This is a genomic window from Gordonia zhenghanii (assembly GCF_021738965.1).
Lineage (GTDB): Bacteria > Actinomycetota > Actinomycetes > Mycobacteriales > Mycobacteriaceae > Gordonia > Gordonia zhenghanii.
On sequence record NZ_JAKKOQ010000013.1, the window covers coordinates 56,682 to 171,327 of the forward strand.

Here is a 114,646-nt window from a genome sequence, read left to right on the forward strand (position 1 = left end):
CACGAAGGGCCGATCTGGCTCGAACGCCTCCTGCGGCGGCTCCCCGAAGCCGGGATCACCGTCGGCACCCTCGACACCGCGCGCCGTGACGGCTACGTCGGCGAACCCGTGGAACTCAGCGACTCGTCGTGGGGGTCGGGCAAGGACTGGCGTGTCTGGGAGGGTCCGCAGGTGCAGCATCTGGTCCAGTTGAACAGCGAGGTCACCGCGACCGCTCTGGACAGCCTCGACAAGCGTGCGTCGTCAACCGCGCCGACCGAACGCGACGAGGTATCCGACCAGATCCTCCGTGAGACCCTCATGACCGTCCAGTCCGACTGGCCGTTCATGGTGTCCAAGGACACTGCCGCCGGATACGCGGAGGACCGCGCCTACAAGCACGCGCACGCCACCCGCGAGATCAGCGCGGCAGCCGACGCGGGCCGTGACGATCAAGCACTCCGCCTCGCCCGAGGGTGGCGGAACGCCGACAATCTCTTCGGTGCGCTCGACGCCCGACGTCTGGAGGAGCGGTGAGCACCGCAACGCACGCGCAGGACCGGCCGGTGAAGGTCCTGATGGTCTCGTGGGAGTACCCGCCCGTGGTCGTCGGCGGCCTCGGCAGGCACGTCCACCATCTCGCCGAAGCACTCGCCGACCTGGGCGTCGACGTGACCGTCCTGACCCGTCGTCCATCGGGAACCGACGCGTCGACCCATCCGACGACGGACACGGTCGTGAACGGTGTGCGGGTCATCGCAGTCGCCGAGGATCCACCCGAGTTCGACTTCGGCGTCGACATGATGGCGTGGACCCTCGCGATGGGGCACGCATTCGTGCGCGCAGGACTGCGACTGCTCGGTCGGGGCTGGACGCCCGACGTGGTCCACGCTCACGACTGGCTGGTGGCACACCCGTCGGTCGCGCTCGCCGAGTTCTTCGACGTCCCGCTCGTGGCCACCCTGCACGCGACCGAAGCCGGCAGGCACAGCGGATGGGTCGCCGGGCACGTCAATCGACAGGTGCACTCTGTCGAGGCGTGGTTGGCGCGCGATGCCGACTCGCTGATCACCTGCTCGACGTCGATGTGCGACGAGGTCACCCAACTCTTCGGCCCCGACCTCGCTCCGATCACGGTGATCCACAACGGGATCGACGTCGGCGCGTGGTCGTTCGCACCCCGCGTCGAACGCACGGGCCCGCCGGAGTTGCTGTTCGCCGGCCGCCTCGAATACGAGAAGGGCGTCCAGGACCTGATCGCCGCGCTGCCGGTGATCCGCCGCGCACACCCGGGCACCACGCTGACCGTGGCCGGAGAGGGAACCCAACTCGACTGGTTGCGCGACCTGGCCCGGACGCACGACGTGACGTCCGTCGTCGATTTCGCCGGCCGGCGCGACCACCACGAACTGGTGGCACTCATGCACCGCTGCGACGCGATCGTGCTGCCCAGCCGGTACGAGCCGTTCGGGATCGTCGCTCTGGAGGCCGCGGCCACCGGCATCCCGCTGGTCACGTCGACGGTCGGCGGTCTCGGCGAGGCGGTCGCCGACGGTGAGACGGGACGCAACTTCGCCCCGTTCGATCCGGTCGGCCTCGCCGACGCGGTCTGCGACGTTCTCGACCATCCGCAGGTGGCTGCCGTACACGCCCGCCGCGCCGCCGAACGCCTGACCGAGGAGTTCACGTGGCGCGTCGTCGCCCAGCGGACGGCCGCCGTCTACCGGGCGGCGCGCATTCGGCCCGCCGTTTCGCGCCCGCGTCCGGAGATTCCGCTCCGTCCGATGCCGGATCGCGACCCGAAATCCTGACAATACGGATAAACATCCCTATGTTTTAAGAAATCACCTGTTCAGAGGACAGGTGATTTCGTGCCAGCGCGAAACGTTTCCGACGATTCCGGCGACCATCTGTGTGAGATCAACAACCACACCCCTGTGGATGTGATCCACAGCACAGGAGATCGAGATGAATCGGAAGACCAAAGGCGCGCTCGCAATCGGAGCAGGCGCCATCGTCCTACTCGGCGGCGCCGGATCGTTCGCTCTGTGGAGCGACACGGAGGACATCGCGGGCAGCAACATCACGACAGGCCAGTTCGGTCTGGATTGCGGGACCACCGGCGCGTGGACCGATGTGAGCCCCACGATGAACGGCAGTACCGTCATCACCCCGGGCACGGACCTGATGGTCCCCGGCGACATCTGGCAGTACGCAGGGACCTGCGCCGTCGCTGCAACCGGCAAGAACATGAAGGCGACGCTCGGTGTCGACCTCGGCACCGGCAACGTGCCTTCGAACAACTTCACCGTGACCACCACGGTCAACGGCACGGACTCCACCACTGCGCCGATCTCCGTCTCGAACGGTGACAACTTCCCGGTCACCGTCCGAGTCAACTTCCTGGAGAGCACACCGAATCTGCAGGACGTCGGCACAGCAGTCTCCGTCTCCGGTATGAAGGTGACGCTCAACCAAGTCCGTCCGTGATCTGAGCTGAACACAATCGACGACGACACCCGATGAACAGAAGGAACGTCCTCCTGGCCGCCGCAGGAGTCCTGGTGGCTGTGCTGATCTTCGGATCGGTGCAGACCACCGGGGCCCAGTGGCGCGACCAGATGGACATGGGCTCGGGCACCACGGTCCACACCGGCTCGCTGAGCCTGCGCGTGGGAAGTGGTTCGGGGTCGTCGTTCAATTTTGAAGCCCTTAGCGGTGAGAACCTCGCACCAGGCGACGCACGACAGGCCGAACTCGAGATCACCAACACCGGCACACCACCGCTCGAGTTCACACTCGCCACAGCCGGACCGACCGTCGAAGAGAGCGGTGTCGTGACGGTGCGCTTGTCCGGCGCGCGGGGTTCGTGCCCCGCCGCGGCGACGACCGACCTGTCCGGGGCCTTCAAGGCAGCGAACACGTCCGTCGCGACTCAGACTTTCGTGCCACCACCGCCAGCGCCACCACTGCAACGGCTGGAGCCCGCCGAGTCGACGACATGGTGTATTCGCGCCAAACTCGTCTCGATCACCGGCGCACCGTCCGCGACGTTCCGCATCACGTTCAATTTCGCCGCCGAGCAGGTGCGTCCGTGACCGAACAGCGGCATGTCACTGCCGATCCCGGCCCCGGCGCTGGTTCATCCGCGGCTGCCGACGCAACGTCACGGTCGGCCATCCACTACCTGTGGCAGGCCGTGTCGTGGCTTCTGTTGGCCGCAGCCTTCGCGATTCTCTTCGCCGCGATCGTCGTCCCGAAGATCGCTGGCGGCCAGCCGTACACCGTGCTGACCGGATCGATGCGACCGGACTATCCGCCGGGATCGTTGATCGTCGTCAAACCACAACCAGCCGACACCCTCGGCGTCGGCGACGTCATCACCTACCAGATCCGATCGGGCGACCCCGAAGTCGTCACCCACCGCATCATCGAGGTGACCAGCGCCGACGACGGCGAGGTCCGATTCATCACGAAGGGCGACGCGAACAACGTCGTCGACGCACCAGCGGTCCGCGCGGTCCAGGTACGCGGACGGCTCTGGTACTCGATCCCCTACCTCGGTTACGTCAACACGTGGTTCAGCGGCAACCGACGCACCATCGTCGTATTCGTGATCGCCGGGGCCTTGTTCGCCTACGGCGCCTGGCAGTTCTACACCGGGTTCCGCGAGGACCAGAATCGCGACGACGAGACCCCGGATGTGGACGACACACCGACCGAACGACTGCCGGTGGTCGCCGCCGCATCGCCGACAAGCACCGAGGAGCAGGAACAGTGAAACCGTCCAGATTCACGAAGCGCACCTCACGCCGAGTGCGCGCCGCACTGGCGTGCGGCGTGCTACTCGGTACCGGCGCGATCGGCACAACGGCACTGTGGTCGACGAGCGCCGCGACCGTATCGGGCAAATTCACTACGACTGCGCTCGAGATCAAGGCCAACACCGTCAAGGAGCACAACTTCGCCTTCTCGGGCCCGGTGTACCCCGGCTACACCACCACTCCGACCGTGATCAACGTGCAGAACACTGGTGCAACCGCATTCCGATACAGCGTCAGCGTGTCGAGCAGCAGTTCTCTCGGACGGTCGATGACACTCAAGATGACGGCGAACAGCACGTGCACCGGTACGTCGATCGTCTCCGCACAGCCGATCCCGGCCAGCCCTGTCCTATTCGCAGGCAATCGCGGACCGCTCACCGCTGGTACGGGAGTAGAGGCGTTGTGCGTCCAGCTGACCATGCCGCCGTCCGGCGTGCCCCAGACGGTTGCCGGAACGTCCGGGACGGTCCTGTTCACCTTCGATGCGACGTCCGCATGAACAGCCACGGAGACGGTCGACGCGGCCGCATCGCCGACCTGGCACTGACGGTGGGTGCCGTCGTCGGTGTCGTGTGCATCGTCTCGACCTTGATCGCGCTGGTGCTCGGCGTCCGACCGGTGGTTTTCGAGACAGGTTCGATGGCGCCGACGATTCCAACAGGCTCGTTGGGGATCAGCAAAGCAGTTCCCGCGACGGATCTGAACCCGGGAGACGTGGTCGGCGTCATCCGTGACGACGGAGTCCGGGTGACCCACCGCGTGGTCTCCATCGACGGCGTCGCCGGGAACTCGGTGACGCTGACTATGCGCGGCGACGGGAACAACGCGCCCGACCACGATGCGTACGTCGTGACCGAAGGCACCCGTGTGTTCGGGTCCGTGCCCGTCCTCGGATATGTCGCGTCATGGTTGCAGAATCCGTACACGCTTGTTTTGCAGGTGCTCGCAGCCCTGTTCCTTCTCGCCGTGGCGTTCGCACCCGCGAACGGGTGGCGCCGCTCGACGACGGCGCAACGGCTACGCACCGGAACCGCAACCGCGTCGGTCGTCGTGATCGCCGCATCGGGACTGCATGTGTCAGGTAATGCGCAAGCAGCTCTGCCACCGAACCAGGCGACGGCAGCAGGTTCGCTCGCCGCGGTCCAGGTCAACGCTCCGGCGAGTCTCACGTGCAGGGATGTCAGCGGTCTCCTATTTAAGAACGTGGTGCTGACCTGGCCCGTTCCAGCGGAACAGCGAGGAGTGTTCACCTATAACGTGATGTCCGGCACGACATCTCTCGGCACCGCCGGGCCGACGACGCAGGACTCACAGAGCTTCACGATCACTGTCGGACTGATCACGTCGCTCTTGAGTGCGATTCTCGGGAGCACCTTCTCGGTACATGTGGTCGCAAGGGTCGGCAACTGGACGTCGTCGCCGACCAGTTCGCAAAGCATCAAGTACCGGGCACTCCTTCCGAGCGGACCCGAGTGCGTCACCCCGAACACACCTGCGGGGAAACGCGCGGCGCCCACCTCATCTGTCGCACCCGAACCGTCCGCATCCACCCGTCCGTCCGAGAAGACTCAGCCGCCCGAATCTGCTTCGCCGACCGACTCCACTGAGGAGAGTGCACCCACGGCATCGACCGCACCTGGATCGGCCGTCCCCACATCGACGTCGCAGAAACCGGAACTCCCCGCAGGAGGGACGTCCAGCGCGTCCGCCGCGTACTCGTACTACCAAGAGGGCTCGCAAGTGACTATCCGCGACACTACGAGCACGGACGTCGTCTACCGGGACGACTTCTCGTCGGGCAGCGATGTCCGATGGCTTCCCGGCACGGACGACCTGCAGGTGACAGCGCCCGACGGAACCGTCACCGTTGTCAGCACGCAGGGCGGGCAATGGACTGCGAACACGACAGCGCCCGCGCCGTCTACGACCGACGCACCGCCTGCGGAAGCCGAGACCACCGCCGAAGCCGAGCAGCCGGCGGCCGGTGACACAGCCGGCGAGTAGCGACCAGGTCAGACGTCGCCGGACTGCGCCTTCTCATCCGCGAAGTTCTCACCCGCTGCGCCGTCGGCCGATGCCTTCTTACGCTCGATGTCAGCGAGAGCGCGTTCGATTTCAGCCCGCTTGGCCGCACCGGCCTCCCAAACGTCCTTGCGGTTCTTCACCGCACGCGCGGGCGCGCCGACGATGATCGCGTAGTCGTCGAACTGGCCGCGGACCACGGCGTGCGCGCCGAGGACGCAGCCGCGCCCGGCGATCGTGTCACGCAACACCGTCACCTTGGCCGCCACCCACGTGTCGGCACCGATCCGCACCGGCCCCTTGACGATGCCCTGATCCTTGATCGGGAGGTCGATGTTGTCGGTGACGTGGTCGAAGTCGACGATGTAGCACCAGTCGGCGACGAGCGTCGACCCGCCGATCTCGATGTCGAGGTACGAGTTGACGACGTTATTGCAGCCGAAGACCACCTTGTCACCGATCCGGAGGCTGCCCTCGTGGCAGCGGATCGCGTTACCGTCACCGATGTGAACCCAACGTCCGATCTCCAGGCGCGCGAGCTCCGGAGTCGCGTGGATCTCGACGTTCTTGCCGAGGAACACCATGCCGCGAAGCACCACGTGCGGGTTGGTGAGACGAAACTTGGCCAACCGGTAGTAGCGGACGAGATACCAGGGCGTCCAGGCACGATTGCGTTTGATCCATCGCAACGAATCGAGCGTCAGAAATCGGGCCTGCTCGGGATCTCTGGCCCGACCGGCGCGTCGGCGCGAACGGTAGGACGCGTTCCACATCGTGGTCATGACGACAAACCCTAATGGACCGTGCCCGGCCTGCGGAATCAGGTCGAGGCGACACGATAGAGTCGTCCGCGAGCCCCGACCACCGACATCAGGAGCACGATGACCCAGGCAGTCCGCCGACGACGCAGTTCACGCCTGGTCTTCATAGTGTTCACAGCTGTTCTGGCCGTCGTCGCGTCCGCATGCTCGGACGGCCACCATGATCTCCGGGCGCAGCCGGCGGCAGGCTGGTCGTCGTCCGGCGGCAGCGGAGCCAACGCGAACTTCACGTACGCCGGGGTCCCAGACGACCTTCGTCTGTCGTGGACCCGAGCGGCGGGCGGGCGAGTCCTGTCCCAGGTCGCGATCAACAGCGGCGGAGACGTCGCGAGTACGTCACAGGCACCGTCGGGATGCGACTTCCAGGTCCTCGACCAGCGTTCTGGCCGCAAGAACTTCTGCAGGCGACTCGGGACCGAGTCGGCGCTCAACACCGCGTTCTACGACAACCTCGGGCAGCCGTACATCGGGAAGGCCGGTCTGTTCGTCGCGTACAGCAGCGGCGGCGCGATCCGGTGGCGTCTACCGACGGCCGGCCTCGGCCTCTCCGCGAAGTCGGCGGGCCCCGGACGTCTCCTCGTCGCCACGACCGGCGGTCAAGTACTGCTGGTGAACACCCAGACCGGCGACTTGGCTGCTCCGCAGAAGCGGTATCGGCCGAAGCCGAAGGAGGCCGACCCGACCGCAGGCATCGCGCAGTGCACGACGGGCGGACCGGAGTGTGCGATCGCCGCACCGCCCGCCGTCGACGTCGCAGCCAAACGAACCTTTCTCAACGTCTTCCCGCAGGGTGCCAAGAACTCTCAGCTCACCGCTCTCACGTACGCCGACGCCGACGGCAACGAGAAGATCGACCCGCTGTGGACCGCTGATCTGGGCGGCGGCATGGCCGGACCCGCGTCGCTGTCGGCGGACGGACGGACCGTCTACGCGTTCGGCCGGGACGGCAAGCTGTACGCGGTGGACGCCACCGACGGCCGAGTCCGCTGGTCGTATCAGCTCGACGACGCTGGATTCGCGACTCTCTCCGTGTCACCGGACGGCACCCTCATCCCCGCGGGCAGCCTCGGCGCGCCGCTGACGATCCTGCACGACGACGGCAGCCACGTCTCCGAAGTAGCGCGCCGCGACGACGTCCACCTCGCGGGCGTTGGCACTCAGACCACAGCGGGCACCGCGTGGTCGGTGGTCCGCGATGGCCCTGACGAACAACTCGTGCTCACCGAGTTCGACTCGAAGACCGGCAAGACCAAGCGGTCGCTGCCGTTGCCCGACGCCGCCGGATTCTCGACGGGCGTCGCGGTCTCGGCCACCGGCCAACTCGTGGTGGCCACGACGAACGGGACACTCTACTTCTTCGATCGCCGACCCTGACGCCGTGGCGTACGAGTTCGACGTCGACGACATCGCGTTCCTCACCTCTGAGCGGGGCTCTGACGCGCTCGCGGACGCCGCAGCTCTCCCGCTGACCGACTCGTCGTTGTTGAAGGACATTCCGGCCTTGCGCCGAAAGCACGCGCCGCACGAGGCCGCGCTCGTCGAGACGGTGCGGGCGCGGCGGCGTGCCGCCGGCAAGCTCGACGACCCCGACACACTGTTGTTGAGCGATACCGCCTTGCAGCAGTCGACGCCGTCCGCGGTGGCCGTGCGTCGCGCCGCCGACATCGCCGTCCGCCACCCCGGAGCCGTCGTCCACGACGTGACGTGCTCGATCGGCGCCGAGATGGTGGCGCTCTCCGCGTCCGACGGCGTCAGTGGTGTGATCGGCAGCGACCTCGACCCCGTCCGTCTCGCGATGGCCGCCCACAACCTGCGGGACCGACGCGGCGTCCAACTCCTGCGCGCCGACGCCCTCGCCCCCTGCTCTCGCGCCGACGTCGTCATCGCCGACCCCGCACGCCGGACTGCGCGCGGGCGCACGTTCCGACTCGACGAACTCGACCCGCCGCTTCTGGAACTCCTGTCGGTGTACGCCGGACGGCCGATGGTGGTGAAATGCTCCCCCGGTCTCGACTACCAGATGCTGCGCGACCGGTTCGGCGTCGAGGCAGCGGTCCAGGTGACGTCGTTGGACGGCGGCGTCCGCGAAGCGTGCCTGTGGACCGAGGCCGACGACCTGCCCGCCCGCCGCGCCACCGTGCTGCGCACCGGCACAGACAGCGTCGTGCACGCCGACGAACTGTCCTCCGACGATCCAGACGACATCGACGACCCCGGAGTCGACGACTGGATCGTCGATCCCGACGGCGCGGTGGTGCGCGCCGGTCTCGTCCGTCACTACGCCCGCAGGCACGGACTCCGACAGCTCGACCCGCAGATCGCGTACCTGACCGGCGACGCCGTTCCCGCCGGAGCCCGGGGGTTCGCGATCGTCGACCAGGTCGGCGTCACCGAACGAGTCCTGCGCACCGCGCTCGCTGCGCACGACTGCGGGAGTCTGGAGATCCTGGTCCGCGGCCTCGACATCGACCCCGATCGCCTGCGACGCCGGCTCAAGCTGAAGGGATCGTCGCCGATGACCCTCATCCTGACGCGGATCGGGCGCAACGCCACCGCGTTCCTCTGTCGGCCCGGTGTGCGGGGTTAGATCTCGACTCCGCTCGATCAGCGTGGGTGGAGGCTCGATCAGCGTGGGTGGCGGCTCGATCAGCGTGGGTGGCGGCTCGATCAGCGTGGGTGGCGGCTCGATCAGCGGGATCTCGACTCCGCTCGATCAACGTGGGCAGTAGCGCACGCTGAATGCGTCTTAGCAGCCTCCGCGGAGGCTGCTAAGACGCATTGAGACAGCGAGAACGTATCCGAGGCTGCGGAGACTACTTCTCCGGCTTCACTCCGGTGATCAGCACGTTGTAGAAGAACTCCGGCGGGACGATCTTGCGGAGCACGTTGTCGTCGAGCCAGGTCATGCGCTTCCAGCCGCCGAACGCGAATCGGGCCCAGCCCCAACTGAGCTTCTCCGGCGGCACCGCGGCCTCGAAGGTACGGACCGGCCAACCGAGCATCGCGGCAGCCAACTCCTCGCTCGACGAACGGACGTCGACCGCTCCGGCACTGCTCGCGAGGCGCTCGAGGTCCTCGGGCGAGAAGGTGTGGATGTCGACGACCGCTTCGAGGGCTGCGGCCCGCGAGCTCTCGTCGAGCTCCTCCTGCGGACGCCGCCAGCTCTTGAGCGGGCCGAACTTGGTGATGTTCGTGGTGGCCCACCAGGTGGCGCGGCTCATCCAGCGCGCGTAGAAGTCGCCGTAGGTCGACGGCTCACCGGCGAACACGAAGCGTCCACCCGGCTTGAGCACGCGCAGCACCTCGCGCAGCGACTTCTCGACGTCCGGGATGTGGTGCAGCACCGCGTGTCCGACGACGAGATCGAAGGTGTCGTCGTCGTACGGGATGCTCTCGGCGTCGGCGACGCGGCCGTCGACGTCGAGCCCGAGGTTCTCCGCGTTGCGGAGCGCGACCTTCACCATGCCCGGTGACAGGTCGGTGACCGAGCCCTTCTCAGCGACGCCCGACTGCATCAGGTTCAGCAGGAAGAAGCCGGTGCCGCAGCCCAACTCCATGGCACGCCCGTACGGCAGATCGACGTCGGGAAGGATCAGGTCGAGACGACCGCGCGCGTAGTCGATGCAGCGCTCGTCGAACGAGATCGACCACTTCTCGTCGTACGTCTCGGCCTCCCAGTCGTGGTAGAGGACCTGAGCGAGCTTCGTGTCCTTGAGCGCGGCTTCGACCTGCTCAGCGGTGGCGTGCGGGTTCGGCGCCGGGTCGTTGTTGTTGTCGATCGTGGTCATCGTCGTCCTACTTTCCGGTGAACTTCGCCTTGCCGGGGCCGTTCGCCACGAACGACTCCATGCCGATCGTGCGATCGTCGGTCGCGAACAGGGATGCGAACAGCTGCGCTTCGATCTTGAGGCCGGTCGTCAGATCGGTGTCGAGTCCGGCGTCGACGGCGGCCTTGCCCGCGGCGAGTGCGGCCGAGGCCGCGTTCGCGAACTGGTCGGCCCACGCGAGCGCCGCGTCGTAGACGTCGTCGGGTGCAACGACCTGGTCGACGAGCCCGATCTGCAACGCTTCCTCGGCTCCGACGAAGCGGCCGGTGAAGATCATGTCCTTGGCGCGCGACGGGCCGATCAGTCGTGCGAGGCGCTGGGTTCCGCCGCCGCCGGGGATCACGCCGAGCAGCGTCTCGGGCACACCGAGCTTGGCGTTGTCGCCAGCGATCCGGCGGTCGGCGCCGAGCGCCACTTCGAGGCCTCCGCCGAGTGCGTATCCGGTGATCGCGGCGACCGTCGGCTTCGGGATGGTCGCGATCGCGCCGATCCCGTCCTGCAGGCGGCCTGCGACCTTCGACATGTCGGCGAACGACATGTCGTTCATCTCCTTGATGTCCGCGCCCGCAGCGAGAACCTTCGGTCCGCCGTAGACGATGACCGCCTTAATGTCGTCGCGCGTCGACGCCTCGTCGGCGGCCGCCGCCAACTCGGTCTGAACCTGACGGTTCAACGCGTTCATCGGCGGACGATTCAAACGGATCGTCCCGACGCCGGGATGATCCGGCGATGTCTCCAGGGTCACGAACTCAGCCATGCAAGGCAGGCTACCGGTTAGTAAGCTCTGATCCTCAATCAGTCCTCATGAGCGAGACGTGAGCGAACTACTGTTACCCCATGGGCGCTGATGCAGTCGAGTTACTGGTCCCCGGGACGGACGGGCAGACGCGGACGGTCCGAGTGACCAGTCCCGACCGCGTCTACTTCCCGGAGGCGGGTCTCACGAAACTCGACCTGGCCCACTACTACCAGTCCGTCGGCGAGCCGATCACCCGCGCATTGCGCACCCGCCCGTGCATGCTCCACCGGTTTCCGAAAGGCACAACCGAGAAGAAGGTCCACCAGAAGAAACTGCCTGCAGGAGCGCCCGACTGGATCGAGACCGTCGACGTGTACTTCCCGCGGTACTCCCGGACCGTGCACGAGCTGTGCGTCACCGAACCGGCAGCCGTGCTGTGGGCGGTCCAGATGGCGACCGTCGAGTTCCACCCCTGGAACTCACGGCGGGCCGGGACCGTTCCCCCGTCTCCCGGCATCGAGTTCCCCGACGAGTGGCGCATCGACCTCGACCCGATGCCCGACTGCGACTTCCCGAAAGTGCGTCGAACCACGCACATCGTGCACGAGGTCCTCGACGAACTCGGCATCACCGGCTATCCGAAGACGTCGGGCGGTCACGGACTCCACGTTTACGTGCGCATCGAACCGGAGTGGGGGTTCGCCGACGTCCGTCGCGCTGCGCATGCCTTCGGCGCCGAAGTCGCGCGGCGGTCGGCGGGCGAGGCCACCGTCACCTGGTGGCGCAAAGACCGAGATCCGTCGTCGGTGTTCGTCGACTTCAATCAGAACGCCCGCGACCACACGATGGCCGCCGCCTACTCCGTCCGGGCCACGCCTCGCGCGACGGTGTCGACTCCGATCAGGTGGGACGAGATCGACGACGTCGAACCAGACGACTTCACGGTCGCCACTGTGCCCGACCGACTCGCCAGCCTCGGCGACCTGCACGAGAGAATCGACGACGTCGCGCATCGTCTCGACACCCTCCTGGAATGGGACGACCGCGACACTCTGGACAACCGGTAACATCGACGCGTCTCCACTTCGGGAGTCTCGAGAGGAAGATCGCCGATGCGCCGGTCCCTGTTCGCCCTCACCGCGGCGATCACGCTCGTACTCGCCGGTTGCTCGGCGCCCGACTCGGGCCCCGATCCCTCGGGCCCCGATCCGACGAGCACCTCGCCGGGTCATCCGGCTCCCGTGCCCGACGGCGTCACGAAGTCTCGGGTCCAGTACTACTCGGGACCGGACGCCGATCCCGACCAGAACTGGGCCGACTTCTATCTGCCCGCAGGCGACCTGGCGGTCGACACCGTGCCTCTCGTCGTCCTCGTCCACGGCGGGGCATGGAAGATGCCGCTCGGTGCAGAGATCTTCGACGGCATCGCAGGCGACCTCGCCGCGCGCGGAATGGCCGTCTACAACATCGAGTACCGCCGCGTCGGTGCAGGCGGCGGGTGGCCTGCGACGTTCGTGGACGTGGCGCGGGCGCTCGACTACGTGGTGGAACTCGACGCAGCGCACCCGGAGATCACCACCGGCGACGAGGTCGTCGTCGGACACTCGGCGGGAGCGCAGCTCGCCGTCTGGGGTGGCACTCGCCACGATCTGGAACCCGGCGAGGTGGGCGCCCGGCCCGCATTCCGGCCGAAACGAGTCGTCTCTCTCGCCGGACCACTCGACATGGTGCAGGCCGTCAAGGACGGCGACGACCGGATCGTGGCGGCGCTCGGCGGCGAACCGCACGCCGTGCCGGAGCGGTATTCGGCGGTCGACCCGATCCAGAACCTCGATCCGACGATCCCGGTCGCCGCGATCCACGGCAAGAACGATTCGTTAGTGCTGCCGCACAATTCGATCCGGTACGTCGCCGCCCTCGACAAGGCGGGCGGCAAGGGATATCTGCGACTTCTGGACGGCGAGACTCATACGTCGATCGTCGACCGCGGCTCTGTCCACTACCAGCGGGTCCTCGATCTGGTCTCGAAGTACGCGGACACGGAGATCGCGCAACTGCCGACGTGATCAGTTGCGCCGCTACGGCGAGAGGCTCGTCTGCCCGCGACCGTCTGACAGGGCGGCAAGGTAGCTGTCCGAGTCGGCGAACCGCAGTCCGGCGATTCCCGAGCCGTCACTGATCGTCGGCTGGATCGCGGTGATCTCGCGCTGCGCGGCGAGCAGGTCGTCGACGTTCGTGAACGACGAGACGTCGCGCAACTGCGTCCAGGTGGGCGGCAGCAGGAAATGGTTTCCCGCATCCCAGTCGGCGAGCGCCGCGGTTGCCGACATCCACTTCGTCTCGGCGGCCTCGCTGGTCTCGCCGTCGGCCTCCTGCCGGTCGGGCATCGACGCGAGGAAGAAGCGCGTGTCGTACCGGCGACTCTCGTTCTCCGGGGTGATCCAGTGTGCGAGTGGCCGAAGCAGATCGGCGCGCAGCACGAGTCCCTGAGCTGCGAGGAACTCCCCGAGGGAGATCTCCTTGGCTTCCAGTCGCGCGCGCTCGGAGAACAGCGCCGCGGGGTCGTCGTGCACGGCGTCGGTCGTTCCGGCGAGAAGGACGCCGCATTCCTCGAACGTCTCGCGGACGGCTGCGCACACGAGTGCGCGAGCGGACTCCTCGTCGGTGGAGAACACGTCCGCCCAGAAGTCGACCTCGGGTCCCGTCCAGCGGATGTCGGCGTCGCGGTCCCGCGGGTCCACTCCCCCGCCGGGGAACACGGTCATGCCGCCGGCGAACGCCATCTGCTTGACCCGCCGCTGCAGAAACACCTCGATGCCGTCTGCGCCGTCCCGCACGAGTACGACGGTGGACGCGTCCCGCACCGGGACCGCACTGGATTCAGCCACGGAGGTCTCCTCTGATCACCATTTGAAGGTCAATCGACACTAACCCGACGCGATTGTCAGGCCCTGCGGTGTCCGCCCGCACGACGAGCACGCCGCGCGAAGTAGCGTCCGTCGTCGTAATTGAGGACGATGTTCTGCCGGAACGTCGCAGACAGGTTCTCCGCCGTCAACGTGTCCTCGATGGCGCCCTGTGCGACGACGCCGCCCTCCGACAGCATCAACACATTGGTGAAGCCTGGCGGGATCTCCTCGACGTGATGGGTGATCAACACCATCGCAGGCGAATCCGGATCGGCGGCAAGGATTCCCAGCCGATCGACGAGCTCTTCGCGGCCGCCGAGATCGAGTCCGGCCGCGGGCTCGTCGAGCAGGAGCAGTTCGGGATCTGTCATCAGCCCGCGCGCGATCAGCACCCGTTTGCGCTCGCCCTCGCTCAACGTGCCGAACGTGCGATCGGCGAGATGTTCGGCGCCCATCGACTCGAGGATGTCCGAAGCCTGCGCGCGGTCCATCGGATCGTATTCCTCGCGCCACCGCCCGAGCACGGCGTAGCCCGCCGAGATCACCAGATCCGACACCTTCTCCTCGGCGGGCACACGTCCGGCGAAAGCCGAACTCACCAGCCCGATCCGGGTCGAGAGTTCTCGGACATCGGTGCGTCCGAGCCGCTCGCCGACGACGAACGCCTCGCCGCGCGTCGGGTGGTCGAGAGCCGCGGCCATGCGCAGCAACGACGTCTTGCCTGCGCCGTTCGGGCCGATGATCACCCATCGTTCGTCGAGCTCCACACGCCAGTCCACGGGCCCGACGAGCGTCGTGCCGCCGCGTACCAACGAGACGTCGTGGAATTCGATGAGGAGGTCGGGATCAGCGATGGTTTCGGTCACGACGTCCATGGTGCCGGATGGACCTGCGTTCCGTGGCAGCGGAATAAACGAGTGACATATTTCGCTGAACAAGGGCGTGACCGATTCTTCTCCCTCCCTTGCCTCGATTCCACTCTCGCTGCTCGACCTGGCCCAGGTCGGCGACGGTGAGGCGGTCGCCGAATCGCTGCGGTACTCGACCGAGCTGGCGATCTACGCCGACGGCCACGGATACGAGCGCATCTGGTACGCCGAACACCACAACATGCCGACGATCGCATCGTCGGCTCCCGCCGTGCTGATCGCGCACATCGCCGCACACACGTCGCGGATCCGTCTCGGTGCAGGCGGCGTCATGCTCCCCAACCATTCGCCGCTCGCGATCGCCGAACAGTACGGTACCCTCGCCGAACTGCATCCCGGCCGCATCGACCTCGGTCTCGGACGCGCACCCGGCGGAAACCAGGCCGTGTTTCACGCACTGCGCCGCTCGCCGGCTGCGTCCGAGCACTTCCCGCAGGACGTCGTCGAACTGCTCCGCTACTTCTCCGGTACCGGCGTCGAGGGAGTCCAGGCCACTCCGGGCAAGGGCTCAGACGTCCCGCTCTACATCCTCGGTTCGTCGCTGTTCGGCGCGCAGTTGGCGGCGGCGACCGGCCTTCCGTATGCCTTCGCATCGCATTTCGCGCCGCAGGCCCTCGAACAGGCCGTCGACATCTATCTCCGCGACTTCCGCCCGTCCCCACTGCCCGGCGGCGGCGAGTCCGAGCCCTACGTGATGGCAGCGGCCGCGGTGATCGCCGACGACGATGCCGAGCGCGCGGCGTCCGAGTTCCACAAGGCCAAGGTGGGCCGGATCAAGCATCTGTTCAACCAGGGCCGCAACCTCACCGACGCCGAAGCCGAGATGCTGCTCGACGCTCCCCCCGGCGCCCAGGTGAACGAGATGCTCCGGTACGCCGCCGTCGGGACCCCCGACCAGGTCCGCGAGCAACTGGCCGGGTTCGCAGGCCTCGCACGCGCAGACGAGTTGATTCTCGCACCGTTGGCGGGCGACCGCGAGGTGCTGCTCGGCACCGTCAAACATCTTGCGCCGCAGGGAGACTGAGCGACCGTTCGTCTGCGGGGTGTGCGCGGCCGGGGCGGGGTTTCGACTCGCTTCGCTCGCTCAACCGACTACAAGAGGCACGTTCGCTCAACCAACTACAAAACGGGCGCTCAACCAACTACAAAACGGGCGCTCGCTCAACGGATACGGGCGCGCGTTCGGCGATCACCGTCATGGAGCCGGGCGCGACCTCGGTGAAGCCCGCGTCCCGGACTGCGGCGGCGGCGCCACTCTCCGCGGCGGTGCATAACGCCGACCAGCGGCCACTGTCGGCGAGGCGCACGTCCAGCGGACACCCGGAGCCGTACCAGGCTTCGGCATCCTCGACGGCGAAGAGCGCGACGCCGAGCATCGACGCATGTCCGACCTGCGCGGCGGCCTTTCCGACCGACATCTCCAGGTCCGGGTTGAGCCACAGGCACAGCCCGTCGACGGTGGGCCCAGAGGTTTCGTTTCCGGAGGACGCGCCCACCGGATCATCGGAGGGGAGGTCGCCGTCGACGTCGGTCCCACCGATCTGCAACTTGCGAATCCGCTGATCCACGTCGCCGACGCGACTGGGCACGAACGCGCGAACAGAGCAGCCGTCGTGCTCGGCGGTCACGCCCCACAGGCCCTGCACATCGCGCCACGGTTTACCGCGTGCGCGGCGCGCGATCTTGCGGATCCGGGCATCGCACCACTCGTCCAGACCGGGCGCCCACGGCCCCTCCGGCCCTCCCCGGTCGTCGAGACAGAGCAGGACGGCCGCTCGGGCGGCAGCGACGAGCAGTCCGTGCCTGCTCGGCGGATAGGTCTTCTCGATCTGCAGCACCATCTGCATCGCGAGGACGTCCGCGGGGTCCTCGGGATCCTCGCCGCCGCCGACGTAGCCGACGAGACGGTCGTACGAGTCGACAAACACGGTCCTACGACTCCAACGGCACCCGGCGAAGGGTTCCGTCCTCGAAGTCGGCTGCCTCGATCTCGTCACGGGTCACACCGAGCATGAACAGGACGGCGTCCAGGAACGGGTGATCGAGCGTGGTGTCGGCTACCTCGCGGAGCGCGGGCTTCGCGTTGAACGCGATGCCGAGGCCGGCCGCCGCCAACATGTCGATGTCGTTGGCCCCATCGCCCACTGCGATCGTCTGCCCCATCGGGACACCGACCTGATCGGCAAACGCACGCAGAGCCCGCGCCTTGCCCGGCCGGTCGACGACCTCGCCGATCACCCGACCGGTCAGCGTTCCGTCGACGATCTCGAGGGTGTTGGCGCGGACGAAGTCGAGTTCCAGTTCGCGGGCGAGTGGATCGATCACCTGTCGGAAACCACCCGACACCACGCCGCAGTGATAACCGAGCCGGTGCAGCGTTCGGATCGTCGTGCGAGCGCCCGCCGTCAACTCCAGCGACGCCGCGACCTGATCGATGACCGACTCGTCGAGCCCTTCCAACGCCTTGACCCGCTCGTGCAGCGATTCGGCGAAGTCGAGTTCCCCGCGCATCGCGGCCTCCGTCACCGCCGCGACCTCCGCCTCCCGTCCAGCCGACGCGGCGAGCATCTCGATGACCTCGCCTTGAATGAGCGTCGAGTCGACGTCGAACACGATGACGCGTTTCGCGCGACGCGCGAGGCCACCACGATCGACGGCGACGTCGATCGGGAATCGCGCAGCGACCGTCACCAGGCCGGCACGCAGCGCCGTGTCGGTCGACGCGTCCTCGCCGACGGTCACCAGGAGTTCCAGGCCCGTCAGCGGGTAGTCGGCGACGCCCCGGATCGAGTCGATGTTTCCGCCGCAGCCGGCGACTTCGGCGGCGACGGCTTGAAACGCCTCCGCAGACACCGGCCTGCCGAGGATGACGATCGCGTGCGTCGACGGTCGGTGCCCGTGACTCGTCGCATCCACCTTGATCTCGACCGACATGCCGCGCGAATGCATGGGCAGATCGACGGCGTCGAGGACGGCGGCGGCCGATCCCGTCGTCGAGACGAGGACGCCGAGCGTCAGGTGGTTGTGAATCACCACTTGCTCCACGTCGAGGAGGTCGACGCCGACACCGGCGAGCGCCCCCATCAACGACGAGGTGACTCCCGACTTGTCCGGGCCGCTGACCGTGATGAGGATGGTGCGCTTGGAGTCCACTGTTTCCACCCTTGAATTATGGGGCCTGGACCGCGGTCGGAGCCAACCGGGGAGACGCAGCACGAGAAAGGCCCGCCCGAGCGAACTCGGGCGGGCCTTTCTCGTGTCTACAGCGTCAGTGCGCGTCGTGCTTCTCGCTGCCCCAACCGACGTGGGCTTCAGCGCGCATGCGCTCAACCATGTGCGGGTAGTGCAGCTCGAACGCCGGGCGCTCCGAACGGATGCGCGGCAGCTCGGTGAAGTTGTGACGCGGCGGCGGGCAGCTCGTGGCCCACTCGAGCGAGTTGCCGAAGCCCCACGGGTCGTCGACCGTGACGACCTCGCCGTAGCGGTAACTCTTGAAGACGTTCCACAGGAACGGCAGCGTCGAGATACCGAGCACCAGCGCACCGACTGTCGAGACCACGTTCAGCGTGGTGAACCCGTCCGACGGCAGGTAGTCGGCGTAACGACGCGGCATGCCCTCGTTGCCCAGCCAGTGCTGCACCAGGAACGTCAGGTGGAAGCCGATGAAGGTCAGCCAGAAGTGCCACTTGCCGAGTGTCTCGTCGAGCATGCGTCCGGTCATCTTCGGGAACCAGAAGTAGATGCCCGCGTAGGTGGCGAACACGATGGTGCCGAAGAGGACGTAGTGGAAGTGCGCGACGACGAAGTACGTGTCCGACACGTGGAAGTCGATCGGCGGCGCAGCGAGCAGGACACCGGTCAGACCACCGAAGAGGAAGGTCACGATAAAGCCGATCGAGAACAGCATCGGCGTCTCGAACGTTATTCGGCCCTTCCACATGGTTCCGATCCAGTTGAAGAACTTCACACCGGTCGGAATCGCGATCAGGAACGTCATGAACGAGAAGAACGGCAGCAGGACCGATCCGGTCACGTACATGTGGTGCGCCCAGACGGCCACCGACAGAGCAGCGATCGCGAGGGTCGCGTACACCAGACCCGAGTAGCCGAAGATCGGCTTGCGCGAGAACACCGGGAACACCTCGGACACGATGCCGAAGAACGGGATGGCGATGACGTAGACCTCGGGGTGACCGAAGAACCAGAACAGGTGCTGCCAGAGGATCACGCCGCCGTTGGCCGGGTCGTACAGGTGGGCGCCGAACTGGCGGTCCACCTCGAGGCCCATGAGCGCTGCGGTCAGCAGCGGGAAGATCAGCAGGATCAAAACACTGGTGACGAGGATGTTCCAGGTGAAGATCGGCATGCGGAACATGGTCATGCCCGGTGCGCGCAGACACACGACGGTGGTGATCATGTTGACGGCGCCGAGGATGGTGCCCAGACCGGCGACTGCCAGACCCATGATCCACAGGTCGGCGCCGAGGCCCGGCGAGTGCACCATGTCGGTGAGCGGCGTGTACGCCGTCCAACCGAAGTCGGCGGCACCGCCCGGGGTGAGGAAGCCGCCGAGGGCCACCAGGTTGCCGAACAGGAACAACCAGTAGCCGAGCGAGTTCAGACGCGGGAACGCCACGTCGGGCGAGCCGATCTGAAGCGGCAGAACGAAGTTGGCGAAGCCGATGACGATCGGCGTCGCGTACATCAGCAACATCACGGTGCCGTGCATCGTGAACAGCTGGTTGAACTGCTCATTCGACAGGAACTGAAGTCCCGGATGAGCGAGCTCAGCACGCATCAGAAGCGCCATCAGACCGCCGACGAGGAAGAAGGCGAAACAGGTGACGATGTACATCTGACCGATCAGCTTGTGATCGGTAGTCGTGATGAGTTTGTAGAAGAAAGAGCCTTTAGGCTGGTAACGCTCCGGATAGGGGCGCTCGGCCTCCACCCGGGTCGTCGGCTGTTCTACCGCGGTCACTGATTCCTCCTCGTGAGCACCGTTGCGTCCGTTGTCCCGGTCGGCGGCACTGGACCTTCGTCCGTCTACTGCTGTGGCGCCGACCGAAGACAGCGCGCTGCAATATCGATCGTAGACCAGAGGCGGCCACGATTCCGAGTGGGTCCTACGAACTGTCGTACTTACGTGTTCGCGGCCCGATCGACGTGCAGCGGACCGGTGCTAGCGTGGGCGCGTGCACCAATTCCCTCGACGACTCGCACGCGGTCGCATGAGCACCACCACCGCCGCCCTGGCGTGCGCCGCAGCCCTCGCCGTCGGCCTGTCGGCATGCGGCAGCGACGACGGACTGCTCCGCACCCCCGAGGGGTCGGTGATCTCCACGACGACCACCCGGTTCGCCGAGGTCAACATAGTCGGAGCCGGTCGAGACTTCTCTCGTACCTGTCTCGCGCCGACCGCCGTCGATCCGGGCCGCACGGATCCGAAGCGCATCGTCGTCACCGACCCCGCCCTGCTCGACGGCCTGTGCGCGCTCGGCCTCGGACCTCAGGTCAGAGCGATCACCGCCGCGCCCGGTTCGGTGCCCGAGTACCTCGGCCCGCAGTTGGCCGCGGTGCCGGCCATCGGCGACACACCAGACGCAGCCGCAGTCCGCCAGGCCTCGCCCGACCTCGTGCTGTCGACGCCGGGCACCGCGAAGAGCCTCGACGCGCTGACGGCGACGGGCGCACTCGGCGACGCGCGCACCGCCGTCGTCGAACCGTCCGACGACTGGAAGGCATCCCTACTGGGCGTCGCCGCGGCCACCAACAGGTCGGCGGCCGGCCAGCAACGGGTCGACGAGTTCATCGCCGAGGCGACTCGCGTCGGGCGCGTCATGGACGCCTCGCACAGCCAGGTGTCGTTGGTGCGCTTCACGCCCGATGAATCGTTCATCGAAGGCACCTCGTCGTTCGGCGCACAGGTCATGTCCCTGGTCGGCGTGTCCCGTCCGGCGCCGCAGCGCACGCCCGACGCCGTGCCGATGACGGACGCGAACATGGCCGACGCGGACGCCGACCTCATCTACGTCAGCTATGAGGGTCAGGGCGGTCGTGACCGCGGCAAGGACGTCGTCCTGTCGGACGAATGGCTCAACCTGGGCGCTCCCACCTGGAAGCGCGTGCTGTCGGTGAACGACGACGTCTGGTATGGCCGACCCGGCGTCGCAGCCGGTTGGCTGATCGTCAACGACCTCAAGGAATCGCTGAACAGCAGCAGTTCCGGCGACTAGGCCTGAAGTCGGTAGAGACGCTGGAGTCGGTAGAAGAGCTGCAGTCGGTCGAGAATATTGTCAGCGGGTCGACGTATAACTGTGCCCATGAAGGTGTGCCCGTGAAGGCTCCTACCCTGCGCGTCCTATGGCGCCCCGGTGTCGGACTCGCGGTGTGGCCCGCGATCGACGCTTCGTCGGCGGCCGCGGGAACGCTCCTCGACGACGTCGCCGAGGTGCCGTCGACTCTCGTCGATCTGATCGGCGGACGGCGGCTGCGCCATCCCATCGAACTCCGGACCACGACCGGTGGCCGCGAGTTCGTCCACGCCACCGCCGTCGGAGTGCCGACCGCCGTCCAACTGCTCGATCGGTTCGACCACCTGACGCCCGGCGGCGACGTCGCGTTCTACCGGTATCTCCTCGCAGGCGTGCGTTCGGCGATCGATGCAGGTGCCGTCGCGCCTGGCACAGTCGAGATCGCAGGCATCGTCGAGGTGCGGTGGCTGCCGATGCCGACGAGCGCCTGGCGCGCATGGCTGCAGGTCGCGCACGGGGCTGCGCCTGCGGCGGTCGCGGACAACGGCGGATCGTCGGCCATCACCGATTTCGCGAACGAATTGATCGATCACGAGGTCAGACGCCGGATCGGTGATCGGGTCGGGTCGCAGGTCCCGTTGATCGCAGGCCTCGCCGCGCAGGCTCCGTCACCGGTACCCGATCTGCCCGGCGCGCGCGGCGCGTGGACGGACTGGCTGGCCACCGTCGGACCGGAGGCTGCATCGCTGGTGCTCCGTCTGCACGAGCCGCCCGACGAGCCGACGTCGCCCGGCGACGAACGATGGCGTCTCGAGGTGTGTCGCCATACGGCGACCGGCGACGTGGTGGCCGTCGCGCCGCATCGGATCGACCCGCACGAGTTGGAGTCAATCACCGGCGACCTCGCGACCGCGGTCCGCGCCTTCGGACCGCTCGCGACCGCCGACACAGATCCGCACTCACTCGACTTCCTGCTCGACACCCCGGCGGTCGACGACTTGTTCACGCACGGCGCCGCGGCGATCTCCGAGGCCGGGATCACCGTCTTACTGCCCCGGACGATCGCGGCCATCTCGCCGAGCCTGTCCCTGCGGGCGGCTAAAGCGATCCCGGACGGCGGCTCACGCCCGGGGTTCGTCGGCCTCGACGAGATCTCCGACTTCGAGTGGCGGTTGGCGCTCGGCGACGCTCCGGACTCGCCGGAGCTCACTCAGTCCGACCTCGACGAACTCGCTCAACAGCATGGGAATCTGGTCAAGGTACGTGGGCGGTGGCTGCGCGCCGAAGGCGCCGCCCTGCATCGCGCCGCGGCCTTCCTCGCCGCCCAACGCGCAGTCTCCGACCCGGACGCCAAACCGACGATGGGCGAGCTGTTGAATCTCGTCGCCGATCCGGTCGACCGACTGCCGGTGCCGGTCTCGTCGGTCCACGGCCTCGGGTGGCTCGACGACGTCGCGCGCGGCGGAGCGATCGTTCCCGCGCCGGTACAGGCGCCTGCGTCGCTGCACGCCCAACTGCGCCCGTATCAACAGCGCGGCCTCGACTGGCTGCACACGCTCGGCGAGCTCGGGGCAGGCGCTGTCCTCGCCGACGACATGGGTCTCGGTAAGACGGTGCAGGTCATCGCACTGCTCACGACGATGAGAGTCGACGACGGGCACCGTCCGCCCGCGCTCGTCGTGTGCCCGATGTCGGTGATCGGGAACTGGCACCGCGAGCTGGCGACGTTCGCACCCAGTCTGCGCGTCGCCGTCCACCACGGAGCTGGGCGCTCGGTCGACTCGATTCGTTCCGGCGACGTCGACGTGGTGTTGACGACGTTCGCGACTCTCGCTCGGGACCGGGCCGACCTGGCTGCGCTGCCGTGGAGCGAACTGGTCGTCGACGAGGCTCAGCACGTGAAGAACGTGAACACCGCTGCCGCGAAGGCGTTGCGTGCCGTGCCGGCCAGACTCCGTATCGCGTTGACCGGAACACCTGTCGAGAACCGATTGGAAGATCTCCGCGCCGTCGTCGACCTGGTGAATCCGGGAATGCTGGGTACGGCGTCCGCGTTTCGGTCCCGCTTCGCCGAGCCCATCGAACGCGACCGGGACCGCGACGCGTTGCGCCGTCTCAACGCACTCACCGGCCCGTTCATCCTGCGCCGGACCAAGACCGATCCCGACGTCGCCCCGGACCTGCCGGACAAGTCGGAGCTGATCGTGCGGACCAACCTGACCACCGAGCAAGCCGGTCTCTACCAGGCCGTCCTCAACGAACTGCACGAGGCGCTCGCCGAACGCAATCCGGTCGGCGAACGGCGCCGCAGCGTCCTCGCCGCACTCACGCGACTCAAACAGATCTGCAATCATCCGGCGCACTATCTCGCGGACGGTTCGCCGCTGATGCGCAGACGCCACCACCGCTCCGGCAAGGTGGAGTTGATGATCGACGTGCTGACGACGTTGATCGCCGAAGGTGACAAGGCGCTGGTCTTCACGCAGTTCGCGGCGTTCGCCGATCTGCTCGCAGGGTGGCTGTCGCCGATCCTCGGAGTCGAGGTCCCGGTGCTGCACGGCGGTCGTTCACGTACCGAGCGCGACACGATGGTCGAACGGTTCCAGAGCGACGGCGGCCCGCCGGTCCTGCTCGCGACGTTGAAGGCAGGCGGCACCGGACTGAACCTCGTCGCCGCCAACCACGTCATCCACGCCGACCGCTGGTGGAATCCGGCGGTCGAAGACCAGGCGACCGACCGCGCCTACCGGATCGGGCAGACCCGCAACGTCCAGGTCCGCAAGTTCGTCTGTGTCGGCACGTTGGAGGAGCGGATCGACGAGATGGTGACGGCGAAACGGGAGTTGTCGCAGTTGACGGTGAAGACGGGCGAGAGTTGGCTGTCGGACCTCGACGACGACGCACTGTTCGATCTGTTGGCGCTGCGCGACGAGGCGGTCGGCGAATGACGGGGCGCAGACGCAAGGCCGCACCGATTCGCGGCTACGGAATCACCGGCTGGTCGCGAGCCTTCGTGTCCGTCGTCGAAGTCGGAGCCGACCATCGGCACATCACCGGTGCGCGACGCTACTTCCGCGATCGGCACGTCGACGACCTGTCGATCGGCGAAGGATCGATCACCTCGTCGGTGCGGGGCTCCCAGCTCGATCCGTTCGATGTGATCCTGCGGACGCGATCCGTCGACGCCGACACCGTCGTCGGCTTGCTGCGGACCACCGGCGACGTGGACGATCTGCTCGCGTTGGCGCGCGGCGAACAGCCTGCCGGGCTTGGCAATCTGATCGCTCCGACGGAGTCGGCCGACGTCGAGTCGAGTTGCACCTGTCCGGACGAGGCTCCGCGCTGCATCCACGTGCTGGCTACCGCATTCGAGGTCGCCGCGGAGATCGATCGCCGACCCACCACGTTGTTGCAGGTGATGGGCACCGATCTGCCGTCGCTGCTCGCTGCCGCGGGAGGCGACTCGGGGTCAATCGACACAGCGGCCGCCCCGCAGTCCGGCGACGTGCTGCCCGAGGACTTCTACGGCGACACCGTCGTCCTGCCGCCCCCTCCCCCGTTTCCCGCCGTCGATGCGCTCACCGAACTGGAGCCTGCCGCGCTGCGGACGGCCCTGCGGGTGTCCGGCGTTCCGGCCACTCAGCTCGCCGAGGCGTTCGACGACCTGGCGACGTTCTACGCGGAGTTGAAACGGCGGACGTAGGGATTCAAACGTCTAACCTGTGATTCGGTGTCAGTGGGTGACACCGAATCACAGGTTAGTGAGAAGTCCAGTCTCGGCTTAGAAGTCCAGTCGGCTCAGAAGTCCCAATCGTCGTCTTCGGTGTTGACGGCCTTGCCGATGACGTACGAGCTTCCGGATCCGGAGAAGAAGTCGTGGTTCTCGTCGGCGTTCGGCGAGAGCGCCGACAGGATCGCAGGGTTCACCGCGGTCTCGTCCTTCGGGAACATCGCCTCGTAGCCGAGGTTCATCAGCGCCTTGTTCGCGTTGTAGCGCAGGAACTTCTTGACGTCCTCACTCAGGCCGACCTCGTCGTAGAGGCCCTCGGTGTAGTCGGTCTCGTTGTCGTACAGCTCGAAGAGCAGTTCGAACGTGTAGTCCTTGAGCTCGGCGCGACGCTCGGGCGTCTGCGTCTCGAGTCCGCGCTGGTACTTGTAGCCGATGTAGTAGCCGTGGACGGCCTCGTCGCGGATGATCAGCCGGATCATGTCCGCGGTGTTCGTCAGCTTGGCGCGCGACGACCAGTACATCGGCAGGTAGAAGCCGGAGTAGAACAGGAACGACTCGAGGAGCGTCGACGCCACCTTGCGCTTGAGCGGGTCGTCGCCGCGGTAGTAGTCCATGATGATCTGCGCCTTGCGCTGCAGATGCTCGTTCTCCTCGGACCAGCGGAACGCCTCGTCGATCTCCTTGGTGGAGCAGAGGGTGGAGAAGATCGAGCTGTAGCTCTTGGCGTGCACCGACTCCATGAACGCGATGTTCGTCATCACCGCTTCTTCGTGCGGGGTGACGGCGTCCGGGATCAGCGAGATGGCGCCGACCGTGCCCTGGATCGTGTCGAGCAGGGTCAGGCCGGTGAAGACCCGCATCGTGAGGGTCTTCTCGTACTCGGTGAGCGTGCCCCAGGACGGGATGTCGTTCGACACCGGGACCTTCTCGGGCAACCAGAAGTTGCCGGTCAGACGGTCCCAGACCTCGGCGTCCTTGTCGTCGGTCACCCGGTTCCAGTTGATGGCCGACACCCGGCTCACCAGCTTCACCGGAGCACCTTCTGCAGGACTGTGGGCGATCTCAGACATGACACCTCGCGTTGAAGAAATAGCGATCGATCGGAACGGCTCAACCCTACCGCTTGGGGGCGACGAGCCAACGCAACACAACATCGTGTGTCTTGATGGCTCTCGGCGTGGCGCGCGGCGACACGCCGATAGAATCGCCTGACCCTGCAATTACGCGAGGAGGACGATGTGGCACTCTCGCCCCCGCCGCGCACAGGATCACAACTCGTCCGCCAGCGTGTCCGCTACTACTACCTGCTGATCGCGCTCATCGTCGCCGTCTTCGCTGCGGAGACGATGATGCACTTCACCCACGACACGTGGTCGCGGTGGATCGTGACGATCACCGCGCTCGTCGCCGCAGCGTTGGCCGTCGGCTCGGGTCTGCGTGCCGCCGATCTCGGCTTGTCGCCCGGCACCTGGGCCCGGGGCGCCCGCTGGGCGGCAGTGATCGTCGTCGTCGTGGTGGCTGCGATCGGCCTCGCCCTCGCCGTCCCGCCACTGCGCGACCTGTTCCACAACGACGCCTACCGAGACCTTCGGTGGGCGCTGTTCTCGGCGTTCGTGTTGATCCCATTGCAGACGGTGATCCCCGAGGAACTCCTGTTCCGCGGCATCGTGACCGGTGCGCTGCTGCGCCGTCACTCGGTCGCTGTCGCGATCTCCGTTCAAGCCGTCCTGTTCGGCCTGTGGCACATCGTGTCGTCGATCGGGCTGGCCGAGGGCAATGCGGGAATCGGGAGCGTGGTCGGCTCCGGCGCCGCTGGCCAGGCGCTCAGCGTGATCGGGGCAGTGGCGTTCACCGCTGCGTCGGGCGCGGTGTTCGGCTGGCTCCGCGTGCGGACCGGCAGCCTGCTCCCGTGCATCGCGCTGCACTGGGCCGCGAACGGCGCAGGCGCGATCGCGGCGGCGTTCGCGTGGCACCTCTCGTAACGAGGAGCCTGAGGAGCGGGTTGGCAGCGACCACCCATCGTGCCACTATGTGACGATGAGCACAGATGACGCGAAGGCTCGAGACCCTCTGCTGGCTGCGCTCCGTGGTCTCGCCATCGGACGGATAGCGCTCGGTGCGGCGTCCCTCGCCGCGCCGGGAGCGCTCGCTCGGGGCCTGAGCGTCAAGCAGACACCGGAATTGGACTACATGACGAGAATATTCGGGGCGCGCGCGATCGCCCTCGGAGTCGGCTATCTGACAACCCCGCAGGCTGAACGGCCCCGCTGGCAACGACTCTCCCTCATGGTCGACATCACCGATACAGCACACGGCACCGCGCATCTCGTCCGCGGCGATCTGCCGAGGTCGGCCGCGGTCGCGATGGTCGCGCTGACCGGTACGTACATGTCGGTCGGCGCGACGCGCTTCATCACCGACATGAAGGTGCAACGCGCAGCCTGACCCTCAGACCTCGGTCTTCGCGCTCCTCGGGTCCACGAGAATCTTCGCGTGCACCTCGGGATCGGCGAGCGCGTCGAACGCCGCCTCCACCCCGGCGAGTCCGACGGTTCCGGTGATCAGCGGCTTCACGTCGACTTTGCCACTCGCCATCATCTGCAGGGTCTCGTAGAACTCGCCCGGGTCGTAGCCGAAGACGAACCGGAAGTCGATCTCCTTGCTGCCCGCCATCGCGGGCATGAAGGAGTCCTGCTCCATGCACACGCCGACGACGACGATCCGCGACCGAGGCGGAGCGGAGTCGACGAGTTGCGAGATCACTCCGGGGACACCGACGCATTCGAAGACGACGGGACCTGCGGGGACCTCGCCGAGACGTTCGGCCAGCCGGAACACATGCCACCACGGAATCGGGCCGGGCAGCGTACGGAGCTTCCCCATGGTGCCCAGCGCGAGGCCGACCAGGTCGGACACCGACCGCAGCTCGTTACGGCCGGGTTTGTAGGCGTCGAACGGGTCGGTCTCGCGCGGATCGACGACGATGTCGGCTCCGACTTCGCGAGCCAGTTCGCGGCGGCGCTGCGACAGGTCGCTGGCCACGACATTCTTCACACCCGAGGCCTTCAGCATCGCGATGACGGCGAGCCCGATGGGTCCACAGCCGATCACCACGGCGGCCTGCCCTCGTCCGAGGTCACCTCGGCGGACCGCGTGCCAGGCCACCGCCATCGGTTCGGTGAGAGCCGCCTCGTCGTCGGAGAGACTGTCCAGGACCGGCATTGTCATCGATTCCTGGACGACGACGCGTTCGGCGTACGCGCCCGGCGCCCGCTCGGACAATCCGATCAGCTGTGGTCCGTCGTCCTCACCGGTCATCGGGAGCGCGACGACGCGTGTGCCCGCCTTCCACCGCTTGTGGCAGCCCGGTCCGTACTCGGCGACGGTTCCGACGAACTCGTGGCCCATCACGACGCGCTGATCGAATCGCATCATGTGGGAGTACCCCGCGGTCTCCGCGACCTCGGCGACGACGTCCGCGTGATGACGTGCGTGGAGATCAGATCCGCAGATCCCGGTCCTCGTCACCTCCAGCACCAGTTGCCCTCGTCCCGGCGTCAGGTCGGCGACGTCGTCGACGGTCAATCGGCCTCGGCTGCACACAACGGCTTTCATACGGCTCACTGTAGTTCTCATGGGCTGGCCGAACCGCGTCGAGGCCACCATCTCGACTCCGCTCGATCAGCAGGAGGGACCGCTCGATCAGCGGGGAGGGACGGCTCGATCGGGGTCTCGACTCCGCTCGACCAACGGAAACGGCGCGCCGCCCAGGGCGACGCGCCGTTCTATCTGCATATCGATGCAGTCAGCTCACAACATGCAGCTGACGCAGCCTTCCACCTCGGTGCCTTCGAGGGCCATCTGGCGAAGGCGGATGTAGTAGAGCGTCTTGATGCCCTTGCGCCATGCGTAGATCTGCGCCTTGTTGACGTCGCGGGTGCTCGCGGTGTCCTTGAAGAACAGGGTCAGGCTCAGGCCCTGGTCGACGTGCTGCGTCGCCGCGGCATAGGTGTCGATGACCTTCTCGTAACCGATCTCGTACGCGTCCTGGTAGTACTCCAGGTTGTCGTTCGTCAGGTACGGCGCCGGGTAGTAGACGCGGCCGATCTTGCCTTCCTTGCGGATCTCGATCTTCGACGCGACCGGGTGGATCGAGCTCGTCGAGTTGTTGATGTAACTGATCGATCCGGTCGGCGGGACGGCCTGCAGGTTCTGGTTGTAGATGCCGTGCTTCTGCACGCTGGCCTTCAGCTCACGCCAGTCGTCCTGCGTCGGGATGTTGATCCCGCCGTCGGCGAACAGCTGGCCGTTCACATCGGTTCCCGAGCGGGCGAAGAGGTCGCGCACCTTGTCGGTCTTCGGCTCCCACACCTGGTCGATGTACTTGTCGAAGAACTCGCCCGACGCGTACTTGCTGTCCTCGAAGCCCACGAAGGCGCTGCCGCGCTCCTGAGCGATCCGGTTGGACGCACGAATCGCGTGGTACGCGACCGTGTAGAAGTACATGTTCGTGAAGTCGATGCCCTCTTCGCTGCCGTAGAAGATCCGCTCCCGCGCGAGGTAGCCGTGCAGGTTCATCTGACCGAGGCCGATGGCGTGCCCGTCCTCGTTCGCACGCTTGATGGACGGAACCGAGTCGATCGACGTCTGGTCGGCGACCGCGGTCAGGCCGCGGATCGCTGTCTCGATGGAGTGACCGAAGTCCGGCGAGTCCATCGTCTTCGCGATGTTCAGCGAACCCAGGTTGCACGAGATGTCCCGCCCGACGTGCGAGTACGAGAGGTCGTCGTTGAACTCCGACGGCGTCGAGACCTGGAGGATCTCCGAGCACAGGTTCGAGTGCGTGATCTTGCCTGCGACCGGGTTCGCACGGTTCACCGTGTCCTCGAACATGACGTACGGGTAGCCCGACTCGAACTGGAGCTCGGCGAGCGTCTGGAAGAACTCGCGCGCCTTGATCTTCGTCTTCCGAATACGAGCGTCCTCGACCATCGCGTGGTACTCGTCGGTCACGTTCACATCGGCGAACGGCTTGCCGTACACCCGCTCCACGTCGTACGGACTGAACAGGTACATGTCGTCATTGTTCTTGGCGAGCTGGAACGTGATGTCCGGGATCACCACACCGAGCGACAGTGTCTTGATGCGGATCTTCTCGTCCGCATTCTCGCGCTTGGTGTCCAGGAACCGGTAGATGTCCGGGTGGTGGGCGTGCAGGTAGACCGCGCCTGCGCCCTGGCGGGCACCGAGCTGGTTCGCGTAGCTGAACGAGTCCTCGAGCAGCTTCATGATCGGGATGACGCCCGAGCTCTGGTTCTCGATCTGCTTGATCGGCGCACCGTGCTCGCGGACGTTGCTCAGCAGCAGTGCGACGCCGCCGCCGCGCTTGGACAGCTGGAGCGCCGAGTTGATCGACCGCCCGATCGACTCCATGTTGTCCTCGATACGGAGCAGGAAGCACGAGACCGGCTCGCCTCGCTGCTTCTTGCCCGAGTTCAGGAATGTCGGAGTGGCCGGCTGGAAGCGTCCGTCCAGGATCTCGTCGACGAGATTGCGAGCGAGGGCGGTGTCACCGGCGGCGAGGGTCAGCGCGACCATGCAGACGCGGTCCTCGAAGCGCTCCAGGTAGCGCTTGCCGTCGAACGTCTTGAGCGTGTAGCTCGTGTAGTACTTGAACGCGCCGAGGAACGTCGGGAACCGGAACTTCTTGCTGAAGGCATGGCCGAACAGCAGCTTGACGAACTCGCGGTCGTACTGCGCGAGGACCTCGGGCTCGTAGTAGTTCTCCTTGACGAGGTAGTCGAGCTTCTCGTCGAGGTCGTGGAAGAAGACCGTGTTCTGGTTGACGTGCTGCAGGAAGTACTGCCGCGCCGCCTCCTTGTCCATCTCGAACTGGATCTTCCCGTCCTCGTCGTACAGGTTGAGCATCGCGTTGAGGGCGTGGAAGTCCATCTCCCCCGCCCCATGGCCCGCGGGGCTCGCGTGGACGCCGGACTGGCTGGCCGAGACGGTGGAATCTAATGCGGTGACTGTGGGCGACACGATGGCTCCTGGAAGTGTCTAGTGCGCTGGTGCGCGGTGTGTTCGGGTGAAGTCGGCGAGGCCGTCCTGTACTCGGATGACGTCCTCTGGTGTGCCCATCAACTCGAACCGATACAGATAGGGCACGTGGCATTTGGCTGCGATGATGTCGCCCGCCATAGCGAACTCCGCTCCGAAGTTCGTATTACCGGCGGCGATCACTCCGCGGATCAACGCTCGATTGTGTTCGACGTTGAGGAATTTGATGACTTGTTTCGGTACGTAGCCGCCGCCTGCGTGAGCGGTGATCGCCCCGTTGTCGCTGACCTTCCCGCCCCCGTAGGTCGGACTGATCAGCACGTACGGCTCATCCACTCGGAAAGCGCCCTCCCGGTCGATCAGCGGGATCCGCTGCGATCGGGCTCCGAGTTTGTACACGAAGCGTTGGGTGTTCTCCGAGACGGACGAGAAGTACACGATCAACGGCAGGTCGTCGCGGCCCGGTATCTCGTCGGCGGCCGCAGACATCGGCCGGGACTCAGGCTGCGCCGACCGCGAGGGCTTTGATGCGGTCGGGACGGAAGCCCGACCAGTGGTCGTCGCCGTCGACGACGACCGGAGCCTGCAGGTAGCCGAGAGCCATGACGTAATCGCGAGCCTCGTCGTCCTGACTGATGTCGACGACGTCGTACGACAGGCCGGCCTTGTCGAGCGCCTTGTACGTCGCATTGCACTGGACACAAGCGGGCTTGGTGTAGACGGTGATTGCCATCGGCGAGACTCCCTCATCCTGCGGTCGGTGACCGCTTCCCTGCGACATTTTCGGTGGTGTGCTCGGGAGGCCTTCCCGGTGAACGACGTCGATGTGATTCGATCGCCTTCTGTCCGCCCCCCGGACACTTCAAACACTACACCTAGTGGTTCGGTTTTCAACGAACCACAATCACTTGTGAATAACATTCGTGAAAGTCCCAGGTCGCAGAGTCTCTGTCCACAGGTCGATCGGCGTGTCTCGGCCCACTCGGCGTGTCATGCACAGCCATGTGGAGGAGTACTCAACAACTGTGGATCGGGCCATGACAATCAGTGAATCATCAGGGTGTGACAACGAAGGTCTCCCCGCGCCGCCGGAGGATCCTCACGCGCCCCCCGGAGCCTCGCGAACACCCCGCTCAACCCAAGAGAATGAGCCCTGTGGCCGCGATCGAATCGCGGCCACAGGGCTCATCGACGGTCCAGGCCGGGGTCTCCGGCGCTCACCGTCTCATACGGACGCCACCGGGTCAGGCAGCGACCGCCACCGAGTCGACGAGGACCCGGAGGGCTTCGGTCACCTGGCCGACGATCGCCTCGCTGCGAACACCGGCATCGTCGAGCTTGCCGGTGATGAGACCGACCTCGACGTCCTCGACCACGCGGCCGCCCGCGATGCCGACGGACTTACGGGTGTCCTGGCGCGACCAGGTGCCGGCATACTGGCCCATCGCCGCACCGATGACACCGACCGGCTTGCCGCCCATGGCGCCCGCCCCGAACGGACGCGACAGCCAGTCGATGGCGTTCTTGAGGACGGCAGGCAAGGTGCCGTTGTACTCGGGGGTCACCAGCAGCACTGCGTCAGCCGCGGCGACGGCCTCACGCAACTCGGCGACACCGGCGGGCAGCGAGCCCTCGACGTCGATGTCCTCGTTGTAGAACGCGAGGCCTCCGAGACCGTCGACGATCGACGCGGACACGCCCGCGGGCAGGTTCTCGACGGCGACTTCCGCGAGCTGGCGGTTGACCGATGCGGCGCGCAGGCTGCCGACGAGGATGGCGACCGTGAGCTTGTTGTCCGACATGAATTCTCTCCTAATGAAGTTCGCTCGTGCTGTGAGGTTCGCGTGTGATGTTCACGTGGACGTGAATCTCACTCGGTTCAGGCGCCGGTCCGGCGTCTCGCGTTTTCCACGAAAGATTAAACGGACCTCGGTCCGCCATTAGTCCCGCCAGCGCGGTGACATCGGTCACCTCGCGGATGAATCGCAGGTGAACGCGACTATCGGCTAATGTCGGGCCATGGCGATCTCGGACCACGACCCCGTCGGCCTGCCGGTCGTCGGCGGACCGCCGCCGTCGCCCGAACGCGCTGACGCCGCACGCAACCGCCGACTTCTGCTCGCTGCCGCCAAGTCGCTGATCGATCACCACGGAGCCTCAGCCGTCACGATGGACGCCGTGGCCCGCGCCGCAGGCGTCGGCAAGGGCACCGTGTTCCGCCGTTTCGGCAACCGGACCGGCCTCATGCATGCACTCCTGGACCACTCCGAGTCAGACCTGCAGCAGGCGATGCTGTCGGGCCCCGAGCCGCTCGGCCCCGGCGGCCATCCGCTCGATCGGCTCGTCGCCTATGGTCGCGCCCGCCTCAAGATGACGGTCGACCACCTCGACCTACTCCTCGAGGCCAACTCCGACGACCCGGACCGCCTGGCGCATCCCGTGTGGGCGATGTCGACCCAGCACGTCAAGATCCTTCTTCGCCAGATCGGCTTCTCCAGCGGCGTCGACGTCATCGCACACGCCGTTCAAGCGCCGATCGACGCGATCACCGTCCGCCACCTCATGTCGGTCGGCGGGCTGACGCACGAGCAGATCGCCGACGACTGGGAACAGATGGTCCGGATCCTCGCCGCAGGCCGCTGAGGCTTCGACTGAAGTGTGTCGCCCACTGACCGTTCGGCTCACCGCACGACGTCGCGCATCGTCAATGCCGCGACCCGACTGAGTTCGGGACCCGCCGGTATCACCGAGACCACGGACCACGGAGCCCGGACCGGTGCGTCCGACAGTCCGAGGCTGGTCGCCGCGTCGTCCCCCGACAACCGATGCCGTACTCCGGTGTCGGAGACGAGGATTCGCTGACCCGCGAGCGGACTGTCGGCCCGCATGCCGGTGAGTGTCACGTATTCGGCGGTTCCGGGCGCGAGATAGACCGCATCGAGGCCTGGGCCTGCGACACCGTCCGCTGAGCCGAGGCGGACCGGGGTCCGGCCGTCGGGAACGGGCAGGCGGGCGGCGACGACGAGTCGTTCGTCGGCCGCCGCATCGTCGCGTCCCCGTGTCCAGTGTCGGCACACCACGTCGGTTCCGCCTCGTATGGTCGGCGCCGTATCCGGGAAGTGCCCCACGGGGAGGCGGTCGACGACCGGGATCCTCGTCAGTTCGGCCGGCGCGATGTCACGGACCGTCGGCGCGACGTCGGCGTCGACGGCGAGCAGCATGTCTGCCGCAGTCTCCGGCACCTGTTGGACGCCGTCGGACAGCACGACCCGGTAGGCGTACGCGCCGTCGACGGTCGCGGTGCGGACGACGGTGCCGACCCTCGCCCCGAGCGGACCGGCCGCTCCCCTGCCCGGCACGTCGGGCACCGCGAGTGCGGGCCGCTCCGGAAAGGCGTCGAGCAGCACGGCGGACACCGGACGAGGTTCTACCCCTTCGAGTCCCAGCGCACGCATCACCTCCACGCGAGTCGTGTCGATTCTGGCCTTCACCGGCACGGGGCCCTCACCGTGCCGATCGGTGAAGAGCAGCCATCGCTCATCGCCGTAAGACACGAGGACGCCGGTGTCGGCCGCGGCCGCGTGCGGGTCGATGCCGGACAGCACGGTCGTGCCGTCGGGTCCGTCGCACATCGTCCAGGCGGAGTCGCCGTCGGCGGCAGGTCCGGGCAGCGATGCGGGTGCGCCCGCGATTCCCAGCGTCGGGCCACGCGGATGCTCCCGCAACGACGCCGCACTGACCGACTTGACCGGCGCGGGACTGCCGACGACCAACCGTGCCGACGCCAGATTCAACACCGGGTGCATGACACCGTCGACGAGGACGAACATGGCGCCGCCCGGATCGGTGACGATCTGGGCGTCACCGACCGACGGGGCGGGCCGGACGAGTCCGTACACACCAGCTCCCGCCACGATGAGCACTGCGATCACGACGCCTGCGATGAGCGCTCGACTCTGCGACCGCATCGGATCGTGGAGCATCCGCACGTCCCGACGAATCAGCGCGTGCTCGGCTCTCGCGAGCCCGAACCGGTAGCCGCTGACCTGGGCGCGCGTTGTGATGTGTCTGGCCATTGATGACATTCCCCCTGAATCGGTCGATTCCCCGATATCGAATCCGATACAGGCACGCTAGTCGCGTTGTACTGTGACGCCACGCGATTCGGGGGAATTCACATGCGACTGCTCATACGTCGGGACCAGCGGTCTCTGCATCCCGCACCGTTCGACGTCCCCTACGACGACGGCTTCGTCGGCGTCCACCTCGACGGGCCGCGACTCGTGTCGGTGCTGTCCGTCGTGCCGGGGCCGCCCACACCGGTCCTGCTGCCCGACGGTCCCCGCCCCCGGCTTCCGATCGACGCCATCGCACGCTGCTTCGACTACGCGGACGCGCGTCCGGTCCGGATCGACGTGGTCACTCGCACCCTCGCTTCCTGGGGCGACGGGCCCGCCGCACGCGCGTACCGCAGCCTCCTCGGTCCGCTGGACCCTGCATCGCATCGCAGCGTCGCGCTCGTCGTCCACATCGACCCCGAGCAGTGCGGCGACGCCGTTGCTCTGCGCGGCGGCGGGGCGGCCGGAACGCTCCGCGCCGTCCTGTGGTGCGTGCGGAGAGTGATCGCGGCCGCCGCGCCGCATACCCGTCTGGCGCCGTTGCCTGCGGCAGCGCTCTCTGCGGACGCGGCATGGACCGTCCACGACGCCGCGCAGATCGTCGCGACGTTGACTCCGGACGGGTTCGTCGGCTCGGCTCCGCCGATCGGCGGCGACGGCCAGGTGGTCGGCGCGACCGAGTCCGGTGCACCGGTCGCTCTGCGTCTGGCTGGCCCGCTCGTCGACCGAGTCGACATCGCGGCCGAGCCGCGCCTCGTCCGACAGACGGCGGTCCGGCTCGCCGCGCTCGGCGTCCGCGGGCATGTGGTCACCGACCGTCCCGCGCAATGGCTCCCGCTGGCCACAGCCATCGACGACCCGCTGCTGTTCGGTGTCGGCGCCACTGTTCCGCCGACCGCGCAAGTCGTGATCCGCGACGTCGACGGCCCGGGCGACCACAGTTGCGACCCGGGACTCACCGAACTCCGTGTCCGACGACGGTCCGTCGAGGCATCCGATGGCTGCTTCCTGCTTCGTCAGGACCTCGGCGACGCGTCCCTGCTGCACATCCTCGCACCCGACGGCAGCCCGCCGACGACGGTGCGTACCGTGTCGACACCCGCCGAACGCGCCCTCACCGGCTGACTCGCGCCCGCCGGGCTCACGGCACGAAGACGCGGACGAACTCCGTGTTCGACGACGCCGCATGCACGACGACATCGGAGTCGGCGTCGGGGATCCACACGGCGTCGCACGCCGACGCGGTCACGTCGTGCCCGTCACCCGCGGTCACCGTGATCCGACCGGAGAGCACCGCGACGATCTGCGGCCCCGACACCCCGAAGCTGATCGACGACGGCTGGTGCATTCCCGTTCCGTCGAGGTGGACGCGCGACATCCGGAACTCGGGCGCGGGCGTCATGTACACGCGCTCGGCGCCGACGCTCTGAGTCTCCGGCGTCAGTTCGTCGACGCTGACCGGGGTGAAGTCGAGGACCCTGAGTAGTTCGGGAACGTCGATGTGCTTCGGAGTGAGACCCCCGCGCAGCACATTGTCCGAGTTGGCCATCACCTCCACCGCGGTTCCCTGCAGATACGCGTGCAGCTTGCCTGCGGAGACGTACAGAGCCTCGCCCGGATTCAGGTGGATGCGGTTCAACAGGAGGGATGCGAGTACACCGGGGTCGCCCGGGTACGCCTCGCCGAGTTCCAGAAGCGAACGCAGCTCCAGCGCGAACCGTTGCTCGCCGCGCTCGAGGACGCGGACCGCACCGTCGAGCGTGTCGGGCACAAGAGTGCCGATCACCGAGTCGGGCAGGGTGAGCCACGTGGTGAACACCGCACGCAGCCCGGTGTCGTCGGGCTGTCCCGCGAGGAGACCGAGGTACGGGTCCAACGCGGGGACTTGAAGACTGCGCAGCAGTTCGACGGTCACATGCGGATCACGAAAGCCGGCGAGGACGTCGAACTCGGTGAGCGCGACGACCAACTCCGGCTTATGCCAGCCGTCGCGGTAGTTGCGCTCGGGTGCGTCGAACCGCAGACCTTCCGCGTTCTCCCTGTCGAATCCGTCAGCCGCCTGCTCGGCGCTCGGATGCGCTTGGAGCGACAGTGGCTCCTGTGCTGCGAGCACCTTCACCAGGTACGGCAGGCGCGCACCGAACCGGTCGAGCACGTCGGCTCCGAGCTGATTCTCGGGGTCGTCTTCGATCAGGGACAGCAGGTCACCGCCCGACTCGACAGTCGCGGGCGACGCCGGATGCGCACCGAACCACAGTTCGGCCTCCGGGTGCGCCGATGGGCTCGGCGCGCCGCGCATCTCCGCCAGTGCGGTGCGCGACCCCCATGCGTACGGCCGGATGACTCCGGCGAGCAGCTTCATCGCGCGGCGACTCCTGTCAGTTCCAGGTACGCGGCCGCGAAGTCGGCGCGCACCGCCACCGTGAGGTAGGCGGCGAGGTCCGCGGGCACGTCGCCGAACTCCGCGACGCCGTGGTCGTCCTGCGAAGCAGCGGCGGCGTCGTCGAGGGGTCCGGCCTCCTCGGTCACGACGACGACGTCGCCGAACGCCGCAGTGCGCTGCTCGACGGCCCAACTCCGGGCCGCAGTCGTCAACAGCACGACGCGAGGCCGGTCGGCGGGCAGCGCGTCGTCGAAGTCCGGGTCGTAGAAGATCGCGTCCACGACCGCAGACCCCGCAGACGCCGGGACACGCAGGTGCGCGAGCACGCCTGCCTCGTCGCCTGCAGCCGACGTGATTCCGGCGACGGTGAACACGGTCGCGGCGATGTGTTCGGCGAGTGCGGTCGCCGCCGGAGCGTCGCCCGTCCAGGCGATCGCGCGGCCGTCGACGCGTGTCGCCAACAGTTTCGCCTGGTTGCGGAAGCTCTCGTTCTCCGGGTGGTCGAGCGTCGCCTCCACATCCAGGAGGTCGGCGACATCGGCGAGCGCCGGCGGCGCCGGGTGCGTCCGCACCGCCCCGAACGCCGTGCACACGGCGACGAGCGCCGCGACGATGCGAACGAAGCCGAAGCGTGTGTCGACGGGCAGCCGAGGCGACAGGTCGGCGAGCGGCTGAGCGCCGACGGCGTCGGCGAACGGCCCTTCGACGGGAACGACCGCGACGAGCTCCGCCCGACGCCGCAGCGCGCGCAGCGCGGCGTCAGCGTAATTGCGGTCGCCCGGGTCGTCGCCTGCCGCGACCACCACGTCGAGCGGCCCGATCCAGCCGGGCAGCGAAGGGGCGACGACGAGCGGAACGTCGACGTGCGACGCCAGGAGCGCCACGACGAACTCAGCGGCGCGGCGTGCCGACGCCGACCGGCCGGTGACCACGACGACGGCGCGCGGATGGAGGTCGGCGAGCGATGCGAGCGCACCTTCGGAGACGGCGTGCGCGACGGCGCGGACGTGCGCGCCGGACGTCGCGGCTGACCGAAGCAGACCGTCGTGGTCGGCGGCGACGAGACCATCGACATCGTCGAGGTCGCGGAGGGGGTCAGACATGTGTTCCAGCCTAGGGCATGGCCTCGGCGAGCCGAGGCGTCCTAATGGGCTCAGTCCACCGGATCCGGCAGGACCCGCAAGTGGCCACGCCGTCCCGGCCGCGGAGTGACGCCTGCCGACGCGGCGGGACGGTCCGAAGCCCGGTGACGTCCGCGCTGCGACTCGTCGAAATCGGTATGCGCCCGGAACGACGGCCGCGCGAAAGGAGCGGCGGCGCCGACCTCGCGGACGGCCTCGGCGAGCGCCGTCAGATCCTGGTCTTCGGTGGTCTGCTCGAAGCCGCTTCCGCTGCGGAGCATCTCCCAGCCTCGCGGAACGGTGATGCGATCGGCGTGTTCGGCGCACAGGTCCCACGAATGAGGTTCGTCGGCGCCCGCGAGGGGGCCGATGACCGCTGTCGACTCCGCATAGACGAAGGTCAGCGTGGCCACGGCCAGCTTGGAGCAGCCTGGGCGGCAGCACTGACGAGGGGAACTCACAGCCACACCTTATCGTGTCGTGTCGGCGGCGCCTCGATCGACACACGTCCTAGACTGGCATTCATGGCGTTTCGTCTCGCTCCCCTGCAATCGGGCCACCGTCTTCTCTCCCCCGCACCACGTCGGACGAGGGATCGGCGCGGACGCGGCCTCCGCGGACCGCTTCTGCCTCCCGGCGCCCCCGCACGCCGAACGAAATCGGACGAGTTCGATCGCGCGGCCGTGGACGCATTCGCCGAGTTGGATGCGCGATGGCACGACCGACTGTCCGGTCTGGACGTCGCCGTCGACGACATTCCGGGGACCCTTCCCCGAGGGACGGATCCGTCGGAGTGGGAGACGATCGCCTGGCCCGAGGAAGTCACCGCCGACGGGCCGGTGCCGTTGGCCCGTCTTATTCCGGCCGCCGTCGACGCACAGGGCCGACCGACGCGCGCACAGATCGTCCTGTTCCGCCGCCCGTTGGAGCTCCGCGCCCTCGACGACGATCTGCGGGAGTTGTTGCGCGAGATCCTCATCCAACAAGTCGCGACGTACCTCGGCGTCGACGAGGAGACCGTCGAAGACGGACCGGACTGAAGAATTCGGCGAGACGCCGGGACTAGATGATGCCGCGCTTGAGGCGGCGGCGTTCGCGTTCGGACATTCCACCCCAGATGCCGAACCGCTCGTCGTTGTGGAGTGCGTACTCGAGGCAGTCCGCCTTGACCTCGCACCCCTGGCAGATTCGCTTCGCTTCGCGCGTCGATCCGCCCTTCTCGGGGAAGAATGCTTCAGGATCGGTCTGCGCACACAGTGCGCGATCCTGCCATTCGTCCTCGACTGCATCGAACAGTGCTTCAAAATCGCTTGGTACAGCCGTCAGATGCCCGAACCCCGAGCCGGTAAGTCGACTGGCCGGCTCAGCACCTTCGCCGTGATCAATAGTCATACTCGGCGCCCTCCCTGCTTCGCTCCACCCTTAATGACACTGATGTGATTACACACGGTGGCACGGTGCGGGTCAAGCCGAACGCCAAGATTCATTCATAACACCACGGACCGACAAAACCGTTCGCACACAAGTTTGCCGACGCCCCTCGGCGTGTCGCCGGGCGCTGGCTAGAGTGGATCCCTGTGAAAGTGACCGTACTCGTCGGAGGCGTCGGCGGCGCCCGTTTCCTGCAGGGCGCACGTGAACTATTCGGCGTCACCCCCTTCCCGCAACCCTTCGACTCGGCGCCCGCCGAAGCGGCTTCGAACTCGGTGACCGCGATCGTCAACGTGGGCGACGACGCCTGGATGCACGGCGTCCGCATCTGTCCCGACCTCGACACGTGCATGTACACGCTCGGCGGCGGCATCGATCTCGAGCGCGGATGGGGCCACCGGAACGAGACGTGGAACGCGAAGGAAGAACTCGCAGCGTACGGAGCCGATCCGGACTGGTTCGGACTCGGGGACCGCGATCTCGCAACCCACCTGATCCGCACTCAGATGCTCGACGCGGGCTTCGCGCTCTCGGACGTCACCGCGGCGTTGTCCAAGCGCTGGCAGCCGGGGGTCCGACTGCTGCCGGTCACCGACGACCGCCACGAGACCCACGTGGTGATCGACAATCCGGGCGGCGAACCCGGCGAGAAGGTCGCGATCCACTTCCAGGAGTGGTGGGTGCGGCATCGGGCGCAGGTGCCGACGCACGGGTTCGCTCAGGTCGGCAGTGACGACGCGAAGCCGGCACCCGGTGTGCTCGACGCGATCACCGACGCCGACGTCGTGCTCCTCGCACCGTCGAACCCGGTCGTGTCCATCGGCGCGATCACCAGCGTCCCCGGGATTCGAGCGGCGCTTCGGAACACTGCCGCTCCGGTCGTCGGCATCAGCCCGGTGATCGACGACAAGCCGCTGCGCGGGATGGCCGACGAATGCCTGTCGGTGATCGGGGTCGGCTCGTCGGCCGAGGCGATCGCCGGACACTTCGGCGCGCGGTCGGGCAACGGACTCCTCGACGGCTGGCTCATCGCCGACGGCGACCACGCGCAGGTCGAGGGGATCTCGATCGGGTCCGCCCCCCTGCTGATGACCGATCCGGGCGCGACGGCTCAGATGATCCGAGCGGCACTCGCCCTGGTCGGCATGGAGGCCCCATGAGTTCTCGAGACACCCTGAACTCTGGAGACACCGTGAGCGATCACCGCGCGCTCGAGGGACTGCAGATCCTGCCGGTCACCGGACTCGGCGAGTTCGGCCCCGGCAGCGACGTCGCAGCGGAGGTCACGAAGGCGGCGCCGTGGCTCGTCGACGGCGACGTGTTGGTCGTGACGAGCAAGATCTTCTCCAAGACCGAGGGCCGGATGGTCGACGCGCCGACCGACCCCGAAGAGCGAGACACGTTCCGCCGCAAGCTCATCGATGACGAAACGGTTCGCGTCGTGGCCAAACGCAACCGGACTCTGATCACCGCGAACCGCAACGGTCTGGTGCAGGCCGCGGCGGGCGTCGACGGCTCCAACGTCCGCACCGATCAGATCGCACTGCTGCCCCTCGATCCGGACGCGAGCGCCGCCCGGCTGCGCGCCGATCTCGCCGCACGCGGACTCGACGTCGCGGTCATCATCACAGACACGATGGGGCGTGCTTGGCGGACCGGACAGACCGATGTGGCCATCGGGGCCGCAGGCGTCGCCGTCAGCCATGCGTACGACGGCATCGACGACACGTACGGCAACACGTTGGTCGTGACCGACATCGCCGTCGCCGACGAACTCGCAGGCGCCGCCGACCTCGTGAAGGGCAAACTCGACGGCGTGCCGGTCGCGGTGGTCCGCGGCTGGACCCCTGCCGACGATGGTTCGACGGCGCGCGACCTGGTCCGCGACCTCGAGGACGACATGTTTCGCCTCGGCGTCGAGGAGGCGATCGACCGAGGCCGCCGGGAAGCGATCCTGACCCGCCGATCGGTCCGATCGTTCGCCGACGGCCCGGTACCCGACGAGGTGATGAACGCGGCCTTCGCCGACGCCCTCACCGCACCGGCGCCCCACCACACGCATCCGATCCAGTTCCTCTGGCTCCGCGACGACACGCGTCGCCGCGCACTCCTCGACGCGATGAGCGACGCGTGGCGCGCCGATCTCGAATCCGACGAGAAGACCGACGGCTCGATCGCGAAGCGTGTGTCGCGCGGGCAGATCCTCTACGACGCACCGGAACTCGTCATCCCCGTCCTGACCGGCGAGGGTATGCACACGTATTCCGACACCCGCCGCAACGCCTGCGAGCGGACCATGTTCACCGTCGCCGGGGGCGCAGCCGTCTCCGGGCTGCTGGTCGGGCTGTCGGTCCGCGGAGTCGGCAGTTGCTGGGTCGGCTCGACGATCTTCGCGGCGTCGACGGTCCGCCAGAAACTCGGCCTGCCCGACGAGTGGCAGCCGTTGGGCGCTGTCGCGATCGGCTATCCGGCCGACGAGCAGGCGCTCCGCGCGCCTGCCTCGATCGAGGGTCTGGTGACGCAGCTGTGAGCATCACCGACGCCACTCGCGCGATCCTCGCGGACTGGACTGCTCCGGACGCCGAGCAGGACGCATTGCGCCACACCATGCTGGCCTTCGTCGACGCCGCCGACGATCCGTGCATGCGCGCGTGCGTCCCCGGGCATGTGACCGGTTCGGTGATCGTGTTCGACGCGACACTGCGGCATGTCCTGCTCACTCTGCATCCGCGCGTCGGAAAATGGATCCAGCTCGGCGGCCACTGCGAGCCGGACGACGCGAGCGTCGCCGCCACGGCTGCCCGTGAAGGCCTCGAGGAGTCGGGGCTGCCGTCGCTACGACTGTCGGACGCCCCCGTGCACCTGCACACGCACCCGATCACCTGCTCGCTCGGCGTTCCGACGCGCCATCTGGACGTTCGGTACGCGGCCGTCGCCGATCCGACGCCGGACGGATCGCTCCCGGCCATCGTGCGCAGCGACGAGTCCGTCGACCTCGCCTGGTGGCCGGTCGACGACCTTCCCGCCGACATCGACGCGGACACGATCCCGGTGCTGATCGAGTCCGGAGCCCCCGCGTTGAAGCCGCTACTCGACTACTAAGTTCTTGCCGACGCAGACCACTCCGCCTGCGCTGACCTGGAAGTGCTCGCCGTCGTGGGCGAGGTCGACGCCCAACTGCCGGTCGTCGGCGACGGTCACGTTCTTGTCGAGGATCGCGTTGCGCACCACCGCATTCCGACCGATGCGGACGCCGGGCATGAGGACGCTCCCCTGGACGACGGCCCCCTCGCCGATGACGACGTCGTTCGACAGCACAGAGTTGTGCACGGTGCCGCCGGACACGATGCACCCCGCGCCGACCATCGAGTCGTTGGCCGAACCGCCCTTGAGGAACTTCGCGGGCGGAAGGTGGCTGGTGGCTCCGCGGATCGGCCAGCGCTGGTTGTAGAGGTTGAACACCGGATTCTCCGAGATGAGGTCCATGTGCGCGTCGTAGAACGAGTCGATCGTCCCAACGTCCCGCCAGTAGCCCTTGTCGCGCGGCGTCTCACCGGGGATCGCGTTGTCGTCGAAGTCGTAGACGTACGCCTCATGTGTCCGCACGAACGCCGGGATGATGTCGCCGCCCATGTCGTGGTCCGAGTCGGGGTCGGCGGCGTCGATCTTGAGCGCCTCGACGAGCCGGTCGGTGGTGAACACGTAATTGCCCATCGAGGCGTACGTGACCTCCGGATCGTCAGGGGTGCCGGGCGGATCGCTCGGCTTCTCCACGAATGCCGTGATCGCGTTGTCGTCGTCGGAGTCGATGCAACCGAACGCGAACGCCTCCTTGCGCGGCACCCGGATGCCCGCGACGGTGACCGCCGCACCCGACGCGATGTGCGCCTCGACCATCTGCGACGGATCCATCCGGTACACGTGGTCGGCTCCGAAGACGACGATGTAGTCGGGTTTCTCGTCGTCGATCAGATTCATCGACTGGAAGATCGCATCGGCACTGCCCGTGTACCAGCGCGGACCGAGCCGTTGCTGCGCAGGCACCGGGGTGATGTATTCGCCGTGGAACCCCGAGACCCACCAGTTCTGCGAGATGTGGCGGTCCAACGAATGCGACTTGTACTGGGTCAGGACACAGAGGCGTTCGTAGCCCGCGTTGACGAGGTTCGACAGGACGAAGTCGATGAGCCGGTAGGAGCCGCCGAACGGGACCGCGGGCTTGGCGCGGTCCATCGTCAGCGGATACAGTCGCTTGCCCTCTCCGCCGGCGAGGACGATTCCGAGCACGTGCGGTTGTGATCTCACGGTTCAAACATATCGGCACAGAGCCGGACCGACCACCCGACCGACCCGAATCAGCACTAAAGGGAGGTCACGGTCTATCGGCGTCGCGCGACGGTGACCGTGACGTCGATCATCGTCGGCACGGAGCCGCCTGCCGCCAGTCCGGCGGCCGCCTCGACGAGTTCGTCACGACTGCGGTGGAATCCTGCAGGTCCCATGCCCGCGACGTCCGCGAGCCGGTCCGCAGACAGGTCCAGCGACGCCCTCACCCGGTCGGCCGAGACGATGTCGAAGTCGGCTCGCAGATCGGCGTCGATCCGGTCCGTCTTCCCGTCGCCGACGCGCAGCATGCCCATCGGTCCGACGATGTCGGCGAGGTGCCCGGTGTTCGAGGTGACGATCACCCACTGGCCGCCGGGCGCGAGGATGCGGGTCGTCTCGGCGACGTTGCGCGGCGCGAATACCGACAGGACGGTGGACGCGCCTCCGGTCTGCACCGGAATCGAGGCCCAGAGATCGGCGACGACGGACACGCCGCGCGGATGCGCCCGAGCCGCTGCCCGCGCGCACGACTTCGAGAGGTCCACGCTGACGCCGACACGATCATCGGTATCGGCGTCGAGAGATGCTGCCAGGTAGGCTCCGGTCCCACCGCCCGCGTCGACGAGGACACCCGTCGAGCCGGTCGCAGCGGCGGCGACCGCCCGCTGGATCGGGGCGTACAGTCCGTCGTCGAACACTCGCGTGCGAGCCGCCACCATGTCCGACGTGTCGGATCGGTGCGCGGTGCCCTTCCCGCTCAGCAGCGAGACGTAGCCCTGTCTGGCGAGGTCGAAGCGGTGTCCTGATGCGCAGCCGAGCACCCGCGACGAGGATGTGAGTGCTCCCGAACAGATCGGGCAGGCCAGCCGTGCGGTCGCGAACAGTTCCGGGTTCGCCGTCAGGCGGTGACCTCGCGAAGAGCCTCGCCGAGTGCGCCGGCCTCTTCGTCGTTCAACTCGACGACCAGGCGGCCGCCGCCGTCGATCGGGATACGCACGACGATCCCGCGACCTTCCTTGACCGCTTCCATCGGGCCGTCGCCCATCCGTGGCTTCATCGCCGCCATACCCGTGCTCCCTCCAACGATTCCCTGACTCGTGTAATGATACGTGCGCCACACACGCGCGTCGCCTTCAGGACCACGGAACTTACTCAGTCGTCAGTCTCGTACACCTGCACCGTCGGGATCGCACCCGTGTCGGCGACCTCCCGGCCCGACAATTCGTGGACCACGCCGCGGAGTTCGTCGATCTCGCGCGCGAGCTTCTCCAGCGCCCAGTCGACTTCGACGGCACGGTATCCGCGGAAGGTCTGCGCGAACACGAGGCCGCGCACGTCGTCGCCGCTGATGCCCGCGCGCGGCAGCCGAGTGAGCGTGGTGCCGGACTCGATCGGCGGCAGATCCTCACCGCGACCGAACACGAACCACACCACGCCGAAGAGTAGCGCGACCAGCAGGGCCACGCCGATCACGTACAGACCGATGATCACCACGCCTCCACCCTAACGCCGACGACTGTCCGACGGCGTCGCCCGCAGGACCGCCGGATCGAGTTCGGCGACCGGCGGCCGTTCCTCGCGCAAGAGATCGGTGGTGCGCGGCGCGAAACCGCCGGTCTCGTCGGGTACGAACTGGGTGAGCCCGACGCCGGAGTCGTCGACGCCGCAGCGGTCCAGGAGCGTCGCGACGATCTGTCTGCTCATCACCGCGAGGTCGCGGAGCGGCCGGTTCCGGTGCTGTCGTACACCCAGATTCACCTGCCCGATACCGCTGAGTCCGTACCGCTCGTAGGTGTCGACGAGCAACCCGATCTCCACCCCGTAGCCGGGCGCGAAACGCACCGACGTGAGGAGTTCCCGGGTGCCCGCGTACTCTCCGCCGAGCGGTTGAAGCACTTCGCCGAGTTCGGGTTTGAGGGCGGTGAGCAGCGGCCGGGCCAGGAGTTCGGTGACGCGTCCTCCTCCGGACGCGTCGTGCGTCGCTCCAGTGAGCAACGGCCGACGGTAGTAGCCCTTGACCAGGTGGATGTCCGAGTCGGCGAGGAGTGGGCCGAGCATCTTCGGCACGAACATCGGATCCGGCTCGATGAGGTCCGCATCGACGAACGCGACGAGGTCACCGGTGGTCGCGGCCAACGAGCGCCACAGCGCTTCGCCCTTGCCTGGCTGCGGCTCGATGCCGGGGATCGCCTCCTCGCGGGAGACGACTCGTGCTCCTGCCGCCCGCGCCCGCTCGACGGTGCGGTCTGTGCACCCGGAGTCGACGACGACGAGTTCGTCGACGAGCCCGCCGAGCAGGGGTGCGATGGTCCCGATGACGCCCGCGACGGTGTCTTCTTCGTTCAACGCGGGCAGTACCACCGATACGGTGCGGCCTGCTTTCGCTGCGACGAGTTCGTCGACGCTCCACTCGGGGTGATCCCACGTATGCGTGTGCGACCAGCGGGCCTCCCCCTCGCCGCGGTCGGTCCAGACGGTGTTCATTCCAGTCCTCGGTTCATGCCAGTCCTCGCACTGCGCGCGAGGGCGGCCGGGAGCCTGCGATCGACGCGACCATGTCGACGACGCGACGCGTGTCGGCGACTTCGTGGACGCGGAACACCCGGGCGCCGTGCGAGGCAGCGAGCGCGGTCGCGGCCAGTGTGCCTGCCACCCGCTCCTCGAGTCCGACGCCGAGCGTCTCGCCGATGAAGTCTTTGTTCGACAACGCCATCAGCACCGGCCACCCGGTGTCGACCAGCCGGTCGATCTCGCGTAGGAGCGCGAGCCCGTGGTGCGTGTTCTTGCCGAAGTCGTGCGTCGGGTCGATCAGGATACCGTCGTCGCGGACGCCTGCCTCGCGGGCTCTGGAGGCTGCGCCAGTCACCTCGGCGACCACGTCGGCGACCACGTCGTCGTAGGCCACCCGGTGCGGTCTGGTCCGGACCCGAGCACCACCGGTGTGCGAGCACACGATGCCCGCTCCGGCCTGCGCTGCGACGTCGACCAGACCCGGGTCGACACCCGCCCACGTGTCGTTGATGATGTCCGCGCCCGCTTCGCACGCCGCGGTCGCGACTTCGCTGCGCCAGGTGTCGACGCTGATCAACAGGTCGGGATGACTCGATCGGATCCACGCGATGAGCGGGACCACGCGCGCGACCTCCGCGTCTGCGTCGACCGGGTCGCCGGGTCCTGCCTTGACGCCGCCGATGTCGACGATGTCCGCGCCGTCGGCGACGACCGCGTCGACGCGCGCTTTCGCGGCGTCGTCGGAGAAGGTGGCTCCACGATCGTAGAACGAGTCCGGGGTCCGGTTGACGATCGCCATCACGAGGGCACGGTCGGTGGCGACAGTGCGACCTGCGAGGGTCGACCAGTCCGGTCCGGCCGATGGGTCAAGGCTCACGGATTCACCCTACGGGCGCGCCCGTCACCGGTCAGCGCGGGGCCTTGGCTGCCGCGACGTCTGCCGGGTACTCGTCGTAGAACGGCACGTAACCGTCCTTCCGGCCCTTGAGCACCCACACCTCGTCGTCGCCGACATCGGTGTAGGTCTCGTCGCGCAACTCCACCTTGCGGTTCTTGAACGTCGAGGTGACCTCGATCTCGCCGACGAAGCGGACGAACAGCGGCACCGCGTAGGCGGGCAGTTCGGCGTACAGGTGGTCGGCGAACGCCTTCGGATCGGGTTTCTCGCCGTCGACGGTCACGGCGACCATGCCAGCCTTGCCGTCGCAGCCGGGGACCTCGACGCCGAACGCGACTGTTCCGGACACGCCGTCTGCGGTGTCCACGGCGCTCTCGACCTGGGTGGTCGCCACGTTCTCGCCCTTCCACCGGAAGGTGTCGCCGAGTCGGTCGACGAACGTGATGTGCGAGAAACCGATCTCCCGGACCAGGTCGCCCGAGTTGAAGTAGGCGTCGCCCGATTTGAAGGCGTCGCGGATCACCTTCTTCTCGGTCTCGGCCGAATCGGTGTAGCCGTCGACGGGAACCCGGTCGCTGATCTCCGAGATCAACAGGCCCGCTTCGCCTTTGGGAACCGCGTTGAGCTGGCCGCGCGAGTCTCGCTTGGCGGTGCCGTCGGAGTTGTACTCGACGACCTTGAACGGAAGGGGGCAGAAGCCGGCCGTCCGCTTGACGCCGAACACGTTGACGAATGCCAGGTTGAGTTCACTCGCGCCGTAGAACTCGACGATCCGGTCGACGCCGAACCGCTCCTCGAACTCGTCCCAGATCTCCGGTCGCATGCCGTTGCCGATCGCGACGCGGATCGAATGCTGCCGATCAGTCGGCTTCGGCGGCTGCGCCAGCAGGTACCGGCACAGCTCCCCGATGTAGGTGAACGCGGTGGCACGGTTCTCGATGATCTCGTCCCAGAAACGCGATGCCGAGAACTGCTTGCTCAACGCCATGCACGCACCGCCCGCGAGCACGGCTCCGAGCGACACCGACAGCGCATTGTTGTGGTAGAGCGGCAGCGCGACGTACATGGTGTCCGACGAGCGCAGCCGGACCGCGAGTCCACCGATCCCCGAGTAGTTCGCCAGCCACCGGTTATGGCTCATCACGCTGGCCTTGGGCAGGCCGGTGGTGCCCGAAGTGAAGATGTAGAACGCGAGAGTCGACGCGGGCAGCGTGGCCGTGACGGCGGGATCGGTCGTCGGCTTCGATGCGGCAGCCTCGTCGAGGGCCGGGAAGTCGAGCACGTGCTCGGGCCGCGACGACGCCGACATCGAGTCGAACGTGTCTTTGCACTCGGGATCCCAGATCAGGGCCTTCGCGTCGAGCAGCGACATGCTGTGATCGATCACGTTGCCGCGCTGGTTGTAGTTCAGCATGCCCGCGACTGCTCCGAGTTTGAGCGTCGCGAGGATGACGAGGAGGTCGGTCGGGTTGTTCTTCGACAGGATCCCCACCACGTCGCCGACTCCGACGCCGCGCTCGGCCAAGACCGCGGCGTAACGGTTCACCTGACGGTTGCATTCGCCGTACGACGTCGATTCGCCGTGCCATCGAATGAACGGCCGGTCAGGATGGTCCGCGGCCAGCTTGGCGAAGATCTGACCGATCGTGCTCTTCTTGTCGCCGGACCGGAAGATCAGGCCTGGAGCATGCTTGGCCATCGACGGCAGATCCGGCGCCATCGTTACCACGCCCTTGAGCAGGTCTGTGATACCGACCTTGGTTGGCACTGCGTTCATGCTTGCTCCACTCCTCCCACCGACATGTGAATGCCGTTACCCTACCGTCGAGTCAGTTCGGTCACCGCGTCGGCCGCCGTCTCGACGACGATAAGCCTGTCGAGAGCATGTGACGACACGAAACCACGAGTCTGCAGATCGTTCAGCCAGGCGAGCATCGGATCGTAGAAGCCGCCGAGATTGACCATGACGACGGGCTTGTCGTGTTCGCCCAGGTAGCCACCGGTCCAGGTCTCGAAGAACTCTTCGAGGGTTCCGATGCCGCCGGGCAGGGTGATGAACCCGTCCGACAACTCCTCCATGAGTCGCTTTCGTTCGCGCATGGTGTCGGTGACGATCAGTTCGTCGGCGTCGAGGTCGGCGACCTCTTTGGCCATCAGATGCTCGGGGATCACGCCGATGGTCCGCCCGCCCGCGGCGCGGGTGGCCCGGGCGATGCTGCCCATCATCGAGATCTTGCCGCCGCCGGACACCAGGGCGAGGCCTGCATCGGCGAGGGCCGTGCCGACGTCGGCCGCAAGCTGCAAGTACTGCTCGTCCACGGGGCCGGATGCACAGTAGACGCAGATCGCAGGCTCGTCGACACTCACGGGCGGACAGCCTTGTCGCACACGGCCTGGACGGCTTCGGCCGGAGTGTCGACCAGCGTGACGAGGTCGAGGTCGTCACGCGAGATCTTGCCCTCGGCGGCGAGCGTGGTCTTGATCCACTCGACGAGCGGCCCCCAGAACTCGCGGCCGACGAGCACGATCGGAAACCGGAGGACTTTGCCCGTCTGGACGAGCGTGAGCGCTTCGGACAGCTCGTCGAGGGTCCCGAACCCGCCGGGCAGGCAGACGAACGCCTGCGCGTACTTGACGAACATCGTCTTGCGGACGAAGAAGTACCGGAAGTTCATGCCGAGCGTGAGGTACGGGTTGATGTGCTGCTCGAACGGAAGCTCGATGTTGAGCCCGATCGACGGCGCGCCAGCCTCATACGCGCCCTTGTTGGTCGCCTCCATCGCGCCGGGACCGCCACCGGTGATGACGGCGAACCCGGCTTCGCCGAGCAGCCTGCCCAGTTCGACGGCTTGCTCGTAGCCGGGCGACCCCGGCTGGTCACGGGCCGAGCCGAACACGGTGACGGCTTCGGCGACGTTCTCGAGCGCGTCGAACCCGGAGACGAACTCGGACTGGATTCGCAGGACACGCCACGAGTCGCGCACCGTCCGATTCGCGGCGCGCGCGGGATCACGCGGGTCGACCCATTCGAGGAGGCCACGGTCGGTCGGCACCTGCTCCGCATCGCCCGGCAGTCGTACCTGAGCCGCCCCGACGTGGCGCACCTGCACATCCACGTGCGGAACGTCGCTGGGAGAACCGTCGCCGGAATCGGACTGCGCCTCGCGCGGATCGTCTGCCATGGCGCAAACGGTATCAACCGACGTCCGAGCCGCTCACCCGAACTTCGATCAACTCCCCTCGGCGAGATCCAGTCCGATTCCGACGACCTCGGCTCAGTGCCGCCGCCCTCGTCCATCAGCCCGCCACGAGTCGGTCGTGGATGCGGACCTACCGCACAGCGAAGACCGGCATTCCCGGTGCAGCGTCGAGGATCTCGGCGTCGGTCGAGTCCGGAGCGAGGCCCTCGTCGAAGGTCGCGACCTGCCAGGCCCACCGTGTCAGGTACGCGCGGATCAGTTCCGGTTTCCGCTCGTCGTCGAGTTCGACGAGGGTCACCGATTCGGTGCGCCTGCCGCGTCGGAGACTGACCGCGCCCCCGGCCCGGACGTTGCGGACCCAGTGCGTCCGGCCGCGCGCGGCCACGAGGTACCGTTCGCCGTCGAGGTCGAGCACGTTGACCGGCGTGGTCCGCAGTTCGCCGCTCACCCGCCCCGGCACCTGGAGGTCGTAGCAGCCGCTCGGCGCGACACCGATGCGAACCAGCACCCTGACGATCCGGTTGGGCACGGTGCTCAGTAACCCCGTCGGCGCGACGTAGCGTCTCGTCGGCTCGGACTGCGTGAAGTCAGTGTTCTCGGTCATCTTCGTCTCCTAGAAGTCTCGGTACGGCGGAAGGACCGCCGCGATGTTGACGATCAGTGAGAACGCGACGAACCCGTACACGACCGAAGTCCTGACGCCTGCGACCGCGAGAAGCGCAGCGGCGCCCGCATACAGCGCGATCTTGACGGCGGCCTTGGCTGCTGCCACGTCGACGACGGGATGCGGGGAGGCGAAGACCGCCCACGCCGCGATCGCGATCGCCACCGTCGCCGCACCTGCCGCGACACCGGGCCCGCCGCGACCCGCCAGGATCCAGACTGAGCCGCCGAGCGCCGCGAGCATCACGAGTTCGCCCGCGAACAGGAGTCCTGCAAGAGTCCACAGATAAACGATCACTACCGACTCCTTTTCGTGAACAGTGTTCTCTCTTCTGAAACTAGGCCCCCGCGGTCGATAAATCAAGAACACTGTTCACTAATTAATTCGCATGCGACGATGAACGCAATGAGGACTCCAGACGATCCGGGTGTCCGAGCCCGGAAACGGGCCGGTATCGAAGCCGACCTCCGCGAGGTCGGCCGCAGACACCTGGCCGAGCACGGCGCCGCCGCCCTGTCGCTGCGTGCCGTCGCCAGAGACATGGGGCGCACTCCGTCGTCCCTATACCGCTACGTGCGGAACCGGGACGACCTGTTGACGGCGCTGATCGTCGACGCGTACGACGATCTCGGCGACGCGCTCGACGCCGCCGTCGACGGACACTCCGTGCCCCGCAAGCGATTCGAAGCGTTCGCAGACGCACTGCGCACGTGGACCATCGCCCACCCGAGCGAATACGCACTGCTCTACGGCTCACCGGTCCCCGGATATCACGCCCCCGCAGACACGACCCTGCGCGCAGGCACCCGACCGATCCTGGCACTCGGCGCGATCGCAGCAGCCGGTGATCCCCCCGACGCCCCTGGTACGCGGCCCACCCGTCAACGCGCTGCTGCCTCGGCACTGGCGGCGACCGCAACATCGGACGAAGTCGCTCCGCTCGGCCTGGCGCCGGAGACGCTTGCTCGCGTGCTGTCGGTGTGGAACTTGCTGCTCGGTTCGATCTCGTCCGAAGTGTTCGAGCAGATGGGCCCGATCACCGACCGGCCCGACGACGTCTGGGCAGGCGTCGTCGACCTCGGCGGCGGCCTGCTCTTCGGCTGAGAGTTCGCCGACGACGAACTACCCAGCGCGACAGATCAGCGCGACAGATACGTCCGCAACGTCTGCGTGACCTGGGTGATCTGCTCGACCGGCACACGTTCGTCGGCACGGTGCGCCAGGCTGGGATCGCCGGGGCCGAGATTGACCGCGGGAATGCCGAGCGCGGCGAACCGCGAGACGTCGGTCCACCCGTACTTGGCCCGGAACTGTCCATTCGCGGCGTCGACGAGGGCGGCTGCGGCCGGATGCGCGAGGCCAGGCAGTGCGCCCGCGGCCGAGTCGGTGATCTCGGCTGTCACCGCACCCGCGTCGAGAGAGGCAGCGAACACGTCGCGCACGTGCTCGAACGCCTGCTCGGGGCTGCGGTCCGGCGCGAACCGGAAGTTGACGTCGACGTATGCCTCGTCTGGGATCACGTTGCCCGCGACGCCGCCGTGGACAGCGACGGCCGACAACCCCTCGCGATACTCGCACCCGTCTATGTCGACACGACGCGGCTCATAGGCTTCGAGGACCGTGAGAAGCTCGCCGAGCTTGTGAATCGCGTTGTCGCCCATCCACGCTCGCGCCGAATGCGCACGGGTGCCGGTTGCGGTGAAACGTACCCGCAGGGTGCCCTGACATCCCGCTTCAATGAGTCCGGCCGTGGGCTCGCCGAGGATCGCGACGTCGGCGACGAGCCAGTCGGGCAGTTCCCGTTCGATGGTTCCGAGGCCGTTGAACTCGGCGGCGATCTCCTCGCAGTCGTAGAAGATCAGCGTGATGTCGTGCGACGGGTCGTCCAACATGGCGGCCAGATGCAGGAAGACGGCGTCGCCCGACTTCATGTCGACCGTCCCGCAGCCGTGCAGGACATCGCCCTCCTCCGCGGAATCGGTGCGGCGGGACGGGACGTTGTCGACGATCGGGACGGTGTCCAGGTGACCGGCCAGGATCACGCGTGAGCCGAGACCTCGATCCGTGCGTGCCAGCACGCAGTTCCCGTGGCGGACCACCTCGAACCCTGAGGTCTGCCCGCGAAGCGCTTCCTCGACGGCGTCGGCGATCAGGGTCTCGTCCCGACTGACGCTCGGAATGTCGACGAGGGCGGCGGTCAGATCGATCGGGTCGGCGGACAGATTCAGGCTCGGGGTGCTCACAGTCAACCATCGTATGCCGCGCCGACGCACCAGAGATCTCGCCGCCGACGGCGAGCGCCCACTCGCGCAGCTCGACTAGCGCCCCGACGCGTCCCGGGGCCGGGGCCTGGGGCCGGGTCCTGGGGCCGGGTCCTGGGGCCATGAGGTGCCGTCCGGCTAAACTCGTGCCGTGACTATTCAAGGTGCTGCTGCCATTGGAATCGCCACCGTGTGGGAGAACGACGGCCAGACGGCCGTCCTCGACACGTGGTACCCGAACCCCGAACTCGATCCGGAGCCCGGCGTCGCCGGCTCCACCGAACTGACCGGCGACGAGGTCCCCGCGGACCTACGGCCGCTCGTCGGCGTCGACGATGCCCGCAACGTCAAGACGATCGCCGTGAAGACGGTGATCGCCGACCTGTCGAGCGCACCGATCGACGCACACGACGCTTACCTGCGTCTGCACTTGCTGTCGCACCGGCTGATCGCGCCACACGGCCTGAGCCTGGAGGGCCAGTTCGGTCTGCTCGCCAACGTCGTGTGGACCAACTTCGGCCCCTGCGCCGTCGACGGCTTCGAGCAGACCCGCCTGCGGTTGCGCGCTCGCGGACACGTCACCGTGACCTCGATCGACAAGTTCCCGCGGATGGTCGACTACGTCTCCCCCACGGGCGTCCGCATCGGCGACGCCGATCGCGTGCGCCTCGGCGCCCACCTCGCGCCCGGCACCACCGTCATGCACGAGGGCTTCGTCAACTTCAACGCGGGCACCCTCGGCGCCTCGATGGTCGAAGGCCGCATCTCGGCGGGCGTCGTGATCGGCGACGGCTCCGACATCGGCGGCGGAGCCTCCACGATGGGGACCCTGTCAGGCGGCGGCAAAGAGATCATCTCGATCGGCAAGCGCTGCCTCCTCGGGGCGAACGCCGGCTGCGGCATCCCGCTCGGCGACGACTGCGTGATCGAAGCCGGCCTCTACCTCACCGCAGGCACCAAGGTGACCGGACCGGACGGCTCCGTCGTCAAGGCCCGCGAGCTGGCCGGACGCTCGAACTTGTTGTTCCGGCGCAACAGCACGACCGGCGCAGTCGAGGTGACTGCGAAGGAAGGCGACGGCATCGAACTCAACGAGGCGCTGCACGCGAACTGAGACGTGTCTCGAACGGCCCCGGCGTCTTGGACGTCGGGGCCGTTTCGTGTGTGGGGCGTGCGCCGCTCGTGGTCTCGACTCCGCTCGACCAACGGGTAGGGCTCGACCAACGGGTAGGGCTCGACCAACGGGTAGGGCTCGACCAGCGGGGTCTCGACTCCGCTCGACTGGCGGGTGAGTCTCGACCAGCGAGTGCGCTAGCGCAAGCGGGCGACGGCGGCGTCGATGCGTTCGTCGGTGGCGGTCAGTGCCATGCGGACGTGCTCGGAGCCGGAGGGGCCGTAGAAGTCGCCGGGGGCGACGAGGATGCCGCGCTGCGCGAACCAGTCGAGGGTGGCCCGCGAATCGTCGCCTCGGGTGACCCAGAGGTACAGACCTGCCTCAGAGTGATCGACGGTGAAGCCCGCGGCCTCGACCGCGGCTTTCAGACGATCGCGGCGCGCGCGGTAGACCTCACGCTGCGCGTCGACGTGTGCGTCGTCGTTCAAGGCTGCAACGGTCGCCCCCTGTATCGGGAACGGGACGATCATGCCGGAATGCTTACGGACGGCGAGCAGTTCGGCGATCAACACAGTGTCGCCCGCTAGGAAACCCGCCCGGTACGACGCGAGGTTCGAGACCTTCGACAACGAGTGCACCGCGATCAGACCGGTGTGGTCGCCGCCGCACACGTCCGGGTGCAGCACCGAATGTGCTGTGCCCTCCCAGGTGAGCCCCAGGTAGCACTCGTCGGAGATCACGACGCTGCCGTGCTCGCGCGCCCAGTCGACGACGCCCCGCAGGAGCTCGGCCGACAAGACGGCTCCCGTCGGGTTCGACGGGCTGTTCACGAAGATCGCAGCGGGCGCCTCGTCGCCGTAGTCCGCGACAGCGTCGGCACGCCGCGGAACCGCGTTCGCGATCAGCGCGCCGACCTCGTACGTCGGGTACGCGACCTCCGGGATCACGACGGTGTCGCCCGCCGGGACGCCGAGCTGCGACGGCAGTCCGGCGATCACTTCCTTGGTGCCGATCACCGGGAGGATCGACGACTCGTCGAGTCCGGTGATCCCGAAACGTCGGGACAGTGCACCCACCGCAGCCTCGCGTAGAGCTGCGGTGCCGAGAGTCGCCGGATACCCGGGGAACTCCGACGACGCGGCCAGCGCGTCACGGATCACCGGGTCCACCGGATCGACGGGAGTGCCGACCGAGAGGTCGACGATCCCGTCGTCGTGCGATGCGGCCAGCTTCTTAGCTCCCGAGATCGTGTCCCAGGGAAAGTCCGGAAGACCGGCGCTGACCGGCTGTAGGCGACTCACGGGTCGGATCAGTCCTCTCCGCCCATCGGCGGCAGCTTCTTCACGAAGTCCGGGTCGAAGTCGGTCTTGCCGACCTTGCTCGCGCCGCCCGGCGAACCGAGGTCGACGAAGAAGTCGACGTTCGCGCTCAGGTACGGCTCCCACTCGTCGGGGACGTCGTCCTCATAGAAGATCGCCTCCACCGGGCAGACCGGCTCGCAGGCACCGCAGTCGACGCATTCGTCAGGCTGGATGTACAGCATCCGGCCGCCTTCGTAGATGCAGTCGACCGGGCACTCCTCGACGCATGCGAGGTCCAGTACATCGACACACGGCTCCGCGATGATGTAGGTCACGTCGCTTCTCCTTCTCGTTCTCCGCGACGACGCGAGGGCTGATCGCATCGTCTACGCATGTCGCGGCACCGTCGCACCGCACAGATAGACAGACTATCCGGACCAGTCCGGGCGGCCCGAATCAGCACACCCTGACCTGCGGGGATTTTTACTCATGCAGTGAAATCACGGAACTCAGCCGAGTCCGAGGCTGAGCATCGGCTCCGGAGCAGGGCGATAATCGGTCAACCGCTGACGGGGCGTGCGGCCGATCCCGGTCACGATCTCGTGCAGTTCCTCCACCGTCTTCTCCGAGCCGTGTTGGCTGCCGGCCATCCGCGAGATGGTCTCCTCCATGAGCGTTCCGCCGAGGTCGTTCGCACCGCCTCGCAGCATGGCCCGGGTGCCGTCCACCCCGAGCTTGACCCAGCTCGTCTGGATGTTGCCGATGCGCCCGTGCAGCATGATGCGAGACAACGCGTGGGCGGCCCGATTGTCACGCTGGGTGGGGCCGGGGCGGGAGGCTCCGGCGAGGTACAGCGGCGAGGACTGGTGGACGAACGGCAGCAGCACGAATTCAGTGAAGCCACCGGTGCGATCCTGGATGCCGCGCAACACGTTCAAATGCCCGACCCAGTGCCGTGGCGAGTCGACGTGGCCGTACATCATCGTCGAACTCGACGGCAGCCCCACCTCGTGCGCGGTGGTGATGACGTCGATCCACGCCGACGTCGGCAGTTTGCCCTTCGTCAGGATCCACCGGACCTCGTCGTCGAGGATCTCCGCGGCAGTGCCGGGGATCGAGTCGAGTCCCGCTTCCCGGAGCGCCGTCAGCCAGTCGCGAACCGACTCGCCGCCGCGCGAGGCTCCGTTGACGACCTCCATCGGACTGAACGCGTGCACGTGCATCGACGGCACCCGGCTCTTGATGGCGCGGACGAGGTCGGCGTAACCGGTCACCGGCAGTTCCGGGTCGATGCCGCCCTGCATGCAGATCTCGGTCGCTCCTGCGACGTGCGCTTCCCACGCCCGGTCGCCGACCTCGGTGTGCGACAGCGTGAACGCGTCGTCGTCGCCCTTACGTTGAGCGAACGCGCAGAAGCGACAACCGGTGTAGCAGATGTTGGTGAAGTTGATGTTCCGGTTCACCACGTAGGTGACGTCGTCGCCGACGACGTCCCGGCGAATCGAGTCGGCGAGCGCCGCGAAAGCGTCGAGTCCCGCACCATCGCTCGTGGCGAGCGCGAGGTACTCCTCGTCCGACAGCCCGGCCGGATCGTTCTCGGCGTGACGGAGAGCCGCCGACACCTCGGACTCCAGGCGTTCGGGCGCGCTCGAGTCGTCGAGCGCCAACACCTGTTCCCGGATGGTGTCCCAGTCGCCGAACGCGTTGTCGATGTCGCTGCGCGTCTCGGTGTTTCGGCCGTCCGTGTCGATCTCGGTGTTGAGGTCGACACGGCCGGACGACGCCCACTCCTCGTCGGGCTCCTGCCACGGCATGCCATCCGGGCGCACGTCGACGGCGAGGCCGGTGACCGGGTCGGTCAGTGCGGCGACGTGGCGGGCGATCCGCGGGTCGATCCACGGCGACCCGGCCAGCACATAGCGAGGCTGGGCGGCCGACCGCTCGGTGAGGGTGTGGCCTGCCGACGCCGTGAGTTCGGCGAGCGTGTCCAGGTTCGGCCACGGACGCTCCGGGTTGACGTGGTCCGGGGTCAACGGCGAGACACCGCCCCAGTCGTCGACGCCTGCCTCGATCAGCGCTCGGCACTCTTGCGCCGACACGAGGTTCGGCGGAGCCTGGATCCGCATGCGCGGCCCCATGACCAGTCGGGTCACCGCTACCGCCGCCAGGAATTCAGACATCTCCGCATCCGGAGCCGACCCCATCGCAGTGTCGGGCTTCGCGCGGAAGTTCTGCACGATCACTTCCTGGATGTGCCCGAACGCCTTCTGCGCCTTACGAATCATGAAGATCGATTCGGCACGCTCGATACGCGTCTCGCCGATGCCGACGAGGATGCCGGTGGTGAACGGGACCGAGAGTCGGCCTGCGTCGGTGAGGACTCGTTCGCGGACCACGGGGTCCTTGTCCGGACTCCCGTAGTGGCATTCGCCCTTGTCCGTGAACAGGCGACGCGCGCTCGTCTCGAGCATCATCCCCATGCTCGGCGCGACCGGCTTGAGTCGGTTGATCTCCTCCCAGCTCATCACGCCGGGATTCAGGTGCGGCAGCAACCCGGTCTCTTCCAGGACGCGGATGGACGCGGCGCGCACATAGTCGAGCGTCGAGTCGTAGCCGCGTTCGTCGAGCCACTGTGCGGCCTCGGGCCATCGGTCCTCGGGTCGGTCACCGAGGGTGAACAACGCCTCTTTGCAGCCGAGGGCGGCGCCGTTGCGGGCGATCGCCACGACTTCGTCGAGTTCGAGGAACATGCCGTGTCCCTCGCGCTTGAGCTTGCCCGGCACCGTCACGAACGTGCAGTAGTGGCACTTGTCGCGGCACAGACGCGTCAACGGGATGAATACCTTGCGCGAATAGGTCACCTGTTTGGCGCGGCCCTCGGCCTCCAGACCCGCGTCACGCACACGCGCCGCAGCTGCGGACAGCGCGGTCAGATCGTCGCCGCGCGCGGCCAGCAGGACCGCAGCCTCGTCGACGTTGAGCGCGGTTGCGTCGGCTGCTCGGCGCAGTGCGCGCCTCATGGCCGACGGCGAAGGAGCCGGGGCCCCGATTACCGATTCAGAAGACGTCACCTGTTCGATGGTAGACACGAGTTCGATCTCGTGAATTTCGGGCGGGGTCTCGCGTCCCGCATGGCCCGACGAAATGCGCGTCAGCCCCTCGCAGAGCGACACCGACGGGCAACGTGCAGAAATCAGTACGCTCACCGAACACCGAGGACTAATAGTCCCTAGCGGTCGCTGAGCGTACTGATTGTGGGCGCACCCGGGCCCTCGACTCTGCTCGGCCAGCGAAATTGGCCTGAACCAGCGGTGCAGTCAGCCTTCGCGGATCGTCATCGACGCCAACTTGTCGGCTGCGACGTCGAAGACGAACTTCGAGAGTCCGTTCGCGTGTGTGCTCCGCCAGTCTGCGATCACGGTGACCCGGTCTCCGTCGACGTGCGTGTCGGTCACGGTCATCGTGCCGGTCGCGCCGATGAACTCCTTATCACTCCATGCCTTGATCTCGTCGCGGCCAGTGAACACGCGACCCCAGTCGTCGACGAAGCCGTCGTCGGCGAAAGCATTCAGAAACCGTTGCTCGTCGTGGCGATTCACCGTCTCGATGAAATCCGCGACGGTGGTCGGCATCGCTGCAGTCATGGTCGTCCTCCTATGGTCAGTAATCAGTGGTCAGCGGGTGGTGTAGCCGCCGTTGGCGAAGATCGTCTGACCGGTGATCCACCAGCCGTCCGTTGCCAGGAAACTCACGATGGGGGCGATGTCCTCGATCTTGGTCAGCTGCCCGTGCATGGCCTGCGACTTGTGGAACTCGACGCGCTCGGGCGTCTCCTGGCCGTAGAAGAACGGGGTGTCCATCGGCCCGGGCGCGATGGCGGTCACTGAGATACCGCGCGCCGCATATTCTTTCGCTGCCGCCCGCGTGAAGTGCTCGACGGGGCTCTTTCCGCCCGCGTACGTCGAGTAGCCGTCGGTGAACGCCGCGAGGAGCGCGGTGACGATGGTGACGATCTTGCCGCCGTCGTTCAAGGTCCGCCCGGCCTCCTTGATGAAGAAGTACGCCGACTTCGCGTTGACGTCGAACATCTCGTCGTACTCGAGTTCGGAGGTCTCGGCGATCGGCTTTCGCAGTACCTTGCCGACGGTGTTCACCGCGATGTCGAGCCCGCCGAGGGCGGCGACTGCCTCGTCGAACACACGGGTGACGGTGTCCGGATCGGTGAGGTCACCGCTGAGCAGAACGCCCGTGCGTCCCTCGGCCTGGACTGCAGCGAGAGTCTCTTCGGCCTCAGCCTTGGACGACTCGCTGTTGTAGTGGATCGCGACGTCCGCGCCCGCGCCTGCTGCCTGTCGGCTGATGAGACCGCCGAGGTTCTTACCGCCGCCTGCGACCAGAATCCTGCGCCCGTCGAGTGGGTAGTCAGTCATAATTCCCCTCCGTGTATATCGTTGCTACGTGATGACATATCAACGCTACACGACTAGTGTAGCGGTGTGCCAGAGACAGAGAAGAGTGATACACGGACGCGGCTGGTCGAAGCCGCCGCGGAACTGATCGCTGCGGCACCAGGCGAGGACTTCTCGCTGCGCGACGTCTGTGAGCGCGTCGGCGTCCGGATGCCGACGCTCTACCACTTCTTCGGCAGCAAGCAAGGTCTGATCGATGCCGTCGTAGAACGCGGGTTCGAGTTGTACCTCGACGAGAAGGAGGGCCACGAGTCGAGCGGTGACCCGATCCGCGACATCAGCGACGGGTGGGACGCCCACGTCCGCTTCGGACTGGAGAACCCCGGCTACTACACGCTCATGTACGGCAAAGTGCGGCCCGGCTACTCGCCTGCGGCCCATGCAAAGCCCACAATGTTGTTGCGCGCGCTGACCGACCGTGCCGCAGATCAGGGCAGGCTCGCTGTCGACCCGGACCAGGCTGTCGCACACATACTCGCGACCAACATCGGCGTGACCCTACGGCAGATCATCCTCGCCGAAGCCGACCCGCAACTGTCGTCGGCCGTGCGCGACGCGACGCTCGCGAGCATCACCGGAGAGGGGGCAGGCGGTGCGGGCGCCGACGACCTCCGACGAGTCGCGTCTCTCGCATCGGGGATCCCCGACGTGCTTGGTCCGACCGAGACCGCGCTGCTCGGCCAGTGGTTGCGCCGGTTAGCCGACCACCTCGACTGAGTGTTTCGCTCGGTTCGAGGCCTCGACTCCGCTCGACCAGCGGATCGGAACTCGGCCAGCGGGTCTCGACTCCGCTCGACCAGCAAGCTGTCTCCTCGACTCCGCTCGACCAGCGGATCGAAGCTCGGCCAGCGGGCTACAAGTTGTTCAGGCGCGACATGGACGTGGCCATGGCGGGGAGGCCGAGACCGCAGAGCAGGAGCAGGAGCACACGCCAGTCGCCGATGAGCGGTCCGTTTCCGTTGATTCCGGGTACCGCGGCGATGACGACGACGGCTGTCCACGCGACGAGCGGCGCATACCGCCACGACGAGGAGGTGGTGCCGGCGGCGAGGCGGAGGAGCAGCGTCGTGCCGATCGCCGCAATCACCACGGTGAACGGGACCGGCACCGCACCGATTCGCACGTTCAGGAAGAAGACGGTCAGCAGGGCGAGCACGACTCCGCACCCGGTCAGCACCGCCAGCTCGATGCGGTCGGCGACGTTCACCGGAGGCCCTCGAACAAGTCGCGTTCGACGCCGTCGCTCGTATCGGCTCGGGATCCCTCGTCGGTCCGGATGAAGTGTTCGACAGGCAGGACCGGTTGCGCGATGAGATTCGACAACGCGTACTCGGCGCGCGACGGTGCGATCGTCACCTGAGTCGCGTGCGCGGCGAGCGCGGCGACCTTTCGGTCGAGCACTGCGGTGACGTCGACGGCAGTCGTGATCATGTCGTCGGGATAGCTGGGCAACTCCCCCGGCTCAGGCATCCGCCAACCCTCTGGAATCTCGGCGACGGCATCGAGACCGGCGTTCAGCACGGAACGCGCGGTGACCGACTCGTACACCTTGAGCGGGTACCCGGTCTGCGCAGTCGACTCGGCGATCGCCGCGACCGACACCGAGTGCACCCGCCGGTGGTCGGGGTGACCGTACGTGCCCGCCTCGTCGTAGGTGACGACGACATGGGGTTCGAAGTCGGCTATCTCGGCGCACAGCGCGGCGACGAGGTCGGCCTGCGCAGCCTGGAACAGTGCACGCGGGTGCTCGGCGGACGGCGTGCCGGCCATTCCGGAGTCCCGCCACCGGCCCGCGCCGCCGAGGAAACGCGGCTGTGGCGCGGACGCCGTGTCTGGAGCCAACGCACGGAGGGCGGCGTCGAGTTCGCTGATCCGGAAGCCGCCCAACTGATCGGCTCCGCCGTCCGCGACGAGTCGCGCCCACCGGTCGCCGATCACCTCGCCCTCCTCGCCGAGTGTGAACGTGACGACGCGGACGTCGACGCCTTCGGCGAGGTACCGCGCGATGACACCGCCGGTCATGATCGACTCGTCGTCCGGGTGCGCGTGCAGGAGGAGCAGGCGCGGCCGCTGGCCGGCCGTCAACCCAGGCTCCAGCGGACGGCGTCACCGAACACTCCGACCTGCGGAGCTCCGTCCAGTGACACACCGACGATCTCGTCAGTCGAGGCGCCGAGCACCGAGTCCTGGTAGATCGGCAGATAGACGGCTTGGTCGGCCAGTATCGTCTCGGCGCGAGTCAAGTATTCCTTCGGATCGTCGACGCTCATCGCATCGGTGGCCAGCGACATCAGTTCCGGATCGCACAGGCCCGAGACGTTGCCGGTGTACGTGCTGTCATCGCTCGGAGCCGTCTGACTCGTTGACCGTTCCGACGTCGTCGGCAGGACGCTCTCGTCGGCGTCGCCCGTGTCCTCGGGATTGTCGGTGTGTGCACCGGCCTCGGTGCCGGCGGTCGGCGGCTCACAACCGACTTGGGAGGCCAGCGACGTCGCCGGATCGCCGCCCATGCCGGTCCACCCGACGACCAGATCGACGCGGGCGTTGACGAGCGCCGAGCCGTACAGATCGGTGTTCGACATGCCTTGAACAACGGCGCGGACACCCGATGCCCGGAGCTGATCGGCGGTCGTCTCGGCCGCGGACATGATCCGTTCGTCGGAGTTCACCGCACCGATCCGGACCACGAGGTCCTTCCCGTCCTTAGCGACCGGCGCCACCCCCGACGGCAGTCCCGGAACGTCGCTCGGCGCGGGAGTCGTCGTCGACGGTGTCGTCGACGACTCACTAGGTCCGGTCGACTCCGGGGTCGGCTCAGGCGCCCGAACTCCGGAGCGGTACCCGGCTTGGGCAAGGAGGTCGCGCACCTCGGGCGCGGTGGGACGGGCGCGCTCGACGGTGTTGTACCCGAAGTTGGAGGGCGCATAGACGGTGTTCGCGAACGGAGTCACGACGGTGTCGCCCGCCGCCGCTGCCCGAATGAGACCGCTGTCGAGCATGCCGAGGATCGCGCGGCGCACCGGCAGCGACGCCATGGTCTGCGAACGCGTGTTGGCGTTGACCGTGAGTCCCCGAGTCATCGGACGACGGATCGTCGTCACCCCGGGGATCGCGCCGACCTCGGCGGCCGACGCGGGTCCCGCGGTCAGCGACACCATCGTGGAGTCCCCGTTGCGGATGGTCTGCGCCATCTGCGGCGCGGAACCCGCACGACGGAGCACTACCTGGTCAATCTCGGGCGGCTTCCGCCAGTAGCGGTCGTTGCGGATCAGCCGCACCTCGTCGCGTGACCGGTCGATCGAATAGATCGCGAACGGTCCGGCGGTCACCGGCTTGCCCTTGTCCATCCCCGTCTGGAAACCGGTCGGCTCGGATTTGAGGCTGTGGCTCGGCAGCAGCGAGGTGAACAGTTCCCGCCACGCCGTGTACGGCTTCGCGAAAGTCGCGGTGACGACTTTGCCGCCGCTGCTGGTCTCGACCTTCTTGATGGCTCGATAGCCCGCAGCGCCGACGACGTTCGGCTGCCGCGACATCTGCTGCCACAGGTAGGCGAAATCGTCTCCGGTCACCGGGAGGCCGTCCGACCACTGCGCGTCGTCGACGATCGTGTAGGTCACCTCGAACGGCTCGGTCGAGGTGACCTCCGCCGACGCGAGCAGTGCGTCGTTCCGCGTCCACTGAACGCCTTCGGGCGTCTGAGTCGGCCGGAACGCACTCGGCAGAGTGAGCGCGGCGACCGCCGTCGTCACCGAGCCGAGATCCGATCCGACGTGCGGATTGAATCCCGACCCGATCGAGTCCGTAGCCACGTACACGGTGCGTTCGTCCGGGTACTCGTTCGGCGTCGTCGTCGGAAGGGTCTCCCTCACCGGGGGCGGTGGGTCGGCCATGCAGGCCGTCGACCCGAACCCGACGACACCGGCCAGAACCAGCGCGGTGACGCGTTTCAAACTCCGAGACCCCCGGCCTCTTGAACCCCGACCTCTTGAACGCAGCACCGAGCCTGCCGTGCCGGTCATCCACGCACCTTCCGATTTACGAGTTCTGGTCGCGCGACTTGGCGCGTGAACGCTCACGCGCACGAGTCGATGCATCCAGATGCAGCTTACGCACGCGCACCACCTCGGGCGTCACCTCGACGCACTCGTCGGCGGCACAGAACTCCATCGCGGCCTCGAGGTCGAGGACCATCGGCTTGGCGAGCGTCTCCATGACGTCCGCCGACGACTGGCGCATGTTGGTCAGCTTCTTCTCGCGCGTGACATTGATGTCGAGGTCTTCCGCGCGCGGGTTGATACCGACGACATGCCCCTCGTAGGAGTCGTCGCCCGGGTCGACGAAGAACGTGCCGCGGTCGGCCAGCTGGATCATGGCGAACGGCGTGACGCTGCCCGCACGGTCGGAGACCAGCGAACCGGTGTGGCGGGCACGGATCTCGCCCGCCCACGGGCCGTAGTCGGCGAACACCGCGTTGGCGATGCCGGTGCCGCGCGTCTCAGTCATGAAGTCGGTGCGGAAACCGATGAGGCCGCGGGACGGCACCTCGAACTCCATGCGGACCCAGCCGCTCCCGTGGTTGTTCATCTGATCCATACGGCCCTTGCGAGCGGCCAGCAGCTGGGTGACGGCGCCCAGGTACTCCTCGGGAACGTCGATCGTCAGGTGCTCGAACGGCTCGTGGACCTTGCCGTCGACCTGACGCGTGACGACCTGCGGCTTGCCGACGGTGAGCTCGAAGCCTTCGCGACGCATCTGCTCGACGAGGATGGCCAGTGCGAGCTCGCCACGAGCCTGCACCTCCCACGCGTCGGGACGCCCGATGTCCTGCACCCGGAGCGACACGTTGCCGACGAGTTCGCTGTCGAGGCGGTCCTTGACCATGCGCGAGGTCAGCTTGTGCCCCTTCACCCGTCCGGCCAGCGGCGCGCTGTTGGTGCCGACGATCGCCGAGATGGCTGGCTGGTCGACGCTGATACGCGGCAGTGCGATCGGGTTGTCCGGATCGGCGAGCGTATCGCCGATCATGATCTCCGACATGCCCGCGACTGCGACGATGTCGCCTGCGGTAGCCACCTCGGCCGGTGCGCGATCGACGCCGAGCGTCACCAGAAGCTCGGTGATCTTCGACTTCTCGATGACGGGTTCGCCGTCGACCTCACGGCACCACGACACCTGCTGACCCTTGCGGAGGGTTCCGTTGTGGATGCGGACCAGGCCGAGTCGACCGAGGAACGGCGACGCGTCCAGGTTGGTGACGTGCGCCTGCAGCGGCGCGTCCACGCTGCCCTTCGGCGCGGGAACGCTGTCGATGAGGACGTCGAACAGCGGGTCGAGGTTCTCCCCCGAAGGAACCTCGCCGTTGGCGGGCTGCTCGGTGCTGGCGATGCCTGCACGGCCGGACGCGAACAGAACCGGAAGCTCGAGCGCGAGCTCGGCGGCTTCGGCTGCCTCGTCGTCGAGGTCGGACGCCAGGTCCAGGAGCAGGTCCTGCGCCTCGGTGACGATGTCGCCGATGCGCGCGTCGGGACGGTCGGTCTTGTTGACGACGAGGATCACCGGCAGCGACGCGGCGAGTGCCTTGCGCAGCACGAAGCGTGTCTGCGGCAGCGGCCCCTCGGAAGCGTCGACGAGGAGGACGACACCGTCGACCATCGACAACGCACGCTCGACCTCGCCACCGAAGTCGGCGTGACCCGGGGTGTCGATGACGTTGATGATGTATTCGGCGCCGTCGGGCTGACGGCGGTGCACTGCGGTGTTCTTAGCGAGAATGGTGATGCCCTTCTCGCGTTCGAGGTCGCCGGAGTCCATGACGCGGTCGACGAGTTCGGCGCGCTCGGCGAACACGCCGGACTGACGCAGCATCGCGTCGACCAAGGTGGTCTTGCCGTGGTCGACGTGCGCCACGATCGCGACGTTGCGGAAGTTGGGGACTGCGCTCACTAAGGTCTCTTTCATCGGGCCCGGACTTTTAACCTAGTAAGGATAACGGCACGGTCCGGCCTGACGCGATTTCACCGCTCGCGTTATGTGGTTAGGCTGAGCTAAACTCGCCGCATGGGGAAGAGCGATCCCGCTCGCGTCGCGAGCCTGAAGCCGAAGAAGAAGTGCTGCCGTAAATCGACACGCTGCCTTCGGTGCCCTGTCGTCATCCATCGCATGGGCAAACTCGACTGCGACTCCATGTCGAAGAAGCAGGCCACGAAAGCACTCAAGAAGGCACGCGCGGCCTGAGCGACCCTCTATTCCCGTCCCTGCAGGTCAGCCAGTAGTTCGGGAATCCATTCCCGGTCGTTCGGCACGATCGATCCGAGCGATTCGAGCACGACCAGCGCCGCGGAGTCCACCCAGCGGACGTCGAGATGCTCGACTGCCCGCGGCGTTCCGGTGACGACCTGCGCCCGCATCGCAATCAACTCGAGTCCCGGCTTGGGACACACGGTCACAGCGAGCCGGTCGGTCACGAGGACGCGGACGTCTAATTCCTCACACAACTCACGGACGAGCGCCTCATCGAGCGTTTCGCCCGGTTCCACCTTGCCTCCGGGCAGTTCCCACAGTCCCGCCAACTCCGGCGGATGAGCGCGTTGCGCCAACAACAGGCGCCCGTCGGCGGAATAGATCGCGCCGGCCACGACGACAACGCTCATGTGCGCACCACGCCGATCCGTTCGGGCATCGGAGTCAGTGACACCCGGTCCGCAGCAGCGACGGCGACGTCCGAGACCGCATCGACCGTGCGAGGGCCGACGTCGACCTGCAGGCGCCAGGTCCCGATCAGCGGGACTGCACGGGTGACGACCGCCGCCCCGATCGGGTCGGGCTCGGCGCGCAGCGAGTCCGGGCGCAGCGCCACCCGACACGGTCCGTCGACGATGTCCAGGTCGGCGTCGACGGGCACCGCCCCGATGTCGGTGGTGAGTACTCCTGCGCGGACGCCCCCGTCGACGATGTCGGTCGCGCCCAGGAACCGCGCCACCCATTCGTCTGCCGGGCGACGCCAGAGCCGCTGGGGCGCAGCGGTGTCGACGATCGATCCATCGCGCATCACGCTGACCACGTCGGCCATGAGCGCCGCTTCGGTGTGGTCGTGCGTCACCACGACGGTCGGGGTACCCGCCGTCCGGACGATGTCGGCGATCGTGACGGCGAGGTCGTCCCGGAGTCGGCGATCGAGTGCCGCGAGCGGTTCGTCGAGGAGCAGTAATCGCGGCCTCGGCGCGAGCGCGCGCGCCAGAGCCACGCGTTGCGCCTGTCCACCGGACAGTTCGGTGACTCGCCAGTTCTGCGCTCCGGGCAGCCGGACGAGTTCGAGGAGTTCGGCGACCCGCGCCCGCGACTGCGCGCGATCGAGGCCACGCCGCGCGAGCCCGTAGGCGATGTTCTGGCCGACGGTCCGCCCCGGAAACAGTTGACCGTCTTGAAAGACGACGCCGAAATCCCGGTGATGCACCGGGATCCGGGTGAGGTCCTGGCCGTCGTACGAGACGGTGCCGGAGGCGACCGGTTCGAGTCCGGCGATCGCACGCAGCAGCGTCGACTTCCCGCACCCGGACGGACCGAGCAACGCCGTCACCGGCGAGTCGCCGCCGACTTCCCAATCGACCCCGTGCACCACTTCCCGAGACCCGTATCGAATCGACACGTCATGCAGCGTCAGCACCGATCCGCCTCCTTTCGCCCGTTCTCGCGCTCGCCGCGAATTCGACGGCGGCGACGACCACTGCGCTCACCGCGACAAGAAGAACTGAGGCAGCCATCGCGGCCGCGTAGTTGTCGGCTCCGGGCCTGCCCATCAGCGAGCCGATGAGGACCGGCAACGTCATCGTGTTCGCCCTGGCAAGGAACGTGGTCGCGCCGAACTCACCGATCGCCATCACGAACGCGAACGCGGCGGCCGCGCTCAACGACCGTGCGGTGAGCCGCAGGTCCACGGTGAGGAACACCCGCAGACCGCGGGCGCCCAGTGTCGCCGCCGCATCCCGCAGTCGCGGCGAGACCTGTTCGAGCGCGGGGACCATGACCCCGACGACTACCGGAATCGCGATCAGCGCCTGCACACACGGGACGATCAGTGGCGACGCGGCCACCTCGTACGGGAGTTCGGCCAACGCCAGCGTGTACCCGAACCCGAGGGTGACGGCGCTGACACCCAGCGGCAGGATCGACAGAACGGCGCCGGTCCGGGCGACGAACCCGCCGCCTCTGGTCAACGCAGCAGCGGTGAGCAGTCCGACGGCGACTGCGATCACCGTCGCCAGCAACGCACTGGTCACCGAGTATCGAAGCGACGCGACGGCAGACGCACCGTAGGTGTCGTCGAGCATCGCTGCATACCCGGCGGTCCCCCACCGTCCGCCCGGCCGCAGCGAGCGGACCACGAGCGTCACGATTGGCAGCACCAACCAGAGGCCGATCCACACGAGCACCGCGACTGCCGCGACCGCTGTGGCTCCACGCGGGCGCTGCGCATGCGAGGCCACACCGCTCTGCGGCACCCGGGCCGACCCGAGCCCGCGCGCCACCCCGAGCGCAGCCAGCACCATGACGATCTGAAGGACCGACAGCGCGACGGCGTCGGGCAGCCGCGCGTACCCGATGCCCTGCAGGTAGATCTCCGTCTCCAGGGTCCGCGCGCTCCCCCCGCCGAGGATCACCACGACGCCGTAACTGGTGGAGCAGAACAGGAAGATCAACGCGAAGGACGCCGCGACCGCCGGTAGAAGGCGCGGCGCGACGACGTCGACGAACGCCCGGAACGGCGAGGCTCCGAGCGATCGCGCAGCCGCCACCTGACGCGGATCCACTCGTTGCCAGGCTGCGCAGACCACACGAACGACGACGGCGACGTTGAGGAAGGTGTGCGCGGCGATGATCGACGTCCATCCCGGGCCGATGCCCAGGAATTCGAGAGGACCGTCGAACAGCGCGCGAAAAGCGACGCCGACGACGACGGTCGGCAGTACGAACGGCAGAGTGACGATCACCCGTAGCAGCGCGGTCCCGGGGAGCGCGACCCGCGACAGCAGCCAGACGATCGGTGCGGCGACGACGATTGCGGCCACCGCCGACACCGCGGCCTGCAGTGCGGTGACGCCCAGCAGACCCAACGCACCCGTCCGCGACCACGCCTGCGTGAGAGTCGTCGAGTCGCTGTCGTCGAGAGCCCGCATCACCAGAACCCCGAGCGGCCAGGCGAACACGACCGCAGTGAAGAGCAGAGGGACGAGAAGACCGAGCCTGCGCGCCAGACCTGACACGCCTCGCGTGCGGAAGGTCAGTTCTTCACCGTCTCGCGCCACTGCGTGAGCCACTCCTCACGGTTCTTGTTGATGTAGTCGGGGGTCATGCGCACCGTCCACGACGGCGACGGCGCGCGTTGCCGCCAGTCAGCGGGCAGCCGCACGTCCTTCTGCACCGGGTAGACGTACATCGAGGTCGGCAATGCGGCCTGGACGTCCGGGCTGAGCAGGAAGTCGACGACCTTCTTGGCGCCGGCTACATTGCGCGCCCCCTTCAGGACACCGACGTATTCGACCTGAGCGAAACAGCTGTCGAGGACCGCGTGCGTGCCGGGTGTGGCGGCCGGGCTCGACGCGTACGAGACGACGATCGGCTTGTCGCCGTGCCCCTCGCCTGCACTGAAGACCTGGTTGTAGGCGATCTCCCAGCCTGCGACGATCTGTGCACCGTTGCCGGTCAGCTGCCGCCAGTAGTCCGGAGCCTTCTTTCCGTACCGTCCGATGGTCGAAAGCAGGAAGCTCATCCCGGGCGACGACGTCGCCGGGTCCATCAGCACGGTGAGATCTCGGTATTCGGGTTTCGTCAGATCGTCGATGCTGGTGGGCGCCGCAACGTCGTGGCTGTCGAACCAGACGTCGTCGACGTTGACGCAGACATCGCCGCGGTCGACGGCGGTCAACTGGTCGGCGTGACCCTCGATCGCGTACTCGGCGGCGCCGCCCTTCGCCAACGGCGAGGTATAGGGCTCGAGCGCTCCCGCATCGATCGGCCGCGCCGCGAAGGTGTTGTCGATACCGAACACGGCGTCGCCTTTGGGCGAGCCCGGCGTCAACGAGACGACGGACGACAGTTGACCTGCGTCTCCCGACCGCACGATGTTGAGTTTGAGGCCGGTCTCGTCCTGGAACTTGTCGACCAGTCGCTGCGGCAGCTCGAACGAATCATGCGTCAGCAGGTTCACTTCTTCCGCGCTGTCGGACGAGGCACACGCGAACGACGTCGACGCAACGACGGCGACAATGCCGACAGCCAGCGCCCGGCGCACCGTCTGCGCTCTGAATTTCACTGCGCGGTACTGCACTCGGTGCCTCCTGTGGCCGGATGTGTCGTCGCTGCCGCGTAACGGCACACGTGTTCCTGACGAATCTAACCAGGAGACGACAGATGTCGCCGACGCCACTGACGCTCGATGACATCTACGTCGAACCATATTTCACACAGGTAACAATTTTCACACCAGCCTCAGTAGTTTCATGGTGTTCGCGTTACACTCGCGTCATCATCTGAGCCGTCTACCGATTGGACCCGCCGTGCGATTCGCGCGCACCAGCCGCACCGCCACCCTTGTCGCCGCCCTCGCGGTCACCGGCGCCCTCGTAGCTCCGGCCACGGCCCACGCCGAGCCCAGCACCGCAAAACCCAGCACCACGAAATCGACCCCGGCTCCGCAGTCCGAGCAGACGATCCCGCTCCCGGAGAAGGCGCCCGACGTCGACCCCGAGGTCCTCAAGTCGCTCGGCACCTTCGCGCCCGCGCTGATCGGTTCCGTCGCGACCCGCGATGAGGACGGCAAGGTCGACACCGCCCTCCTCAAGCAGGCACGTTCGCTCGCCGACAACCCGGCGGTCCCGACACAGGCAGCCGACACGTGGCGCAGCCTCATCGACTTCCTCGGCGAGCCCGGCAAGCAGCAGGCCGTCGCGGCCCGAGCGATCCCGGTCGCCAAGCGTGGTGCTGCCAAGGACGACGACGCCCCGGAGATCCCGAACGGCCCGAACAAGCCGCGGATCCAGCAGTTCCTGTATCCGACTCTCGGCTTCGGCTGCATGCCCGGTGGCGGAAATTCGGTCGGCATGGCGCTCGCCACTGCGGGCCCGCAGGACGCCCCGGCGCCCGGCCCCAAGCGCGGCCAGGCCGGATTCGTCTACACGAGCCTCGGCACCGGCCCCGCGAAGAACTCCAGCCGCCGGCTCTACGTCTCCTGGCTGAACCTGGAGAACGGCCGCACCGGACAGACCCAGCTGAAGCCGAACGCCAAGATCAACGCGACCAAGGGTCCGGGCACCTTCACCGGTATCGCGAAGACCGGCCGCGGCCGCATCGTCTCGACCGTCTACGGCGAGGTGACCACCAAGACGAAGGGCCGCACCGTCTCGTGCATGATCGCACCGACGATCGGCACCGCGATCGTCTGACGAAACTCGACTGACTGCTCAGTGCCCTCCGGGTCTTCCCGGAGGGCACTGTCATGTCGCGGTGATGTCACAACTCGGACTCGCTCCTTGAATTTTCGCCCCACTAACACCACCATTAACTTCGAAACCATCTGTCACACCAGTAACACACGTATCGGCACGCTGGTGTGACGACTCGTTCGTTGTGGAGGAAGCCAGTGACAGTCGTCAGGAACTCGGTCCGTATCGGAATTGTCAGCGCCGCAGCAGCATTGGCCGTGACCATCGGTGCACCGGGCCACGCGTCGGCCGAGCCGGAGACCACCCCGACCACCCCTGGCACTTCGACTGCGCCGGACTCCTCTACTGCGCCAGACTCCTCTACTGCGCCCGAGTCCTCCACCGCGCCCGAGTCCTCCACGGCGCCGGACTCGTCCACCGCACCAGGCAGTTCGACCACTCCAAGCACGCCTGCGCCCGACGGCGCGGCCCCGACTCTCGACGGCATCCCCGGAGACGCCGAGCTCGCCGAGCTCTTGCGGGCACTCAAGCAATCCGGCGGCACGGAAGAGGCGATCGGCGCACTCTCGTCGATCCTCGGCTCCGAGGGACAGGTGGACCCGTCCGGACTGCTGACCAGCCTCGGCATCAACCCCGACGCCCTCGACTCGATCCTCCCGACGTCACCGCAGACGACAGACCCGAACTCGACCACACCGGACTCGACTGCACCGACCGCGCCGGGCAGCAGCGCACCGGAGAGCACGACACCCTCCACCGATCCGGCAGCACCGAGTCCCGTCGCTGGATCGGCTACTCCGGCCGCTGGCAACGTGATCGGCACCCTCGAGAAGTTGACCGGAGCCAAGATGCTCTCGCCAGCGATCGCCCCGTTCTGCGCCGCCCCCACCGATGACAATCCGCTCGGCATCGTCACGGCGCCCGCCGTCGCGGTCCCGGGCCCGTGGCCGGTCGCCGAGAGCTCGGCGATCTCGAAGCTCCTCGAAGGCAGCGGAGCCGACCGACTCCTGAAGCTCGCAGATCCGGAGACATCCAAGTCGTTGCAGGCCGTCGACGACGGCGAGATCGCTTACGCTCTGGTCCCGCCGTCGAAGCCCGACTCGGACAACCTGCAGGTCGCGTGGTTCAACACCTCGACGATGCAGGGCGGAATGGAAACGCTCAAGCCGCTCGAGCAGGACAAGACCGTCGGTCCGCTGCTCAAGGCGCTCGCCACGCGCGATGGATTCCACGGGCTCCGACTCGCTCGCGCAACCACCGGCAAGGGCACCGTCCTGTCCGCGGTGTTCGGCACCACTACGACCGCGGGCCGCACCTGCTACTTCCTTCCCGCTCTCGGCGCCGTCACCAGCTGACACTGGCGCACAACACTTTTCACATCTGAAGACTTGAGGACCATCATGACCGCGCAGCCCCGTCGCATCCCTGCCGCACCGGATCACACGCCGTCGAGGCGCAGCGTGTTCACTTCACGCCCGGTCAAGACGGTCGGTGCGGCCGTCGTCGCAGCCGGACTCGTCGGCGGAGTCTGCGTCACCCAGGCGTTCGCCGATCCCGCCCCGTCGACCGACGAGGCTCCCCGCGGCGGCCAGACCGCGGGCACGGTGTTCGCGAACCGCCCCGTCGCCGACGGCGACCTCGCGGCCGGCGCAGCGAACGGCCAGCAGTACAGCTTCTGGACGCAGGGCAGCGACGGTCGAACTCACCTGACGACGGCCGTCGTGCTGACCCCGAAGGGCAAGAAGCCGGCGAGCGGCTGGCCGGTCATCGCTTACGCGCACGACGCCGACGGCATCTCCAGCAAGTGCGGCCCGACGAAGTCGAAGGTCGCTCGCGACACCGATATGGTCTCCGATCTGCTGCGGAACGACTACGCGGTGATCGTCCCCGACTACTCGGTGGTCGGCACCGCCGGTTCGCCGCAGTACGTCGACTACTCAGCCGCCGCGCAGGGCGTGGCGGACGCCGTGCGCGCCGGACTCGACGTCGAGCCTGCGTTGTCGTCGAAGTGGGCTGCCGTCGGCGACGAGCAGGGCGCGGCAGTCGCCGTCGACCTGGCCCGATCAGCATCGTCGTCCGAGTCGCCGAAGCTCGACTTCCGCGGCGCGACCGCGACCACGCTCCCCGTCGGCTACGCCGATGTCGTGACGGGGTTGAGCCCGCAGTCGGCGAAGGTGTCGCCGTCCACGGTCACCGACGTCGTCTACACGCTCGCGTCCCTCCCATCCGACGAGGTGGAGTCGCTGCTGTCGGAGCGTGGACGCGAACTCGTCGCGAAGGCGGGCGACGAGTGCGCCCCCGCTCTCAGTAAGGCGATCGGATCGTCGAATGTGGCCGACCTCGTACGTGTCCCGATCTCGTCGAAGCGGTCGCTGGTCACCGACCTGCGTAAGCAGCTCGCGCTCCCGTCGAGCGGCTTCAGTCGCCCGCTCATGTTGAGCCAGAAGCTCGTCGACGACGACACCGACGTACCCACCAACCTCCAGTACGTGACCACAGCACAGCTCGCGAGCAACAAAGTGACGGCGAAGACCTACCTGACGGGCGATGCACGTGACGCCGACCGTCAGGAGAAGTCCGCTCTCACCGACTTCCTCAAGAAGCTCTTCTAGGGCCCCTTTCGCCGATCGAGCGGAGCGCCGTCCTGAGCGAGCGGAGCGAGTCGAAGGGTCGAGACTCCTGCCGCACAAAAGGATCTCGACTCCGCTCGATCAACGTGTGGAGGACACTCGCTCAACGGCACGAGACGCTCAGCCGGTCGAGCCCCCTCTGCCGGTCGAGCGAAGCGCCGTCCTGAGCGAGCGGAGCGAGTCGAAGGGTCGAGACTCCTGCCGCACAAAAGGATCTCGACTCCGCTCGATCAACGTGTGGAGGACACTCGCTCAACGTGTGGAGGCACGCTCGCTCAGCGCGGAGACTCGATCAGCCGGCGAAGCTCGGCGCGGTGGTCGTGCAGGTCCGGTACTGCGGGTTGACCATCGGGTTCCACGCCATTGCGCCGGCCTTCTGCTTGATCGTCAGACGGACCGGGCCGGTGCCCGGGTGCACGACGGCCTCCCACTGGTAGTGCGTGGTGCGGGTCGGGACGGCGACTCGGCCGCTGCGACCAGTACGGAGGTTCTTCCACTTCACCGTCGTCGAGATCGTGTACTCGGTGACGTTTCCCCACTGTCCGCTCGAACGAATATCGTTGGCACGCAATGAAATCGCGGGGCCGGGAAGGCCATCGGACGGGAACTTGATCCCGGAGTAGATGTCGATGGCGACGGGGATCCGGGGCGCGGGCCACGGATCGGCGATCGAGCATCGGACCGTCTTCACGTAATGCTCGCCGACCCAGGGCGCCGCTGAGGCGTCCGGTGCCGCGACACCGAGTCCGACGGCCGCCAACGTCGCCGCTGCAACCACGCCCGCGCCTGCTTTGACCTTCGACATGTGTGAACGCCTCGTGAGCTCCTGTTCGCGCATGGCGACAGTCTGCCACCCCTTACCATGAGCTCATGGCGAATCTTCAGATTGCTCAGGACCCGGTCGCCGACGAACTGCTGTCGTCCGACCCGTTCGCTCTGGTGACCGGGATGCTGCTGGATCAGCAGTTCCCGATGGAGCGGGCGTTCGCCGGTCCAGCGAAGATCGCCGAACGTTTCGGCTCGCTCGACCCGGCGGCGATCGCCTCCGCCGACCCCGAGACCTTCGCCGACCTGTGCGCCACTCCCCCGGCGGTTCACCGCTACGGACGGTCGATGGCCGGCCGAATCCAAGACTTGGCCCGCATCGTCGTCGACGAGTACGACGGCGACACCGAGTCGATCTGGACCACCGCGAAGACCGGTAAAGAGTTGTTCGCGCGGATCCACGCCCTGCCCGGTTTCGGCGAGCAGAAAGCGAAGATCTTCACCGCGCTCCTCGCCAAGCAACTCGACGTGAAGCCCGCAGGCTGGACGACGGTGACCGGCGACTACGGGAAGAAGGGTTTCCGCTCGGTCGCCGACGTCGTCGACGGCGACTCGCTGATCAAGGTCCGCGAGTTCAAGAAGGCGGCGAAGGCCGCCGCCAAGAAGTGACGGGTTTCTGCAACCGCCGGGTACACTTCGGCGCATGAGCCGGTCCCCCATCGACGCACGTGAACTCGTCACCCTGCCGTTCCGCGTCGGTTTCGCAACGACCGGAGTGTTGCTCGGCACCGTCGAATCGGTCGTCAACGTCGCACGGTTGACTGCGGGCAGCATCGAGACCGAAGTGAACGAGGTCCTCGGCGTCAGCAGCGCAGAGGCGAACACCACGTCGGTCCGGGCGCCGTTGGCGATCCTGAGCCAGGTGGCCGATCTGCTAGGACCGGATCGGCCGTTCGGCCGCCTCCTCGCCAATGGCGGACCGCTTGATCGTCTGGTCCAGCCGGGCGGCGTCATCGACCGACTCACCGCACCGAACGGTCTGCTCGAGAAGCTGACGGAGAACCACGGCATCCTCGACCAGATGACGGACGAGAATGGCATCTTGATGCGCCTGGCCGCGAAGGACGGCCCCATCGACCGACTGACGCGCGACGGCGGCGTCGTCGACCAGTTCACCGACAACGAAGGCGTCCTCGAGCGACTCACCGCCGACGGCGGCTTCCTCGACCTGATGACGGACGAGAATGGCATCTTGATGCGCTTGGCCGCCAAGGACGGCCCGCTCGATCGACTGACGCGCGAGGGCGGCGTCGTCGACCAGTTCACCGAGAACGAAGGCATTCTCGAGCGACTCACCTCCGAGGGCGGCATCGTCGACAAGTTGACCGCACCCGACGGCGTCCTGGAGAAGCTCGCCAAACAGGACGGCCTGCTCGACCGCGCGGCGAGCGACGACGGTCTCCTGGACCAGTTACTCGGCGAAGGCGGTGCGCTGGACCGACTCATCGAGGAGGGCGGCCCGCTCGACAAGTTCACCGAGTTGTCGGCGACGCTGGCGTCGCTGCCGCCGAATCTCGCTGCGATGCAGGAGACCGTCGACCGTCTCAACGACATCGTCGAACTCCTCAACGCGTCGGTCGCCCCGATCGGCGGACTCGCCGAGCGCCTCCCCAAACGCCTCACGCGCGGGAACGGCGGCGGACGCGGCTCATACGATCAACCCATGCCGCCACTCGGCTGAGCATCCGTCGACCTGACCTGCACGCACTCTCGAAGCGGTCCGTCACCGATCGCTGGTCTGGTCCAGCGCGCTCGCCAGCGCCGACAGGTAGTCGTCGACGTCGGACGCGACCGCGCCGCCTGCGCACACCGAGATCGTGACGTTCTCGCCGATCCCGTGAATGCCGTGCGTCAGTGAATGCATGCGTGAGAGGGCGGGGAAGCCCGCCGTCATCAGCACCCGGCCTCCCGCGAGGGACAGGTCCGCCGCACCCCGATTCACCGACGACACGACGGTCCACCCGGAGACGGTCGCAGGCGGTGGCGCGTCGGCGCCGAGGCGGACCGCGGCCGAGGCGAGTGCTGCCGGCGCCGACGCCGCGGCTCGCCGCGCCGCGACCCGACCCGGCGAGTGAGCGCGGCGGCGCGCGGCGGCCAGATCGTCTGCGATCAGGCCCGCTCGTCGGACCCGGTCGTCGACGTCGGCGTGGATGCTGATTCCTGCCGTTTGAAAACGGTTGCGCGACAGGGCGTCTGCGTCCGGTTCGTCCTCGAATGCGAGGGCAGCCTCCACGCACGCGTCACCCGGCGGAGCGGCGAGAAAGTCCGGGAGGACCTCGGCGAGAACAGCGAGGACACCGGCGGTCACCGATCGCCCACCGGCCTTCACCGCTTCGATAGGCACGGTGAGCGTCCGTAGTTCTCGAACGGACCCGGGATCGGCGTTGGCTCGTGTCGGACCGACCGACACCGCATCGGGTTCCGGTTCGGCCGCCGACCACGCCGCGAGGCCGCGCGCCGTCGCACGAGCCAGATGCGGTCCGATCATCGCCCCGCCGCGCACCGCCGCGAGCCGGCCGTCGTCGACGGCGACCGGTCCGTCGCGCGCGGACTCGGGCTGAGCACCGCCGAACAGCGCGCGGGCGATCGCCGACACGCGTCTGCCGTCCCCGAGCGCGTGGGAGACCTGAAAGACGGCGACCCGAGCGGCGCGGTCTGCACCGCGCACCCCGTCCACCCGATCGAAGATGTGGACTCGCCACAGGGATCCGCGCTCGCGCAGTTGCGGCAGTCCGGCCACCTCCGCCAGCACGCCGCTCCACTCGAAGGGACCGGCGTGGACGACGACCGCGTCGTCGCGGACCAGCGCGGGCGTCCAGCGCGGATAGTCGAGGTCGCCGGGAACCGACTCGACCTTCAGATGCAGGTCCGCGAGACCTGCCGCGCGGCGTCGCACGGTGCCGACGAGGTCCGCCGCCTCTGTCGCCGAGGTCGGTGCATCGAACGCGAAGAGCAGGAACTGGTCGTTGTCGGTGATCCGAGAAGCCCAGTACATGGCCGCGTCTGCGTAAGCCATCGCGCGCATATTCCTCCTCGAGGTCCTCGATCGTCGACCGTTGACGCCTTCTCGGGCCGACCAGCGTGACACCCGATGCGGCCGCCGATGAATAATGCCATTCATGGATGACAACATCGTCGCCGCCGGTGACATCGACCCGACCACTCCGATCATCGTAGGTGTCGGACAGGCGTCCGAACGTCTCGACGACCCGGACTACCAGAGGCTCGGCGAAGCGGACCTCGCAGCGAATTCAGTCCGCGCGGCGTTCGCCGACGCGGGCATCGATCCGACGACTCTCGCCGAGGCGATCGACGTGGCGGTCGCAGTCCGATCGTTCGAGCGGTCGAGTCCGATGTCGAAGTCGCCGCTCGGCCGCCCGGACAACACGCCTCGTGCCGTCGCGCAGCGGACCGGCATGGCGCCGCGCCGCGCTGTCGAAGAGGTGACCGGTGGCCAGAGCCCACAGCACCTGGTGACCGAGTTCGGCTCCGAGATCGCGGCCGGCCGCACCGACGCCGTCGTGCTGTTCGGCGCCGAGGTGATGTCGACCGTCCGCGCCGCGAGGAAGTCCGACGACCGGCCCGACTACTCCGAAACGGTCGGCGGCCAACTCGAAGACCGCGGATTCGGCATCGCGGGGCTCACCTCGGCCGACGAGGTCCGGCACGGAGTCATGACCCCGGTCGCGCAGTACTCACTGCTGGAGAACGCGCGTCGCCACCGCCTCGGCCGCTCGCGCGCCGAGTACGCGGCCCAGATGGGCACGCTGTTCGCTCCGATGTCGCAGATCGCGTCGACGAATCCGCATTCGTCGACCTCCCGCGTGTACTCGCCGGCCGATCTCGCCGTCCCCAGCGAGAACAATCGGCGCGTCTGCGTCCCGTACACGCGACGGTTGATCTCCCGCGACCAGGTGAACCAGGCCGCGGCGGTCGTGATGATGTCGGTAGGTGCGGCACGACGGGCGGGCATCGACCCGTCACGGTGGGTGTTCGTCCACGGACACGCCGACCTCCGCGAACCGCCGATGATGCAGCGCCCCGATCTCTCGCGGGCGCCGTCGGCGGTCGCCGCGGTGCACACCGCGCTCGAGATGGCCGGGATCGGGATGAGCGACGTCGCCGCACTCGATCTGTACAGCTGTTTTCCCATCGCGGTCTCGAACGTGGCCGACGCCTTCGGTCTCGAACCCGACGACCCTCGCGGACTCACCGCGACCGGCGGACTCCCCTACTTCGGCGGGCCAGGCAACAACTATTCGATGCACGGCATCGCCGAGATCGTCGACCGCGCTCGGCGCACACCGGGCTCGTTCGGCCTGGTCGGGGCGAACGGTGGGATCCTCAGCAAGTACTCGGTCGGCGTCTACTCGACGACCCCTGCTCCGTGGCGGGTGTCGACGTCCGACGCCGTGCAACGCGAACTCGACGCTGTACCGACCGTTCCGCTGACGCGGTACGCCGACGGTCGCGCCGTGATCGAATCGTTCACGGTGCTCAACCCCGACCGTGAGGATCGGGCGGGCAGTGTGATCGGACGCCTGCACGACGGCACCCGGTTCATCGCGACCGCCGACGGCGACGATCTCCTCGACCTGCTCTGCGGGAACGAGGATCCCGTCGGCCGAACGGTGTACGCGCGGTCGTCGGCCGACCGGAACGTCGTCGCGTCGACTCGCGCCGAACTCGACGAACGGCATCCACGCCCGACTCCCGGCTTCGCCGACGAGTACGAGCATCTGATCGTCGAGCGGGACGGCCACGTCCTCGAGGTCACGATCAACCGTCCCGACTCACGCAATGCGATCAGCCCGCAGACCAACGCCGAACTCGACGCCGTCTTCGAGGCCTACTTCGCCGACCCCGACCTGTGGGTGGCGATCCTGACCGGTGCGGGCGAGAAGGCATTCTCGTCGGGCAATGACCTCGCGGCCAGCGCAGGCAGCGGCGGGCTGTCGATGCCGGAGAACGGCTTCGCTGGCCTCACCGCCCGCCGCCGGTTGCCGAAGCCGGTGATCGCCGCCGTGAACGGCTTCGCACTCGGCGGCGGCCTGGAGATCGCGTTGGCGTGCCACGTGATCGTGGCCGACGAGTCGGCGACCTTCGGGCTTCCCGAAGTCAAGGTCGGCCTCGTCGCGGCCGCGGGCGGACTCGTCCGACTTCCACGGGTGCTGCCGCCCGCCCTGGCCCGGGACATGATCCTGACCGGCCGCCGCCTCGATGCGAAGGAAGCGCACTCACACGGACTCGTCTCGCGGGTGGCAGCTCGCGGCGAGGTGATGACGGCCGCGCGCGGCGTCGCCCAGGAGGTCCTGGCCGCGTCGCCCGCCGCGGTTCGTGCATCGATCTCGACAATGGCGTCGACCGACGCGACGGCTGACACGGTGACCGCGGTCCGCGACAGTCTCGCGGTGCTCGACGAGATCCTCGTCAGTCAGGACACGACCGAAGGGATCATGGCCTTCGTACAGAAGCGTCCGCCGCAGTGGACCGGCCGCTGACGCACCGCACCGACTCACCCCGCAGATAAACTTGGACGTCCAACCTATTGATTTAGTTGGACTTCCAAGTTTATTCTTGCCTCATGCCTTATCCCGTTCTGAACGACGACGACCTGCTCGTCGTCGAGACCGCGCGCGACTTCGCCCGCAAACGCCTGGCCCCGCACTCGCTGGAGTGGGACCGGACGCAGCACTTCCCGGTCGAGGAGATGACTGAGGCCGCATCGCTCGGCATGGCCGCGATCTACACCAACGACGACGTCGGCGGTTCGGGTCTGCGTCGCATCGACGGCGTCCGGATCTTCGAAGAGCTCAGCAAGGCCGACCCGGTGACCGCCGCGTTCCTCTCGATCCACAACATGTGCACCTGGATGGTCGACACCTACGGCACCGACGAGCAGCGCAGCACCTGGGTGCCGCGCATGGCGTCGATGGAGACGGTCGCCAGCTACTGCCTCACCGAGCCAGGCGCAGGCTCGGACGCCGCTGCTCTGTCGACGACGGCGCGACGCGACGGCGACGGGTTCGTCCTGCGCGGCAGCAAGCAGTTCATCTCCGGCGGCGGCGTCAGCGACGTCTACATTGTGATGGCGCGGACGGGTGACGCCGGAGCACGCGGGATCTCGACGTTCATCGTCGAGAAGGGCACGCCGGGACTGTCATTCGGCCCCGCCGAAGCGAAGATGGGGTGGCACAACCAGCCGACCGCCCAGGTGATCTTCGACGACGTACGCGTGCCCGCCGAGGCGATGCTCGGCGGCCCCACTGGGGAAGGCACCGGCTTCTCCATCGCCATGAACGGACTCAACGGCGGCCGCCTCAACATCGCCGCGTGTTCGCTCGGCGGCGCACAGGCGGCGTACGACATGGCGCTCGCGTACACCGCGGATCGTCACGCGTTCGGCGCACCGCTGATCGACGAGCCGACGATCCGCGCGACGATCGCCGACATGGCGATGAACCTCGAAGCGTCGCGACTGATGCTGTGGCGCGCGGCCGAAGCCCTCGACGCAGGCGATCCCGACAAGGTCGAACTGTGTGCGATGGCGAAGCGGTTCGTGACCGAGTCGTGCTTCACCGTCGCCGATCAAGCACTGCAACTGCACGGCGGGTACGGCTACCTCCATGAGACCGGGGTGGAGAAGATCGTCCGCGATCTTCGCGTGAACCGCATCCTGGAAGGAACCAACGAGATCATGCGGATGGTGATCGGCCGTGCCGAAGCCGCCCGTTTCAGCAACGAAAGGAAATCGCGATGAAGATCGCATTCGTCGGACTGGGCAACATGGGTGGCCCCATGGCCTCGAACCTCATCTCAGCCGGTCACGAAGTAGTCGGCTTCGATCTGTCGGCCGACGCCGTCGCCGCTGCCGTCGACCACGGAGTGAGCGCGGTCGACTCGGCTGAAGCAGCGGTCGTCGGCGCCGATGCGGTGATCACGATGCTGCCGAGCGGCGCGATCGTGAAGTCCGTGTACGCGTCGGTCCTCGAGCACGCCGACAAGGGGACGCTGTTCATCGACTCGTCCACCATCTCCGTCGAAGACGCCCGCGACGTGAATGCGCAGGCGGTCGAGAAGGGGATGCTGCAGGTGGATGCTCCGGTGTCCGGCGGCGTGAAGGGCGCGACCGCAGGCACGCTGGCCTTCATGGTCGGCGGCGACGACGCGTCAGTGTCGGCCGCGCAACCGGTCCTGGACCCGATGGCGGGCAAGATCGTGCCGTGCGGGGGCACCGGCAACGGCCAGGCCGCGAAGCTCTGCAACAACATGATCCTGGCGGTCCAACAGATCGCCGTCGGCGAGGCCTTCGTCCTGGCAGACAAGCTCGGGTTGGCCGATCAGGCGCTGTACGACGTGGTGACCGGTGCGACCGGAAACTGCTGGGCGCTGCACACCAACTGCCCGGTTCCCGGCCCGGTGCCGACCGCGCCGTCGGAGAACGACTTCAAGCCGGGCTTCGCGACGGCGTTGATGAACAAGGATCTCGGGCTCGCGATGGACGCGGTGTCGACGAGCGGATCGTCGGCTCCCCTTGGCACGCATGCTGCCGAGCTGTACTCGTCGTTCGCCGCGGAGAACGGACATCTCGACTTCAGTGCCATAATCGACACCTTGAAGTAGTTCGGTCTGGTGAAGGAGTGGGTTCCGTGCGTGACGAGAACGATCCGATCGCACGGGCCCGCACCAACTGGGAGGACGCCGGGTGGGGCGAGGCCGTCGCCGACGGCATGGAAGCGGTCACCTCGGTGATGCGCGCGCACCAGATCATGCTCGCGCGGGTGGAGAACGAACTCAAACCGTTCGGCTTGACCTTCGCACGTTTCGAACTGCTCCGTCTCCTCGCCTTCAGTCGGGCCGGTGCGTTACCGATCTCCAAGACGAGCGACCTCCTCCAGGTGCACGTGTCGTCGGCCACCAGTGCCGTCGCGCGTCTCGTCGAGGCGGGTCTGGTGGAGCGCCGCCCGCACCCAACCGACGGCCGGACCACGCTGGTCGCGATCACCGAGTCGGGCCGCGAAGTAGTCGAGAAGGCGACGGTCGCGTTGAACGTGGTGTTCGCCGACATCGGGCTTCCGCCCGACCAGTCACGCGCGCTGGTCGACGCGATCCGCACGCTGCGACAGGCCAACGGCGACTTCTAGTCTCACGTCGGCCCTGCACATCGGCTCCAGGTCAGCCCCGCCCTGCCGTGTCCTGCGAAGACCGGTACCGTGAAAGGTGCCGTCCATACGGATGGCCCGGATCCGATATGCGCGATCCGGTCGTGTTCGATTCGACGGAGGGGTATCGCATGGGAATCGCAGACGACGCACAGAACAAGGCAGACGACCTCAAGGGGCGCGCCAAAGAAGCTGCAGGTGCAGCGACCAACAACGACGACCTCAAGAATGAGGGCCAGGCCGACCAGGGCCTCGCGGGAGCCCGCGAGAAGGTCACCGAGGCTGCTGACAAGGCCAAGGATGGCATCGACTCCCTCAAGAACAAACTGTCGGGCCGCTGATCCGCGACACCCGACAAGGGCCGGGACCACATTGTGGTTCCGGCCCCTTCGTCTTGTCAGGAGACCAGTTTCAAGCCGATCACACCGCCGACGATCGCGAGAATGCACACGATCTTGAGGATGTTCGCGGCCTCCGCCCCGGTCGCCATCGCATACACGACCGTCGCAGTGGCTCCGATCCCTACCCACACCGCGTACGCCGTCCCGGTCGGCAGATCACGCATCGCGTAGGCGAGACCGCCCATGCTGACGGCGAGCGCTACGAAGAACACGATGGTCGGCGAGAGTCGGTGCAGCCCTTCGGATCGGCCGAGGGCGGTCGCCCACACGGCTTCGAAGAGCCCCGAGATCACCAGGACGATCCAGGCCATGGCGGATTCCCGTCTCCACCGTCTTGTCGCTGACCGGGTACGGCGGGCTCGTCCGGGGCCGCGCACGCGACCACGCTCAGAATCCTACCGAGCCTCGTACCGGGGGCAATGGCGAGCGGTGGTGGATTCGGTCACCATGGAGTCACCGATGAAAGGCGAAGACCATGACAGGCTCTGATTACGGACCCGGCCCGGACGACATGGACTGGTTCACCCGCGAAGCGAGCGACGGCCTCCGCCGCATGGTCGGGCAGTTCGTCGAGAATCAGTTGCGGGACAAGCCAGTCCGCGACCGGACACCGGTGCGACCCGATCCCAAGCCTCGGGTCGATGTCGCTGGCGACGGCGTGTGGGCGGTCGTCGTCGACGACGGAGTAGTCCGTGTCGACCGGGTCTTCGCGACCGAACTCGACGCGCTTCGGGCCAACAAAGACAACGTCGACCCGCAGCGGACCGTACGATTTCTACGGTTCGACGAGCCGATCGGATAAGCCGTGTGACGTGCGGCCTTGTGATCTCGTAATCGCCGTCCTACCGTCGAAACATGAGTCCACTCACCGCATTGGCCCGCGACCCCCGCGTCTACCAGCTGGCGGCTGCTGGCCAGGCGGCGGACGCCGCAGCCTGCATCGGCCCCATCCCCTACGTCGCACGCTGCCTCGACTCGGTCGAGTTCCCGGCCGAACACCGTTGGGTCTTCCCCGTGATCAAGGCCGCGTCGGCTGTCGGACTCGCCGCCGCACCCCGATATCCCGGGCTCGCCCGCCTGACGGCCGCGATGCTGACGATCTATTTCGTACTCGCCGTCGGGTCGCACGTCCGCGCCCGCGACATCGGGCTCAACTTCACCGCCGCGTCGTCGATGCTCGTCCTCTACTCGACTCTCACGATGACCAGACCCCCGGAAGCACCATCGGCGGCTACTACCCCGAAAGTCGCGTAGCCCGATAGAACGTTCGATCGCGTAACCCGATTTTCGAGGTTGGAGCCGTCAGACGAGGCCGGCCTGAACTGCGACCACGGCGGCTTGGACTCGTGACGGCGCATCGAGCTTCATCAGCACGCGCGAGACGTGAGTCTTGACCGTCGACTCCCCTATCTCCAGGCGCCGTGCGATCTGAGCGTTCGACAGTCCCGCACCGACACCTGCGAGGACGTCGCGTTCGCGATCGGTGAGCGCCGACAGGTCGGGCGCGGCAGCGGTCTGGCGTCCGCGCATCGCGTCCACCACGACGCGTGCGACTTCGGCGTCGAGCACCGCATCTCCGGCCGCCACTCGCAGCGTTCCGTCGACGAGCTCGGTACCCGTCGCCGTCTTCAGCAGGAATCCCGACGCGCCTGCGGCGAGCGCGCCGAGCACGTAGTCGTCGAGCCCGAACGTCGTCAGCACCAGAACCCGGACGTCCGTCGACGACGTGATCGTCTCGGTGGCCGCGATCCCGTCCACCTGTGGCATCCGAACGTCCATCAGCACGAGGTCCGGACGGAGCCGCGTCGCCGCGCTCACCGCGGCTGCGCCGTCGGAGGCCTCGCCGACCACACTGATCCGCCCCGACGCCTCCAACACCATTCGGAGCCCCTCGCGGACCGCCGAATGGTCGTCGGCGAGCACCACCCGCACGCGCCGGTCGTCGTTCATCGGGGCACCTCCGCAGTCACTATCCAGTCGGTCCCGGCGGGTCCGGCGTCCGCCCGACCACCGATGCTCTCCGCGCGGATCCCCATGTTTACGATGCCTCTGCCGACTCCCGAAGGCTCGCACGACATCTCGTTACGCACGGTCAGGCGCACGCGATCGTCGAACTCGTCGACGACAACGCTCACCGCGTGTCCGGGCGCGTGCCGTGTGGCGTTGGCGAGCGCCTCGCCCGCGATCCGGGTGAGCACCGCCTCGACCTGATGCGACTGCGCTTGCGGATCACCGTCCACGGTGACCGTCGAGCCGACCGCGTCGGCAGCGGCGATCAACGGTCCGAGGGACGACCAACGGGCGGTCGTCCTCTCGTCCCCATCGGCGGCGAGGACGTCGATCATCGCGCGGAGTTCGCGTAGCGCGGCGAGGCTGTTCCCGCGGATCGAGTCGACGATCTGCGCCGGATCGGCCACGTCCCGAGCCACCTCGGACAGGATGGCGATGGCCGACACGTGCCCGGCCACCGTGTCGTGCAGTTCGCGCGACAGCCTGCGTCGTTCGTCGGCAAGCGCCTGCGTGCGGTCCGCGTGCGCCTGCGAGACCGCTGCCGTCTTCTCCGCATCGGACGCCCGCCGGGCCGCGGTCACCGACTGCGCGTAGGTGATCGGCGAGAGCAGGAAAGCGATGCCGACCAGTCCGACGAGCACGCCGACCTGCACGCCGCCGACCACCGCACCCGCGATAGCGAGTCCGAGCGTCAGAACCGTGCACACGACGATCACGACATGCCGCAGGATCCGGGTGCCTCGTGCAGCACAGAGGAACACGACGTCCGACATCACGATCCACAGCGGCAACGACGGCCCCCAGAACGCGTCGACGGCCAGCAACGCGCACATCGCTCCGAATGCGACAACGGGCCGACGACGCGCCGTGATCTGAATGACGAAAGCCGCTGTGAGCAGTGCCAACTTCGCATACCAGGGATACACGTCGTGGTCGGAGAAGAAGCTGAACGCGCCGCACGCCCACAGCAGGAGCCCGACGGCGAGCGTGCCGACGGCGACGAGATTCGTCGACCGCGACAGGTCGGATCCGCCCAGAGGAGACTTCATCGTTCCTCCACTACAGCACACGCCCGGCGGGCACGGGTCCACCGAAAGGCGGACCCGTCACCGACCCGAGGGCGGACGCGCACACCGGACGTTCCGGTGAACGCTGAAGGCATGAGCGAACTCCCCGACCCCGTACTTCTGACGATCGCAGCCTGCGAGATCGGTTTCTGGGTGTTCGTGGTCGGCGGACTCGCCCTGCGGTACGTCGCGCGAATGCCGCGCCCGTCGATGATCGTTTTCGCGTGCGTCCCGCTCATCGACGTCGTGCTGCTCGTCGCGGTCGGGCTGGATCTGGCACAGGGCGGCGACGTCGAGTTCGCACACCGACTGGCCCCGATCTATCTCGGCTGCACGATCATGTTCTCCCGTCGATTGATCGCGTGGGCCGACGTTCGGTTCGCACACCGCTTCGCCGACGGACCGGCGCCGCGCAAGCTCGCGGCGTCCGGCCCCGAACGTCGTCGCTACGAGTGGGCCGACTTCGGACGCTGGCTCGGCGCCGTCGGCATCGCCGTGGCGATCACCGGACTGCTCGGTGTCACCGTCGCCGACCCCGAACAACGCGAGGCGCTGGTCAGCGGATTCGGCGTACTCGGAACGATCACCGTCATCTGGCTGCTCACCGGACCGATCTGGTACTCGTTCGGCCGAGACTGACCGCCACAGCGAACTCGACAGGCAGGCCGATTCAGTCGGCGAACGGCGCCAACCGCTTCGGCTGCTCGACTACCGAGTAGTGCGAGGCGTCGCCGGTGATGATCTCCCCGGTGCGGCCTTCGGCGTTGACGGGGACGTCGCCCGCCAGCGTGATGCGGTGCAACTTGCGGCTCTGCGACCCGAAGTCGGCGACTCCGTAGTGCTGGGTGGCTCGGTTGTCCCAGATCGCCACGTCTCCCAGGCTCCAGTTCCACCGGAAAGTGTTGTCCAGTTTGATGATTCGGTTCTGAAGAAGCTGGTAGACGGCGCTGAACTCGGCGGGCTTGAGGCCGACGAACTCCTTGACGAAGTGGCCGAGGAGCAGGGTCTTCTCACCGGTCTCCGGGTGGACGCGGACCACGGGGTGAATGGTCTGGTACTCCTTGCTCGTGAACTCTTCGTAGTGGACCACGCGGTGCTCGACGTCGGTGTCGTCGATGTCGACGTCGTTGGTCACGTAGTCGTAGAAGTTGGTGTGCTTGGCCCACAGCCCGTCGACGAACGCCTTCAGACTGTCGGGCAGTTGGTTGTACGCTGCGGTCGTCGACGCCCAGGTAGTGGCTCCACCCCAGGTCGGCAGGTTCACAGCTCGCAGAATCGACGCCTTCGGGATGCGGTCGACGAACGACACGTCGGTGTGCCAGCTGTTCGCGGCGCCCTCGATGGTCAGCAGCTGATCACCCCGTGAGGTGACGGTGGGGTGCGGAAGAGTCGGGTCGCCGAGCAACTGAGCGAACGCGTACTGGCTCTCGTCGTCAAGGTGGTTCTGGCCGGTGAAGACGATCGCCTTGTTCACAGCGAGCGCCAGCCGGATGGCTTCGATCTTCTCGGCCGGCACCTCGCCGCCGAGCGTGACTCCCCCGATACGCGCACCGATGTGTTCGCCGAGTTTGTCAACAGTGATTCCGGCGTCGGCGTAGACGGCCTGGATCTCGAGATCTCGGTCGGTGGAATTGGAGACGGTTACGGTCATTGTGAACGCCTTTCATAGTGCCGAGGTTGCGGGTTATCGGACTCTTTTGAACCGATCGGGAATGGAGATGTAGCGGAAACACGAAAGCGAGTAGAGGAACTGATACTCGCTGTTCGAGATCCAGGTGATAAAGACCGGTGATTCACCGATTCGGTGTATTCAGTGAAGCACGCACCGATATGAACCGACAGGGATAGATTCATGGTGAGTGGAAAGTGATGAGCGGTCAGTCGGCCACATCCTCTGCCCGCTGGTCGATGGACTTCCGCACCTCAGCGGGAACTTTCACCTCGCCGGGACGGTACGTGACGGCGACCAGGCTCGACGGTGCGCGGAACACCCCTCGTCTCCCGCGCAGATCCGGGTCGACCGGCCCCCGTGCGTCGAGCCCGACCGAGATGCCGGTCCACGGAGCCATACCGACGAGTTGTACCGCGCGCGGAAGTTCCGCGACCACCGTCTCCTCCCCGCCCTTCTCGTCCCCGTCCCTGGTGGTCACCACGAAGTTCCACCGCACGTCCGCGGTGGCCTCGGCCCGGACGACAACGGTCCTCGTGCCCGGCGGCAAGGTCCCGGACACGCGGCTGATCCGGCCGTACGAGTTGAAGACGAACGTCAGCCTTCCGTCCTCGACGGCGAGCAGATATCCACCCTGCAGATCACCGTGTGCGACGAGGACGCCCTCGTCCTCGCGCGACCAGCCGTCGAGCTCGACGATCACCTCGAAGTCGCGGTAGGCGATGAGTCTGCTCGATCGGTAGCGTTCGAGCGTCGGTGCGCCGGCCAGGATCCGGACCGGTGACTCGAAGCGCTCCCGTTCGGCAGGCCGTCTGCGTTGGGCGTCGCCCGGCACGTCGAACAGCGGAAAGACGGTGTTGTGCCAGGCGGCCTCGTCCCACGCCGCCGCGAGTTCGGCGACGACGTCGGGATGTTCGGCTGCGACGTCGTGCGTCTCTGCCGGATCGGTCCGCATGTCGTAGAGCTCCCATACCGGCCGATCGACATGCGTCGGATCGCCGTCGTGCAGCGACAGGAGCTTCCACCCGTCGCGGTAGAAGCCGCGATGGCCGCCGAACTCGGCGTACTGCTCGGTGTGCGGCGATGCTGCGCTGCTGTCGCGGAACACGTCGACGACGCTGACACCGTCACGGTCGGCGGCGGGCAGACCGTGACGAGTGGGAGGCGTCTGGATCCCCGCCAGGTCCAGGAGCGTCGGTGCGAGGTCGGTGACATACGAGAACTGTCTGCGCACACCGTTGTCGTCGGCGGCGCGAGCGAGCCCGCCCGGCCACGAGAGCAGGAACGGGACGCGGACACCGCCGGCGAACGTCTGCCCTTTGTAGAAGCGGAACGGCGTGTTCGACGCCTGACCCCACCCGCGCGGATAGTGGACGCCCAGATCCGCCGAACCGATCAGCGACTCGTCGTGCGGGACGTCGCGTTCCCAGTCCGGCGGCACCGGGCCGTGCACGAACTGGCTGAAGTACGACCGGGTTCCGGCCGGTCCGCCCTCCGCAGTTCCGCCGTTGTCGGAGGTGAAGACGACGATGGTGTCGTCCAGTTCGCCGAGGTCGTCGAGAAGGTCGAGGAGCCGTCCGACGCTCTGGTCGACGCTGTCGACCAGAGCGGCGTAGACCTCCTGGTACCGCTGGTAGCGCTCCTGTTCCTCAGCCGACAGGGTCTCCCAGAGCGGAGCGTCGTAACCGGGTTCGGTGTTGCGTTCCGCGATCGGAGTTCCGGGATCGAACAGGCCGGCCGCTACCTGCTCGGCGAACCTGTGTCGCCGGACCTCGTCCCACCCGGCGGAGTATCGGCCACGGTGTCGGGCGAGGTCTTCCGCCTTCACCTGGTGCGGCCCGTGCATCGCGATGTGCGCGAAGTACAGGAAGAACGGCTTGTCGGCGTCATGCGCGCGCAACGCCTTGACCTGTGCGACCGCGCGGTCGGTCAGGTCGTCGGTCACGTAATACCCCTCGGGATACTCGTCGACGTCGACCACCGAGTTGTCGGCGATCAGTTGGTTCGGATGGAAGAAGGAGTTGAGGCCCTCCAACGAACCGTAGTAGCTGTCGAATCCGCGCTGTAACGGCCACGACCGGCGGGACCGTCCGGGGCTCATGTCGGCGTCGCGCACCAGGTGCCACTTGCCCACTGCGAACGTCGCGTAACCGGACTCGCGCAGAATCTCCGGGAGGGTCAGGACGTCGTCGGCCAGCTCCAGTCGAAGGCCGGGGAAACCGGGATCGGAGTTGGCGACGCTGCCGTAGCCGGCACGATGCGGGTTGACCCCGGTCAGCAGCGCTGCGCGGGCGGGCGAACAGACCGGCGTCGTGTGATAGTTGCTCAGCCGGTACCCGGTGTCCGCGATCCGATCGATGTTCGGCGTGGGAATCTCCGATCCGAACGGCGCGATGTCGGAAAATCCCATGTCGTCGATCAGAACCACGACGATGTTCGGCGACGCGCGAGTCGCCGATTCTTCTTCGGGCCACCACGGCGTCGACTGCGAACTGATACGTCCAATTCTTCCGTCGAAGCCCTCATAGCCGCGGGCATATTCTGGAATATCGTTACTCATGGCCCGAGAATGCGCCGCATGTGAGTGCCGGGGCAAAGGTTTTATTCGCCGTGAATGGAAGTGATTACAAATTCAGCTGCATACCGGATCATTCGATGCCAGTCGTTCAATACCGACCGATCTAATCCGAGAAAGCAGCCCCCTGGATCATGTCCCGACATTCATCGATTCGCCCTCCGCGAATACGCGCGCTGTGCGTACTGGCCCTGACACTGGTGACCGTCGTCGGGCTGACCGCGTGCCGCAGCGCCGTCGACGCCCAGCAGAGTCCGGCGACCCGGACCGGCCCCGTCCAGCGCGGCGGCGAACTCCGCGCCGGGGTCCTCGGCGACCTGACGCCCAGCACGCTGTTGCAGATCGGCGCAGGCGGCGCGAACGGCCACGTCGTGGCCAACGTGTTCGACACGCTCGTCAGCTATCCACCGGACTCGTCGAAGCCGCGCCCCTCGCTGGCGACGTCGTGGACGTCGGCTCCGGACGGACGCTCACTCACCCTGACTCTGCGCGAAGGCGTCACCTTCCACAACGGCAGAGAGTTCACCTCCCAGGATGTGAAGCAGTCGATCCTCGCGTATCTCGGCGGACCGTGGACCCCCCAGTTCAAGCGGACCGCAGCCGCGATCACCGGGTACGACGTGTCCGATCCCTACCGTGTGACGTTGCAGTTCGCACACCCCTTGAGCAACATCTTCGACCTGCTCGACTCCGCCCCCATCCTCGACGGCGACACCCTCGACGAACTCAAGGCCGGAAAGACCTTCAACGGGACGGGCCCGTTCCGGCTCGCGTCGTGGACGCCCAACTCGAGGATCCGTCTGGTCCGCAACGACGACTACTGGGGCGGGGCGCCGCCGCTCGACGCGGTGACTCTCGTCGAGTCCACGGACCCCAAGTCGCTGTACACACGGCTGCGGACCGGGCAGCTCGACCTCGCCGGCGACTTGACGTCCCAAGACCAGCAGCTGGCGACCGAGCGGTACGGCTTCACCGACATCGAACTGACCGGAGCCGAGTCGCAGGTGTACGTCGGCGTCAACGTCGCCAATCCGGCGCTCGCCGATCCGCGAGTCCGTAAGGCGATCGCCTTCGCCGTCGACCGCGACCGCATCATCGGCGACGTCTTCCGCGGCTCCGGATATCCGGTGAACCTGCCGTGGCCGAAGACCTCGCCTGCCTATGACCCCGGTGCCAACCAGACCTACTCGCGGAACGTCCAGAAGGCGAAGGACCTGCTGCGCGGTGTGGGGCCGATCGGGCCGATCGACCTCGACTACACGACGACCGGATCGTCCTTCCGCATCGTCGCCGAGATCGTGCAGTCCAATCTGCGCGACATCGGGATCACGGTGAACCTGGTTCCCAATGAGAAGACCGTGCAATCCAAGAAACTGATCGGGTCGCAGTTTCCCGGACTGTGGGTTCTGCAGCACGCGTTCGCCCAGTTCACACCGTCGACCCTCGCGGTCAGCGCGTACCCGTTCAACGCCGCGAAGAACTCGTCGAACTACGTGAGCCGCGAATACTCGTCCGCGGCCGAAGCCGCCTGGACGGCGACCGATCCGACGTCGCCCGAAGCAGTGTCTGCGTACCGACGCCTCGACAAGGCGTGGCTCGACGACCTGTTCATCATCGAACTCGGAGTCATCCTGACGCGGATCGCCGCGGCCCCGAACGTCCGCGACGTCGCCTGGGATCACCGCGTCCAACTCCATTTCGCGGACACCAGCCTCACCGACCCGGATCGGAGCTCGTAGACAATGACCGGTTACCTGCTACGACGGATCCCGACGGCCTTGATCGTCCTCGTCGCCGCATCCCTACTCATCTTCGCAGTGCTTCGCCTCATCCCGGGCGGCCCGGAGTCGGCGCTCGCCGGCCCCGACGCCACTCCGGCCGATCTGGAGGTCATCCGCCACGACCTCGGGCTGGATCGAGGGTTCTTCGTCCAGTACTTCTCGTGGCTCGCCGGTGTGCTCACTCTCGACCTCGGCACGAGCTACCAGATCGGCGGCGACATCGGCGATCTGGTGTCGTCCGGCCTGACGAACACCCTCGTGCTGACCGTGACCGCCGGAGTCTTCGCGATCGTGTTGGCGTTCGGTCTGTCGCTCGCCGCGACGATCCGACCGAACCGAGTGGTGAACGCGCTCCTCACCGGCGTCAACGCGGTGGCGATCGCCCTCCCGACGTTCGTCGTCGGCACCGTGCTGATCGCGGTGTTCGGCGTCGGCGCCGGAGTCCTTCCAGCAGGCGGGACTCCGCCAGACGGACTGAGCGACGACCTGTGGATCACCGCCCAGTATCTGCTCCTTCCAGCGCTGACCCTGGGGCTCCCGGCCGGTGCGATGCTCTCGCGGTTCCTCACCGAAGCCCTGCAGTCCGAGCTCGCGCAGCCGTACGCGGTCACCGCACTGGCCACCGGAGCGTCGCGCCGTGACGTCGTCCTCAAGCACGCTCTGCGCAACGCGCTCCCGTCGACCATCACCGCCTTCGGCCTGATCGTGGGGGCATTACTCGGCGGAGCCGTTCTCGTCGAAGCGATCTTCGGCTGGCCGGGACTCGGAATGTTGACCGAGGAAGGGATCTCCTCGCGTGACTACCCGCTCGTCCAGATCCTCATCCTCTTGTCAGTGGCGGTGTTCGTTCTGATCCAACTCGCCGCCGACGTCGTCCACGCCTGGCTCGACCCCCGTATCCGATTGGCAGGTTCCCGATGACCACCACAGACGTCTCCCCTGACGAGACCCGCGTAGCCGGACTCGATCCGGGGCTGGTCCCCGAGTCGCCGGCCGACCGCGACGAGTTCCGAGTCCGCGCACCCCTGTACCGCGGCCTGTTCCGCGGGACCGGACTCGTCGGCACAATCCTCGTGCTCGCAGTGGTCGCCGCCGGGCTGTTCGGTCCGCTGTTCGTCTCATACGGCGCCGAGCAGCAGATCGACGGCGCCTACCTGCTCTCCCCCAACGCCGACCACTGGTTCGGCACCGACGACGTCAACCGCGACGTCCTGAGCCGCGTGCTCGTCGGTATCCGGGTCGATCTTCTCGTGATTTCGATCGCGGTACCGGTCGGCGCCGCGATCGGTACCCTCGTCGGCCTCGTCGCGGTGTCCGTCCGCGGACTCGACGCGATCGCACAGCGGGTGTTCGACGTGATCCTGGCCTTCCCCGCCCTTATTCTCGGCATCGCGCTCACTGCGATCCTCGGGCCCGGAATTGTGACGGTCGGCATCATCATCGCGATCGCCGAGATCCCCGTCTTCGGAAGACTCGTCCGCACCTCGGTCCTTCGGATCCGGGAACAACCGTACGTCGAGGCCGCTCTGGTCAGCGGCGCAAGCACGCCGCGCATCCTGTTCAAGCACGTCCTACCCAACTCGGTGGAAGCGCTCGGCGTTCAGTTCGCGCTGTCGCTGTCGCTCGGCGTGTTCATCGAAGGCGCCCTCAGCTACCTGGGCATCGGTGTCGTCCCGCCGACCCCCTCGCTCGGTGGCGTCCTCGCCGCGGGCAACGGCTACTTGGAGACCAATCCGTGGTTTTCGATCGGACCGTTGATCGTCATCTCGGCCCTCGTCCTCGGCTTCTATCTGATCGCACAGTCGATCTCGAACGATCGGAGAAATCTGTGACACTCGCACTCGAGGTGTCCGACCTGCGCGTCGGCTTCGACTACCCGCGCCCCGCCGTCGCAAGTATCAGTCTGTCCGTCGACCGCGGCGAGATCGTCGCTCTCGTCGGCGAATCCGGCTCGGGTAAGACGATGACCGCGCGTGCCGCCATCGGCCTGCTCCCCTCGGGCGCCACCGCTGCCGGCTCGGTGAGAGTCGACGGAGTCGAAGTCCTCGGGCTCTCGGAACGCGACCTCGCCGATATCCGCGGCGACCGCGTCGCCATGGTGTTCCAGGAGCCGCAGACCGCGCTCAATCCGGTGCAGACCGTCGGTTGGCAGTTGCGGCAGGCGCTGACCCGGCATCGCCGTCTCTCACGGGCCGAGGCTCGACGCCGCGCCGTCGAGCTGTTGACGCTCGTCGAGATCCCCGATCCGGCGACCCGGGTCTCCTACTACCCGCACCAGCTGTCGGGCGGACAGAAGCAGCGGGTCGTGATCGCACTCGCCGTCGCGAATGATCCCGCGTTACTCCTGGCGGACGAGCCGACCACCGCCCTCGACGTCACCGTGCAACGGGAGATCCTCGAACTACTGGTCCGCCTGCGCGACAAGACCGGGGCCGGAATCCTACTCATCACCCACAATCTGGGGGTGGTCGCCGAGATCGCCGACCGCGTCGTGGTCGTACAGCTCGGCGAGGTCATCGAGACCGGTGACGTCCACCAGGTGTTCGCCGCGCCGGCACAGCCGTACACGCGGCAACTTCTGGCCGCAGTCCCTCGCCTGGACGCCCCCGGGATCGAGGCTGCGGACGCCCGAACCGCGGAGACCGGAGACCACGCGACCCCCGTGGTGCTCGTCGACTCGATCACAGTGACGCATCCTGGTCGGTTCGGTGCGGGCTCGCACACTGCTCTGTCGGAGGTGACACTCCAGGTAGCTCCGGGCGAAGTCCTGGGCGTCGTCGGCGAGTCCGGGTCGGGGAAGACCACCCTCGGGCGTGCCATCGGCGGCATCCTCCCGACCGCGGGCGGACGAATCCTCGTGGACGGGCACGATATCGCCGCGTTGTCCGGCAAGGAACTCTCGGCAGTACGACGACGGATCGCGTTCGTGCCCCAGGATCCGTCCGCGTCACTGAACCCGAGGTTCACCGTCGCCGAATCGATCCGCGAACCGTTGGAGATCCAAGGACTGGGCAGCCGGGAGTGGCGGGCCCGACGCGTCACCGAACTGCTGTCGGCCGTCCACTTGCCGACGGCGTTCGCGTCACGGCTTCCGCACGAGCTCTCCGGCGGTCAACGGCAGCGCGTCGCGCTGGCCCGCGCACTGTCGGCGAACCCAGAACTCCTGATCGCCGACGAGCCGACGAGCGCGCTCGACGTGTCCGTGCAGGCCCGTGTACTGGAACTGTTCGCCGACTTGCAGTCAGAATTGGGCTTCGCCGCCCTGTTCATCAGCCACGATCTCGCCGTGATCCGCCAGGTGTCCGACCGTGTAGCCGTACTCCGTGCGGGACGTGTCGTCGAGACCGGAGCCGCCGACGCCCTGTTCGCCGCACCGCACACCGACTACACGCGTGCCCTCGTCGACGCCGTCCCCGTGCCCGACCCCGACCGTCACCGCACGGGCAGACTTGTCGTCGCGGTGTGATCCGATGACGGTCCGACTCAGGCGCCGAGCGCCGTCAACGCGCGATCGGCGTGAACATCCATGCTGACTTCGGACGCGATCACGTCGGCGATCACACCGTCGGCACCGATCGCGAACGTGGTGCGCTTAGTCGGCATGAACGACGACAGGAGTCCGCTTCGTCGTACGCCGTAGGCCTCGGCAGTGGACCCGTCGACATCAGCGAGGAGCGGATAGTCGAGCGCATGCTTCTCCGTCCAGTCCGACTGCTTGGACACCTCGTCGCGGCTGATTCCGACACGCTGCACGCCTGCGTCGGTGAACTCGCGGGCGAGATCGCGGAAGTGGCAGGCTTCCTTGGTGCATCCCGGGGTGAATGCCGCCGGATAGAAGAACAGTGCGACGGGGCCGTCGGCGAGGAGTTCGGAGAGTCTGCGCGTCTGCCCGGTCTGGTCGGGCAGTGCGAGGTCGGGTGCGCGGTCGCCAGGTCTCATGCGTCCACAGTAGTCAGACGAGGCCCGCATCGTGCACTGCGATCGCGACCTGGACCCGGTTGGACGCACCGAGCTTCACGAAGATGTGCGAGATGTGGGCCTTCACGGTCGCGACGCTCATGTAGAGCTCGGCGGCGATCTCGGCGTTCGACGCGCCTCGCGCCACACAGGTCGCGACGTCGCGCTCGCGATCGGTGAGCTCGGCGATCGCGCGTTCGGCAGACTTCGACCGGTCGTCGCCGCTCGAGTCGACGACCTGTTTGATCAGCGCGGCCGTCACCGACGGACTCAGAGCAGGCTGTCCGCTCAACACGTTCTTGATCGCGGCCACGATATCGGCGGGCGGAGTGTCTTTCAGCAGGAAGCCGTCGGCTCCGACGGCCAGGGCACGCACGACGTAGTCGTCGGCGTCGAACGTCGTCAGCACGATCACAGACGGCGAACTCTCCTGACCTTTGAACGCGGCGGTCGCCGCGATTCCGTCCATCACCGGCATACGCAAGTCCATCAGGACGAGGTCAACGGGGTCGGCCGCATACTGCCCGAGCGCGTCGGCGCCGTGCACTGCCTCGGCGACGACGTTCAGGTCGCGATCGCCGCCGAGCAGCAGGCGCAGACCGGAACGGACGAGCGGATCATCGTCGACCAGCATTATCCGCCTCGGTGCGCTCGAAGCGCCCGGACCGTCCACGGTGTTCACGACTGCCACGGTAACCACACGGTGAGAACGAAGGTGTCTCCGCCCGTGGTCCGGTGCTCTTGGCGGCCACCCGCGAGTTCGACGCGCTCAGCGAGTCCGACGAGCCCGAAGCCGGACTCCGGCGGCGACTGTTCGGCGGCGAGCGACAGCGGGTTCTCCACCCGGATGTCGATACCTCGGCCGGGCGAACCGACCACCGACAGTCGCACGCGACTGGCTGGCGCGTGTTTGCGGGCGTTGGTCAACGCCTCTTGAACGCAGCGGTACACGGTCCTACCCAGCACCGTCGGCAACGTGTCGACGTCGACGTCGACGTGCACGTCGATACGCATCCCCGTTCGACGGTTCTCCTCGATCAACTCATCGAGATCGGCGACGGTGGCCTGCGGCAGTTCGGGATCGGCGTCGCCCGGCCCGTCGCGCAGCACACCGAGCACTTCGCGCAGTTCGGTCAACGCCTGACGCGACGAATTCTGGATGGTCTGCGCCGTCTCCTTGACCTCACCGGGCGACAGATCATCCCGGAACGCGAGGGCTCCCGCATGCATGCTGACCGCCGAGATCCGATGCGCGAGAACGTCATGCATCTCTCGGGCGATACGTGCACGCTCCGCACTCTGCGCTTCGCGGACGCGGGCCGCCTGCTCGGCCTCGGTCAGCAGGGCGCGAGCCCGCCAACTGGCCAGCAGTTCGCGCCGCGATCCGAGGTACATGCCCCACGCGATGATGAACCCCGCGATCACGACGAACAACGCCCAGTCGAGGGTCGTCAGCGGAGCCTCGTCCGGCGCTTGCGTCACGTACTCACTGGCCAGCATGGTGACGATCGTCAACAGCGCCTGCGGGACGATCTCCTTCCACCGACGGCGCGTCGACAACGACACGAGCGCGAGGACTGCCGGACCGCTCGCGGTCGTCGAGACGACAGTCATCAGAGCCGTGGCAGTGGCGACGAGTACCGGATGCGTCCGCCGGTAACGCATCGCGACAACCAACGCGACGAGACCGAGAAACAGGTCGAGGCAGAACCACCACCGGTGATCAGTCCACTGATAACCGATCCGCGGAGCCCAGCCGACGCCCGAGATCACGAGGACGCCGATCACCCGCCACGTATGCCCCCACCAGTTCAAGGTCGGTTGATAGTCCACAGGGCGCACGCACTACACGCTAGTCGTGACGGCCGTCCGCCGACTTCAGCCGGAGGTCGCCGTACGTCTCATACTTTCGGATGATGCGAGATTGTCCTCGCGTCGGATGACACGGTCCTCCACGGCGAACAGAATGGAATCCATGATCGAAGTCAAGAACCTCACGAAGCGTTACGGCGAGTTCGTCGCCGTCGACGACGTCTCGTTCACCTGCAAGCCGGGGCGTGTGACCGGGTTCCTGGGTCCGAACGGCGCCGGAAAGTCCACCACCATGCGGATCATCGCCGGGCTGACCCCCGCGGGAGCAGGTTCGGCGACCGTCAACGGCGTCGCCTACCGCGACATCCCGAATCCGGCGACCCACGTCGGCGTCCTGCTCGACGCGTCGGCCCAGCACGCCGGCCGGACCGGAGCCGAGATCCTCCGGTTGTCGGCCATCACGTTGGGGGTGCCGAGCTCGCGTGTCGACGACGCGCTGAAGATGGTCAGTCTGACCCCCGAGGAAGCCGGACGGCGGGTGCGGAACTATTCGCTCGGCATGCGTCAACGCCTCGGCATCGCCAACGCCCTGCTCGGCGACCCCAGTGTGCTGATGCTCGACGAGCCCGCGAACGGACTCGACCCGGCGGGCATCCACTGGATGCGCACGCTTCTGCGCGGGTACGCCGACCGCGGCGGCGCGGTACTCCTCTCGTCGCACCTGCTGCATGAGATCGAGATCATCGCCGACGACCTCGTGGTGATCGGCAACGGCCGGATCGTGGCCGAAGGCACCAAGGAAGAACTGCTCGCGGGCACGGGCGCCATGGTCCGCGGCTCGGACGACGCGCATCTCGGGCAGGCCCTGCACGCGGCCGGAGTCGTCGCCCACCCGGTGGACCGCGGCGGTTTCCGCGTCGAGGCGACTCCCGACGTCGTCGGTCGTATCGCCCTCGACGCCCGTGTCCACCTCGTGGAACTGCGCGGCGGCGACGGCGCCCGATTGGAGGAGATGTTCCTCCAGCTCACCCAGCAGAACCAGCGTGAACAGCCACAGGGAGTCCAGTGATGACCGCGACCGCACAGCCCGTACCCGCCGTCTTCGACGGCCCCGACATCCCGATGAGCCGACTGATCAAGGTCGAGCTCCGCAAGCTCGTCGACACGCGCGCCAGCTTCTGGTTGGCCGTGTCGATTGCGGCGATCTCGGCCATCATCGGCCTCGTCGTCCTGATCGTCGGGCCCGGCGATCCTGGTCCTTCGGCCGCCGACGCGAACATCACGTTCCAGAACCTGTTCGGCCTGATGACCGCACCGATGGGCTTCTTGCTGCCCGTCATGGCGATCCTCCTCGTGACCAGTGAATGGAGCCAGCGCAACGCGCTCACCACGTTCACGATGGAGCCACGGCGTGAGCGGGTCATCATCGCGAAGCTCATCGTCTCGATCATCGCCTCGGTCGTCGCCGTCGTCATCGCGCTGGCACTCGGCGCGCTGTGCAACCTCATCGGCGGACTGATCTACACCGATGCAGGCACCTGGTCGATCACCGGCAGCGGCCTGCTGTCCGGACTGCTCAACATCCTGGTCGGCGTCCTCGTCGGCTTCGCCTTCGCGGCGCTACTCCTGAACACGCCCGCGGCGATCGTCGCCTACTTCGTGATCCCGACCGTGTTAGAGATCGTCGGAGCGGTGGTCCCGTGGATCAACGACCACCTCATCGAGTGGATCCGCATTCCGATGCTCAGCGACTCGCCGAACGGATCGGACTGGGCGCACTTCCTCGTCGGCTGCCTCATCTGGTTCGCCGTCCCGATGTTCTTCGGTGTCAACCGAATCATGCGTTCAGAAGTCAAGTGATCTAAGGGGTCGGGTGATCTGGAGGGGCCACCCGACCTGGCAGAACTGAACGCGTCAACGCGGTCGGTGTGTCCGAAGTTCTCCCGGACGCACCGACCGCGTTCTCATGCGTGCGTCGATGGCGTCGCTGTGTACACGCCCGGATCGAATGCGCGTGTGGCGGAACGGTATTTGAACGTGAATCCGGGCCAGTTCTGAGTGTTCTTCCCGGACTCGGTCGTGTACCAGCCATCGCAGCCCGTCGCCCAGACCGTCGAGCCGAGCTGCTTCTGAATGTCCTCGTTGTACGCGTCGTCGACGTCCTTGCGAATCGTCAGCCACGCTGCGTCGCGCCTGGCCAGGTCGGTCACTGCGTCGACGACGTACGAGAACTGCGACTCGAGCATGTAGACGATCGAGTTGTGCGAGAGATTCGTGTTGGGGCCGTACAACATGAAGAAGTTGGGGAACTCGGGCACGCTCATCCCGAGGTACGCCTGCGCGCCGTCGCGCCACACCTCGTTCAAGTCCACACCGCCGAGCCCGGTCACCGTCATCGGCGCCAAGAACTCCGTTGCGGCGAAACCGGTTCCGAGGACGACGGCGTCCACGTCGTGGAGCGTGCCGTCGACGGTCACGATGCCTTCGGGCACGATGCGTTCGATCCCGTCGGTGACGACGTCGACATGGTCACGGACCAGTGCCACGTAGTAGTCGTTCGACATGAGGACCCGTTTGCAGCCCATCGGCTCCGTCGGTGTCACCTTGCGGCGGAGTTCCGGATCGGCGATCTGCTTCTTGAGGCTCCGCAGATAGCGCTTCTCGAAGGCCTTGATCAGGATCTTGCCGACCATGGAGCCATTGAATGCGAATCCTCGCGGCTCCAACCACGCGTACGTCGCCGCTCGCGACGCTTTGAGGAGTGTCGGGAACCGCCGGAACGCCGCGATCACGCTGCTCCGGTACGGGTAGTCGGGCTTGGCGATGACGTGCGGGGCATGCCGCTGGAACAGTTCGACGTCGGCGGCGCGATCGGCGATGTGGGGCACGAATTGGATCGCCGACGCGCCGGTCCCGATCACGGCGACCTTCTTGCCCTCGAACTCGTAGTCGTGATCCCACGTCGCCGAATGGAACATGGCTCCCGCGAAGGTGTCGAGTCCGTCGATCCGGGGGTAGGCGGGACGACTCAACTGGCCGGTGGCCGCGATCAGGACCGCCGCACGATGCGACTGCCCGTCCGGCAGCGCGAGCACCCACTCGCCTGCCGACTCGTCGAACGTCGCACCGAGCACCTGCGTCCCGAACCGGATGTGCTCGCGGAGGCGGAAGCGATCGGCACAGTCCCTGAGGTAGCCGAGGATCTCCGCCTGGCCTGCGAAGCGGCGCGTCCAATCGGGTTTGAGCGCGAACGAGAACGAGTACAGGTGCGACGGGACGTCGCACTCGGCGCCCGGGTACTCGTTGTCACGCCACACTCCGCCGACATCGTCCGCCTTCTCGAAGATGACGAAATCGTGGTGGCCTGCGGCCTTGAGTTGTGCGGCCATCCCGATGCCGCCGAATCCGGTGCCGATGATGGCGATCGACGGGCCAGTGCGTGCAGTCATGCTCTGAAGGCTATCGCCGGGCACGCTTCAGCGGCAGGTGTGCGACGGCGCAAGAGTTACTCGTTTCGGCAAGGCTCATCGGCCAGTACGGCGACGCACGAATTCGGCGGGCCCGCAGCCATGCCACCGCCGGAAAGCCTGCGAGAAGCTCGAGACCTCGACGTAGCCGAGCCGCTGGGCGGTCTCCGTGACGGTGAGCCGCCCGCTCACCAACATCTCCTCGGCCAGCCGGGAACGCATCTCCTGCAGCAGGCCGCGGTAGGACGCACCTTCCGCCGCAAGCCGATGCCGGAGAGTCCTCGTGCTCATCGACAGGGCTGCGGCCGCCCCGTCCGCGGTCGGCGGATCCGCCGGATCCGCCGTCAACAGGTCCTGGACTCGCGCGGCCAGACCTGATCGCGCCGCACGCCTGGAGAGGAGTTCACGACATTGCGCCTGCGCGAACGCTGCGGATTGCGCATCGGCGCGCGGGAGGGGGTCGTCCATCGCGTCGCGCGGCAGAAACAGCAGGGTCTCGTCGCAACCGAACTCCGGCAGCGCACCGAACAGGTCGATGTACGGTTCGACGTCGTCGGGTTCGTCGAACGCGAAGTGCGCGACGAATGGCCGCGCCGGGTCGCCGAGGAGGTCGCGCCCGATGGTCCGCACGGCCGCCAGGTCACGTTCGACGACGAATCGCCGCAACGGCTCGGGAACGTCGGGCGCAGTGAACACCAACTCGAACCGGTCCCCCAGGTCGCGCGGCTCGATGGTGGAGAACGCGTACGTCAGGTCGAAGTAACGCAGGCCGACATCGACAGCGCTGCGCAGCGTCGGACTGCTGATCAACGCGAACCCGAACACGCCGTAGGTGGTCAGCTGGTAACGGGCGCCCGCTCGGACCCCGAGTCCGGTGTGATCGCCGAGCGCGTCGACGATGTTGCCGATCACCACCAGTTCCTGCCGGAGCTGCACCTCGGAGTCGGGCGTGGCGACGGCGTCGACGTCCAGGCCGGTGCCTGCGAGTGTCTGCTCGTCGGTCAGCCCGGCGTCGCGGGCGAGCCCCACCATGACGAGGACGCCCGCGGACGACCGCGGAATGCTCCAATCCAACACCACTGGGTCACCTCGTGAGAGCAGACGTCCCCGACCGCCTGACCTGCGTGCGCCTGCCGCCGGTCCACACGAAGTAGCAGATCGTGACGATGACGAACCAGATCGCGCCGACGACGAGGGCGATGCGCCCGTCCTCGTTGAAGAACAGCAGGACGACGACCATTCCGAGGAACGCGAGGGTGATGACAGAACTGACCATTCCGCCCGGAACCCGATAGCCGGAGTCGGGAAGCGTCCCGGCCCGGACCTTGAACCGATAGCACATCTGACAGAGCACGATGGTCGCCCACACGACGACGATTCCGACGGTCGACACCGACGTGATGTAAGTGAACGCGTGCTCCGGGTCGATCACGTTGACGACCACGCCGATCACCATGACGACGGCGCTGAGCACGATGCCCGCGATCGGCACCTGGCGGCCGGACAGCTTCGCGAGGGCACTCGGCGCGTCTCCCCGATGCGAGAGGGACCGCACCATGCGGCCGGTCGAGTAGATGCCCGAGTTGCACGACGACAACGCCGCGGTGAGCAGGATGAAGTTGACGATGCCCGCCGCTCCGGGGATGCCGATGTATTGGAAGACGGCGACGAACGGGCTGGTGCCTTCGTGGAAGTCCTTCCAACTCCGGACCGAGAGGATCACCAACAGCGAGCCGACGTAGAAGATGCCGATACGGAACGGCACCGAGTTGATGGCCCGCCGCAACGTGACGCGCGGATTCTGGGCTTCTCCCGCGGTGACGCCGACGAGTTCGACACCCACATAGGCGAACATGACGATCTGCAGACTGAGCAGCGCGTTGGTGAAGCCGGTCGCGAAGAAGCCGCCCTCGTTCCACAGATTCGTCACGGACGGTCCGACGTCCGGACCGAGGCCCGAGATCGGCAGCAGCACACCGATTCCGATGATGATCATGCCGAGGATGGCGGTCACCTTGATCGCTGAGAACCAGAACTCGGTGCGTCCGAACAGTCCGACGGAGATCAGGTTCGCGCAGAACAACACGATGAGGGCGGCGAGTGCCGTCACCCAGACCGGGATGGACGGCCACCAGTAGTTGACGTACTTGCCTGCGACGGTGATCTCGGCCATGCACGTGGTGACCCACACCGCCCAGTACGTCCACCCCTGGGTGAATCCCATGTAACGGCCGAGGAACTCGTCCGCGTACTCGCTGATGCCGCCGGAGATCGGCCGGTAGAGCAGGAGGTCGCCGAGGGAACGCATGACGATGAAGATCGCCAGGCCCGCGACGGCGTACGCGAGGATCAGCGCCGGGCCGGCCTTCTCGATCGCCCCGCCCGCTCCGTAGAACAGACCGGTGCCGATAGCGCCGCCGATGGCGATCATCTGCACCGTACGAGACGTGAGCCCCCTCTGATACCCCTCGTCGACGTCCGTGTCGACACTCTGCGGTGTAGTCGTCACCGGCAGTCCTTCCCCTGTGGATACGTTGTTCAGCGGGAGTGAATCTACTCTCGCTGGATGTACCGCGTGTTACCTGGTTCACGTTCAAACCGTTGGGCACCAGGCATTTCCGACACATCGCCGCTAGACTCCCGGGATGGGCGATCTAGCGGAGGCCGACGATACGCACACCCTCGTGTACGCGTCGGTGGCGTCGTGGGAGTACGGATGTTGCGGTGAGCTGCCGGTGCCCGGCGCCAGGTTCAGCGGAACGTTGTGCGCAGCCCCGGCCAGGCCGGCGGACAGATTCGTCGTCACCCAGCCGTTCACGTGGATCGCCGACCTCGAACTGATTCGGTTCGACACCTGGTCTGCGCACTGGGACCGCACTCACGGTGATCCGACGACACAGCCGATCACCGTCAGACTCTCCTGGCACGACGACTCGGGCGGCGTGCATCCGACGGCGACCGGAACGGTGCTCGAGACCTACGAGGTCAGGGACGAGACACCGATCGCGTACCGGTCCGTCGAGGTCCTCGAACGCCATCACTACGACATCGATCCCGGCCTCCTCGGCCTCGTCGTCGGCCTCCGGCCCGACTCGTGCACCGAGCCCACGGCTGCCGCGATCGCCGACCGCGCCGCACAGATCGAGCGGTGGTCCCGTGGAATCGGTGTCACCGGCCCCGCCGACGCCTTCGGCGACACGGCTCCGGCACGTGACGACCGGGTGCGGATCGATCTCGACGACCCCCGGTTGCGCGTCGACGGGAGTCGGGCCGCCGACCTCGCGGGCGTCGTCAGCGGTATCGTCACACAGGCGAAGCGAGGGGTACCCGATCCCAGCGGTTTCGTCGCCATGGTTTCGGTCCCCGCGGGAACGGCGACATCGTCGATCGACGCCGACCTATACGTCAGCGTGCTCGTCGACCAGCGACACTTCTCGTGACATCGCCGCGCGCCGACACCTGAAGTCGTTCGACGAGTGCGTCGAGCCATCCTCCGACGTTACGGCGACCGTCCGTCGTGTCCGGGTAGCGGCACCGCAGGTGCAGTCCCGAGTCGTCGGGGATGAACCACAGCATGACACCGTCGGTTCGATCACTCCCATCCGAACATGTCGAATGCACGTTCCTATCCATTGTTATTCTCATCACTATTAGGTAAACTGGACTTATCAGCCGAGTAGGACCGAAGGGAGGCTCGAAATGATCACTACCGACCAGCTCTCGCTTCCTTCGTCCCCGCTCGAACTCGCTCGCCTCGCCGACTCGGTCGCTGCCGCACTGGCCGACGCCAACCTCAGTCCGCTCACCGACTCCGAGGTCGTCGAGACTGTGACGACGCTTGAGCGCGCGCATCGCCGTGGTGACGGCGTCGACGCCAAGCTGTACGTCGAAGTCTCCGACCGCAAAGCGTTCGTCGAAGCTGGCTGCAACAATCAGAACCAGTTCTACGACGGAGTCCTTCGGCTCGGCGCCGCGGCAGGAAAACGACGCCGTCTCACGGCTGCCGCCGTCGGCACGTTCCGGAACTTCCAAGGCGAGACGCTCCTGCCCTCCCTGCCGACCACTGCTGACGCCGTCGCCGAGGGTGCGATCGGCGTCGACCACGTGCTCGTCGTCGCCGACACGATGAAGAAGATCCCCGCCAGCGTCCCGGCAGATCTCGTAGCCGACGCTGAAGCGCAGCTCGCCGAGGTCGCTGCCTCGTTGACTCCGCGGGATCTCGCGATCGCGGGTAACGCACTGCTCGAGCGTTTGGATCCCGACGGCGCGTTGACGGACGAGCACGACCGGCGACGTCAGCGCAGCGTGACCCTCGGTGCACAGGACCGGCGCCTCATGTCGAAGTTGGGCGGCACTCTCACACCGCAGGCCCGCGCGAAGTTCGACGCACTCCTGATCGGATGGGCGGCGCCCGGAATGAACAACCCCGACGACCCCGAATCTCCTCACGGTCCGGTCAACGCCGAGGGACTCGACCCCGAAGCCGTCGCCGCGGCAGCCGATCGTGACTTCCGCTCCACCGAGCAGCGGAACCACGATGCGCTCGACGCACTTCTCACCGCTCAGATCAGGGACGGCGCCCTCGGACGGCCGACCAGTTTGCCCGCCCACCTCGTGGTCACGGCCGAACTGAAAGACCTCGAAGCCCATACCGGAATCGCGCTTACCTCCACCGGCACGCGGCTGCCGGTCGCAGATCTCGTCGATCTCGTCGCCGACGCGACGCCGTGGCTCGAAGTGTTCGCGGACGCCACCTCCCAGATCCTGTACCTCGGACGCGGTAAGCGTTTGGCGACACTCCCCCAGCGGCTCGCACTCTTCGGCCGCGACCGCGGTTGCACCGCACCGGCCTGCAGCGTCCCCTTCGTGCGCACCCAGGCCCACCACATGCCCGACTGGCAGTACGGCGGACCGACCGACGTAGACCACCTCGGCGCCGCGTGCGGCGGACACAACCGCAGCGTCCGCAACCAGCGCGGCGGCTGGGAGACCGTGGTCATCGCCCACGGCCCGCACCGCGGTCGCGTCGGCTGGCGCCGCACAGGATCCGGAGATCCATGGCAAGTCAATCACTCCGCACATCCGGAGAAACTGCTCCGGCAAGAGCCCGGCCCTACCGCACCGCCGCGGCGAGAACCTCCCCGTCCGTCGGAAGTCCGGGCGGCCCGCTCCCACGGATCGAGCATCGAGCGCTGGCTCGCGTGCCGAATGCCCGCCCCGCATGACGCCGTTCCCTCCGGCGTCCAGATCGTGGTGCACACGCCGAACCGCTGAGTGCCTCTGCCGATATCCTCGACGCATGAGCTTCACCGGTTTCCCCGAAGCAGCCCTCGACTTCTACGACGACCTCGAGATCGACAACAGCAGAGTCTTCTGGGAAGCGAACCGCGACGTCTACCGCGATGCCGTCGCCGCACCGATGACCGCCCTCGTCGCCGACCTCGAAGACGAGTTCGGCGAAGCGAAAGTCTTCCGTCCGTACCGTGACGTGCGTTTCTCGAAAGACAAGACGCCGTACAAGACGCATCAGGGAGCGTTCGTCGCGGTCGCACCGGCAACCGGGTACTACGTCCAGATCGGTGCTCCCGGAGTTCGCGTCGGGGCGGGTTTCTATCACGCCGAACCCGAACGCCTGGCCTTCCTGCGGCGCGCCATCGACGACGACCTGCACGGCGCCGAGCTGGAGAAGCTCGTCGAGAGCCTGCGGCGACGCGGATGGGAGATCGGCGGCGACAGACTCAAGACCGCGCCCCGCGGCTGGGCGAAGGACCATCCGCGTATCGACCTGCTCCGCCATCGCTCACTGATCGTCGACCGCGATTACGGATTCGACGAGATCATTCATTCATCCGCGCTCGTCGACGAGATCCGCAAGCACTGGCGGCAGACGAGGCCACTGCTCGACTGGTGCGTCCGGCACGGCGGATGACTCCGCTCACCGCTCTCGCTGCCGGCCGCCGACACTGGGTCGGCCTACGCGCCGACGGCACCGTGACGGCGACCGGCGACGGTCGTGCAGGCGAGTGCGCGGTCGACGATTGGACGGACATCGTCGCGATCGCCGCGGGCGACGTGCACACAGCACGCAACACCGGCCGCTCGCACACCGTCGGGCTCCGCTCCGATGGCACAGTCGTGGCGACCGGGTGGAACGACGACGGCCAGTGCGACGTCGACGCCTGGACCGACATCGTCGCGATCGCAGCGGGTTGGCGGTGGACGCTCGGCGTGTGCGGGGACGGCACGCTGGTAGCCACCGGACGGAACCGTGAACGACAGTGCGAGGTCGGCGCGTGGCGTGACGTGGTCGCCGTCGCATGCGGCGACTGGCACTCCGTCGGCCTCCGCTCCGACCAGACCGCGCTCGCCACCGGGAACGACTCCAGGCGGCAGTGCGCCGTCGAGGGGTGGCGCGACGTCGTCGCCGTGTCCGCCGGATCCGTGCACACCGTCGGCCTGCGCAGCGACGGCACCGTCGTGGCGACCGGACATGGCGAAGCCTGTGATGTGTCGGCGTGGTCGAACGTCGTCGACGTCACCGCGGGCAGCCACCACACCGTCGCGTTGCTCGACGATCGGACCGTCGTCGCCGCCGGAGCCGACGATCATCGCCAGTGCGACCTTCGGGAATGGCGCGACGTCGAGGCGGTCGCCGCCGGATCGACGTTCACTGCCGGGCTGCTGCGGGACGGCTCGGTGGTCGTCCAAGGGGCGTTGCTTCAGCAGTGAGCGGGGGGCTCGACTCCGCTCGACCGACGGGATGGGCTCGACCAGCGTCAGCGGCGCTGAACGGCGATCCTGCCGCCGAAGCGCGGTGCGAACGCGACGCCGCGCGAGTGCAGGCCCTCTCCCTTAGCGGTCGTCTGCTCGATTCGGAACTCTCGGAGAACGGTCCGGACCACAACGTCCATCTCCATGGTCGCGAACGCTGCGCCGATGCACCGGCGGGTGCCGCCGCCGAACGGGAGCCAGGCGGCGGGTGGTGTGTTCCCGACGAACCGGCTCGGATCGAAGCGTTCGGGGTCATCGAACTGCTCGCTGTCGTCGTGCAGCAGCGATATCGACACCATCGCGTTGTGTCCCCGCGGGATGCGCCACGGACCGACCTCCAGATCGTCGGCGACTACGTGCCGTCCGGCGAAGTCGATCACGGGCCGCGACCGCTGTGTCTCGAGGATCACCGCGTGACGGTACTCGTCGCCGTCGCCCTGCGCTTCGGCGGAGAGTTCCTCGAGGATCGCCGGGTGACGTTGGATCCGCTCGAACAGCCACGCGAGAGTGGTCGCCGTGGTCTCGTGCCCCGCCGCGAGCAGGGTGAGGAGTTCGTCGGCTACCTCCTCGTCCGTCATCACGCTTCCGTCGTCGTAGCTGCTCTGCAGCATCAACGCGAGGATGTCGTCACGGTCGGCCAGGTTCGGATCTCGCCGCGCCTGGCCGATCACGCGAAGGATCGTCTCCTGATACTTCTCGCGGCGTCGGCGCATACGCGCGTTCGGATCAACGCCGCTGAGTACCCGGGGAAGTTCCGGCATCGTCGCCGAGCGCGATCCGGCTTCGACGAGACCGGGCAGTTGCGCACGCAGATCGTCGAAGTCGTCGCCGTCGGCCCCGAACACCGCACGGAGGATCACGTTGAGGGTAATCCGCATCATCGGCTTGAGCGACGCGAACCGTTTCCCTGTCGGCCACGACGCGATCTCTCGCCGAGTCTCGTCTTCGACTATCTGCTCGTACGTGCGAATCCGCTTGCCGTGCAACGGCGGCGTCAGCAGTTTCCGACGGCGGCGATGGTCGGTCCCCTCGATCGCGAAGATCGAGCCGGACCCGAGTACGCGCCCGAGGTTGGGTTGGACGTTGATGGTCTTGGCGCCCGAAGTGAACAGTTGCTTCGCCATCGCGGGATCGGCGATCACCACGAGCTTCCCGAAAACCGGGACCTCGAGTTCGAATGCGGAGCCGTACCGTGCCCGACACGCTCGGAGCACTCCTCGTCGAGCCGCGAGAAAGCCGATGCCCTGTACCCACGTCGGCAGCGGAACTTTCGGCGGCATCTGCGCGGTCGACGACTTCCCAGGCGCTTCCGTGGTCATCGGGTGCTCTCCGATCGGATGGTACGGATACGTACCCATCCGACGGTACGCTGTCGTACCACCCTCGACAAGAGCCTACCGACAAGGGCCTATCCTGAAGGTGTGACGAAACCGGACACCACCGCACCCGACACAGCGGGCGATTCGCAGGTCCGGTCGCGGCTGACCGCCGCGATGCGCGATTGCGTCGCCGACCTGGGGTACCGCGCGACAACGGTCGCCGATGTCGTGCGAGTCGCCCGGACGTCGCGCCGATCGTTCTACGAGCACTTCCCCGACAAGACCACGTGTTTCGTCGCTGTACTACGGGAAGCGAACCAGCAGATCATCGACGCGGTCGCCGCAGCGATCGATCCCGGTGCACCGTGGACCGTCCAAGTACGACAGGCCGTGACCACGTACGTCGAGACCAACGAGACCCACCCCGAGCTGACGCTGAGTTGGATTCGCGAACTGCCCGCTCTCGGCGAAGCCGGTCAGGGACTGAAAGTCGAGGGGATGGACGAGTGGATCGAACTGTTCGTCGCGATCACCTCGACACCGCAAGTGGCCGCGGACGGCATCACCCCCGTCTCTCGCCCCACCGGCATCATGATCTGGGGTGGGATCCGCGAGTTGACAGCGAACTCCGTCGAGACCCGAACTCCGTTGTCCGACATCATCGAACCCGCGACGCAGGCGTGTATCGCGTTACTCGCGAGCCGGAGAGACACCTAGCGACGGGCCTTCACTGCCCTACCGCACGTCGAACGTCGCAAGCCCCGGGGTCATCGGGGCGCGGGCGTCGAGAATGAGAGCCACCCGACCACGGCCGGTGTGCAGCACCGCCTCAGGCGGGTGACCGTGCAGGCCAGGCGACGTCTTCCCCGCCCCGGTGCGGCCGGTCGACAGGTTGATCCACCGGACGCCAGTGCTCAGGAGGCACCCCCAGTTGTCACGTTCGGTTCCGGTCACCGTGACCTCGCCTGGCCCGGACCACTCGACGCCGCAGTGGAACGCCGGAACGTCGAAGCTGCCGTTCGGGTTGCCGTAGAGCGCGGGGTTGATCTGGAAGGGTGTCACCGGCGCGGCTTGCGCGGAACCTGGTGCGGCAACGAAGCCAGCGCCTATCGCTGCTCCGGCGGCGATGATTCCTGCCGCGGCTCGTCGACTGACATTCATCGCAGAGACCTTCTTTCGAAGTCATGTCCCGACTCGAATCCACCGTACGTCGCGACGGTCGTCAGCGTGCGCTTTCACCCGATGGCCGGTCACGTCGACGAGGTCAGATCCTGCCACCGCCCGGAAGTCAGCCAGTGAGGATGTCGGCCAACTCCGCCACCGTGTACGGCGGCTGGTCGTCGTGCCCGCGATAGGCGACGAACTCGGGTTGGAACGGCGGATACCTGCCGATGAATCCGCCTGAGGCACTGAAGATCTCACCGGTGACGGCCGCAGCGAGATCGCCTGCCAGATACGCGTACAACGGTGCGACGTATTCGGGCGGCGCCGGATCGAGCGCGAGGTCGCGGGTGCCCGCGTCGAGCAGCCCGCGCTCGTGCAGATCGTTGATGTGCGCCCGATACTCCTCGCCCGTGGACAGCCGCGTCCGACCGCCGGGGCAGACGACGTTCACCCGGATTCCGTGCGGGCGCAGGTCTGCTGCCAGCGCCAACGCGAGCGAGTTCACGCCGCCTTTCCCCGCCGGGTAGCCGGTGCCGCCGAATATCCCGGCGGACGCCGCCGAGCCGGTGAGCACTACGGAGCCCGCCCCCTGCTCGACCAGTAGCGGCGCCGCCGCCCTGACCAGTTCGAACGAACTGACGAGGTGGGCGTCGAGCTGAGCGAAGAACTCGCGAGTGGTCATCGTCAGAATGGACGAGCCCGCTGGCTCCGCTGCGCCCGCACAGTTGATCACGATGTCCACCGTGCCGTAGGCGAGCACGGCGGCATCGATCATCTCCTGAGCGACCGCGTCGTCTGCGACGTCCCCCGGCACCGCGACGGCGCTACCTCCCGCAGCGATGAGTTCGTCGGCAGCAGCGCGCGCGACGTCAGCGTCTCGCCCATTGACGACGACCGAGACCCCCTCGGCCACCAACGCTTTCGCAACGGCGAACCCGATCCCCCGGCTCGAGCCCGCCACCACGGCGGCGCGCCTGCCGCTCCGACTCGCAGCTGTCGGACCTATGGAGGAACTCACCACATCGGGACGGGCGTCTGCCCCAACGGATACCAGCCGGGAAGGAGGCCCTCGGCGTTCAAGACTCGGTCGATCCGCCCCTTGAGCCCCGGCGTGATGACACCGTCGGTCAGCATCTCGGTGAACAGCGCGGTGACGTTGCCGTAATCGAAGAAGTCGCGCTGCCATCCCCACTTGAAGTCGCCTGCATACTTGAACCAGCTCCCCTGCACTCCGTTGAGCGCGTAGTGCGAGCCGTCGGGACGGGTGGCCTCGTTGACCTGCTTCCACAGCCCGATCATGTCGCCGGTCTGCTCGTCGATCACCCAGGTCTGGTACGGGTACGTCCAGCCGTCGAGCCCGTCCATCTCCAGCCCGATCGCGATGTCGCGGATCTCGTCGCGTCCGACAGCCATGAAGTCGTACTCGGGACCGTAGTTCCAGCCGTAGGTCGCGTCCTCTGTGTAGAAGTCGGCGAGTGGGCGCCAGTCGCCGGCCTTCTCCACGTCGATGTTGGCCTGCAGCCAGCGTTCTTTCATCTCGTCGAGTTCTGCGCGGTCGAATGCCATGTCGGGGACCAACTTCCTGTGAGTACTGGACATCGGCACCGACGCTACATTAGGTTCATACGCAAGTCCAGACAGTTGTCCAGAAAGAGAGTCAGGCGTGCCGCTCAAGCCAGAAACCAGCTCTGAACTGTTGATCGACGGAAAACTAGTTCCCGGATCAGCAGGCAGTTTCGACGTCGTCGACCCGGCCACCGAAGAGGTGATCGGGCAGGCCGCAGACGCCACCGAAGCCGACATGAACGCGGCGATCGCGGCCGCTCGCACCGCCTTCGACACGACGACGTGGTCGCGTGATCCCGCCTTCCGCGCTACCTGCCTACGGCAACTGCGGGACGCACTCCAAGGCCACATCGAGGAGCTGCGCGAGATCACGATCGCCGAAGTCGGCGCACCGAAGTTCCTCACCTCGGGCCCTCAACTCGAAGGCCCGATCGCCGACCTCGGCTACTTCGCCGACCTCGCCGAGAGCTACGAGTGGAAGAGCGACCTCGGCCGCGCGAAGCCGATGGGCATCCCCAACGACCGACACATCGTCCGGGAGGCGGCGGGCGTCGTCGGCGCGATCACGCCGTGGAACTTTCCCCACCAGATCAACTTCGCCAAGATCGGGCCCGCCCTCGCGGCTGGCTGCACCGTGGTCCTCAAACCCGCACCCGACACACCGTGGTGCGCTGCGCTCGTCGGGAAGGTGATCGCCGAGGAGACCGACATCCCGGCCGGCGTGATCAACATCGTGACGTCCAGCGACCATGCGGTCGGCGCACTGCTCTCGACGGACCCGCGAGTGGACATCGTCTCGTTCACCGGATCCACCGCGACCGGCCGCAAGGTGATGGCCGCCGCGTCCGAGACCCTCAAGCGGGTGTTCCTCGAGCTCGGCGGCAAGTCGGCGTTCATCGTCCTCGACGACGCCGACCTCTCTGCAGCCTGCTCGATGGCCGCATTCGGGGTCGTCACGCACGCGGGCCAGGGCTGCGCGATCACCACCCGACTGCTCGTGCCCCGCGACAAGCACGACGAGGCGGTCGGCCTGGTGCGCGACGCGATGGCCGGCCTACAGCCCGGCGACCCCACACAGGGTGGAACGATCTGCGGTCCGGTGATCTCCGCCGTCCAACGCGACCGCGTCCTGGGTTACATC

The 114,646-nt window shown here is 67.2% G+C and carries 113 protein-coding genes, 1 pseudogene and 1 riboswitch (2 of these 115 only partly in view); of the genes and pseudogenes, 52 read left to right on the forward strand and 62 right to left on the reverse strand.

Annotated elements, in window-relative coordinates; translation table 11 throughout:
* From L5G32_RS14115 to L5G32_RS14145, 7 genes are all read left to right on the forward strand, one after another.
* Positions 1–516, forward strand: the 3' end of a protein-coding gene (locus L5G32_RS14115) for a 1,4-alpha-glucan branching protein domain-containing protein (RefSeq protein WP_237011701.1). 1,005 nt of this gene lie to the left of the window's left edge; the window shows 516 of its 1,521 coding nt (coding positions 1,006–1,521); its start codon lies beyond the left edge, outside the window; its stop codon occupies positions 514–516.
* A 29-nt stretch (positions 517–545) separates the two neighbouring features.
* Entirely contained in the window at positions 546–1,790 is a 1,245-nt protein-coding gene (locus L5G32_RS14120; RefSeq protein WP_237011846.1) for a glycosyltransferase family 4 protein, read from the forward strand.
* Positions 1,791–1,947: 157 nt separating this feature from the next.
* On the forward strand, positions 1,948–2,469 hold the full coding sequence (locus tag L5G32_RS14125; protein WP_237011702.1) for an alternate-type signal peptide domain-containing protein: 522 nt from the start codon (positions 1,948–1,950) through the stop codon (positions 2,467–2,469).
* Between the two features lie 32 nt (positions 2,470–2,501).
* Complete coding sequence (locus tag L5G32_RS14130) at positions 2,502–3,077, forward strand: hypothetical protein (protein ID WP_237011703.1); 576 nt, start codon at positions 2,502–2,504, stop codon at positions 3,075–3,077.
* Positions 3,074–3,760: a signal peptidase I gene (locus L5G32_RS14135; protein ID WP_237011704.1), complete on the forward strand. Its 687-nt coding sequence runs from the start codon at positions 3,074–3,076 to the stop codon at positions 3,758–3,760. Before L5G32_RS14130 ends, L5G32_RS14135 begins: the two co-directional genes overlap by 4 nt.
* Positions 3,757–4,302 (forward strand): hypothetical protein, encoded by a 546-nt coding sequence (locus L5G32_RS14140; RefSeq protein ID WP_237011705.1) that lies wholly within the window; start codon positions 3,757–3,759, stop codon positions 4,300–4,302. The genes L5G32_RS14135 and L5G32_RS14140 overlap by 4 nt, the downstream gene beginning before the upstream one ends.
* Entirely contained in the window at positions 4,299–5,807 is a 1,509-nt protein-coding gene (locus L5G32_RS14145; protein WP_237011706.1) for a signal peptidase I, read from the forward strand. The genes L5G32_RS14140 and L5G32_RS14145 overlap by 4 nt, the downstream gene beginning before the upstream one ends.
* Positions 5,808–5,815: 8 nt before the next feature.
* Here the strand turns inward: L5G32_RS14145 and L5G32_RS14150 are convergent, their stop codons facing one another.
* Positions 5,816–6,607, reverse strand: coding sequence for an acyltransferase (locus L5G32_RS14150; RefSeq protein WP_237011707.1), 792 nt, complete (start codon positions 6,605–6,607; stop codon positions 5,816–5,818).
* Positions 6,608–6,706: 99 nt separating this feature from the next.
* On the opposite strand from L5G32_RS14150, the gene L5G32_RS14155 reads away from it, so the two are divergent.
* Entirely contained in the window at positions 6,707–8,020 is a 1,314-nt protein-coding gene (locus L5G32_RS14155; RefSeq protein WP_237011708.1) for an outer membrane protein assembly factor BamB family protein, read from the forward strand.
* Positions 8,021–8,024: 4 nt separating this feature from the next.
* On the forward strand, positions 8,025–9,233 hold the full coding sequence (locus L5G32_RS14160) for a THUMP-like domain-containing protein (RefSeq protein ID WP_237011709.1): 1,209 nt from the start codon (positions 8,025–8,027) through the stop codon (positions 9,231–9,233).
* 226 nt (positions 9,234–9,459) lie between these two features.
* Here L5G32_RS14160 and L5G32_RS14165 read toward each other — a convergent pair whose 3' ends face one another.
* Positions 9,460–10,434, reverse strand: a complete 975-nt coding sequence (locus tag L5G32_RS14165) for a class I SAM-dependent methyltransferase (protein WP_237011710.1) — start codon at positions 10,432–10,434, stop codon at positions 9,460–9,462.
* Between the two features lie 7 nt (positions 10,435–10,441).
* Positions 10,442–11,230 (reverse strand): enoyl-CoA hydratase/isomerase family protein, encoded by a 789-nt coding sequence (locus L5G32_RS14170; RefSeq protein ID WP_237011711.1) that lies wholly within the window; start codon positions 11,228–11,230, stop codon positions 10,442–10,444.
* 80 nt (positions 11,231–11,310) lie between these two features.
* Here L5G32_RS14170 and L5G32_RS14175 point away from each other — a divergent pair, with 80 nt between their 5' ends.
* Both L5G32_RS14175 and L5G32_RS14180 read left to right on the forward strand, forming a co-directional pair.
* The gene (locus tag L5G32_RS14175) at positions 11,311–12,279 is read left to right on the forward strand and encodes a DNA polymerase domain-containing protein (protein WP_237011712.1); all 969 of its coding nucleotides are present in this window, start codon (positions 11,311–11,313) and stop codon (positions 12,277–12,279) included.
* Between the two features lie 45 nt (positions 12,280–12,324).
* Positions 12,325–13,278 carry an alpha/beta hydrolase family protein gene (locus tag L5G32_RS14180; protein WP_237011713.1) on the forward strand — a complete coding sequence of 318 codons (954 nt, stop codon included), beginning with the start codon at positions 12,325–12,327 and terminating at the stop codon, positions 13,276–13,278.
* A gap of 12 nt (positions 13,279–13,290) precedes the next feature.
* Here the strand turns inward: L5G32_RS14180 and L5G32_RS14185 are convergent, their stop codons facing one another.
* Both L5G32_RS14185 and L5G32_RS14190 read right to left on the reverse strand, forming a co-directional pair.
* Entirely contained in the window at positions 13,291–14,100 is an 810-nt protein-coding gene (locus tag L5G32_RS14185; protein WP_237011714.1) for an NUDIX hydrolase, read from the reverse strand.
* Positions 14,101–14,156: 56 nt separating this feature from the next.
* Positions 14,157–14,987, reverse strand: a complete 831-nt coding sequence (locus L5G32_RS14190; protein ID WP_237011715.1) for an ABC transporter ATP-binding protein — start codon at positions 14,985–14,987, stop codon at positions 14,157–14,159.
* A 76-nt stretch (positions 14,988–15,063) separates the two neighbouring features.
* On the opposite strand from L5G32_RS14190, the gene L5G32_RS14195 reads away from it, so the two are divergent.
* A complete protein-coding gene (locus L5G32_RS14195; RefSeq protein WP_237011716.1) occupies positions 15,064–16,074 on the forward strand; it encodes an LLM class flavin-dependent oxidoreductase in 1,011 nt (336 codons plus the stop codon).
* 118 nt (positions 16,075–16,192) lie between these two features.
* Here the strand turns inward: L5G32_RS14195 and L5G32_RS14200 are convergent, their stop codons facing one another.
* The 3 genes from L5G32_RS14200 to ctaD all read right to left on the reverse strand — a co-directional run bounded on the left by L5G32_RS14200 (position 16,193) and on the right by ctaD (position 20,031).
* Positions 16,193–16,978: a peptidyl-tRNA hydrolase gene (locus tag L5G32_RS14200; protein ID WP_237011717.1), complete on the reverse strand. Its 786-nt coding sequence runs from the start codon at positions 16,976–16,978 to the stop codon at positions 16,193–16,195.
* Between the two features lie 4 nt (positions 16,979–16,982).
* Entirely contained in the window at positions 16,983–18,203 is a 1,221-nt protein-coding gene (serB, locus tag L5G32_RS14205; RefSeq protein WP_372491701.1) for a phosphoserine phosphatase SerB, read from the reverse strand.
* A gap of 115 nt (positions 18,204–18,318) precedes the next feature.
* Positions 18,319–20,031, reverse strand: coding sequence for an aa3-type cytochrome oxidase subunit I (gene ctaD, locus L5G32_RS14210; protein WP_237011719.1), 1,713 nt, complete (start codon positions 20,029–20,031; stop codon positions 18,319–18,321).
* Positions 20,032–20,281: 250 nt separating this feature from the next.
* Between ctaD and L5G32_RS14215 the strand changes: the two genes are divergently transcribed.
* From L5G32_RS14215 to L5G32_RS14225, 3 genes are all read left to right on the forward strand, one after another.
* Positions 20,282–21,286, forward strand: coding sequence for an ABC transporter substrate-binding protein (locus L5G32_RS14215; protein WP_237011720.1), 1,005 nt, complete (start codon positions 20,282–20,284; stop codon positions 21,284–21,286).
* Positions 21,287–21,387: 101 nt separating this feature from the next.
* Positions 21,388–24,252, forward strand: a complete 2,865-nt coding sequence (locus tag L5G32_RS14220; protein ID WP_237011721.1) for a DEAD/DEAH box helicase — start codon at positions 21,388–21,390, stop codon at positions 24,250–24,252.
* Positions 24,249–25,007, forward strand: coding sequence for an SWIM zinc finger family protein (locus L5G32_RS14225; RefSeq protein ID WP_237011722.1), 759 nt, complete (start codon positions 24,249–24,251; stop codon positions 25,005–25,007). The genes L5G32_RS14220 and L5G32_RS14225 overlap by 4 nt, the downstream gene beginning before the upstream one ends.
* Positions 25,008–25,102: 95 nt before the next feature.
* Here L5G32_RS14225 and nrdF read toward each other — a convergent pair whose 3' ends face one another.
* Positions 25,103–26,104 carry a class 1b ribonucleoside-diphosphate reductase subunit beta gene (gene nrdF, locus L5G32_RS14230; RefSeq protein ID WP_237011723.1) on the reverse strand — a complete coding sequence of 334 codons (1,002 nt, stop codon included), beginning with the start codon at positions 26,102–26,104 and terminating at the stop codon, positions 25,103–25,105.
* Positions 26,105–26,272: 168 nt separating this feature from the next.
* Here nrdF and L5G32_RS14235 point away from each other — a divergent pair, with 168 nt between their 5' ends.
* Positions 26,273–27,016, forward strand: coding sequence for a CPBP family intramembrane glutamic endopeptidase (locus L5G32_RS14235; RefSeq protein WP_237011724.1), 744 nt, complete (start codon positions 26,273–26,275; stop codon positions 27,014–27,016).
* Positions 27,017–27,071: 55 nt separating this feature from the next.
* Entirely contained in the window at positions 27,072–27,479 is a 408-nt protein-coding gene (locus tag L5G32_RS14240; protein ID WP_237011725.1) for a hypothetical protein, read from the forward strand.
* A 3-nt stretch (positions 27,480–27,482) separates the two neighbouring features.
* Here the strand turns inward: L5G32_RS14240 and L5G32_RS14245 are convergent, their stop codons facing one another.
* From L5G32_RS14245 to L5G32_RS14265, 5 genes are all read right to left on the reverse strand, one after another.
* Positions 27,483–28,649 (reverse strand): zinc-binding dehydrogenase, encoded by a 1,167-nt coding sequence (locus L5G32_RS14245; protein WP_237011726.1) that lies wholly within the window; start codon positions 28,647–28,649, stop codon positions 27,483–27,485.
* A 195-nt stretch (positions 28,650–28,844) separates the two neighbouring features.
* On the reverse strand, positions 28,845–30,986 hold the full coding sequence (gene nrdE, locus L5G32_RS14250; RefSeq protein ID WP_265739047.1) for a class 1b ribonucleoside-diphosphate reductase subunit alpha: 2,142 nt from the start codon (positions 30,984–30,986) through the stop codon (positions 28,845–28,847).
* Between the two features lie 108 nt (positions 30,987–31,094).
* Positions 31,095–31,583: a class Ib ribonucleoside-diphosphate reductase assembly flavoprotein NrdI gene (nrdI, locus tag L5G32_RS14255; protein WP_237011728.1), complete on the reverse strand. Its 489-nt coding sequence runs from the start codon at positions 31,581–31,583 to the stop codon at positions 31,095–31,097.
* 10 nt (positions 31,584–31,593) lie between these two features.
* Positions 31,594–31,827 carry a glutaredoxin-like protein NrdH gene (gene nrdH / locus L5G32_RS14260; protein WP_237011729.1) on the reverse strand — a complete coding sequence of 78 codons (234 nt, stop codon included), beginning with the start codon at positions 31,825–31,827 and terminating at the stop codon, positions 31,594–31,596.
* A gap of 511 nt (positions 31,828–32,338) precedes the next feature.
* A complete protein-coding gene (locus L5G32_RS14265; protein WP_237011730.1) occupies positions 32,339–32,896 on the reverse strand; it encodes an NAD(P)H-dependent oxidoreductase in 558 nt (185 codons plus the stop codon).
* Between the two features lie 217 nt (positions 32,897–33,113).
* Here L5G32_RS14265 and L5G32_RS14270 point away from each other — a divergent pair, with 217 nt between their 5' ends.
* Positions 33,114–33,737, forward strand: coding sequence for a TetR/AcrR family transcriptional regulator (locus L5G32_RS14270; RefSeq protein WP_237011731.1), 624 nt, complete (start codon positions 33,114–33,116; stop codon positions 33,735–33,737).
* A 38-nt stretch (positions 33,738–33,775) separates the two neighbouring features.
* Here the strand turns inward: L5G32_RS14270 and eccB are convergent, their stop codons facing one another.
* Positions 33,776–35,170, reverse strand: a complete 1,395-nt coding sequence (eccB, locus tag L5G32_RS14275) for a type VII secretion protein EccB (protein ID WP_237011732.1) — start codon at positions 35,168–35,170, stop codon at positions 33,776–33,778.
* A gap of 102 nt (positions 35,171–35,272) precedes the next feature.
* Between eccB and L5G32_RS14280 the strand changes: the two genes are divergently transcribed.
* A complete protein-coding gene (locus L5G32_RS14280; RefSeq protein ID WP_237011733.1) occupies positions 35,273–36,337 on the forward strand; it encodes a type VII secretion protein EccE in 1,065 nt (354 codons plus the stop codon).
* A 16-nt stretch (positions 36,338–36,353) separates the two neighbouring features.
* Here L5G32_RS14280 and manA read toward each other — a convergent pair whose 3' ends face one another.
* Genes manA through L5G32_RS14295 form a run of 3 tightly spaced genes read right to left on the reverse strand, consistent with a single transcriptional unit; the run spans position 36,354 to position 39,177 of the window.
* Positions 36,354–37,574 carry a mannose-6-phosphate isomerase, class I gene (gene manA, locus L5G32_RS14285; protein ID WP_237011734.1) on the reverse strand — a complete coding sequence of 407 codons (1,221 nt, stop codon included), beginning with the start codon at positions 37,572–37,574 and terminating at the stop codon, positions 36,354–36,356.
* Positions 37,571–38,698, reverse strand: a complete 1,128-nt coding sequence (locus L5G32_RS14290; protein WP_237011735.1) for a hypothetical protein — start codon at positions 38,696–38,698, stop codon at positions 37,571–37,573. Before L5G32_RS14290 ends, manA begins: the two co-directional genes overlap by 4 nt.
* Before the next feature lie 50 nt (positions 38,699–38,748).
* Positions 38,749–39,177, reverse strand: coding sequence for a DUF3499 domain-containing protein (locus L5G32_RS14295; protein ID WP_237011736.1), 429 nt, complete (start codon positions 39,175–39,177; stop codon positions 38,749–38,751).
* A 63-nt stretch (positions 39,178–39,240) separates the two neighbouring features.
* Between L5G32_RS14295 and L5G32_RS14300 the strand changes: the two genes are divergently transcribed.
* Positions 39,241–39,756: a metallopeptidase family protein gene (locus tag L5G32_RS14300; protein ID WP_237011737.1), complete on the forward strand. Its 516-nt coding sequence runs from the start codon at positions 39,241–39,243 to the stop codon at positions 39,754–39,756.
* A 22-nt stretch (positions 39,757–39,778) separates the two neighbouring features.
* On the opposite strand, the gene L5G32_RS14305 is transcribed toward L5G32_RS14300, so the two are convergent.
* On the reverse strand, positions 39,779–40,108 hold the full coding sequence (locus tag L5G32_RS14305) for a WhiB family transcriptional regulator (protein WP_237011738.1): 330 nt from the start codon (positions 40,106–40,108) through the stop codon (positions 39,779–39,781).
* A gap of 185 nt (positions 40,109–40,293) precedes the next feature.
* Between L5G32_RS14305 and cofD the strand changes: the two genes are divergently transcribed.
* Genes cofD through L5G32_RS14320 form a run of 3 tightly spaced genes read left to right on the forward strand, consistent with a single transcriptional unit; the run spans position 40,294 to position 43,249 of the window.
* Positions 40,294–41,307 carry a 2-phospho-L-lactate transferase gene (gene cofD / locus L5G32_RS14310; protein WP_237011739.1) on the forward strand — a complete coding sequence of 338 codons (1,014 nt, stop codon included), beginning with the start codon at positions 40,294–40,296 and terminating at the stop codon, positions 41,305–41,307.
* A complete protein-coding gene (locus L5G32_RS14315) occupies positions 41,304–42,677 on the forward strand; it encodes a coenzyme F420-0:L-glutamate ligase (protein ID WP_237011740.1) in 1,374 nt (457 codons plus the stop codon). The genes cofD and L5G32_RS14315 overlap by 4 nt, the downstream gene beginning before the upstream one ends.
* Complete coding sequence (locus tag L5G32_RS14320) at positions 42,674–43,249, forward strand: NUDIX hydrolase (protein ID WP_237011741.1); 576 nt, start codon at positions 42,674–42,676, stop codon at positions 43,247–43,249. Before L5G32_RS14315 ends, L5G32_RS14320 begins: the two co-directional genes overlap by 4 nt.
* Here L5G32_RS14320 and glgC read toward each other — a convergent pair.
* From glgC to L5G32_RS14375, 11 genes are all read right to left on the reverse strand, one after another.
* On the reverse strand, positions 43,235–44,452 hold the full coding sequence (gene glgC / locus L5G32_RS14325; protein WP_237011742.1) for a glucose-1-phosphate adenylyltransferase: 1,218 nt from the start codon (positions 44,450–44,452) through the stop codon (positions 43,235–43,237). The genes L5G32_RS14320 and glgC overlap by 15 nt on opposite strands.
* 74 nt (positions 44,453–44,526) lie before the next feature.
* Positions 44,527–45,375 carry a putative RNA methyltransferase gene (locus tag L5G32_RS14330; protein WP_372491702.1) on the reverse strand — a complete coding sequence of 283 codons (849 nt, stop codon included), beginning with the start codon at positions 45,373–45,375 and terminating at the stop codon, positions 44,527–44,529.
* Positions 45,372–45,539, reverse strand: a complete 168-nt coding sequence (locus L5G32_RS14335) for a DUF3117 domain-containing protein (RefSeq protein ID WP_236999265.1) — start codon at positions 45,537–45,539, stop codon at positions 45,372–45,374. Before L5G32_RS14335 ends, L5G32_RS14330 begins: the two co-directional genes overlap by 4 nt.
* A gap of 86 nt (positions 45,540–45,625) precedes the next feature.
* A complete protein-coding gene (locus L5G32_RS14340; protein WP_237011744.1) occupies positions 45,626–45,967 on the reverse strand; it encodes a DivIVA domain-containing protein in 342 nt (113 codons plus the stop codon).
* A 9-nt stretch (positions 45,968–45,976) separates the two neighbouring features.
* Positions 45,977–46,957, reverse strand: coding sequence for a glucosyl-3-phosphoglycerate synthase (locus tag L5G32_RS14345; RefSeq protein WP_237011745.1), 981 nt, complete (start codon positions 46,955–46,957; stop codon positions 45,977–45,979).
* 13 nt (positions 46,958–46,970) lie between these two features.
* Positions 46,971–47,783: a dihydropteroate synthase gene (gene folP / locus L5G32_RS14350; RefSeq protein WP_237011847.1), complete on the reverse strand. Its 813-nt coding sequence runs from the start codon at positions 47,781–47,783 to the stop codon at positions 46,971–46,973.
* Between the two features lie 109 nt (positions 47,784–47,892).
* Positions 47,893–49,659, reverse strand: a complete 1,767-nt coding sequence (locus L5G32_RS14355) for a long-chain-acyl-CoA synthetase (RefSeq protein ID WP_237011746.1) — start codon at positions 49,657–49,659, stop codon at positions 47,893–47,895.
* 41 nt (positions 49,660–49,700) lie between these two features.
* Positions 49,701–50,249: an LOG family protein gene (locus tag L5G32_RS14360; RefSeq protein WP_237011747.1), complete on the reverse strand. Its 549-nt coding sequence runs from the start codon at positions 50,247–50,249 to the stop codon at positions 49,701–49,703.
* Entirely contained in the window at positions 50,246–51,064 is an 819-nt protein-coding gene (locus L5G32_RS14365) for an LOG family protein (protein WP_237011748.1), read from the reverse strand. Before L5G32_RS14365 ends, L5G32_RS14360 begins: the two co-directional genes overlap by 4 nt.
* Before the next feature lie 148 nt (positions 51,065–51,212).
* Complete coding sequence (locus L5G32_RS14370; RefSeq protein WP_237011749.1) at positions 51,213–51,686, reverse strand: nitroreductase family deazaflavin-dependent oxidoreductase; 474 nt, start codon at positions 51,684–51,686, stop codon at positions 51,213–51,215.
* A gap of 9 nt (positions 51,687–51,695) precedes the next feature.
* Positions 51,696–52,043, reverse strand: a complete 348-nt coding sequence (locus L5G32_RS14375) for a DUF2568 domain-containing protein (protein WP_237011750.1) — start codon at positions 52,041–52,043, stop codon at positions 51,696–51,698.
* 108 nt (positions 52,044–52,151) lie between these two features.
* Here L5G32_RS14375 and L5G32_RS14380 point away from each other — a divergent pair, with 108 nt between their 5' ends.
* Positions 52,152–52,850 carry a TetR/AcrR family transcriptional regulator gene (locus L5G32_RS14380; RefSeq protein WP_237011751.1) on the forward strand — a complete coding sequence of 233 codons (699 nt, stop codon included), beginning with the start codon at positions 52,152–52,154 and terminating at the stop codon, positions 52,848–52,850.
* A gap of 35 nt (positions 52,851–52,885) precedes the next feature.
* Here the strand turns inward: L5G32_RS14380 and dapE are convergent, their stop codons facing one another.
* Positions 52,886–53,989 carry a succinyl-diaminopimelate desuccinylase gene (gene dapE / locus L5G32_RS14385; protein WP_237011752.1) on the reverse strand — a complete coding sequence of 368 codons (1,104 nt, stop codon included), beginning with the start codon at positions 53,987–53,989 and terminating at the stop codon, positions 52,886–52,888.
* Positions 53,990–54,158: 169 nt separating this feature from the next.
* On the opposite strand from dapE, the gene dapD reads away from it, so the two are divergent.
* Positions 54,159–55,121: a 2,3,4,5-tetrahydropyridine-2,6-dicarboxylate N-succinyltransferase gene (gene dapD, locus L5G32_RS14390; RefSeq protein ID WP_237011753.1), complete on the forward strand. Its 963-nt coding sequence runs from the start codon at positions 54,159–54,161 to the stop codon at positions 55,119–55,121.
* Between the two features lie 197 nt (positions 55,122–55,318).
* Here dapD and dapC read toward each other — a convergent pair whose 3' ends face one another.
* The 5 genes from dapC to L5G32_RS14415 all read right to left on the reverse strand — a co-directional run bounded on the left by dapC (position 55,319) and on the right by L5G32_RS14415 (position 60,852).
* Entirely contained in the window at positions 55,319–56,422 is a 1,104-nt protein-coding gene (gene dapC / locus L5G32_RS14395; protein ID WP_237011754.1) for a succinyldiaminopimelate transaminase, read from the reverse strand.
* Between the two features lie 8 nt (positions 56,423–56,430).
* Entirely contained in the window at positions 56,431–56,757 is a 327-nt protein-coding gene (gene fdxA, locus L5G32_RS14400) for a ferredoxin (protein ID WP_237011755.1), read from the reverse strand.
* A gap of 174 nt (positions 56,758–56,931) precedes the next feature.
* Positions 56,932–59,502 (reverse strand): bifunctional FO biosynthesis protein CofGH, encoded by a 2,571-nt coding sequence (locus tag L5G32_RS14405; RefSeq protein ID WP_372491703.1) that lies wholly within the window; start codon positions 59,500–59,502, stop codon positions 56,932–56,934.
* A gap of 237 nt (positions 59,503–59,739) precedes the next feature.
* On the reverse strand, positions 59,740–60,066 hold the full coding sequence (locus tag L5G32_RS14410; RefSeq protein WP_237011756.1) for a nuclear transport factor 2 family protein: 327 nt from the start codon (positions 60,064–60,066) through the stop codon (positions 59,740–59,742).
* A gap of 30 nt (positions 60,067–60,096) precedes the next feature.
* Positions 60,097–60,852 carry an SDR family oxidoreductase gene (locus L5G32_RS14415; protein ID WP_237011757.1) on the reverse strand — a complete coding sequence of 252 codons (756 nt, stop codon included), beginning with the start codon at positions 60,850–60,852 and terminating at the stop codon, positions 60,097–60,099.
* 66 nt (positions 60,853–60,918) lie between these two features.
* Here L5G32_RS14415 and L5G32_RS14420 point away from each other — a divergent pair, with 66 nt between their 5' ends.
* Positions 60,919–61,608 carry a TetR/AcrR family transcriptional regulator gene (locus L5G32_RS14420; RefSeq protein WP_237011758.1) on the forward strand — a complete coding sequence of 230 codons (690 nt, stop codon included), beginning with the start codon at positions 60,919–60,921 and terminating at the stop codon, positions 61,606–61,608.
* A 136-nt stretch (positions 61,609–61,744) separates the two neighbouring features.
* Here the strand turns inward: L5G32_RS14420 and L5G32_RS14425 are convergent, their stop codons facing one another.
* The 4 genes from L5G32_RS14425 to typA are packed head-to-tail and all read right to left on the reverse strand — an operon-like array spanning position 61,745 to position 66,834.
* Complete coding sequence (locus L5G32_RS14425; RefSeq protein WP_237011759.1) at positions 61,745–62,098, reverse strand: hypothetical protein; 354 nt, start codon at positions 62,096–62,098, stop codon at positions 61,745–61,747.
* Positions 62,095–62,976, reverse strand: a complete 882-nt coding sequence (gene mshB / locus L5G32_RS14430) for an N-acetyl-1-D-myo-inositol-2-amino-2-deoxy-alpha-D-glucopyranoside deacetylase (RefSeq protein ID WP_265739027.1) — start codon at positions 62,974–62,976, stop codon at positions 62,095–62,097. The genes L5G32_RS14425 and mshB overlap by 4 nt, the downstream gene beginning before the upstream one ends.
* The gene (locus L5G32_RS14435) at positions 62,973–64,910 is read right to left on the reverse strand and encodes an ABC transporter family substrate-binding protein (RefSeq protein WP_443669360.1); all 1,938 of its coding nucleotides are present in this window, start codon (positions 64,908–64,910) and stop codon (positions 62,973–62,975) included. Before L5G32_RS14435 ends, mshB begins: the two co-directional genes overlap by 4 nt.
* Before the next feature lie 16 nt (positions 64,911–64,926).
* Positions 64,927–66,834 carry a translational GTPase TypA gene (typA, locus tag L5G32_RS14440; RefSeq protein ID WP_237011851.1) on the reverse strand — a complete coding sequence of 636 codons (1,908 nt, stop codon included), beginning with the start codon at positions 66,832–66,834 and terminating at the stop codon, positions 64,927–64,929.
* A 114-nt stretch (positions 66,835–66,948) separates the two neighbouring features.
* Here typA and L5G32_RS14445 point away from each other — a divergent pair, with 114 nt between their 5' ends.
* Complete coding sequence (locus L5G32_RS14445; protein ID WP_237011760.1) at positions 66,949–67,125, forward strand: hypothetical protein; 177 nt, start codon at positions 66,949–66,951, stop codon at positions 67,123–67,125.
* An 8-nt stretch (positions 67,126–67,133) separates the two neighbouring features.
* Here the strand turns inward: L5G32_RS14445 and L5G32_RS14450 are convergent, their stop codons facing one another.
* Genes L5G32_RS14450 through L5G32_RS14465 form a run of 4 tightly spaced genes read right to left on the reverse strand, consistent with a single transcriptional unit; the run spans position 67,134 to position 71,200 of the window.
* Entirely contained in the window at positions 67,134–67,541 is a 408-nt protein-coding gene (locus tag L5G32_RS14450) for a (deoxy)nucleoside triphosphate pyrophosphohydrolase (RefSeq protein ID WP_237011761.1), read from the reverse strand.
* Positions 67,538–68,554 carry an ABC transporter ATP-binding protein gene (locus L5G32_RS14455; RefSeq protein ID WP_237011762.1) on the reverse strand — a complete coding sequence of 339 codons (1,017 nt, stop codon included), beginning with the start codon at positions 68,552–68,554 and terminating at the stop codon, positions 67,538–67,540. The genes L5G32_RS14450 and L5G32_RS14455 overlap by 4 nt, the downstream gene beginning before the upstream one ends.
* A complete protein-coding gene (locus tag L5G32_RS14460; protein ID WP_237011763.1) occupies positions 68,538–70,193 on the reverse strand; it encodes an ABC transporter permease in 1,656 nt (551 codons plus the stop codon). The genes L5G32_RS14455 and L5G32_RS14460 overlap by 17 nt, the downstream gene beginning before the upstream one ends.
* Positions 70,169–71,200 carry a thiamine ABC transporter substrate-binding protein gene (locus L5G32_RS14465; RefSeq protein WP_237011764.1) on the reverse strand — a complete coding sequence of 344 codons (1,032 nt, stop codon included), beginning with the start codon at positions 71,198–71,200 and terminating at the stop codon, positions 70,169–70,171. The genes L5G32_RS14460 and L5G32_RS14465 overlap by 25 nt, the downstream gene beginning before the upstream one ends.
* Before the next feature lie 244 nt (positions 71,201–71,444).
* On the opposite strand from L5G32_RS14465, the gene L5G32_RS14470 reads away from it, so the two are divergent.
* The 3 genes from L5G32_RS14470 to L5G32_RS14480 all read left to right on the forward strand — a co-directional run bounded on the left by L5G32_RS14470 (position 71,445) and on the right by L5G32_RS14480 (position 74,941).
* Entirely contained in the window at positions 71,445–72,329 is an 885-nt protein-coding gene (locus L5G32_RS14470; RefSeq protein WP_237011765.1) for an Rv1157c family protein, read from the forward strand.
* A 197-nt stretch (positions 72,330–72,526) separates the two neighbouring features.
* Positions 72,527–73,684 carry a hypothetical protein gene (locus L5G32_RS14475; protein WP_237011766.1) on the forward strand — a complete coding sequence of 386 codons (1,158 nt, stop codon included), beginning with the start codon at positions 72,527–72,529 and terminating at the stop codon, positions 73,682–73,684.
* 45 nt (positions 73,685–73,729) lie between these two features.
* A complete protein-coding gene (locus L5G32_RS14480) occupies positions 73,730–74,941 on the forward strand; it encodes a lipase family protein (protein ID WP_237011767.1) in 1,212 nt (403 codons plus the stop codon).
* Between the two features lie 310 nt (positions 74,942–75,251).
* Here the strand turns inward: L5G32_RS14480 and L5G32_RS14485 are convergent, their stop codons facing one another.
* The gene (locus L5G32_RS14485; RefSeq protein ID WP_237011768.1) at positions 75,252–75,764 is read right to left on the reverse strand and encodes a hypothetical protein; all 513 of its coding nucleotides are present in this window, start codon (positions 75,762–75,764) and stop codon (positions 75,252–75,254) included.
* A gap of 65 nt (positions 75,765–75,829) precedes the next feature.
* On the opposite strand from L5G32_RS14485, the gene L5G32_RS14490 reads away from it, so the two are divergent.
* Together L5G32_RS14490 and L5G32_RS14495 are read left to right on the forward strand one after the other, a co-directional pair.
* On the forward strand, positions 75,830–76,393 hold the full coding sequence (locus L5G32_RS14490; protein ID WP_237011769.1) for an HhH-GPD-type base excision DNA repair protein: 564 nt from the start codon (positions 75,830–75,832) through the stop codon (positions 76,391–76,393).
* Positions 76,394–76,427: 34 nt separating this feature from the next.
* Complete coding sequence (locus L5G32_RS14495) at positions 76,428–77,465, forward strand: hypothetical protein (protein WP_237011770.1); 1,038 nt, start codon at positions 76,428–76,430, stop codon at positions 77,463–77,465.
* A 42-nt stretch (positions 77,466–77,507) separates the two neighbouring features.
* On the opposite strand, the gene L5G32_RS14500 is transcribed toward L5G32_RS14495, so the two are convergent.
* The gene (locus L5G32_RS14500) at positions 77,508–78,800 is read right to left on the reverse strand and encodes a serine/threonine-protein kinase (protein ID WP_237011771.1); all 1,293 of its coding nucleotides are present in this window, start codon (positions 78,798–78,800) and stop codon (positions 77,508–77,510) included.
* Positions 78,801–78,903: 103 nt separating this feature from the next.
* Here L5G32_RS14500 and L5G32_RS14505 point away from each other — a divergent pair, with 103 nt between their 5' ends.
* The 5 genes from L5G32_RS14505 to L5G32_RS14525 all read left to right on the forward strand — a co-directional run bounded on the left by L5G32_RS14505 (position 78,904) and on the right by L5G32_RS14525 (position 84,287).
* The gene (locus L5G32_RS14505) at positions 78,904–81,285 is read left to right on the forward strand and encodes an acetyl-CoA acetyltransferase (protein ID WP_237011772.1); all 2,382 of its coding nucleotides are present in this window, start codon (positions 78,904–78,906) and stop codon (positions 81,283–81,285) included.
* An 83-nt stretch (positions 81,286–81,368) separates the two neighbouring features.
* Positions 81,369–82,544, forward strand: coding sequence for an acyl-CoA dehydrogenase family protein (locus L5G32_RS14510; RefSeq protein WP_237011773.1), 1,176 nt, complete (start codon positions 81,369–81,371; stop codon positions 82,542–82,544).
* A complete protein-coding gene (mmsB, locus tag L5G32_RS14515) occupies positions 82,541–83,407 on the forward strand; it encodes a 3-hydroxyisobutyrate dehydrogenase (protein WP_237011774.1) in 867 nt (288 codons plus the stop codon). Before L5G32_RS14510 ends, mmsB begins: the two co-directional genes overlap by 4 nt.
* A gap of 26 nt (positions 83,408–83,433) precedes the next feature.
* Entirely contained in the window at positions 83,434–83,928 is a 495-nt protein-coding gene (locus L5G32_RS14520) for a MarR family winged helix-turn-helix transcriptional regulator (protein WP_372491700.1), read from the forward strand.
* Between the two features lie 149 nt (positions 83,929–84,077).
* Positions 84,078–84,287: a CsbD family protein gene (locus L5G32_RS14525; protein WP_237011776.1), complete on the forward strand. Its 210-nt coding sequence runs from the start codon at positions 84,078–84,080 to the stop codon at positions 84,285–84,287.
* A gap of 56 nt (positions 84,288–84,343) precedes the next feature.
* Here the strand turns inward: L5G32_RS14525 and L5G32_RS14530 are convergent, their stop codons facing one another.
* Positions 84,344–84,658, reverse strand: coding sequence for a DMT family transporter (locus tag L5G32_RS14530; RefSeq protein WP_237011777.1), 315 nt, complete (start codon positions 84,656–84,658; stop codon positions 84,344–84,346).
* Between the two features lie 12 nt (positions 84,659–84,670).
* Positions 84,671–84,734: riboswitch (guanidine-III (ykkC-III) riboswitch) on the reverse strand.
* A gap of 88 nt (positions 84,735–84,822) precedes the next feature.
* Between L5G32_RS14530 and L5G32_RS14535 the strand changes: the two genes are divergently transcribed.
* Complete coding sequence (locus L5G32_RS14535; RefSeq protein WP_237011778.1) at positions 84,823–85,149, forward strand: Rv0313 family protein; 327 nt, start codon at positions 84,823–84,825, stop codon at positions 85,147–85,149.
* A gap of 53 nt (positions 85,150–85,202) precedes the next feature.
* Complete coding sequence (locus L5G32_RS14540; protein WP_237011779.1) at positions 85,203–85,601, forward strand: DoxX family protein; 399 nt, start codon at positions 85,203–85,205, stop codon at positions 85,599–85,601.
* Between the two features lie 48 nt (positions 85,602–85,649).
* On the opposite strand, the gene L5G32_RS14545 is transcribed toward L5G32_RS14540, so the two are convergent.
* Positions 85,650–86,297 carry a response regulator gene (locus L5G32_RS14545; RefSeq protein WP_237011780.1) on the reverse strand — a complete coding sequence of 216 codons (648 nt, stop codon included), beginning with the start codon at positions 86,295–86,297 and terminating at the stop codon, positions 85,650–85,652.
* The gene (locus tag L5G32_RS14550) at positions 86,294–87,406 is read right to left on the reverse strand and encodes a sensor histidine kinase (RefSeq protein ID WP_237011781.1); all 1,113 of its coding nucleotides are present in this window, start codon (positions 87,404–87,406) and stop codon (positions 86,294–86,296) included. Before L5G32_RS14550 ends, L5G32_RS14545 begins: the two co-directional genes overlap by 4 nt.
* A 111-nt stretch (positions 87,407–87,517) precedes the next feature.
* On the opposite strand from L5G32_RS14550, the gene L5G32_RS14555 reads away from it, so the two are divergent.
* Entirely contained in the window at positions 87,518–88,063 is a 546-nt protein-coding gene (locus tag L5G32_RS14555) for a hypothetical protein (RefSeq protein WP_237011782.1), read from the forward strand.
* A 31-nt stretch (positions 88,064–88,094) separates the two neighbouring features.
* Here the strand turns inward: L5G32_RS14555 and L5G32_RS14560 are convergent, their stop codons facing one another.
* Positions 88,095–89,075, reverse strand: coding sequence for a TauD/TfdA dioxygenase family protein (locus tag L5G32_RS14560; protein ID WP_237011783.1), 981 nt, complete (start codon positions 89,073–89,075; stop codon positions 88,095–88,097).
* 226 nt (positions 89,076–89,301) lie between these two features.
* Complete coding sequence (locus L5G32_RS14565; RefSeq protein WP_237011784.1) at positions 89,302–91,653, reverse strand: arylsulfatase; 2,352 nt, start codon at positions 91,651–91,653, stop codon at positions 89,302–89,304.
* 149 nt (positions 91,654–91,802) lie between these two features.
* On the opposite strand from L5G32_RS14565, the gene L5G32_RS14570 reads away from it, so the two are divergent.
* Genes L5G32_RS14570 through L5G32_RS14585 form a run of 4 tightly spaced genes read left to right on the forward strand, consistent with a single transcriptional unit; the run spans position 91,803 to position 96,915 of the window.
* Positions 91,803–93,407: an ABC transporter substrate-binding protein gene (locus tag L5G32_RS14570; protein ID WP_237011785.1), complete on the forward strand. Its 1,605-nt coding sequence runs from the start codon at positions 91,803–91,805 to the stop codon at positions 93,405–93,407.
* Positions 93,408–93,410: 3 nt separating this feature from the next.
* Positions 93,411–94,370 (forward strand): ABC transporter permease, encoded by a 960-nt coding sequence (locus L5G32_RS14575; protein ID WP_237011786.1) that lies wholly within the window; start codon positions 93,411–93,413, stop codon positions 94,368–94,370.
* Positions 94,367–95,281: an ABC transporter permease gene (locus L5G32_RS14580; protein WP_237011787.1), complete on the forward strand. Its 915-nt coding sequence runs from the start codon at positions 94,367–94,369 to the stop codon at positions 95,279–95,281. The genes L5G32_RS14575 and L5G32_RS14580 overlap by 4 nt, the downstream gene beginning before the upstream one ends.
* Positions 95,278–96,915, forward strand: coding sequence for a dipeptide ABC transporter ATP-binding protein (locus L5G32_RS14585; RefSeq protein WP_237011788.1), 1,638 nt, complete (start codon positions 95,278–95,280; stop codon positions 96,913–96,915). Before L5G32_RS14580 ends, L5G32_RS14585 begins: the two co-directional genes overlap by 4 nt.
* Before the next feature lie 17 nt (positions 96,916–96,932).
* Here L5G32_RS14585 and L5G32_RS14590 read toward each other — a convergent pair whose 3' ends face one another.
* From L5G32_RS14590 to L5G32_RS14600, 3 genes are read right to left on the reverse strand one after another with little or no spacing between them, the layout of a single operon-like run.
* Positions 96,933–97,388, reverse strand: a complete 456-nt coding sequence (locus L5G32_RS14590; RefSeq protein ID WP_237011789.1) for a peroxiredoxin — start codon at positions 97,386–97,388, stop codon at positions 96,933–96,935.
* A gap of 13 nt (positions 97,389–97,401) precedes the next feature.
* Entirely contained in the window at positions 97,402–98,040 is a 639-nt protein-coding gene (locus L5G32_RS14595) for a response regulator (RefSeq protein WP_237011852.1), read from the reverse strand.
* Positions 98,041–98,084: 44 nt separating this feature from the next.
* Positions 98,085–99,248: a sensor histidine kinase gene (locus L5G32_RS14600; RefSeq protein WP_237011790.1), complete on the reverse strand. Its 1,164-nt coding sequence runs from the start codon at positions 99,246–99,248 to the stop codon at positions 98,085–98,087.
* A 133-nt stretch (positions 99,249–99,381) separates the two neighbouring features.
* Between L5G32_RS14600 and L5G32_RS14605 the strand changes: the two genes are divergently transcribed.
* Together L5G32_RS14605 and L5G32_RS14610 are read left to right on the forward strand one after the other, a co-directional pair.
* Positions 99,382–100,287, forward strand: a complete 906-nt coding sequence (locus tag L5G32_RS14605; RefSeq protein WP_237011791.1) for an ABC transporter ATP-binding protein — start codon at positions 99,382–99,384, stop codon at positions 100,285–100,287.
* Positions 100,287–101,078, forward strand: coding sequence for an ABC transporter permease (locus tag L5G32_RS14610; RefSeq protein ID WP_237011792.1), 792 nt, complete (start codon positions 100,287–100,289; stop codon positions 101,076–101,078). The genes L5G32_RS14605 and L5G32_RS14610 overlap by 1 nt, the downstream gene beginning before the upstream one ends.
* A gap of 104 nt (positions 101,079–101,182) precedes the next feature.
* Here L5G32_RS14610 and L5G32_RS14615 read toward each other — a convergent pair whose 3' ends face one another.
* The 3 genes from L5G32_RS14615 to L5G32_RS14625 all read right to left on the reverse strand — a co-directional run bounded on the left by L5G32_RS14615 (position 101,183) and on the right by L5G32_RS14625 (position 105,194).
* Positions 101,183–102,667, reverse strand: coding sequence for a flavin-containing monooxygenase (locus L5G32_RS14615; protein ID WP_237011793.1), 1,485 nt, complete (start codon positions 102,665–102,667; stop codon positions 101,183–101,185).
* A 75-nt stretch (positions 102,668–102,742) separates the two neighbouring features.
* Complete coding sequence (locus L5G32_RS14620) at positions 102,743–103,765, reverse strand: AraC family transcriptional regulator (RefSeq protein ID WP_237011794.1); 1,023 nt, start codon at positions 103,763–103,765, stop codon at positions 102,743–102,745.
* A 4-nt stretch (positions 103,766–103,769) separates the two neighbouring features.
* Complete coding sequence (locus L5G32_RS14625) at positions 103,770–105,194, reverse strand: amino acid permease (RefSeq protein WP_237011795.1); 1,425 nt, start codon at positions 105,192–105,194, stop codon at positions 103,770–103,772.
* A gap of 136 nt (positions 105,195–105,330) precedes the next feature.
* Between L5G32_RS14625 and L5G32_RS14630 the strand changes: the two genes are divergently transcribed.
* Positions 105,331–106,125 carry a hypothetical protein gene (locus L5G32_RS14630; RefSeq protein ID WP_237011798.1) on the forward strand — a complete coding sequence of 265 codons (795 nt, stop codon included), beginning with the start codon at positions 105,331–105,333 and terminating at the stop codon, positions 106,123–106,125.
* On the opposite strand, the pseudogene L5G32_RS19465 reads toward L5G32_RS14630, so the two are convergent.
* Positions 106,094–106,273: pseudogene (locus tag L5G32_RS19465) on the reverse strand (peptide synthetase); the annotation flags it as partial. The gene L5G32_RS14630 and the pseudogene L5G32_RS19465 sit on opposite strands and share 32 nt — an antisense overlap.
* Before the next feature lie 111 nt (positions 106,274–106,384).
* Here L5G32_RS19465 and L5G32_RS14635 point away from each other — a divergent pair.
* From L5G32_RS14635 to L5G32_RS14645, 3 genes are read left to right on the forward strand one after another with little or no spacing between them, the layout of a single operon-like run.
* The gene (locus L5G32_RS14635) at positions 106,385–107,959 is read left to right on the forward strand and encodes a DUF222 domain-containing protein (protein WP_237011799.1); all 1,575 of its coding nucleotides are present in this window, start codon (positions 106,385–106,387) and stop codon (positions 107,957–107,959) included.
* A 25-nt stretch (positions 107,960–107,984) separates the two neighbouring features.
* Entirely contained in the window at positions 107,985–108,614 is a 630-nt protein-coding gene (locus L5G32_RS14640; RefSeq protein WP_237011800.1) for a DUF2461 domain-containing protein, read from the forward strand.
* Positions 108,611–109,414, forward strand: a complete 804-nt coding sequence (locus L5G32_RS14645) for an RCC1 domain-containing protein (RefSeq protein WP_237011801.1) — start codon at positions 108,611–108,613, stop codon at positions 109,412–109,414. The genes L5G32_RS14640 and L5G32_RS14645 overlap by 4 nt, the downstream gene beginning before the upstream one ends.
* 47 nt (positions 109,415–109,461) lie before the next feature.
* On the opposite strand, the gene L5G32_RS14650 is transcribed toward L5G32_RS14645, so the two are convergent.
* Complete coding sequence (locus tag L5G32_RS14650) at positions 109,462–110,775, reverse strand: cytochrome P450 (protein ID WP_237011802.1); 1,314 nt, start codon at positions 110,773–110,775, stop codon at positions 109,462–109,464.
* 102 nt (positions 110,776–110,877) lie between these two features.
* Here L5G32_RS14650 and L5G32_RS14655 point away from each other — a divergent pair, with 102 nt between their 5' ends.
* On the forward strand, positions 110,878–111,492 hold the full coding sequence (locus L5G32_RS14655; RefSeq protein WP_237011803.1) for a TetR/AcrR family transcriptional regulator: 615 nt from the start codon (positions 110,878–110,880) through the stop codon (positions 111,490–111,492).
* Between the two features lie 18 nt (positions 111,493–111,510).
* Here L5G32_RS14655 and L5G32_RS14660 read toward each other — a convergent pair whose 3' ends face one another.
* From L5G32_RS14660 to L5G32_RS14670, 3 genes are all read right to left on the reverse strand, one after another.
* Positions 111,511–111,936, reverse strand: a complete 426-nt coding sequence (locus L5G32_RS14660) for a hypothetical protein (RefSeq protein WP_237011804.1) — start codon at positions 111,934–111,936, stop codon at positions 111,511–111,513.
* Positions 111,937–112,063: 127 nt separating this feature from the next.
* Positions 112,064–112,903: an SDR family NAD(P)-dependent oxidoreductase gene (locus tag L5G32_RS14665; RefSeq protein ID WP_237011805.1), complete on the reverse strand. Its 840-nt coding sequence runs from the start codon at positions 112,901–112,903 to the stop codon at positions 112,064–112,066.
* A gap of 50 nt (positions 112,904–112,953) precedes the next feature.
* Positions 112,954–113,505, reverse strand: a complete 552-nt coding sequence (locus L5G32_RS14670) for a nuclear transport factor 2 family protein (protein ID WP_237011853.1) — start codon at positions 113,503–113,505, stop codon at positions 112,954–112,956.
* A gap of 97 nt (positions 113,506–113,602) precedes the next feature.
* Here L5G32_RS14670 and L5G32_RS14675 point away from each other — a divergent pair, with 97 nt between their 5' ends.
* Positions 113,603–114,646, forward strand: partial view of an aldehyde dehydrogenase gene (locus tag L5G32_RS14675; RefSeq protein ID WP_237011806.1) — the 5' portion only. It continues 423 nt past the right edge of the window; 1,044 of the gene's 1,467 nt are visible here — the first part of the coding sequence; the start codon lies at positions 113,603–113,605; its stop codon lies beyond the right edge, outside the window.

Coding starts and splice junctions, on each gene's coding strand:
- L5G32_RS14125 (WP_237011702.1), top strand. CDS start 1,948: ATGAATCGGAAGACCAAAGGCGCGCTCGCAATCGGAGCAGGCGCCATC.
- L5G32_RS14130 (WP_237011703.1), top strand. CDS start 2,502: ATGAACAGAAGGAACGTCCTCCTGGCCGCCGCAGGAGTCCTGGTGGCT.
- L5G32_RS14145 (WP_237011706.1), top strand. CDS start 4,299: ATGAACAGCCACGGAGACGGTCGACGCGGCCGCATCGCCGACCTGGCA.
- L5G32_RS14150 (WP_237011707.1), bottom strand. CDS start 6,607: ATGACCACGATGTGGAACGCGTCCTACCGTTCGCGCCGACGCGCCGGT.
- L5G32_RS14155 (WP_237011708.1), top strand. CDS start 6,707: ATGACCCAGGCAGTCCGCCGACGACGCAGTTCACGCCTGGTCTTCATA.
- L5G32_RS14165 (WP_237011710.1), bottom strand. CDS start 10,434: ATGACCACGATCGACAACAACAACGACCCGGCGCCGAACCCGCACGCC.
- L5G32_RS14170 (WP_237011711.1), bottom strand. CDS start 11,230: ATGGCTGAGTTCGTGACCCTGGAGACATCGCCGGATCATCCCGGCGTC.
- L5G32_RS14175 (WP_237011712.1), top strand. CDS start 11,311: ATGGGCGCTGATGCAGTCGAGTTACTGGTCCCCGGGACGGACGGGCAG.
- L5G32_RS14180 (WP_237011713.1), top strand. CDS start 12,325: ATGCGCCGGTCCCTGTTCGCCCTCACCGCGGCGATCACGCTCGTACTC.
- L5G32_RS14215 (WP_237011720.1), top strand. CDS start 20,282: ATGAGCACCACCACCGCCGCCCTGGCGTGCGCCGCAGCCCTCGCCGTC.
- L5G32_RS14225 (WP_237011722.1), top strand. CDS start 24,249: ATGACGGGGCGCAGACGCAAGGCCGCACCGATTCGCGGCTACGGAATC.
- nrdF (WP_237011723.1), bottom strand. CDS start 26,104: ATGTCTGAGATCGCCCACAGTCCTGCAGAAGGTGCTCCGGTGAAGCTG.
- L5G32_RS14240 (WP_237011725.1), top strand. CDS start 27,072: ATGAGCACAGATGACGCGAAGGCTCGAGACCCTCTGCTGGCTGCGCTC.
- L5G32_RS14245 (WP_237011726.1), bottom strand. CDS start 28,649: ATGAAAGCCGTTGTGTGCAGCCGAGGCCGATTGACCGTCGACGACGTC.
- nrdE (WP_265739047.1), bottom strand. CDS start 30,986: ATGGACTTCCACGCCCTCAACGCGATGCTCAACCTGTACGACGAGGAC.
- nrdI (WP_237011728.1), bottom strand. CDS start 31,583: ATGTCTGCGGCCGCCGACGAGATACCGGGCCGCGACGACCTGCCGTTG.
- nrdH (WP_237011729.1), bottom strand. CDS start 31,827: ATGGCAATCACCGTCTACACCAAGCCCGCTTGTGTCCAGTGCAATGCG.
- L5G32_RS14265 (WP_237011730.1), bottom strand. CDS start 32,896: ATGTCGGACAACAAGCTCACGGTCGCCATCCTCGTCGGCAGCCTGCGC.
- L5G32_RS14270 (WP_237011731.1), top strand. CDS start 33,114: ATGGCGATCTCGGACCACGACCCCGTCGGCCTGCCGGTCGTCGGCGGA.
- eccB (WP_237011732.1), bottom strand. CDS start 35,170: ATGGCCAGACACATCACAACGCGCGCCCAGGTCAGCGGCTACCGGTTC.
- L5G32_RS14280 (WP_237011733.1), top strand. CDS start 35,273: ATGCGACTGCTCATACGTCGGGACCAGCGGTCTCTGCATCCCGCACCG.
- manA (WP_237011734.1), bottom strand. CDS start 37,574: ATGAAGCTGCTCGCCGGAGTCATCCGGCCGTACGCATGGGGGTCGCGC.
- L5G32_RS14290 (WP_237011735.1), bottom strand. CDS start 38,698: ATGTCTGACCCCCTCCGCGACCTCGACGATGTCGATGGTCTCGTCGCC.
- L5G32_RS14300 (WP_237011737.1), top strand. CDS start 39,241: ATGGCGTTTCGTCTCGCTCCCCTGCAATCGGGCCACCGTCTTCTCTCC.
- L5G32_RS14305 (WP_237011738.1), bottom strand. CDS start 40,108: ATGACTATTGATCACGGCGAAGGTGCTGAGCCGGCCAGTCGACTTACC.
- L5G32_RS14315 (WP_237011740.1), top strand. CDS start 41,304: ATGAGTTCTCGAGACACCCTGAACTCTGGAGACACCGTGAGCGATCAC.
- L5G32_RS14335 (WP_236999265.1), bottom strand. CDS start 45,539: ATGGCGGCGATGAAGCCACGGATGGGCGACGGCCCGATGGAAGCGGTC.
- L5G32_RS14345 (WP_237011745.1), bottom strand. CDS start 46,957: ATGAACACCGTCTGGACCGACCGCGGCGAGGGGGAGGCCCGCTGGTCG.
- folP (WP_237011847.1), bottom strand. CDS start 47,783: ATGGCGATCGTCAACCGGACCCCGGACTCGTTCTACGATCGTGGAGCC.
- L5G32_RS14355 (WP_237011746.1), bottom strand. CDS start 49,659: ATGAACGCAGTGCCAACCAAGGTCGGTATCACAGACCTGCTCAAGGGC.
- L5G32_RS14365 (WP_237011748.1), bottom strand. CDS start 51,064: ATGGCAGACGATCCGCGCGAGGCGCAGTCCGATTCCGGCGACGGTTCT.
- L5G32_RS14370 (WP_237011749.1), bottom strand. CDS start 51,686: ATGACCGAGAACACTGACTTCACGCAGTCCGAGCCGACGAGACGCTAC.
- L5G32_RS14380 (WP_237011751.1), top strand. CDS start 52,152: ATGAGGACTCCAGACGATCCGGGTGTCCGAGCCCGGAAACGGGCCGGT.
- L5G32_RS14410 (WP_237011756.1), bottom strand. CDS start 60,066: ATGACTGCAGCGATGCCGACCACCGTCGCGGATTTCATCGAGACGGTG.
- L5G32_RS14415 (WP_237011757.1), bottom strand. CDS start 60,852: ATGACTGACTACCCACTCGACGGGCGCAGGATTCTGGTCGCAGGCGGC.
- L5G32_RS14435 (WP_443669360.1), bottom strand. CDS start 64,910: ATGACCGGCACGGCAGGCTCGGTGCTGCGTTCAAGAGGTCGGGGTTCA.
- L5G32_RS14445 (WP_237011760.1), top strand. CDS start 66,949: ATGGGGAAGAGCGATCCCGCTCGCGTCGCGAGCCTGAAGCCGAAGAAG.
- L5G32_RS14450 (WP_237011761.1), bottom strand. CDS start 67,541: ATGAGCGTTGTCGTCGTGGCCGGCGCGATCTATTCCGCCGACGGGCGC.
- L5G32_RS14480 (WP_237011767.1), top strand. CDS start 73,730: ATGACCGCGCAGCCCCGTCGCATCCCTGCCGCACCGGATCACACGCCG.
- L5G32_RS14485 (WP_237011768.1), bottom strand. CDS start 75,764: ATGTCGAAGGTCAAAGCAGGCGCGGGCGTGGTTGCAGCGGCGACGTTG.
- L5G32_RS14490 (WP_237011769.1), top strand. CDS start 75,830: ATGGCGAATCTTCAGATTGCTCAGGACCCGGTCGCCGACGAACTGCTG.
- L5G32_RS14495 (WP_237011770.1), top strand. CDS start 76,428: ATGAGCCGGTCCCCCATCGACGCACGTGAACTCGTCACCCTGCCGTTC.
- L5G32_RS14500 (WP_237011771.1), bottom strand. CDS start 78,800: ATGGCTTACGCAGACGCGGCCATGTACTGGGCTTCTCGGATCACCGAC.
- L5G32_RS14505 (WP_237011772.1), top strand. CDS start 78,904: ATGGATGACAACATCGTCGCCGCCGGTGACATCGACCCGACCACTCCG.
- L5G32_RS14510 (WP_237011773.1), top strand. CDS start 81,369: ATGCCTTATCCCGTTCTGAACGACGACGACCTGCTCGTCGTCGAGACC.
- mmsB (WP_237011774.1), top strand. CDS start 82,541: ATGAAGATCGCATTCGTCGGACTGGGCAACATGGGTGGCCCCATGGCC.
- L5G32_RS14525 (WP_237011776.1), top strand. CDS start 84,078: ATGGGAATCGCAGACGACGCACAGAACAAGGCAGACGACCTCAAGGGG.
- L5G32_RS14530 (WP_237011777.1), bottom strand. CDS start 84,658: ATGGCCTGGATCGTCCTGGTGATCTCGGGGCTCTTCGAAGCCGTGTGG.
- L5G32_RS14535 (WP_237011778.1), top strand. CDS start 84,823: ATGACAGGCTCTGATTACGGACCCGGCCCGGACGACATGGACTGGTTC.
- L5G32_RS14540 (WP_237011779.1), top strand. CDS start 85,203: ATGAGTCCACTCACCGCATTGGCCCGCGACCCCCGCGTCTACCAGCTG.
- L5G32_RS14545 (WP_237011780.1), bottom strand. CDS start 86,297: ATGAACGACGACCGGCGCGTGCGGGTGGTGCTCGCCGACGACCATTCG.
- L5G32_RS14550 (WP_237011781.1), bottom strand. CDS start 87,406: ATGAAGTCTCCTCTGGGCGGATCCGACCTGTCGCGGTCGACGAATCTC.
- L5G32_RS14555 (WP_237011782.1), top strand. CDS start 87,518: ATGAGCGAACTCCCCGACCCCGTACTTCTGACGATCGCAGCCTGCGAG.
- L5G32_RS14560 (WP_237011783.1), bottom strand. CDS start 89,075: ATGACCGTAACCGTCTCCAATTCCACCGACCGAGATCTCGAGATCCAG.
- L5G32_RS14565 (WP_237011784.1), bottom strand. CDS start 91,653: ATGAGTAACGATATTCCAGAATATGCCCGCGGCTATGAGGGCTTCGAC.
- L5G32_RS14570 (WP_237011785.1), top strand. CDS start 91,803: ATGTCCCGACATTCATCGATTCGCCCTCCGCGAATACGCGCGCTGTGC.
- L5G32_RS14575 (WP_237011786.1), top strand. CDS start 93,411: ATGACCGGTTACCTGCTACGACGGATCCCGACGGCCTTGATCGTCCTC.
- L5G32_RS14580 (WP_237011787.1), top strand. CDS start 94,367: ATGACCACCACAGACGTCTCCCCTGACGAGACCCGCGTAGCCGGACTC.
- L5G32_RS14590 (WP_237011789.1), bottom strand. CDS start 97,388: ATGAGACCTGGCGACCGCGCACCCGACCTCGCACTGCCCGACCAGACC.
- L5G32_RS14595 (WP_237011852.1), bottom strand. CDS start 98,040: ATGCTGGTCGACGATGATCCGCTCGTCCGTTCCGGTCTGCGCCTGCTG.
- L5G32_RS14605 (WP_237011791.1), top strand. CDS start 99,382: ATGATCGAAGTCAAGAACCTCACGAAGCGTTACGGCGAGTTCGTCGCC.
- L5G32_RS14610 (WP_237011792.1), top strand. CDS start 100,287: ATGACCGCGACCGCACAGCCCGTACCCGCCGTCTTCGACGGCCCCGAC.
- L5G32_RS14615 (WP_237011793.1), bottom strand. CDS start 102,667: ATGACTGCACGCACTGGCCCGTCGATCGCCATCATCGGCACCGGATTC.
- L5G32_RS14630 (WP_237011798.1), top strand. CDS start 105,331: ATGGGCGATCTAGCGGAGGCCGACGATACGCACACCCTCGTGTACGCG.
- L5G32_RS14635 (WP_237011799.1), top strand. CDS start 106,385: ATGATCACTACCGACCAGCTCTCGCTTCCTTCGTCCCCGCTCGAACTC.
- L5G32_RS14640 (WP_237011800.1), top strand. CDS start 107,985: ATGAGCTTCACCGGTTTCCCCGAAGCAGCCCTCGACTTCTACGACGAC.
- L5G32_RS14645 (WP_237011801.1), top strand. CDS start 108,611: ATGACTCCGCTCACCGCTCTCGCTGCCGGCCGCCGACACTGGGTCGGC.
- L5G32_RS14650 (WP_237011802.1), bottom strand. CDS start 110,775: ATGACCACGGAAGCGCCTGGGAAGTCGTCGACCGCGCAGATGCCGCCG.
- L5G32_RS14660 (WP_237011804.1), bottom strand. CDS start 111,936: ATGAATGTCAGTCGACGAGCCGCGGCAGGAATCATCGCCGCCGGAGCA.
- L5G32_RS14670 (WP_237011853.1), bottom strand. CDS start 113,505: ATGGCATTCGACCGCGCAGAACTCGACGAGATGAAAGAACGCTGGCTG.